General features: G+C 62.8%; 79 protein-coding genes, 1 tRNA gene and 1 pseudogene (1 of these 81 running past the window's edge). 42 read left to right on the top strand and 39 right to left on the bottom strand.

The genetic code is table 11. From position 1 onward, the window contains the following. The first annotated feature begins 266 nt into the window (after positions 1 to 266). From tusD to modC, 11 genes are all read left to right on the top strand, one after another. On the top strand, positions 267 to 659 hold the full coding sequence (gene tusD / locus AC788_RS08470; RefSeq protein ID WP_049860206.1) for a sulfurtransferase complex subunit TusD: 393 nt from the start codon (positions 267 to 269) through the stop codon (positions 657 to 659). Between the two features lies 1 nt (position 660). After that, positions 661 to 1,020 carry a sulfurtransferase complex subunit TusC gene (gene tusC / locus AC788_RS08465; RefSeq protein ID WP_049860205.1) on the top strand — a complete coding sequence of 120 codons (360 nt, stop codon included), beginning with the start codon at positions 661 to 663 and terminating at the stop codon, positions 1,018 to 1,020. Continuing rightward, on the top strand, positions 1,020 to 1,313 hold the full coding sequence (tusB, locus tag AC788_RS08460) for a sulfurtransferase complex subunit TusB (RefSeq protein WP_049860204.1): 294 nt from the start codon (positions 1,020 to 1,022) through the stop codon (positions 1,311 to 1,313). The genes tusC and tusB overlap by 1 nt, the downstream gene beginning before the upstream one ends. Further along, positions 1,310 to 1,645 carry a TusE/DsrC/DsvC family sulfur relay protein gene (locus AC788_RS08455; protein ID WP_049860203.1) on the top strand — a complete coding sequence of 112 codons (336 nt, stop codon included), beginning with the start codon at positions 1,310 to 1,312 and terminating at the stop codon, positions 1,643 to 1,645. Before tusB ends, AC788_RS08455 begins: the two co-directional genes overlap by 4 nt. After that, positions 1,642 to 2,658 (top strand): glycosyl transferase family protein, encoded by a 1,017-nt coding sequence (locus AC788_RS08450; protein WP_049860202.1) that lies wholly within the window; start codon positions 1,642 to 1,644, stop codon positions 2,656 to 2,658. The genes AC788_RS08455 and AC788_RS08450 overlap by 4 nt, the downstream gene beginning before the upstream one ends. Positions 2,659 to 2,828: 170 nt before the next feature. Then, positions 2,829 to 3,836 (top strand): glutathione S-transferase family protein, encoded by a 1,008-nt coding sequence (locus tag AC788_RS08445; RefSeq protein ID WP_049860201.1) that lies wholly within the window; start codon positions 2,829 to 2,831, stop codon positions 3,834 to 3,836. 5 nt (positions 3,837 to 3,841) lie between these two features. Continuing rightward, entirely contained in the window at positions 3,842 to 4,492 is a 651-nt protein-coding gene (alkB, locus tag AC788_RS08440) for a DNA oxidative demethylase AlkB (RefSeq protein ID WP_049860200.1), read from the top strand. A 73-nt stretch (positions 4,493 to 4,565) separates the two neighbouring features. Continuing rightward, entirely contained in the window at positions 4,566 to 5,408 is an 843-nt protein-coding gene (gene ada / locus AC788_RS08435) for a bifunctional DNA-binding transcriptional regulator/O6-methylguanine-DNA methyltransferase Ada (protein WP_082223620.1), read from the top strand. 103 nt (positions 5,409 to 5,511) lie between these two features. Further along, entirely contained in the window at positions 5,512 to 6,261 is a 750-nt protein-coding gene (gene modA, locus AC788_RS08430; RefSeq protein ID WP_049860199.1) for a molybdate ABC transporter substrate-binding protein, read from the top strand. Further along, positions 6,261 to 6,944, top strand: a complete 684-nt coding sequence (gene modB / locus AC788_RS08425; RefSeq protein WP_049860198.1) for a molybdate ABC transporter permease subunit — start codon at positions 6,261 to 6,263, stop codon at positions 6,942 to 6,944. Before modA ends, modB begins: the two co-directional genes overlap by 1 nt. A 1-nt stretch (position 6,945) precedes the next feature. Next, positions 6,946 to 8,025 carry a molybdenum ABC transporter ATP-binding protein gene (gene modC, locus AC788_RS08420; RefSeq protein WP_049860197.1) on the top strand — a complete coding sequence of 360 codons (1,080 nt, stop codon included), beginning with the start codon at positions 6,946 to 6,948 and terminating at the stop codon, positions 8,023 to 8,025. A 308-nt stretch (positions 8,026 to 8,333) separates the two neighbouring features. Here the strand turns inward: modC and AC788_RS08415 are convergent, their stop codons facing one another. The 3 genes from AC788_RS08415 to AC788_RS08405 all read right to left on the bottom strand — a co-directional run bounded on the left by AC788_RS08415 (position 8,334) and on the right by AC788_RS08405 (position 13,911). Beyond that, positions 8,334 to 9,542, bottom strand: a complete 1,209-nt coding sequence (locus AC788_RS08415; RefSeq protein WP_161804292.1) for an EAL domain-containing response regulator — start codon at positions 9,540 to 9,542, stop codon at positions 8,334 to 8,336. 104 nt (positions 9,543 to 9,646) lie between these two features. Next, positions 9,647 to 13,234, bottom strand: coding sequence for a transporter substrate-binding domain-containing protein (locus AC788_RS08410; RefSeq protein ID WP_049860195.1), 3,588 nt, complete (start codon positions 13,232 to 13,234; stop codon positions 9,647 to 9,649). A 50-nt stretch (positions 13,235 to 13,284) separates the two neighbouring features. Beyond that, complete coding sequence (locus AC788_RS08405; RefSeq protein ID WP_049860194.1) at positions 13,285 to 13,911, bottom strand: response regulator transcription factor; 627 nt, start codon at positions 13,909 to 13,911, stop codon at positions 13,285 to 13,287. A gap of 437 nt (positions 13,912 to 14,348) precedes the next feature. On the opposite strand from AC788_RS08405, the gene AC788_RS08400 reads away from it, so the two are divergent. After that, the gene (locus tag AC788_RS08400; protein ID WP_049860193.1) at positions 14,349 to 15,374 is read left to right on the top strand and encodes a DNA topoisomerase IB; all 1,026 of its coding nucleotides are present in this window, start codon (positions 14,349 to 14,351) and stop codon (positions 15,372 to 15,374) included. An 81-nt stretch (positions 15,375 to 15,455) separates the two neighbouring features. Continuing rightward, a complete protein-coding gene (locus AC788_RS08395; protein WP_049860192.1) occupies positions 15,456 to 17,960 on the top strand; it encodes an excinuclease ABC subunit UvrA in 2,505 nt (834 codons plus the stop codon). A gap of 41 nt (positions 17,961 to 18,001) precedes the next feature. On the opposite strand, the gene AC788_RS21860 is transcribed toward AC788_RS08395, so the two are convergent. Further along, on the bottom strand, positions 18,002 to 18,145 hold the full coding sequence (locus tag AC788_RS21860) for a hypothetical protein (protein WP_177327956.1): 144 nt from the start codon (positions 18,143 to 18,145) through the stop codon (positions 18,002 to 18,004). Between the two features lie 153 nt (positions 18,146 to 18,298). Between AC788_RS21860 and AC788_RS08390 the strand changes: the two genes are divergently transcribed. The 3 genes from AC788_RS08390 to csrA (AC788_RS08380) all read left to right on the top strand — a co-directional run bounded on the left by AC788_RS08390 (position 18,299) and on the right by csrA (AC788_RS08380) (position 21,363). Continuing rightward, positions 18,299 to 19,099 carry a glucose 1-dehydrogenase gene (locus AC788_RS08390; protein ID WP_049860191.1) on the top strand — a complete coding sequence of 267 codons (801 nt, stop codon included), beginning with the start codon at positions 18,299 to 18,301 and terminating at the stop codon, positions 19,097 to 19,099. Then, complete coding sequence (locus tag AC788_RS08385) at positions 19,092 to 20,909, top strand: glycoside hydrolase family 15 protein (RefSeq protein WP_049860190.1); 1,818 nt, start codon at positions 19,092 to 19,094, stop codon at positions 20,907 to 20,909. The genes AC788_RS08390 and AC788_RS08385 overlap by 8 nt, the downstream gene beginning before the upstream one ends. A gap of 256 nt (positions 20,910 to 21,165) precedes the next feature. Continuing rightward, positions 21,166 to 21,363: a carbon storage regulator CsrA gene (gene csrA, locus AC788_RS08380; protein ID WP_043189867.1), complete on the top strand. Its 198-nt coding sequence runs from the start codon at positions 21,166 to 21,168 to the stop codon at positions 21,361 to 21,363. 77 nt (positions 21,364 to 21,440) lie between these two features. Here csrA (AC788_RS08380) and AC788_RS08375 read toward each other — a convergent pair whose 3' ends face one another. After that, positions 21,441 to 21,773, bottom strand: coding sequence for a hypothetical protein (locus AC788_RS08375; RefSeq protein ID WP_049860189.1), 333 nt, complete (start codon positions 21,771 to 21,773; stop codon positions 21,441 to 21,443). A 197-nt stretch (positions 21,774 to 21,970) separates the two neighbouring features. On the opposite strand from AC788_RS08375, the gene csrA (AC788_RS08370) reads away from it, so the two are divergent. Next, positions 21,971 to 22,177 carry a carbon storage regulator CsrA gene (csrA, locus tag AC788_RS08370; protein ID WP_049860188.1) on the top strand — a complete coding sequence of 69 codons (207 nt, stop codon included), beginning with the start codon at positions 21,971 to 21,973 and terminating at the stop codon, positions 22,175 to 22,177. Here the strand turns inward: csrA (AC788_RS08370) and AC788_RS08365 are convergent. The 3 genes from AC788_RS08365 to AC788_RS08355 all read right to left on the bottom strand — a co-directional run bounded on the left by AC788_RS08365 (position 22,174) and on the right by AC788_RS08355 (position 27,392). After that, a complete protein-coding gene (locus AC788_RS08365) occupies positions 22,174 to 24,552 on the bottom strand; it encodes a hybrid sensor histidine kinase/response regulator (protein ID WP_049860187.1) in 2,379 nt (792 codons plus the stop codon). The two genes, csrA (AC788_RS08370) and AC788_RS08365, sit on opposite strands and share 4 nt — an antisense overlap. Before the next feature lie 107 nt (positions 24,553 to 24,659). Beyond that, positions 24,660 to 25,121 carry a response regulator gene (locus AC788_RS08360; protein WP_049860186.1) on the bottom strand — a complete coding sequence of 154 codons (462 nt, stop codon included), beginning with the start codon at positions 25,119 to 25,121 and terminating at the stop codon, positions 24,660 to 24,662. A gap of 3 nt (positions 25,122 to 25,124) precedes the next feature. Continuing rightward, on the bottom strand, positions 25,125 to 27,392 hold the full coding sequence (locus tag AC788_RS08355; RefSeq protein ID WP_049860185.1) for an ATP-binding protein: 2,268 nt from the start codon (positions 27,390 to 27,392) through the stop codon (positions 25,125 to 25,127). Between the two features lie 235 nt (positions 27,393 to 27,627). On the opposite strand from AC788_RS08355, the gene AC788_RS08350 reads away from it, so the two are divergent. Together AC788_RS08350 and AC788_RS08345 are read left to right on the top strand one after the other, a co-directional pair. Next, positions 27,628 to 27,713: transfer RNA gene (locus AC788_RS08350), tRNA-Leu, on the top strand. A gap of 105 nt (positions 27,714 to 27,818) precedes the next feature. Next, positions 27,819 to 28,925: a Gfo/Idh/MocA family protein gene (locus tag AC788_RS08345; protein WP_049860184.1), complete on the top strand. Its 1,107-nt coding sequence runs from the start codon at positions 27,819 to 27,821 to the stop codon at positions 28,923 to 28,925. Between the two features lie 36 nt (positions 28,926 to 28,961). Here AC788_RS08345 and AC788_RS08340 read toward each other — a convergent pair whose 3' ends face one another. The 11 genes from AC788_RS08340 to AC788_RS08290 all read right to left on the bottom strand — a co-directional run bounded on the left by AC788_RS08340 (position 28,962) and on the right by AC788_RS08290 (position 48,006). Continuing rightward, positions 28,962 to 30,359, bottom strand: coding sequence for an FAD/NAD(P)-binding protein (locus tag AC788_RS08340; RefSeq protein WP_049860227.1), 1,398 nt, complete (start codon positions 30,357 to 30,359; stop codon positions 28,962 to 28,964). Between the two features lie 29 nt (positions 30,360 to 30,388). Then, positions 30,389 to 33,223: a bifunctional diguanylate cyclase/phosphodiesterase gene (locus AC788_RS08335; protein WP_082223622.1), complete on the bottom strand. Its 2,835-nt coding sequence runs from the start codon at positions 33,221 to 33,223 to the stop codon at positions 30,389 to 30,391. A 128-nt stretch (positions 33,224 to 33,351) separates the two neighbouring features. Next, positions 33,352 to 35,442 carry a putative bifunctional diguanylate cyclase/phosphodiesterase gene (locus tag AC788_RS08330; RefSeq protein WP_049860226.1) on the bottom strand — a complete coding sequence of 697 codons (2,091 nt, stop codon included), beginning with the start codon at positions 35,440 to 35,442 and terminating at the stop codon, positions 33,352 to 33,354. 67 nt (positions 35,443 to 35,509) lie between these two features. Next, positions 35,510 to 36,949: an efflux transporter outer membrane subunit gene (locus tag AC788_RS08325; protein WP_049860182.1), complete on the bottom strand. Its 1,440-nt coding sequence runs from the start codon at positions 36,947 to 36,949 to the stop codon at positions 35,510 to 35,512. Beyond that, on the bottom strand, positions 36,946 to 40,053 hold the full coding sequence (locus AC788_RS08320; RefSeq protein WP_049860181.1) for an efflux RND transporter permease subunit: 3,108 nt from the start codon (positions 40,051 to 40,053) through the stop codon (positions 36,946 to 36,948). Before AC788_RS08320 ends, AC788_RS08325 begins: the two co-directional genes overlap by 4 nt. Then, positions 40,050 to 43,205: an MdtB/MuxB family multidrug efflux RND transporter permease subunit gene (locus tag AC788_RS08315; RefSeq protein WP_049860180.1), complete on the bottom strand. Its 3,156-nt coding sequence runs from the start codon at positions 43,203 to 43,205 to the stop codon at positions 40,050 to 40,052. Before AC788_RS08315 ends, AC788_RS08320 begins: the two co-directional genes overlap by 4 nt. Next, positions 43,202 to 44,497: an MdtA/MuxA family multidrug efflux RND transporter periplasmic adaptor subunit gene (locus AC788_RS08310; RefSeq protein WP_049860179.1), complete on the bottom strand. Its 1,296-nt coding sequence runs from the start codon at positions 44,495 to 44,497 to the stop codon at positions 43,202 to 43,204. The genes AC788_RS08315 and AC788_RS08310 overlap by 4 nt, the downstream gene beginning before the upstream one ends. 508 nt (positions 44,498 to 45,005) lie before the next feature. After that, a complete protein-coding gene (tpx, locus tag AC788_RS08305) occupies positions 45,006 to 45,506 on the bottom strand; it encodes a thiol peroxidase (protein WP_049860178.1) in 501 nt (166 codons plus the stop codon). Positions 45,507 to 45,632: 126 nt separating this feature from the next. After that, the gene (locus AC788_RS08300; RefSeq protein ID WP_049860177.1) at positions 45,633 to 45,896 is read right to left on the bottom strand and encodes a DUF1652 domain-containing protein; all 264 of its coding nucleotides are present in this window, start codon (positions 45,894 to 45,896) and stop codon (positions 45,633 to 45,635) included. 249 nt (positions 45,897 to 46,145) lie between these two features. Continuing rightward, positions 46,146 to 46,640, bottom strand: coding sequence for a hypothetical protein (locus AC788_RS08295; RefSeq protein ID WP_049860176.1), 495 nt, complete (start codon positions 46,638 to 46,640; stop codon positions 46,146 to 46,148). Between the two features lie 88 nt (positions 46,641 to 46,728). Further along, positions 46,729 to 48,006: a serine/threonine transporter gene (locus tag AC788_RS08290; protein WP_049860175.1), complete on the bottom strand. Its 1,278-nt coding sequence runs from the start codon at positions 48,004 to 48,006 to the stop codon at positions 46,729 to 46,731. A gap of 287 nt (positions 48,007 to 48,293) precedes the next feature. Between AC788_RS08290 and AC788_RS08285 the strand changes: the two genes are divergently transcribed. From AC788_RS08285 to AC788_RS08275, 3 genes are all read left to right on the top strand, one after another. Beyond that, the gene (locus AC788_RS08285) at positions 48,294 to 49,721 is read left to right on the top strand and encodes an MFS transporter (protein ID WP_049860174.1); all 1,428 of its coding nucleotides are present in this window, start codon (positions 48,294 to 48,296) and stop codon (positions 49,719 to 49,721) included. Positions 49,722 to 49,833: 112 nt separating this feature from the next. After that, on the top strand, positions 49,834 to 50,877 hold the full coding sequence (locus AC788_RS08280; RefSeq protein ID WP_236690493.1) for a Gfo/Idh/MocA family protein: 1,044 nt from the start codon (positions 49,834 to 49,836) through the stop codon (positions 50,875 to 50,877). A gap of 53 nt (positions 50,878 to 50,930) precedes the next feature. After that, the gene (locus AC788_RS08275; RefSeq protein WP_082223617.1) at positions 50,931 to 51,719 is read left to right on the top strand and encodes an IclR family transcriptional regulator; all 789 of its coding nucleotides are present in this window, start codon (positions 50,931 to 50,933) and stop codon (positions 51,717 to 51,719) included. 134 nt (positions 51,720 to 51,853) lie between these two features. On the opposite strand, the gene AC788_RS08270 is transcribed toward AC788_RS08275, so the two are convergent. Then, positions 51,854 to 52,663: a sugar phosphate isomerase/epimerase family protein gene (locus AC788_RS08270; RefSeq protein ID WP_049860171.1), complete on the bottom strand. Its 810-nt coding sequence runs from the start codon at positions 52,661 to 52,663 to the stop codon at positions 51,854 to 51,856. Positions 52,664 to 52,945: 282 nt separating this feature from the next. On the opposite strand from AC788_RS08270, the gene AC788_RS08265 reads away from it, so the two are divergent. After that, the gene (locus AC788_RS08265) at positions 52,946 to 53,737 is read left to right on the top strand and encodes an SDR family NAD(P)-dependent oxidoreductase (RefSeq protein WP_049860170.1); all 792 of its coding nucleotides are present in this window, start codon (positions 52,946 to 52,948) and stop codon (positions 53,735 to 53,737) included. Positions 53,738 to 53,759: 22 nt separating this feature from the next. Here AC788_RS08265 and AC788_RS08260 read toward each other — a convergent pair whose 3' ends face one another. The 5 genes from AC788_RS08260 to AC788_RS08240 all read right to left on the bottom strand — a co-directional run bounded on the left by AC788_RS08260 (position 53,760) and on the right by AC788_RS08240 (position 59,872). Further along, on the bottom strand, positions 53,760 to 55,724 hold the full coding sequence (locus AC788_RS08260) for a putative bifunctional diguanylate cyclase/phosphodiesterase (RefSeq protein ID WP_049860225.1): 1,965 nt from the start codon (positions 55,722 to 55,724) through the stop codon (positions 53,760 to 53,762). A gap of 82 nt (positions 55,725 to 55,806) precedes the next feature. After that, positions 55,807 to 57,108 (bottom strand): NTP/NDP exchange transporter, encoded by a 1,302-nt coding sequence (locus AC788_RS08255; RefSeq protein WP_049860169.1) that lies wholly within the window; start codon positions 57,106 to 57,108, stop codon positions 55,807 to 55,809. 12 nt (positions 57,109 to 57,120) lie between these two features. After that, positions 57,121 to 58,041 (bottom strand): aldo/keto reductase, encoded by a 921-nt coding sequence (locus tag AC788_RS08250; RefSeq protein ID WP_049860168.1) that lies wholly within the window; start codon positions 58,039 to 58,041, stop codon positions 57,121 to 57,123. Positions 58,042 to 58,371: 330 nt separating this feature from the next. Then, positions 58,372 to 59,310 carry a hypothetical protein gene (locus AC788_RS08245; RefSeq protein ID WP_049860167.1) on the bottom strand — a complete coding sequence of 313 codons (939 nt, stop codon included), beginning with the start codon at positions 59,308 to 59,310 and terminating at the stop codon, positions 58,372 to 58,374. 232 nt (positions 59,311 to 59,542) lie between these two features. Further along, the gene (locus AC788_RS08240) at positions 59,543 to 59,872 is read right to left on the bottom strand and encodes a hypothetical protein (RefSeq protein WP_049860166.1); all 330 of its coding nucleotides are present in this window, start codon (positions 59,870 to 59,872) and stop codon (positions 59,543 to 59,545) included. Positions 59,873 to 59,984: 112 nt separating this feature from the next. On the opposite strand from AC788_RS08240, the gene AC788_RS08235 reads away from it, so the two are divergent. Continuing rightward, positions 59,985 to 60,413, top strand: a complete 429-nt coding sequence (locus AC788_RS08235) for a DUF4174 domain-containing protein (protein ID WP_049860165.1) — start codon at positions 59,985 to 59,987, stop codon at positions 60,411 to 60,413. An 8-nt stretch (positions 60,414 to 60,421) separates the two neighbouring features. Here the strand turns inward: AC788_RS08235 and hemB are convergent, their stop codons facing one another. Beyond that, positions 60,422 to 61,396, bottom strand: a complete 975-nt coding sequence (gene hemB, locus AC788_RS08230) for a porphobilinogen synthase (protein WP_049860164.1) — start codon at positions 61,394 to 61,396, stop codon at positions 60,422 to 60,424. A 250-nt stretch (positions 61,397 to 61,646) separates the two neighbouring features. On the opposite strand from hemB, the gene tkt reads away from it, so the two are divergent. Together tkt and AC788_RS08220 are read left to right on the top strand one after the other, a co-directional pair. Continuing rightward, on the top strand, positions 61,647 to 63,716 hold the full coding sequence (gene tkt / locus AC788_RS08225) for a transketolase (protein WP_049860163.1): 2,070 nt from the start codon (positions 61,647 to 61,649) through the stop codon (positions 63,714 to 63,716). 589 nt (positions 63,717 to 64,305) lie between these two features. After that, positions 64,306 to 65,097: a TSUP family transporter gene (locus AC788_RS08220; RefSeq protein ID WP_049860224.1), complete on the top strand. Its 792-nt coding sequence runs from the start codon at positions 64,306 to 64,308 to the stop codon at positions 65,095 to 65,097. Here the strand turns inward: AC788_RS08220 and nudC are convergent. From nudC to gnd, 5 genes are read right to left on the bottom strand one after another with little or no spacing between them, the layout of a single operon-like run. After that, on the bottom strand, positions 65,065 to 65,895 hold the full coding sequence (gene nudC / locus AC788_RS08215) for an NAD(+) diphosphatase (protein ID WP_049860162.1): 831 nt from the start codon (positions 65,893 to 65,895) through the stop codon (positions 65,065 to 65,067). The genes AC788_RS08220 and nudC overlap by 33 nt on opposite strands. Positions 65,896 to 65,928: 33 nt before the next feature. After that, positions 65,929 to 67,743, bottom strand: a complete 1,815-nt coding sequence (locus AC788_RS08210) for a glycoside hydrolase family 15 protein (RefSeq protein ID WP_049860161.1) — start codon at positions 67,741 to 67,743, stop codon at positions 65,929 to 65,931. Positions 67,744 to 67,799: 56 nt separating this feature from the next. Further along, positions 67,800 to 68,627, bottom strand: coding sequence for a Cof-type HAD-IIB family hydrolase (locus AC788_RS08205; protein ID WP_049860160.1), 828 nt, complete (start codon positions 68,625 to 68,627; stop codon positions 67,800 to 67,802). Continuing rightward, the gene (gene zwf, locus AC788_RS08200) at positions 68,624 to 70,132 is read right to left on the bottom strand and encodes a glucose-6-phosphate dehydrogenase (protein ID WP_049860159.1); all 1,509 of its coding nucleotides are present in this window, start codon (positions 70,130 to 70,132) and stop codon (positions 68,624 to 68,626) included. Before zwf ends, AC788_RS08205 begins: the two co-directional genes overlap by 4 nt. Continuing rightward, on the bottom strand, positions 70,129 to 71,106 hold the full coding sequence (gene gnd / locus AC788_RS08195; protein WP_049860158.1) for a phosphogluconate dehydrogenase (NAD(+)-dependent, decarboxylating): 978 nt from the start codon (positions 71,104 to 71,106) through the stop codon (positions 70,129 to 70,131). Before gnd ends, zwf begins: the two co-directional genes overlap by 4 nt. 639 nt (positions 71,107 to 71,745) lie before the next feature. Here gnd and glgA point away from each other — a divergent pair. The 9 genes from glgA to AC788_RS08150 all read left to right on the top strand — a co-directional run bounded on the left by glgA (position 71,746) and on the right by AC788_RS08150 (position 85,154). After that, the gene (glgA, locus tag AC788_RS08190) at positions 71,746 to 73,308 is read left to right on the top strand and encodes a glycogen synthase GlgA (protein WP_049860157.1); all 1,563 of its coding nucleotides are present in this window, start codon (positions 71,746 to 71,748) and stop codon (positions 73,306 to 73,308) included. Between the two features lie 68 nt (positions 73,309 to 73,376). Further along, the gene (gene treZ / locus AC788_RS08185) at positions 73,377 to 75,167 is read left to right on the top strand and encodes a malto-oligosyltrehalose trehalohydrolase (protein ID WP_049860156.1); all 1,791 of its coding nucleotides are present in this window, start codon (positions 73,377 to 73,379) and stop codon (positions 75,165 to 75,167) included. Further along, complete coding sequence (gene malQ / locus AC788_RS08180) at positions 75,164 to 77,248, top strand: 4-alpha-glucanotransferase (RefSeq protein ID WP_049860155.1); 2,085 nt, start codon at positions 75,164 to 75,166, stop codon at positions 77,246 to 77,248. Before treZ ends, malQ begins: the two co-directional genes overlap by 4 nt. Further along, complete coding sequence (locus AC788_RS08175; protein ID WP_049860154.1) at positions 77,245 to 80,034, top strand: malto-oligosyltrehalose synthase; 2,790 nt, start codon at positions 77,245 to 77,247, stop codon at positions 80,032 to 80,034. Before malQ ends, AC788_RS08175 begins: the two co-directional genes overlap by 4 nt. A gap of 15 nt (positions 80,035 to 80,049) precedes the next feature. Then, on the top strand, positions 80,050 to 80,406 hold the full coding sequence (locus AC788_RS08170) for a DUF2934 domain-containing protein (RefSeq protein WP_049860153.1): 357 nt from the start codon (positions 80,050 to 80,052) through the stop codon (positions 80,404 to 80,406). A 221-nt stretch (positions 80,407 to 80,627) separates the two neighbouring features. Further along, the gene (glgX, locus tag AC788_RS08165; RefSeq protein WP_049860152.1) at positions 80,628 to 82,790 is read left to right on the top strand and encodes a glycogen debranching protein GlgX; all 2,163 of its coding nucleotides are present in this window, start codon (positions 80,628 to 80,630) and stop codon (positions 82,788 to 82,790) included. Beyond that, positions 82,787 to 83,794 carry an acyl-CoA dehydrogenase family protein gene (locus tag AC788_RS08160; protein ID WP_049860151.1) on the top strand — a complete coding sequence of 336 codons (1,008 nt, stop codon included), beginning with the start codon at positions 82,787 to 82,789 and terminating at the stop codon, positions 83,792 to 83,794. Before glgX ends, AC788_RS08160 begins: the two co-directional genes overlap by 4 nt. Then, complete coding sequence (locus AC788_RS08155; protein WP_049860150.1) at positions 83,791 to 84,549, top strand: PIG-L deacetylase family protein; 759 nt, start codon at positions 83,791 to 83,793, stop codon at positions 84,547 to 84,549. Before AC788_RS08160 ends, AC788_RS08155 begins: the two co-directional genes overlap by 4 nt. Continuing rightward, positions 84,546 to 85,154, top strand: coding sequence for a class I SAM-dependent methyltransferase (locus AC788_RS08150; RefSeq protein WP_049860149.1), 609 nt, complete (start codon positions 84,546 to 84,548; stop codon positions 85,152 to 85,154). Before AC788_RS08155 ends, AC788_RS08150 begins: the two co-directional genes overlap by 4 nt. Before the next feature lie 97 nt (positions 85,155 to 85,251). On the opposite strand, the gene glgB is transcribed toward AC788_RS08150, so the two are convergent. The 3 genes from glgB to AC788_RS08135 all read right to left on the bottom strand — a co-directional run bounded on the left by glgB (position 85,252) and on the right by AC788_RS08135 (position 92,937). Next, positions 85,252 to 87,495 (bottom strand): 1,4-alpha-glucan branching protein GlgB, encoded by a 2,244-nt coding sequence (glgB, locus tag AC788_RS08145; protein ID WP_049860148.1) that lies wholly within the window; start codon positions 87,493 to 87,495, stop codon positions 85,252 to 85,254. Beyond that, the gene (gene treS / locus AC788_RS08140; protein WP_049860147.1) at positions 87,492 to 90,815 is read right to left on the bottom strand and encodes a maltose alpha-D-glucosyltransferase; all 3,324 of its coding nucleotides are present in this window, start codon (positions 90,813 to 90,815) and stop codon (positions 87,492 to 87,494) included. Before treS ends, glgB begins: the two co-directional genes overlap by 4 nt. A gap of 94 nt (positions 90,816 to 90,909) precedes the next feature. Next, positions 90,910 to 92,937, bottom strand: coding sequence for an alpha-1,4-glucan--maltose-1-phosphate maltosyltransferase (locus AC788_RS08135; protein ID WP_049860146.1), 2,028 nt, complete (start codon positions 92,935 to 92,937; stop codon positions 90,910 to 90,912). A gap of 220 nt (positions 92,938 to 93,157) precedes the next feature. On the opposite strand from AC788_RS08135, the gene AC788_RS21855 reads away from it, so the two are divergent. The 3 genes from AC788_RS21855 to AC788_RS08125 all read left to right on the top strand — a co-directional run bounded on the left by AC788_RS21855 (position 93,158) and on the right by AC788_RS08125 (position 96,861). Then, entirely contained in the window at positions 93,158 to 93,322 is a 165-nt protein-coding gene (locus AC788_RS21855; protein WP_177327955.1) for a hypothetical protein, read from the top strand. Positions 93,323 to 93,426: 104 nt separating this feature from the next. Continuing rightward, positions 93,427 to 94,842 (top strand): GntR family transcriptional regulator MpaR, encoded by a 1,416-nt coding sequence (gene mapR / locus AC788_RS08130; RefSeq protein WP_049860145.1) that lies wholly within the window; start codon positions 93,427 to 93,429, stop codon positions 94,840 to 94,842. Between the two features lie 630 nt (positions 94,843 to 95,472). Then, complete coding sequence (locus AC788_RS08125) at positions 95,473 to 96,861, top strand: MFS transporter (protein ID WP_049860144.1); 1,389 nt, start codon at positions 95,473 to 95,475, stop codon at positions 96,859 to 96,861. 53 nt (positions 96,862 to 96,914) lie between these two features. Here the strand turns inward: AC788_RS08125 and AC788_RS08120 are convergent, their stop codons facing one another. Next, complete coding sequence (locus AC788_RS08120; protein WP_049860143.1) at positions 96,915 to 97,451, bottom strand: hypothetical protein; 537 nt, start codon at positions 97,449 to 97,451, stop codon at positions 96,915 to 96,917. Between the two features lie 284 nt (positions 97,452 to 97,735). On the opposite strand from AC788_RS08120, the gene AC788_RS08115 reads away from it, so the two are divergent. The 3 genes from AC788_RS08115 (at position 97,736) to AC788_RS21785 (ending at position 99,782) form a co-directional block, all read left to right on the top strand. Beyond that, positions 97,736 to 99,031: an Nramp family divalent metal transporter gene (locus AC788_RS08115; RefSeq protein WP_049860142.1), complete on the top strand. Its 1,296-nt coding sequence runs from the start codon at positions 97,736 to 97,738 to the stop codon at positions 99,029 to 99,031. Between the two features lie 144 nt (positions 99,032 to 99,175). Then, a complete protein-coding gene (locus AC788_RS08110) occupies positions 99,176 to 99,511 on the top strand; it encodes a hypothetical protein (protein WP_049860141.1) in 336 nt (111 codons plus the stop codon). 34 nt (positions 99,512 to 99,545) lie between these two features. Then, positions 99,546 to 99,782: a hypothetical protein gene (locus tag AC788_RS21785; protein ID WP_049860140.1), complete on the top strand. Its 237-nt coding sequence runs from the start codon at positions 99,546 to 99,548 to the stop codon at positions 99,780 to 99,782. Positions 99,783 to 99,806: 24 nt separating this feature from the next. Here AC788_RS21785 and AC788_RS08100 read toward each other — a convergent pair whose 3' ends face one another. From AC788_RS08100 to AC788_RS08085, 4 genes and pseudogenes are all read right to left on the bottom strand, one after another. Then, positions 99,807 to 100,037, bottom strand: a complete 231-nt coding sequence (locus AC788_RS08100; protein WP_049860139.1) for a hypothetical protein — start codon at positions 100,035 to 100,037, stop codon at positions 99,807 to 99,809. A gap of 164 nt (positions 100,038 to 100,201) precedes the next feature. Next, positions 100,202 to 101,619 (bottom strand): annotated as a pseudogene (locus AC788_RS08095) (short-chain fatty acid transporter). Between the two features lie 55 nt (positions 101,620 to 101,674). Next, positions 101,675 to 102,331, bottom strand: a complete 657-nt coding sequence (locus AC788_RS08090) for a CoA transferase subunit B (RefSeq protein WP_049860138.1) — start codon at positions 102,329 to 102,331, stop codon at positions 101,675 to 101,677. Positions 102,332 to 102,370: 39 nt separating this feature from the next. Then, positions 102,371 to 103,069: a CoA transferase subunit A gene (locus AC788_RS08085; RefSeq protein WP_049860137.1), complete on the bottom strand. Its 699-nt coding sequence runs from the start codon at positions 103,067 to 103,069 to the stop codon at positions 102,371 to 102,373. Between the two features lie 129 nt (positions 103,070 to 103,198). Between AC788_RS08085 and AC788_RS08080 the strand changes: the two genes are divergently transcribed. Then, positions 103,199 to 103,426: the start of a LysR family transcriptional regulator gene (locus AC788_RS08080; protein ID WP_049860136.1), read on the top strand. 666 nt of this gene lie beyond the right edge of the window; only the first 228 of its 894 coding nucleotides appear in the window; the start codon lies at positions 103,199 to 103,201; its stop codon lies off the right edge, out of view.

The raw sequence follows: 103,426 nt of genomic DNA, 5'->3' as shown, positions 1-103,426 counted from the left end.
CGCCCCGCCCCCCGCCGCCGGCCCTCCCCCCGCTGCTACAGCGACCGCGTACGCCTGTTCCGGCCTTACCGCATTCATCCAGGCACACCGCGCACACCGCCGACGCGGCTTGCGCCGCTGCTACAGCGACCGCGTACCCCGGTAGCGGCGGCGCGAGCCGCGTCCGGGGGCTGCGTGTACCTGCGGATTCTCCGCGCAGCGCTTCTCGCTAGGCTTTTTCCAAAGGCAGCCTTTATCATGGCCACAGTTCCTCATCAGAGCCGCCCATGAAGTTTGCCATCGCTCTCTATTCGCCCGCTCATTCGCCGGCCTCCCGGCGGGCGTTACTGTTCGCCCAGGCGGTCTTGGCTCAAGGCCACCAACTGCTGCGGGTGTTTTTCTATCAGGACGGCGTACATACGGCGTCCAGCAATGTCGTCACCGCGCAAGACGAATCGGACACGGCCGCGCAATGGCGCGCCTTCATCATCGAGCACCAGGTCGATGCGGTGGTCTGCATCGCCGCCGCCTTGCGCCGCGGCATCCTGAATGAAGAAGAAGCACGCCGCTACCAACGCCCGGCCGCCAACCTGACCGAACCTTGGCAGCTGTCCGGGCTGGGACAGTTGCACGAAGCCGCCCAGCAAGCAGACCGACTCGTCAGCTTCGGAGGTCACTGAAATGGCCAAATCCATGTTGATCATCAGCCGTCAGGCGCCATGGGCCGGCCCTGCCGCTCGCGAGGCTCTGGACATCGCCCTGGCCGGAGGCGCCTACGACCTGCCGGTTTCGATGCTGTTTCTCGACGACGGGGTCTACCAACTGGCGGACTCCCAAGCACCCGACGCCGTGCAGCAGAAGAACCTCGCCGCCAACCTGCAGGCGCTGCCGTTGTTCGGTGTCGACGAGCTGTTCGTCTGTGCCGCCAGCCTGGCCCGCCGCGGGCTGTCTGATGCAGCGCTGGCCATCGCCGCGCAGACGCAAACGGATAAGCAACTGCGCGAGCTGCTGCCGCGCTTCGACTTGGTGGTGACCCTGTAATGAGTACCCTTCACGTACTGTCGCATTCGCCGTTCAGCGACCAGCGCCTGCCCAGCTGCCTGCGCCTGCTGGGCCACGACGACGCCATCCTGCTCACTGGCGATGCGGTCTACGCCCTCACACCAGGCAGCGGGCCCTGGGCATCGCTATCCGGCGCCGGGGTCGTGGTGTTCGCCCTGGCCGAAGACGCACGAGCACGAGCGCTGCCAGGCAACCCCGCCGTGGAACTGCTCGACTACCCCGGGTTCGTAGAATTGACCCTGGCCTATGACAAGGTCAACAGCTGGCTATGAATACGCTTACCGTCGCCAATCAGAACATTGCGCTGGATCAGGACGGCTACCTGGCGTCGCTCGACGACTGGAACCCGGAGGTTGCGTCCGCCCTCGCCAGTGCCGAAGGCCTTGAGCTGACCCCCGATCATTGGCAGATCATCGACCTGCTGCGCAGTTTCTACGCGCAGTACCAGCTCTCGCCCGCCACCCGGCCGCTGATCAAGTACGTCGCGCAGCAACTGGGCGCTGAAAAAGGCAACAGCCTGCACCTCAATCGCCTGTTCAACGGCACTCCTGCCAAACTCGCTGCGAAGCTGGCGGGCCTGCCCAAACCGACCAATTGCATATGACCGACTACCCTGCACTGACCCTGGAAACCCCCGAAGAGCATCCGTTCGCCCAGTTCGTGCGGGCGCTGGGCAAAGGCAAGCGCGGCGCGCGCAATCTCACCGGCGAAGAGGCCCGCGAAGCCATGGGCATGCTGCTCGACGGCCGGGTGGAGGACGCGCAACTGGGCGCCTTCCTGATGCTGCTGCGGCACAAGGAAGAAAGTGCCGAGGAGCTGGCCGGGTTCACCCTTGCCCTGCGCGAGCGCTTGCAGGCGCCTGCGCTGGCCGTCGATCTGGACTGGCCAACCTACGCCGGCAAGAAGCGCCATCTGCCTTGGTACCTGCTCGCCGCCAAGTGCCTGGGCGGCAGCGGGCGGCGCATTTTCATGCACGGCGGCGGCGCCCACACGGCCGGGCGACTGTACAGCGAGCAGTTGCTCGGCACCTTGAACATTCCGTTGTGCCGGGGCTGGGATGCGGTAGGCCAGGCGCTGGACCAACAGGGTCTGGCGTTCGCGCCACTGGTGGACTGGGCCGCGCCCCTGCAGCGCATGATCGACCTGCGCAACAGCCTGGGCCTGCGTTCGCCCATTCATTCGCTGGCGCGGATTCTCAATCCGTTGAGTGCGCGGTGTGGCCTGCAGAGCATCTTCCACCCCGGCTACCAGGCGGTGCACCGCGATGCCAGCGGTTTGCTCGGTGACACCGCGATCGTGGTCAAGGGCGACGGTGGCGAGATCGAGATCAACCCGGACAGCGCCAGCCACCTCTATGGCACCCGCGACCATCTACCCTGGGATGAGGAATGGCCCGCCCTCGCCGCCCAGCGCCACGTCAAGCCGCCCAGCCTGGAAAGCCATCACCTGGTCGAATTCTGGCAGGGCGAGCGTCAGGACAGTTACGGCGAGCTGGCATTGATCTCGACCATGGCCCTGGCCCTGCGCGGATTGGGCAGTTCCCGCGAAGAGGCGTTCGAAGAAGCCCGCGCCCTGTGGGCGGCGCGGGATCTGGAAGCATGTGCAAAATCGTCGTAGCCAATCGGCGTGATGCCAGATCGACCGCGTGTGCCGCCGACGCGGCTCGCGCCGCTGCTACAAAGGTTGCCAGGCCGCGTCGGCGATGCATGCGTGACGCATGACGCGGCTTGCGCCGCGGCTACGGGGCACCGTGATACAGTTCGGGGACACGCATCGGGGAGACGAACATGGGGTTGCTGATCGAAGGGCGCTGGCATGACCAGTGGTACGAAAGCAGCACGGACGGCGCCTTCGAGCGTGAAACTTCGCAGCGCCGCCATTGGGTCACGGCCGACGGAGCGCCGGGGCCTGATGGTGAAGGCGGCTTCAAGGCCGAGGCCGGCCGCTACCATCTGTACGTCTCGCTGGCTTGCCCGTGGGCCCACCGAACCTTGATCGTGCGCAAGCTCAAGGCCCTGGAAACGCTGATCGGCGTATCGGTGGTGAGCTGGCACATGGGCGAGCATGGCTGGACTTTCGACAGCGACACCGGTTCCAGTGGTGATCACCTGGGACCGCTGCAGTATCTGCATGAACGCTACACCCGCGACGATCCGCAGTACACCGGCCGGGTGACGGTGCCGGTACTGTGGGACAAGCAACAGAATCGCATCGTCAGCAACGAGTCGGCCGAGATCATTCGCATGTTCAACAGTGCGTTCGATGCCATCACCGGCAACCGCGCGGACCTCTATCCGGCGCCCCTGCAATCGGCCATCGACCGCATCAACGAAGCGGTGTACCCCAACGTCAACAATGGGGTCTACCGTGCCGGCTTTGCCACCTCGCAGCAGGCCTATGCCAGCGCCTTCGATGACGTCTTCGCCGAGCTCGACCGTCTCGAAGCGACCCTCGACACCCAACGCTACCTGACCGGCGAGTACCTCACCGAAGCCGATTGGCGACTGTTCACCAGCCTGATCCGTTTCGACGCGGTCTACCACGGTCACTTCAAATGCAACCTGCGGCGCATCGTAGACTACCCGAACCTGTCCAACTGGTTGCGCGAGCTGTACCAATGGCCCGGTATTGCCCAGACGGTCGACTTCGAACACATCAAGGGCCATTACTACACCAGCCATCCGACCATCAATCCGACGGGCATCGTGCCCAAGGGACCGCTGCAGGAGTTCACTGCGGCCCATGATCGCGAGCGCCTGCAAGGCCGGGGCATCTGGCAGCGCGACGAAGGTTGAACGCGATGCAGCCCTCGTTGTTCGACGAGCCACAGCAACCGACTCGCCGCGAGGCCTTGGGCGAGCAGACCTTCGTCCTGCGCGGCTTTGCCCTGCCCTGGCTTGAGGAGATCCTCCCTGCCCTGCGCGAGGTACTCAGGGCGGCCCCCTTTCGGCGCATGGAAACGCCCGGCGGGCACACCATGTCGGTAGCCTTGAGCAATTGCGGTCAGTTCGGCTGGAGCACGGATACAAGAGGCTATCGCTATGTCAGCGACGATCCGCTTACCGGCCGACCATGGCCAGCGCTGCCCGACGTGTTGCACACCCTGGCGCGGGAAGCAGCAGCGGCGGTCGGTTTCGATGATTTCAGCCCCGATGCCTGCCTGCTCAACCGCTATGTGCCCGGCGCCAAGATGTCGCTGCATCAGGACCGCGACGAGCGCGACTACGGTGCGCCGATCGTTTCGGTCTCCCTGGGTCTTGCGGCGATGTTCCAACTCGGCGGCCTGCAGCGCAGCGATCGCCCGCTGCGGGTGCCCCTGCTGCATGGCGACGTGATGGTCTGGGGCGGGGTCGATCGCCTGCGCTTCCATGGCGTGTTGCCGCTCAAGGAGGGCGTGCATCCGGTGATGGGGCCGCAGCGCATCAATTTCACCCTGCGCAAGGCGGGTTGAGCGCAAGCAACGGAGTGTCAGCCCCGGTACCAGGCGCTACCATGCCTGCCTCGACGATCGATGGAATCGCGCCATGCCCAGCCCTTCTGCCCCTCACAACCAATTGGTCGCCGCCGCCTGCCGCCAGATCGAGGCCAGCGACGGTGTGCCCGAACTGGGCGAGCTTGCCGCGCAGGCTGGCTTGAGTCCCTGGCATTTTCATCGGGTGTTCAAAGCGGTGACCGGCCTCACGCCGCGCAGCTATGCCAACGCCCGGCGAGCAGAAAAGGTCCGCGAACAGCTCCTTCAGGGCAAATCCGTCACCGAAACCCTCTACGCCAGCGGCTTTAATTCATCCGGGCGTTTCTACGAAGCGGCCAATGGCATGCTCGGCATGACCCCGGCGGCCTTCCGCGAGGGTGGCAGCAACGCTTCGATCCACTTCGCCCTTGCCCAATGCAGCCTCGGCGCGGTGCTGGTGGCCTGCAGCGAACGCGGGGTGTGCGCGATCCTGCTGGGAGACGAGCCGCAAGCCCTGCTCGACGATCTGCAGCGACGCTTTCCCAAAGCCACGCTGGTTGGCGCTGACGCGGACTTCGAGGCGATCGTGGCCAGGGTGCTGGGCTTCATCGAGGCGCCGAGCACGGGGCTGGACTTGCCCCTGGACATCCGCGGCACCGCGTTCCAGCAACGGGTATGGCAGGCGCTGGCCAGGATTGAGCCAGGGACCACGGCCAGTTACGCCGAAATCGCGGCGAGCATCGGCGCGCCCAATGCGGTGCGCGCCGTGGCCGGGGCCTGTGCGGCCAACGCCCTGGCCGTAGCGGTGCCTTGCCATCGCGTGGTACGTACCGATGGCGGACTTTCGGGTTACCGTTGGGGGGTCGAGCGCAAGCGCGAACTGCTCGCCCGCGAGCGTCATCCGGACAACGTCTAAGGGTGGCAGTGTCTGCGCACTGCCTGAGGCACCGCGCATCACGCTGGCATTACGCTATATATTTTGCTATACGACGGTCTTCCTTCCCGCAGAGTCTGCCTACATGAAGTTCACCACCACGCTGCTCGCCATCGGTACCGCGTTGGCATTCAATGCCGCCCGCGCCGACGAAGTTCAAGTGGCCGTCGCCGCCAACTTCACTGCGCCGATCCAGGCCATCGCCAAGGCTTTCGAAACCGACACCGGGCACAAGCTGGTGGCGGCCTATGGGTCGACCGGTCAGTTCTATACGCAGATCAAGAATGGCGCGCCGTTCGAAGTGTTCCTCGCCGCCGACGACACCACGCCAGCGAAGCTGGAAAGCGAGCAGGAGACCGTGCCCGGTTCGCGTTTCACCTACGCCACCGGCACCCTGGCGCTGTGGTCGGCCAAGCCCGGCTACGTCGACGCCAACGGCGCGGTGCTCAAGAAAAACGAGTACCAACATCTGTCGATAGCCAATCCCAAGGCGGCACCCTATGGCCTGGCGGCAACCCAGGTGCTGGACAAGTTAGGCCTGACCCAAGCCACTCAGGCCAAGCTGGTCGAGGGACAGAACATCACCCAGGCGTTCCAGTTCGTGTCCACCGGCAATGCCGAACTCGGTTTCGTGGCACTGTCGCAGATCTACAAGGATGGCAAGGTGTCCAGCGGGTCGGCCTGGATCGTACCGGCGCAACTGCATGATCCCATCAAGCAGGACGCGGTGATCCTCAACAAAGGCCGCGACAGTGAAGCCGCCAAGGCGCTGATGCAGTACCTCAAAGGCCCGGCTGCCGCCGCGATCATCAAATCGTACGGCTACCAGATCTGATGCCGCTGGATGCCAGCGACCTGGGCGCTATCTGGCTGACGATCAAGCTGGCGGCCTTGACCACCGTGATCCTCCTGTTGGTCGGCACGCCGATCGCCTGGTGGCTGGCCCGCACGTCTTCGCGCTGGCGCGGTCCGGTCGGCGCGGTGGTCGCCCTGCCCCTGGTGTTGCCGCCGACGGTCATCGGTTTCTATCTGCTGTTGGCGCTCGGCCCCCATGGCTTCATTGGTCAGGCCACGCAGGCGCTCGGTCTGGGCACGGTGGTGTTCAGCTTCACCGGGCTGGTGATCGGTTCGGTGATCTACTCCATGCCGTTCGTGGTTCAGCCATTGCAGAACGCATTCAGTGCCATCGGCGAGCGGCCGCTGGAGGTCGCGGCGACGCTGCGCGCCAGTCCCTGGGACTGTTTTTTCAGCGTGGTGCTGCCGCAGGCCAAACCTGGCTTCACTACCGCCAGCATCCTGGGTTTCGCCCACACGGTGGGTGAATTCGGCGTGGTGCTGATGATCGGCGGCAATATACCGGACAAGACCCGGGTGGTCTCGGTGCAGATCTTCGACCATGTCGAAGCCATGGAATATGCCCAGGCCCATTGGCTGGCCGGGGCCATGCTGGTGTTTTCCTTCGTGGTGCTGCTGCTGTTGCACCGCAGTCGCCAGCCGCACTCGGCCTGGAGTCGATGAAATGATCCATGCCCGTATCGACATGACCTATGGCGCGTTCTCGCTGAACATCGACCTGCAACTGCCGGGGCGCGGGGTCAGTGCGCTGTTCGGTGATTCAGGCTCAGGCAAGACCACCTGCCTGCGCTGCCTGGCCGGCTTGTCGCAGGCTGCGAACGCTTACATAGAGGTCAACGGCGAGGTCTGGCAGGACAGCGCCCGGGGCATTTTCGTGGCGCCCCACAAGCGGGCGCTGGGCTATGTCTTTCAGGAGGCCAGCTTGTTCGAGCATCTCTCGGTGCGCGGCAATCTGGAATACGGTTGGCGCCGAATCCAGCCTGAGCAGCGCAAGGTCGCGCTCGATCAGGCGTGCAGTCTGCTGGGCATCGAACACCTGCTGGAACGTCAGCCGGCGAATTTGTCCGGTGGCGAGCGGCAACGTGTGGGGATCGCTCGGGCGCTGTTGACCAGCCCCAGGTTGTTGCTGATGGACGAACCCTTGGCCGCGCTGGACAGCCGACGCAAGGGTGAAATTCTGCCCTACCTGGAACGGCTGCACGACGAGCTGGAGATTCCGGTGGTGTACGTCAGCCACGCGCAGGACGAAGTCGCGCGTCTGGCCGACCACCTGGTGGTGCTGGAACAGGGCCGGGTGCTGGCCAGCGGGCCACTGGGCCCGACCCTGGCGCGCCTCGACCTGCCCATGGCGCAGGAAGCCGATGCCGGGGTGGTGGTCCAGGCCAGGGTGCAGGGCTACGATCCCACTTACCAACTGCTCTCACTGCAATTGCCCGGCGCTGTCGAACCCCTGCGTGTCGCTCACGAACTCAGGACCGCTGGCAAGACTGTGCGGATCAAGATCCAGGCCCGGGACGTCAGCCTCAGCCTGAGCCAGGACGACGCCAGCAGCATTCTCAATCGCTTTGCCGTTACCGTCGAGCAGGTGTCGGCGGCACATAATCCAGCGCATGTGCAACTCAGCCTGCGCGCGGGTGAGACCTTGATACTGGCGCGGATCACCCGCTTTTCGGCGGACCAGCTGGGCGTTGTGGCAGGTTTGCAGGCCTGGGCCCAGATCAAGGCCGTTGCCGTGTTGGCCTGAGGATCGCATCAAACCGCGTGATTGCCGCACGCGGCGGATCTGACACTTCGCAGCACCGCTGCTACAGGGGATCGCGGTCTCTGTAGCAGCGGCGCAAGCCGCGTCGGCGGTGGATGCGGTACGCCTGAAAGAACACCACAAACCCGGACGCGGCTCGCGCCGCTGGTACAGAGACCGCGATCCCCTGTAGCAGCGGCGCAAGCCGCGTCAACGGTGGATGCGGTACGCCTGAAAGAACGCCACAAACCCGGACGCGGCTCGCGCCGCTGCTGCAGGGCCGGCGAGGCGCGTGATGCGTCCGGGCGGGGCTACTCGCGGCGTATGGGTTGCAGCGTCCTGGGTTGCTGGAGGCGCTGCTGCAGTGTGGCGGCGGTCAGGGGTGCGGCGAAATAGTCGCCCTGGCCGCGCAGGCAGCCAAGGTCGTATAGCAGCAGATGGTGCACCGCGCTCTGCACGCCGGTCACCGTCAGTTCGATGCCCAAGGTACGCGCGGCGACCGACATGTGCTGGACCACAGCCAAGTGGCGCGACTGATGCGGCGCTTCGAGCAGAAACGGTGCAGCCAGACGCAACTGATTGATCGGCCACTGACACAGGCGCTGCAGCGACGCCCCACCGAAGCCGAAGCCCTGCATGCCCAGGTCGCAACCCATGAGCCGAACGCGCAGCAGAGTTTCCAGGTATTCGGCCTTGGGCCGCGCCAGCCCGACATGGCTGAGCTCCAGTGCCACGCGATGCTTGCCCGTCAAATGTCCGCGCAGTATGCCGAGCAACTCGTTCATCAGCGGTGGATGACCCAGCTGCTCGAGTCGCATGCCCAGACTCAACCCCACCTGCAGACCGGCATCGGCAAGCTGATGCTGAACCTCTACCGCCTGCTCGGCCATATACAACAGCAGCGCATTGCCCAGCCCTGCCCGCTCCACCGCCGGGCAGAACTGCGGCATGGCCAGCGGGCCGTGCCGCGGGTGCCGCCAGCTCAACTGCGCATCGACACTGCGAATACGCCCGTCGGCAACCGTGCAACGCGGCAGAAAGCAGATGTCGAACTGGCCGCTGGCGATCCCCGCCTGCACCTCGGCACGGCTGATGCGCACCGTCGACGGTGTTGCCAGGACCGCCTCGCGTGGCGTGTTCAACGCCGCGAAGAAACGTTGCAACCGATCAAAGTCCAACGGGCTGCCGGCATCCACCAGGTACTCAACACCCAGCATCGACACCCACTGGTACAGCCCGGTGCGCACCTCCGGATCGAGTCCGCCACCTATCAGCACCGCGCGCACGCGCTTGCGGGTGACCGCCTCCTGGATAATGCGCAAGGCACCTACCCCCAGTACATCGACGTTGCACACCAGCACGTCGATGGGCTGGTGCTCGCGCAGCAACTGCACCGCCTGCTCGCTGGTCTGCGCCTGATACACGCAACTGCAACCCAGCTGATTGAGCATCCGCACGGCAATCGCACGCTGAAACCCATGACTTTCGACCAGTAACACCGTTGGCTTGATATCTGACACGATCACTTCCCCTGTTACCTCATGCCCCTGTTTCTTCATGCCTATGTTCAACTCCGTGCCATCCGCGGGATGCAGGCAAATTCCCAATACGCACTGGAAAATTCCTACGCCTTGCCGGATCTTTCGTGCCGTTTCAGATAGTCGTCCAGGCTGACCATGGCAGCCGCGAGATCCTCGACCCCGCGACGCATACGTTCGGCCGAAGGGTGAGCCGTGCAGGCCTGTTCCAGTGCTTCGCAGGCCGCCAGCAGCCGTCGAGCGCGGACGATGCGGGCGCCACCCTTGATTCGGTGCACCAGTTCCGCCACCTCGCCGATGGCGTAGGGTTGCGCCAACGAATGCAGGCGCTTGAGGTCCTGCAGGTTACTCTCGGCCAGATCATCGAGCAGGCGCCGCAGGGAACTTGCATCGCCGCCGGTCAGTTGATCGAGGCTGCCGAGGTCCACCTCATCATCTTCTGTCTCGACCCTGCGGCGTGCGCGATGTGGATCCAGATGCAGTGCCAGACTTTCCAGACTCAATGGCTTGAACAGGCAGTCGTCCATGCCTTGCTGGAGACAGCGCAGGCGCTCGCGTATCTGCGCGTTCGCCGTGCAGCCGAGGAACAGACACGGCTCAAGTTTCTTCCGGCGCTCGTGCTCGCGCACGGCCTTGACCAGCTGATAGCCATTGATACCCGGCATGTTGCAATCGCTGATCACCACGTCGTAGGCACCTCGCAACCAAGCGCGCAGGCCGGCGGCGCCGTGTTCGGCGACCGTTACACGATGACCGAGAAAAGTCAGCTGACGCTCCAGCAGCAATCGGTTGGCCGGGTAATCATCGACCACCAGCACCTGCAGCGCCGGCAAGTTGCTGCGCGACGTCTCGCGGGCGATCTGCTGCGGGGCGATGGCGCGGGGTACCGCGTCGAACTGTACCTGGACCCGAGTGCCACAGCCGAGCACGCTGTGCAGTTCCAGTCGGCCTTTCATCAGCGCCGCCAGGCTACGGCAGATGCTCAGGCCCAGCCCGGCGCCGACACGGCTGCCGCGGCCGCCGTCAGCCTGCCGATAAGGAGCGCCCAGGCGGGCCAGATCGGCCTGAGCGATGCCTTGACCGCTGTCTTCCACGCTCAATTCGACCCGCGCGCCGTGGGTCTGCGGCCAGACGCCGAGGCTCACCGTGACCTGTCCCTCGCGGGTGAACTTGATCGCATTGCTGAGCAGGTTGGCGATGATCTGCTTGAAGCGCACCGGATCGACGCTGAGCCAGGTATCAGGTGCGCCCAGCATGTCGAGCTTGAGCCGCAAGTGTTTCTCACGGGCCTGGGCCTGGAACAGGCCGACGGTGTCTCCTGCCAGTTGTCCCAACTGGCAGGGCGCGGCCAGCAGTTCCAGCCGCCCGGCTTCGATGCGGGTGACGTCGAGAATGTCGCCGATCAGCGCGAGCAGACCGTTGGCCGATTGCGAGGCGACTTCCAGGGCCGGCTTGTCGAGCATGCCCTGCTCGGCCTTCTTCAGGGCCAGTTCGAGCATGCCCAGCACGGCGTTCATCGGCGTCCGGATCTCGTGGCTCATGGTTGCCAGAAAAGTGGTCTTGGCCTGGTTGGCTGCTTCGGCCTGGGCCTGGGCTTCGCGATAGGCTTCGCACAGGCGCTGACGTTCGGTGATATCGACCCACCCGGCGATCAGGCCCTGTATGCGGCCGTCGACACCGCGGTAAGGCAACATCCAGTGGTGGATGATCAGCACCTCACCTGATTGCAGCGTCAGCGTGCGGTCCTCGACCACCGGTTCGCCGCGCTCCATGACCTGCATGTATATGTCCTGCGCAACCTGTGCATGGGCCTCCTGAAGCAACCCATAGCCGGCCAGCGGCTTGTTCAGTATGGCCTCGCGGGTGACGCCCAGAGCCTGCAGGTAGCCGGTGTTGCAGTTGATCAGACGCGCCTGGCGATCGCGGATGTAGATCGGATGGGGCGTGCCGTCGATCATCACCCGCATGACCTCCAGTTGGGTGGTCAACGCACGCTCGGCATCCACGCGCTGGCGGATCAGGCGCTTGAGGTAGCTGACCCAGCCCAACGCCAGCAACAGCAGGAGCAAAGCTGCGGCAAATCCCTGCATGATCGCCCAGCGGTAGCGCTGCCAAAGGCCGTCGGTGACGATCATTTCAGTGCGCCAGTGGCGTGTCAGCTCGCTCATGTGCGGCGGAGGAATGTCCTGCAGGGCACTGTCGAGGATCGATTGCAGCACCTGAGCCTGCGGTGATACGGCGAAGGCGAAATGGACCGGGGCCAGCGGCAGCGCCACGCTGATGCGCAGCCGCTCGCGGTATTGTCGCGCGATCATGTAGCGCGCGGCGATCAAGGGCAGCACTGCGGCGTCGGCCTGACCGCGGTCGAGCATGGCCAGTGCCTCGGCCGTACTCACCGCGTCCAGTCGGGTGATCGAGGGGTAGTGTTCCTGAAGCCATTCATGCACACGACTGCCCTCCACCAGCACTATTCGCTTGCCGCTGGCCTGCTCCAGAGAGGTCAGACCTCGCTGGCCTTCACGGGTGACCAGCACCGGTGAGCTGCTCAGGAACCCTCGGCTGAACGCCAGGCGGGTCTGCCGCTCGGGGCTTGGGATCATCGCGGCGATCAGGTCGGCCTCACTGCGCTCGATCATTTCGCTCATGCGCGTCAGGGAAGTGCCCTCGATCACTTCGATGGCCAGCCCGGTGCGCCGGGCAATCTGTTGCAGCACGTCGGCAGCCACGCCGGCGAAGCGGCCTTGATCGTCGCGGTAGCTGACGGGCACGAAACGCGGGTCCATCAGCACACGCAGTTCTCGACGTCCGGCCAGCCACTGGCGCTGCACTGCACTCAAGGGCAATGCCGCAGGCTCCGCCACGTCCGGACGCTCGACGCTCCAGCGTCGCAGAATGCTGGCCCGTGCCTCATCCGGTATCACCGCCAAGGCTTTGTCCAATACCCGCAGCAGACGCGCATCGTGCGGGCCGACGGCAAAGCCGAAGGCGTGCCCCTCGATGCCCACCGCCGATTGCAGGCGCAAGGCGGGCAACTGGCTGCCATCGGCCTGATGGAATACCGCGAGGGCCCCGCCGACGAACAGGTCTGCCTGCTGGTACGCCACTGCCGCCATGGCGTTCAGGGGGGTTGGGTGAAATTGCAGTTGGGCCGTCGGGAAGCGTTCGCGCACCTCACTGGGCGAAACATGGTCTCGTACCAGGGCGACGCGCACCGGCAAGGCAGGATCGGCGTTCAGCGCGGACTCCCGGCGCGTGGCCAGCACCGGCCGGTCCTCGATGTAGGGGCTCGAGAGCAGCAGGCCGTGACGCAGTGCTTCACGACGACTGGCGGTGCCCAGCACCTGGACCTCGCCCGCCTTGAGCGCGGCCATCGCCAGTTCACGGGACGGATAGGCCTGCACTTCCACCTGCAACTCGAGCAGCCGTGCCAGCAGGGCCAGATAGTCGGCGCTCACCCCTTCATAGCTGGCGCCGTTGGCGGACAGGTCGAACGGCGCGTAATCGGGGCGGCTGACGCCCACCCGCAAGGTACGTCGCGCCCGCAGCCACTGCCGATCGCGGTCGGCCAACTGGACCTGCAGGCGGTCGAACCAGGCAATCTCGGGCTGTGACCGGCCGTGCAACGGCAGCATCTCGGCATGGACCAGTGCCGTACCGGCCAGCCACACAAGCATGCAGCGAACGCCACGACCGGTCCTCGCCATCAGGCTCATCAACTCACCCGTCAAACCAGAAAGTTACGTTTGGCGAGCTCGGCCAGCTCGACCAGTGAGCCCATCTGCAGCTTGTCCATCAGGCGAAACTTGTACGTGCTCACGGTCTTGTTGCTGAGCAGCATCAGCTCGCCGATGGCCTTGTTGCTCAGGCCACGGGCCAGGTGCTGGAGGATGGTCAGCTCGCGGTTGGTCAGGCGCGCGATGCTGTCTGCCTCACTGACCAGCGCATCGCTGTTGCGCACCGAGCTGAAGGCAACCACCGGGAAGTAGGTGAATCCGGTACCGATGGCCGTTACCGCCTTGCGCAGTTCGTTGAGGTCATCGCACTTGGATACGTAGCCCATGGCGCCCAGCTTCATGCAGCGCAGGGAAAAATGCTCGGCAGGTTGGGAGGTGAGAATGACGATTCGGCTGCTGGCTCCCAGCTCCTTGATCCGGGCGATGACGTCCATGCCGTCCAGTCCTGGCAAGGAGATGTCGAGGACAATCAGATCGGGATGGTGTGTCTTGGCCATCAAGACTCCATCGACACCGTCCTTTGCCTCTGCAACCACGCTGAACCTTTCCTGCTTGAGCAACAGTTTGACGCTTGACCGGATGAACGGGTGATCGTCGATTATCAGTGCTGTACGCATGTCTTTCTCCTGATTGCGAGGGCGCCGGACGGCGCTTGCGTGCCCGGCGCGTGCTTCCTTTGCAGCGTTCTGCAGCGCCTCTTCTGGTTCTGGATCAGGGGACAGTGGTCAAGCGCAGGACGAGGCCACCTGCTGTAGGAGTGTTCCGTAAATCGCGCACGACGTCGGTCGGCTTATTCCGATTTGGCTATGGGAAGGTTCCGAAACCCTTGAGTGAAATTTTCCCTAGCCCCGTAGGATGGCCACGCTCCCAGTGCCCCCCTTGTGCAGCGGCGCCAGTATTACCGGGACGTGCTGACACGAAAGCCGGACAATTCCCAAGCTTTCAGGGAAATCTCCTACGCTTGCTTCCAGCGAACATTCTTCGCACATCGCCGACGGGACTTCCGCGCGTGGCCGCGGTCCATTGCAGACACAGGCCATGGTTTTGCGCACAAATGTCCGACCTTCTCGAAATCGAACTTCCTGCCGATCTGCATTACGTTGACGACACCCTGCCGGGCCTGCGCCGCAAGACGGTGCGTGGCCATTTCGCCTATTTCACGCCTGATGGCGAACGCATTCGCGACGAGGCCGAAATCAAGCGCATCAACGCGCTGGTCATCCCGCCGGCCTACACCGATGTGTGGATATGTGCCGACCCCCAAGGTCACCTGCAGGCGACCGGACGCGATGCTCGCGGGCGCAAGCAATACCGTTACCATCCGCGCTGGCGCGAAGTGCGCGATGAAGACAAGTATTCGCGCATGATCGAGTTCGGCAAGATGCTGCCCAAGGTGCGCCGGCAACTGGAGGCACACCTGGCCGCACCGGGGCTGGATCGTAACAAGGTCATGGCGGCGGTGGTGTCGTTGCTCGACAACACGCTGATTCGCGTCGGCAACACCCAGTACGCCCGAGACAACAAGTCCTACGGACTGACGACGATGCGCAACAAGCATGTCGAGGTCAAAGGCCATACCATTGCCTTTCAATTCAGGGGCAAAAGTGGCGTCGAACATTCGGTAACGGTAAAGGACCGGCGCCTGGCCAGCATCGTCAAGCGCTGCATGGAGCTGCCGGGGCAGAATCTGTTCCAGTACCTTGACGAGGATGGCCAACGGCACAGCGTCAGCTCCCACGACGTGAACGCTTACCTGCACCAGCTCACTGGCGCTCATTTCACCGCCAAGGACTACCGCACGTGGGCAGGCAGTGCCTTGGCCCTGGCCATGTTGCGTGAGCTGCACTGGCAGCCCGAACCCGATGCGAAGAAGCACATCGTCGACATGGTCAAGGCGGTGGCCAAGCAACTGGGTAATACCCCGACGGTGTGTCGCAAATGCTACATCCACCCCAAGGTGCTGGAGCATTTCGTCATGGGCGAGCTGGCGAAGTTGCCCAAACCTCGCCAACGCAAGGGGCTGCGTCTGGAAGAGGTCGCCCTGGCGACGTTTCTCGAACGACTGGTAGCGGCTGCGTAAAGTCGCTCATAGAAGGCTTCCGGAATTGTGGGTGCAGACTGCGGTCGGTTATTGCACTGCTCATTCATTCCAAGGCTTTTCATGAAACCTACCGCTCCCAGCGGCTTCGTCCAGGTTCGCGGCGCCCGCGAACACAACCTCAAGAACGTCGATGTCGATATCCCGCGCGATGCCCTGGTGGTCTTTACCGGGGTATCGGGTTCGGGCAAGTCATCGCTGGCATTCGGCACCCTCTACGCCGAGGCGCAACGGCGCTACTTCGAATCGGTCGCTCCCTACGCTCGACGCCTGATCGATCAGGTCGGCGTGCCCGACGTCGACAGCATCGAAGGCCTGCCGCCTGCCGTCGCTTTACAGCAGCAGCGCGGCACGCCCAGCACCCGCTCCTCGGTGGGCAGCGTCACCACCCTGGGCAGTCTGGTCCGCATGCTCTATTCCCGAGCCGGTGCCTATCCGCCGGGCCAGGGTTTGCTCTACGCCGAGGATTTTTCGCCCAATACTCCGCAAGGTGCGTGCCCGCACTGCCATGGACTGGGCCGGGTGTACGAAGTGACCGAAAAAACCATGGTACCCGACGACAGCCTGACCATTCGCCAGCGCGCGGTGGCTTCCTGGCCGCCGGCATGGCAAGGCCAGAACCAGCGCGACATCCTCGTGACCCTGGGGTATGACGTGGACGTACCGTGGCGCGACCTGCCGAAGAAACAGCGCGACTGGATCCTGTTCACCGAAGAAACCCCGACCGTGCCGGTGTATGGCGGGCTGACGCCGGAACAGACCCGCGAAGCGCTCAAGCGCAAGATGGAACCCAGCTATCAGGGCACCTTCACCGGGGCGCGGCGCTATGTACTGCACACCTTCACTCACTCGCAGAGCGCGCTGATGAAGAAGCGCGTCAGCCAGTTCATGATCGGCGCGGCGTGCGAAGTCTGCGCCGGCAAACGGCTCAAACCTGAAGCACTGAGCGTGACCTTTGCCGGCCTGGACATCGGTGAGTTCTCGCAACTGCCGCTCAGCCAACTGGCGCAGAAACTCAAGCCGGTGGCCGAGGGTCAGCAAGTGGGCAAGCGACTCAGCGAGGAAAAGCGTCTGGCTGCTCAGCAGCTCGCGCAAAACCTGCTCGGTCGCCTGCACACCTTGATCGATCTGGGCCTGGGCTATCTGTCGCTGGAACGCAGCACGCCGACGCTGTCGTCCGGCGAGCTGCAGCGCCTGCGCCTGGCTACCCAGCTCGGCTCGCAACTGTTCGGCGTGGTCTATGTGCTGGACGAGCCCACTGCCGGCCTGCATCCGGCCGACGGCGAGTCATTGCATGCCGCTCTGCAGGGACTGAAGGCGGCAGGCAATTCTCTGTTCGTCGTCGAGCACGATCTGGATACCATGGCGCGCGCCGACTGGGTGGTCGATGTCGGGCCGTTGGCCGGCGAACAGGGCGGCCAAGTGCTCTACAGCGGCCCGCCCCAAGGCCTGGCTCAGATAGACGGCTCGCAGACCCGTGCGTACCTTCACGGCGGCGCCGCGCCATTACCGCGCCCACGTCGAGACACCACCCGCTGGCTGAAGCTGGCGGATGTCAGTCGCAATAACCTGCGCAAGGTGGCTGCCGAGTTTCCCCTGCAATGCTTCACCGCCGTCACCGGTATCTCCGGCTCGGGCAAGTCGAGCCTGGTCAGCCAAGTGTTGCTGGAGCTGGTCGGTGAACACCTGGGCCAGACTCAGGAAGAAGTCGAAGACGTATTGGAAGACGCCGCGCCGCAGACCGAATCCGGCCACATCGTCGAGGGTATGGATCACATCAAGCGACTGGTGCAGGTCGACCAGAAACCTATCGGCCGCACACCGCGCTCGAACCTGGCCACCTACACCGGGCTGTTCGATCACGTGCGCAAACTGTTCGCTGCCACCAAGGATGCCCGTCGTCACGGCTTCGACGCCGGTCAGTTCTCGTTCAACGTGGCCAAGGGGCGCTGCCCGGAATGCGAAGGTGAAGGTTTCGTCAGCGTCGAGTTGCTGTTCATGCCCAGCGTCTTCAGCCCCTGCCCGACCTGTCACGGCGCCCGCTACAGCCCCAAGACCCTGACGGTGAAATGGGAAGGACGTACGATCGCCGACGTGCTGCAATTGACCGTTCTGCAGGCCTGTGAGGTGTTCGCCGAGCAGGCAGCGGTGCTGCGCCCCTTGAGCGTATTGCGCGACATCGGCTTGGGCTATCTACGCCTGGGTCAGCCTGCGACTGAGCTGTCGGGAGGTGAAGCACAACGTATCAAGTTGGCCACCGAATTGCAGCGCACTCAGCGCGGCGCTACGTTGTATGTACTCGATGAACCCACCACGGGTCTGCACCCCAGCGATGTCGACCGGCTGATGCAGCAACTCAATCATCTGGTCGATGCTGGCAACACCGTGATCGTGGTGGAGCACGACATGCGCGTGGTGGCTCAGGCCGATTGGGTAATCGATATCGGACCCAAAGCCGGTGACCAAGGCGGCAAGGTGGTTGCAGCCGGGAGGCCGGAAGCAGTGGCCAAGGTCAGCGCCAGTCAGACTGCACCTTACTTGCAAAGCGCTCTGGCGGAACCCGTGTAGCAGGCCGGCAGCCCTGAAGGATCGGGGCTGCCGAGCGCTACTCAACCGACAGGTTTGCTCTGGCCTTCATCGGATGGAGTGCGTTCCTTCTCACCTTGCTGATTCTCGCGCTTGTGCTCTTCACCAACCTTGCCGGCATTTTCCGGCTTGTGGTCGAGGTCTTCGCGATCGGATTCTTTGTTCATGGTGCTTCTCCTGGTAGTGCGCGGACGGCACATTGGGCCGTCACTCTATTTGGGCACCCTCGTGTGGCATTCGTGCCCAAACGTTTCCAGGCTGAACTCCCGCACCGCGTTGCCAGTCAGCATTGAAACGCCATTATCGGAGGAACATCCCGGATGCAGATTTCATTGGATAAACAGGTTGCCCTCGTCACCGGCGCCAGCTCCGGTCTGGGTGCCGCAGCTGCCAAGGCGTTGGCCGAAGCCGGTGCCAGCGTGGTGGTCAACTACAACTCCCACGCAGAGCCTGCCGAAAAACTCGTCGCGCAGATCCGCGAAGCGGGTGGCAAGGCCATCGCGGTGGGCGCGGACGTGTCCAAGGAAGAGGACGTCGAGCGTCTGTTCGCCACGACCATCGACACCTATGGCGCCCTGGACATCCTGATCGCCAATTCAGGGCTGCAACGCGATGCCGCCACGGTCGACATGACCCTGGCGGACTGGAACAAGGTGATCGAAGTTAACCTCACCGGCCAGTTCCTGTGCGCTCGTGCTGCCTTGCGCCAGTTCCAGAGCCAAGGCCCGCGCTCGTGGCTATCCCGCGCAGCTGGCAAGATCATCCACATGAGTTCAGTGCACCAGCTCATTCCGTGGGCAGGCCACGTCAACTATGCCGCGTCCAAAGGCGGTATCGACCTGCTGATGCGCAGCATTGCCCAGGAAGTGGGCGAACAGCGCATTCGCGTCAATGCCATCGCACCCGGTGCCATCCGCACGGCGATCAACGAAGAGAACACCCAGGGCGATGCGGAAAGGAAACTGCTGGAGTTGATCCCCTACGGTCGCGTCGGCGAAGTGGACGACGTTGCCAACGCAGTGGTCTGGCTGGCGTCCGATCTGAGTGACTACATACATGGCACCACGTTGTTCATCGACGGTGGCATGAGCCTGTATCCGGGGTTCCGAAACAATGGCTAAAGACGTCTGCAGCACTACGCAAAGCCCCATCGAGGCCCACGGCATCATCGGCGACATGCGCAGCGCCGCACTGGTCGCCGACAATGGCAGCATCGACTTCTGCTGCTGGCCCGAATTCGACAGCCCCTCGATATTCACCGCCCTGCTCGATTGCGATCGTGCCGGGGTGTTCGAACTGGCCCCAGACCTGCCCGGTGCACGCCGGCAACAGATCTACCTGCCCGACAGCAATGTTCTACAGACGCGCTGGATCGACCACGACGCGGTGATCGAGATCACCGACCTGATGCCGGTCGCCGCCGTTGCCGACGCCCTGCCCCGGCTGATCCGCCGGATCGAGGCGCGCAATGGCACGGCCACCATTCGCTTGCGTTGTCGGGTTCGGCACGACTACAGCCGCGCCGATACCCAGGCCTACACCAGCGGCGAGGACGTTTGCTTCCGCGCCGAAGGTCAGCCCACTTTGCGTCTGTCGGCGACCCAGGCCCTGAGCATCGACGAGCACAGCGCCATTGCCGTGTTCGAACTCAAGGAAGGCGAATGCGCCGAATTCATCCTGGGTGGCGAAGAAGACCCCATGGTGAGCGCCGGCACGGGGCAGACCTGTCTGGAAGAAACCCTGGCGTTCTGGCGCAACTGGATCGGCCATTCGAACTACAAGGGCCGTTGGCGGGAAATGGTCGACCGCTCTGCCTTGGCGCTCAAGCTGCTGACGTCACGCCGGCACGGCGGAATCATTGCGGCGGCCACGTTTGGTCTGCCGGAGGCGCCGGGTGGCGTACGCAACTGGGATTACCGCTATACCTGGATCCGGGACGCGTCGTTCACCGTATACGCGTTCATGCGCTTGGGGTTCACCACGGAGGCCAACGACTACATGCGCTGGGTGCGCGATAGGGTCGGCGAATGCACTGACGAACCCGCCCGGCTGGGTGTGGTGTACGGCCTGGATGGCCGCGAGGAGCTGCCCGAATCGGAACTCGATCACCTGAGCGGGCACGGTGGTGCCCGTCCCGTGCTGGTGGGCAACGGTGCCCATGATCAGGTCCAGCTCGATATCTACGGTGAATTGCTGGATGCGGTGTACCTGGCCAACAAATACGGCGAAGCCATTTCCCATGAGGGGTGGAAACACGTCACCCACATCGTCGACAAAGTCTGCAGCAGCTGGCAGCAGAAGGATGTCGGTATCTGGGAGATGCGCAACCCACCCGAGCATTACCTGCATTCCCGGCTAATGTGCTGGGTGGCCATCGATCGGGCGTTACGCTTGGCCGAAAAACGCTCCCTGCCAGCACCGTTCGAGCGTTGGGACAAGGAACGGCAGGCGATTCACGACGATATCTGGACCCATTTCTGGAACGCCGACGCCGGACACTTCGTACAGAAGCTGGGCGGTGTCGAACTCGACGGCTCGATGCTATTGATGCCGTTGGTGCGCTTCGTGGGTGCCAGCGACCCGCAATGGCTCAGCACGCTGGCGGCGATCGAGCGCACGCTGGTGCGTGACGGCATGGTCTATCGCTACCGTCAGGACGACGGCCTGCCGGGCGATGAAGGTGCGTTCACTGCCTGTTCATTCTGGTACGTGGAATGTCTGGCCAGGGCCGGACAGGTGGAAAAAGCGCATCTGGAGTTTCAGCAATTGCTGCGCTATGCCAACCCGCTGGGCTTATTCGCCGAAGAGTTCGATCGGCATGGTCATCATCTGGGCAATACGCCTCAGGGATTGAGCCATCTGGCATTGATCAGCGCAGCCAGTTTTCTCGACAGAAAGTTGAGTGGCCAGCGTACTCAATGGCAACCTTGAAGGTTTCAAACGATGATGGTGGCAAGAGTGCCACTATCACACCCATAAACCAAACGTAATGCCAATCTGCTAGGCGCCTGCCAAGAAGCACGCCATACTGGCACCTGTTACCACTCGTTGCGCCGTGGCTGCCGAATGTTCATAAACCCGGCGCTTTGAGGGAATTAAATTTGTCGTGCCGCGCTCCTATTCAGGTAGCAATGGACACACTTCATACACCGGATAAATTCTAAGCAAAGGAATCAAGGAGCCGTTCATGCTAATACTCACCCGCAAGGTAGGCGAAAGCATCGTCATTCATGACGACATCAAGATTACTATCCTGGGCGTGAAAGGGATGCAGGTGCGAATCGGCATCGATGCACCGAAGGATGTACAGGTACACCGAGAAGAGATTTTCAAGCGTATCCAGGCAGGTAGTCCTGCTCCGGAAAAGGGAGATGGCAAAGCCTGATCGGCTACTGCCGCAGTCCCTGATGCGCCGCCATGCACCTGGCTCGAGCCAGGATGCAGCGCGGCGCGAAGTGAGTGTCAGATAGGTGTTGCCTGGTGATGATTATCGTCCGGAGCCCCTGCCCCACCGCCAGCGTGGCGTTTCGCTTTGTCGGTAGCAAAATCCAGCGCGTCTTTCGCGCACGTCAATCCATCGCGTATTTCGGTTTGCTCCTTGATCACCCGGCCGTCTGGGCCATAGGTTCCAAAGAACACGGACACCTTGTCCTCGGCGATCTTGCGTGCGCGTACCACGATATGGCAGCCGTTCTTGAGCGTTTCTTCATGGCGAACTTGTTCGTCCAGATAGTTCTGCGACGATTTGTCCCATTCCTCGAACTGCGGAGTGGTTTGCAACTCTACGTCTGTCATATGCCTACCTCATGTGAGTAATAAAGGCGGTGCCTTATGTAAGTAAGTGACCGGTTGGACGCCACGAGGTTCAGAAAACCCTGACCAAAGACACCCTGGCAACTGAGACAGATTATAAAAAGGAATTATTCCTACGGCTCACGCGTCCCTAGTCAGACAGCCCTTGAACACCCGTCTTCAAGCGCAGGGAGCCCATCATGCTGATCTTGACGCGCAACACCGACGAAAGCATCGTGATCGACGACGATATCTTTATCACCATCATCGACATCAAGGGCGGACAGGTCCGTCTGGGCATCGATGCACCTCGCCATGTTACCGTGCATCGCCAGGAAATCCATGAGCGGATCCAGGCCGGCGTGCCCATGATCCCGAAAACCGAGCCCAAGACCGCAGGCCGCTAGACCCCGAACGCAGCACGCAGCTTGCTGGCCAGATCCTGCTCGCGGAATGGTTTCTGCACCAATGGATAGTGCTCGGAATCCAGCCCCTCCAATTCGGCATAGCCGGTAATGAAAACGATCGGCAACCGCGGATGGCGTCGACGGATCATGTGTGCCAGTTCGCCGCCGTTGGTTCCAGGCATCGCGAAGTCGGTCAGCACCAGATCAACAGTGGGGTCGAGCTTGTTCAAAGCCTGCTCGGCACTGTCAGCTTCGACCACGCTGTAACCTAGCCCTTGCAGCATGGTGGCGGTCACTTCGCGCACGTCATGGTCGTCGTCTACCAGAAGGATGGTCTGGCGTTCTTCGCCCTGCTGAGCAGCGGCAACGTCGACCGCCTCGTCGTCGCGGGTCAGTGGCTGATCCGGAACCCCTGGCAGGTACACCTTGACCGTGGTGCCATAGCCCGGCGACGTCATGATCTCCACGCCCCCGCCCGACTGCTTGGCGAACCCGAACACCTGGGCCAGACCCAGGCCGGAGCCCTTGCCCACTTCCTTGGTGGTGAAGAACGGTTCGAACGCCTTGGCCAGTACCTGCTGGCTCATGCCGGTGCCCGAGTCCTGGATCGACAGCACCACATAGTTGCCAGGTTCCGGATCTTCCGGACGCTGGGCAGCCATGCTTACGGTTTCATTGGCCGTGGACAGGCGCAGGGTACCGCCGCCGGGCATCGCATCGCGCGAGTTGATTGCCAGGTTGAGAATGATCATCTCGGTCTGGGTCGGATCCACCAGAGCGTTCCACAGGTCGGGCGCGGTGTCGGTTTCGATCCAGATGCTGCCGCCCAACGTGCGTTGCAAGAGCTCGATCATGCCCTCCACGGTGCCATTGAGGTTGACCGCTACAGGCTCCAGGCGCTGCCGGCGCGAGAACGCCAGCAACTGCCCGGTGAGCTTGGCACCACGCTCGCCGGCTTCCTTGATGTTCTGCAGGCGACCCTGGATGCGTTCGGTCTTGCCTTTTTCGAAATCCCGGGCGATGAACGTCGTGCTGGCCAGGATCACCGTCAGCAGATTGTTGAAGTCGTGCGCCACGCCTGCCGTCAACTGGCCAACCGCTTCCAGGCGCTGCAACTGATGCAGGGTGGCTTCGATGCGCTGGCGCTCGTCGATCTGTTCGCGCAACTGATGGTTGGCCCCGGCCAGCTCATCCAGCACTTCACGTTCGCCGGTAATGTCGCGTACGGCCGCGTACATGAGGCCTTCATCGGGAACGATGGTCCAGGACAACCAGCGGTAATCACCGTCGGCGTGGCGCATGCGATTGACGAAGCGCGTCGAGACGTTGCCGTTGGCGATGTTTTCGGTTTCGCGGCGCGTGGCGGCCAGATCGTCGGGATGGATGATTTCCCACAGCTGCATGTTGCCCAGCTGTTCCCGGGTCCAGCCCAGCGTGGTTTCCCACGCGGGGTTGAGCGAGACCGGCGACATGTCGAAACGCATCACCCCCAGCAGCTCGCGGGACAGCTCCCAGGTACGGTCGCGCTCGCGGGTACGCTTGACCACGCGTTCGCCGAGCATCTCGTTGAGCTGTTGCAGGGCCTGGGTCGCCTGCTTCTGCTCGGTGATGTCCTGGATGACGCCGGTGAAGCGCACGCACACGCCGTCTTCGAAGAAGGCCTGGCCATGGCTGGCGATCCAGCGCAGGGTGCCGCTGTCCAGCAGTACGCGGTATTCGATGTGAAACCGATGCTGGTCATCCACGGTCAGCGCTGCCGCCATGCGCTCCTGTACCACTGGCAGATCATCGGGGTGGCAGTGGTCGAGGAACAGCTGGATGTTCACTTCGGTATCGGGACGCAGTTCGTACAGCTCCCGGCAGCGCTCGTCCCACAGTAGCGTGTCGGTGAGCGGCGCATAATCCCAAATGCCCATGCGCGCGGCGTTGGTGGCAATGTGCGCGCGGACTTCGGCGTGCTGCAGCGAGCGCTCCGCACTACGTCGACGACGACGCTCGTGGACTTCGTCCATCGCCCGCTGGATAGCCCGAGGCAACAGACTCAGGTTCTGCTTGAGCACGTAGTCGATGGCGCCTTGGCGCATCATCTCGACTGCGTGCTCTTCGCCATAGACACCGGACAAGAAGATGAAGGGTGTCATCGGCGCCAGCCGTTGCGCTGCCTGCAATACCTGTGGCCCCGAAGAGCCCGGCAACATGTAATCGCACAGGATCAGGTCGAACGTGTCATTGGCCAGCGCCTGCTCTACGGCCTGATGATTGAACACCAAGGTAGGCTCGACGCACAGACCGGCGCGCTCCAGGTTCAGCAGCGCCAGCTCGGCGTCGTGAGTGCTGTCTTCCACAAACAGCAATTGCAAGGGCTTGGGCGACATAGAATTCCGAAAACGTGACTGGAGTATGGCGCTCTGTGCGCCATCCGTGCGCCATTGGGCACGCTGCGTGCGGTTGCGATCCGGACCGCTGGCAGCGTGATCCGGGATCAGGAGCCGGGACGGCGAATGATTCGCGACGAACCCGGTGGGGGCTCGTTCAGGACCGCCCAGAAGATGCCCAGATCGGATATGGCCGAGACGAACTCCTTGAATTCGACCGGCTTCACCACGTAGGCGTTCACTCCCAGTGAATAAGCGCGCTCCAAATCCGGCTCTTCCTTTGACGAGGTCAACATGACCGTAGGAATACTGCGCAACTCGTTGGTCTCGCGGATGACCTTGAGCACCTCCAGACCATCGATCTTCGGCAGCTTCAAATCCAACAGCAAAACCGCCGGATTGCCCTCGTCACGGGTCGAATGGGTGCCGCGACGCAGCAGATAATCCAGCGCTTCGGCGCCGTCGCGCATGACGATCACTTCATTGGCCAGCTGGCTGCGCTCCAGCGCCACCAGGGTCAGCTCCAGGTCTTTGGGATTGTCCTCGACCAGAAGAATGGGTTTGAGCATCGCTTACCTCGGTTGATTCGTGCTGGCGGAATGTGCGCGTCTGGGCAACGCCATGTAGAAAGTTGCACCCTGATCCAGGGCACCTTCGGCCCAGACTCGGCCGTCGTGTCGTTCGATGATGCGGCGCACGCTCGCCAGGCCGATGCCGGTGCCTTCGAACTCTTCCATGCGGTGCAGGCGCTGGAACACGCCGAACAGCTTGCCGCTGTAGGCCATGTCGAAACCGACGCCGTTGTCGCGTACGAAAATGACCGTTTCGGCGTCCTGCTGGTAGGCACCCACTTCGATCACGGCGTGTTCGCGGGTGCGGCTGTACTTGATGGCGTTGGACAGCAGATTGCGCAGCGCCAGGTGCACGAAAGCGGCATCGGCCACCAGACGCGGCAAGGGTCCGACGTGCCATTGCAGATCGCGACCTTCGTAGTCGGGTCGCATCTCCAGGCGGATCGATTCGACCAGCGCATTCAGGTCGACGTCGGTGAAGCGCAAGGCCGAACGCCCCATCTGGGAAAAGCTCAGCAAGTTGTCCACCAAGGTCCCAGCGAACCGTGCCGATTCGCCGATGTGTTCCAGGAAGCGCAAGCCCCGTTCGGACAGCTTGGGCCCTTCGAAGTCGGTGAGCAGTTCGGCATAGCCGGCGATGTGCCGCAGCGGTGCACGCAGGTCGTGGGAAACGCTGTAGGAGAATGCTTCGAGTTCCTTGTTGGACTTCTTCAGTTCCCCCGCCAGTTGCGCCAGTTCCTCGGCCTTGCGCAGCACAATGCCCAGCACGGCAGTGCGCAGCTCATGTACGCCTTCGATTTCAAGCGCATCCCAAGGGCTGGAGAAGCCACTGACTTCCTGGCGCCAGCTCTCGAAACTGGCACGCGGGTTGAGTACCCCGGAACTGTCCAGACTCTTTTCCGCACGGCCCGCCCAAGTGACGGTACGGGCCTGCTCGGGTTTGAACCAGATCAGGTAGTGCGAATGGATTTCGGAAATGGCTACGGCCAGGACACCGCCGCAGTACCGAGCCAGCTCCGGCAGATCGGGGACGTCGCGGCCAACGTTGTCGCTGTGGAAGATTTCCTGTCCGCCGCGCTCGGCCAACCACAGCGCCAAAGCATCGACCATCGCCTGGGGCGGCGTATCGCCCAGCAACTCGCAGCGCGCCTCGGCGATGATCGCCGCGCCACTGGCGCGGGTAAAGCCCAGAAAGGTTTCCGGCAAAGCCATCAGGCCGGCACGCACGCTATCGCTGTCGGCCATGGCCGAGAGCAGTTGGACGATGTGTCGGCGCAGTTCGAGCATGCGCTCGTTCTGCGCGTGGGCGGTCTTGGTCTCGATCTGCAGCGACAGTACGCTGCCCAACAGCTCACAGGCCGTACGGGTCTGGAAGCCCACCGCATGGGGCTGGTCGTGGTGGCAGGAGATCAGACCCCAGAGTTGACCGTCGACCACGATCGAGATCGACATCGAAGCCATGGTCTGCATGTTGCGCATGTATTGCAGGTGTACCGGCGACACACTGCGCAAGGCCGCGAGGCTCAGGTCCAGCGGCGCGCCGGTGACGGGGTTGTGGGCCGGCACCAGTGGCGAAGCCTGGTAGTTCGCATCTTCGATCACCCGGATGCGGTTGCTGCAATACAACTCCCGAGCCTGGGCGGGAATGTCGGAGGCCGGGAAGCACAGACCCAGGTAGCTGGGATAGTGGTCATCGCGCACTTCGGCCAGCACCGTGCCGTTGCCGGCCGCATCGAAGCTGTAGGCCTTGACGCGGCCGAAGCCGGTCACGCGCTTGACCTCGACCACCGAGCGCTGACACAGCTCGATGATGTCTGCCGCATTGTGCAACTGGCTGATGAAGGTCCGCACCAGCGGATACAGGGCACCGTAGGCATGGGCCTCATCGGCGGCGGGCTCGAACTCGGCGATGATGACGCCGTCGGCACGGTGCACCATCATCGCCATGGCGCGCGGGTGGCCGCCTTGCACGAAACGCACATCGGCGAAATGGAACGGCTGCCGCTCCTCTCCGGGCCAGGCGGCCAGGCGCGCCGAAAGGTTACTGCCCTGCTCGAAGAGGTCTGCAACGGCGCATTCGAGCACGTGCGCAGGCTCGAGCTGGAGCCAATGGCGGACGTTGTCACTGACCTGCAGCACGCGCTCGGCGGCGGCATCGAGCGCCATCATGAAGCCCTGCGGCTGAATGCTGCCGGGTGTGCGTATGGGTTCGCGCGCGCACTGCTCGAGGGCAGCGGCGAGCAACACCGAAGTCTGGCTGGATGTCACAGTGTATCTCCTGGCGGCCCATCAGCGCGCTGCAAGCCATTGCATGGTCGCCAACCGTGGCATATGAAAACTTTTTTCAATCAGCGACCACTTTAGCAAACAAAGGCGAGGACCGGGAGGTTCGCACGCAATAATGGCGAAATGATTATTAGCATGTGGGAGCTCACCGCAGACAATCGTTGCGCGGCATTAGGGCATGACATTTCCCAGCCTTATCAGTATGATGCGCGAGCATGCGAGGTTGGCGAAATTGGTAGACGCATCAGACTTAAAATCTGACGACCTTTGGTTGTGCGGGTTCGATTCCCGCACCTCGCACCACCTCGATTCATCCCCTCCTCCCAATCTTCGGGAACTCCTGCCCTTCGTGCTTGCCGACTTCCTAGACACTACGCATTTCGCGGGTGATACAAGGAGGCCCAACCCATGCCTGATGCTCAGGGTAAGATTCGTTATGCGGTGGTTGCCGGCGGCTGGATTTCGCAAGGTGCATTCATGCCCGGTGTGGACCAGACCCGCAACTCCGTGATGACCGCGCTGGTAACCGGCGACCCCATCAAGGCCGATCAACTGGCCGCGCTGTATGACCTCAAGAGCTACAGCTACGAGCAGTTTCCCGAACTGCTGGCGTCCGGCGAAATCGACGCGATCTACCTGGCCACGCCTAATTTTCGCCATCGCGAGTTCGCCGTCCCGGCCCTGGAAGCCGGTATCCATGTCCTGCTGGAGAAGCCCATGGCGGCCAGCGAGGAAGATTGCCTGGCGATCAATGCCGCCGCCGAACGAGGCAACGCCAAGCTGATGATCGCCTACCGCCTGCACTGCGAGCCCGGCACCGTGGAGATGGTGCAGCGGGTGCGCAACGGTGATATTGGCGAGCCCCGGTTGTTCACCGCCACCTTCACCCAGCACACCAAGGCGGAAAATCATCGAATGAAAAGCGGCTTCTGGGCCGGCCCGGCGGCCGACATGGGGCCCTACCCGCTCAATGCCGTGCGCAACCTGTTCGGCGGCGAGCCGCTGGAAGTGCACGCCGTGGGCGCGCAAACGCCTGGGCGCCCTATCAATACGCCCGACACCGTCAACGTGACCTTGCGCTTCGCCGAACAGCGGCAAGCGACCTTCACCGTGAGCTTCAGTCTGCCCGCGAGCGAGCGTTTTCAGCTGATCGGTACGCAGGGTGAATTCGAGGCCTCGCCGTGCTTCGGTTTCGGCGAGGGCGTGGCCATTGCCTATCGCTCGATCATCGACGGCGAAAAGCAGGAGCATACCTTCCCGGTCGTCGACCAGTTCGGTGGCGAAACCGAGTATTTCTCCCAGTGCATCCTGGAGGATCGCCAGCCTGAAGCGGACGGCGACGAAGGCTGGCGCGATGTACGGGTGTTGGCAGCCATCGAGCGCTCGCTGCAGACCGGCGAGGTGCAGAAGCTGGAACCGCTGCCATCACGCAAGGGGATACAAGCCGATCAGGCCCGACAGTTGCCGCTGGCCAAGGTCCCGCCCTACGTCAACACGACCGAACCCAACGACTGATCGACCCGTGAAGCAGCGGCGTTCACCGCCCCTGCTTCAGTCGGGCTCCAGCAAGGTGGTGGCCAGCCGTTTGGCTTGAGCCGCCACATCCGTCACCGCAGTGCTCTCCCACCACATCCCACGCAGCGGCGGCCCCATGGCGAACAGACGCCGGCTGGCAATCCCGTCGCTGTTCAGCAAGGCCCCTTCATCGTCAGCCAGCAGGCCCAATGCGAGCGGCCCGGGCTTGACCAGACCACGCGCCAATAGCTGGCGCGGCAACGGCTTGTCGACGCGACGCCAGTCATACTCGATACCGCTGGAATTGATCAGTACGTCACCGTGCAGTTGCACAGGCGCCGACTCACCCCTGCGGCGGATGGTCAAGGTCGTGCCTTCGGCGCTCAGGTAGCAGGCCGCCTGCAGGGTAAGCCGCCTTTCGGCGATGGCCTTCTGCAGCAGCGCATCGCTGGGTGGTGGCGAGCGATGGTGGTGGCTTTCCCACCAGGGCCGTACATGGCGCACGAACTGCAGTTTCTGCCTCTCGCTGGCCTGGCTCCAGAGCCGTGCGATGTGCACCCTCACGGTGTCCAGCGGCGCTTGCCAGTCGACTCCCTGCTGCAACGCCTGGCGGCATTGATTGCGCACCTCGGCCATGAGCTGGCGCGGGCTGCTCAGGTCGCTGGCTGCCGCCAGAAAGTCTGGCCAAGCCGGCGGCTGACGACGCACATGAGGCCACAACCCGTGCCGCGAGATCACCGTGATCGGTCCGCGGTGACCCGCGCGGTCGAGGGACACCACCGCATCGACCATCGTCAGCCCCGAGCCAATGATCAGCACCCGCGCCTGCGGATCCAGCGTTCGCATGGTTTGCACGTCCCACGGATCGACCGCGGCGACGTTCAGTCCGCCGGGCGCCTTCACAGCAGTGCGTGCAGCGGGAAACATACCGGTGGCGAGCACGGCGCGGGGTGCAAACCACACATGACCTTCATCCAGAGTCACCTCAACCTGCTCACCGTGCGTCTGCACGTCGATCGCCTCCGCCCGCACATGCTCCGCCGTTGAGCCGTAGCGGAGGCCCAGGGCGCGGGCCTCAGCCAGGCGTTGCTGGGCGTAGAGCCCGAAGATGCCGCGCGGTGGAAACAGTTCCGCGACAGGCAGATTCTGCTCGGCCGATTCGGGCCAACCACCATTGTCGATGAACTGGGTAAGCCATTGGGTCAGGTCGTCGGCATTGTCCGGGTCGACACTCATGCGCGCTGCGTTGCCGTTCAGGGTGTGGCCCAGTTCGGTAGCACTGTAGGCCTCCCCACGGCCCAACTCGGGACGCGGCTCGATGATCACAATACGCTGTCCGCGCGGCTGCCTGAGCAACTGCACGGCCAGCAGGGTCCCGCTCAGGCCACCTCCGATGATCACCACATCGGCGTACCTGGCTGCAACGTTGGTCATGGTTGGTTTCTCAAATACGATTTCGCCGATCATAGGTCATGTAATGCGCCAGGCCGTGGCACTGCCGTCACGACAGCCTTCCACCCTGTCAGATCAAGGTCCTGTATGGCAGCGGGTTTGGCGAAGTAATAACCTTGCGCCTGAGATGCACCCATCTCGCGCAGCAGCTGCAGAGTGGCCAGGTCCTCTACCCCTTCGGCCACCACGGTCAAGCCCAGCGACTCGGCCATGCGCACGATGGCGCGGACGATGGCCCGGCTGCGCGAACTGCCGGTCAACTCGAGAATGAACGACTTGTCGATCTTCAGGCCATTGAACTGGTATTGGTGGACGTAACTGAGCGAAGAGAAACCGGCGCCGAAGTCGTCCAGCACCACGCTCATGCCGTGCTCGGCCAACTGCTGCATGGTGCGCTGGGCCATGGCCGGCTCGGCCACCAGCGCACCCTCGGTCAACTCCAGACAGATCCGTGAGGCGTCCACCTGGTGGCGCGCCAGTACGGCGAGCACTTCATCGGCAAAACCGCTGCGGGTGATGCTGTAGCTGGAACAGTTCACATGCACCGGAGGCCAGTGTGCGTGGGCGGGTTCGGCAAGAATCTGCGCCACGCGGGTAAGCATGTAGAGGTCGAGACGACCGATCAGCCGCAGACCTTCGAGCGCCGGCAGAAAGTGTCCTGGCACGATGATGCGTCCATCCGGCTGATGCCAGCGAATCAATGCTTCCAGCGCCTGCACCTCACCGGTCTGGACATCGACGATCGGCTGGAAATACGGCAGCAACTCGTCACTGCGCTTGAGCGCATTACGCAGCGCGCCTTCCTGTTCGACCTGGTCGGACACTTCACGGCGCAGTGCCTGGTTGAACACCGCGTAGCTGTCACGACCGGCACTCTTGACCCGGTACATGGCCTTGTCGGCATCGCGCAGCAGGTCGGCGGGTTCGCTGTGGAATTGACGGTCGGCGCCGACGATGCCGATGCTGCACGAGGAAAACACTTCATGGCCATTGATGAAGAACGGGCGGTCGAAGGCCACCAGAATGCGTTCGGCGATCTCCACGGCCTCCTCCAGGCTCGAGTCCGGTGCCAGCACGGCGAACTCATCGCCGCCCAGGCGGGCCAGCAGGTCATCCTCGCGCAGGCAACTGCGCAGGCGGGCCCCTGCCTCCAGGAGCAACTGGTCGCCGAAATGATGGCCAAAGCTGTCATTGACCATTTTGAAACGGTCAAGATCGATGAACATCACCACCAGCTCTCGGTCATTGGCGCAGTACTCGTGCCAAGCCTGTGCCAGACGTTGTTGCAGATGGATGCGGTTGGGCAGCGCAGTCAGGGCGTCGTGGGCGTTTTCGTACTGCAACTTGGCGTTGGCGTGGTCGAGCTCGCGGGTTCGACTCTGGACGCGGGCTTCCAGGCGCAGGTTGGCCTCATAGATGGCTTCGGCCGCGCTGCGCCGGGACAACGCGGTATCGATGTGGCGCGAGACGAACGTCAGCAGGTCCTGGTCGCGCAGGGTGTAGTGCACGTCGCTGGCGTAACTCTGCACCACCAGCACGCCGCGCACACGGTCGTCGTCGAACAGCGGAACGCCCAGCCAGGATTGCGAGCGGATCGGCTCGCGGGTGTCGTCGACTTCGCCCTGGATCATCAAGCGTGTGGCGGCATCGAAGTCGATCAGGCAGGCGCAGCGTTGACGAATCACATACTCGGTCAATCCGCGCCTGCCACGGCGCGGCTGCGGTCGCCCGGTGAGTTGTTCGTCGACGTAATAGGGAAAGCTCACTTCACCACTCTCGCCGTCGAAGATGGCGATGTAGAAATTGCGCGCATACAGCAGGTCGCCGACGATTACATGGAGGCTGTGATAGAGGCTATCGAGTTCGCCGGGCTTGCTCGACAACTCGGCGATCTGGAACAGCGCCACCTGCAAATGCTCCGCACGTTTGCGCTCGGAGACTTCCAGGCGCAGCGCCGCGTTGAGCTGGGACAGCTCCTGGGTACGGCGCGACACCGTTTCTTCCAGGTCGGCACGATGCAGGATACGGTCAAGCGCCATGGCCACATGCCGGGCCACGACCAGAAACAAGGCGCGGTCTTCGGCACTGTATGCACGTTCGACGTCGTAGACCTGCATGGCGATCATGCCGAACACTTCGTCACGGGCATTCTTGAGCGGCGAGCCCATCCAGAACTCGGGAATATGCCCGACACAGTGGAACCGTCCCTGACGCCCGGCCAGGGCAATGCCCTTGGCGTCGATCAACAGTGGCTGGCCGCTGGTCAACACCTGGCCGGTCAACGACAGGTGGTCGGGAATGAGGTACTCGTAGTTCTCTGCTTCGAGCGCCTCGACGTCGATCACGTCGACGTAATAAGGGTAGGTGATCTTGCCGCTTTGCTCATCGTAGAGCGCCAGGTAGAAGTTTTCCGCATCGATCAAGGTGGCCAGCAGCTTGTGCACGCCCACCAGGAAGATCCCACGGTCGCGGGTGGAGCTGGCCAGGTAGGTGATTTCGTACAACACGCGCTGGGTGATCTGCGCACGGGCCAGGGCGTCGGTCTGGACCTGCCGGCCGATGGCGGCAGCCAGGTCGGCCAAGGGGCCATCATGGGAAATGTGCAACGGCGCCATCAACCAGCCGAGTACTGCCTCGCCCTGCCCGGTCGGCCATAGCTGCAGCCCGCAGCTGTCGCAGAAGCGCTGCAGCTCGTGGTTGGCCAGGACCAGTGGCCAGTGGCGCTGCGGATCGCCCTGACCTTCCAGGTGCAGTTGTTCGCCGGCCCGGTACCAGGCCCACGCCGTGCTGTGTGGCCAATCACGGGCCTGCTGCAGAATCGCTTCCAGCGAAGCGGCATCGAGCATGGACGTAGAGCCCTTGCCGAACTCGGCAAAGGTCAGGGGATCGGAACTCATAGACGCTCCATGCCAGAAAACCAACGGTCTACATCTTCGAGCCTATGGCTATCTAATGGCAAGCCCCGCGAGCGGCCCTAGGCCCGAGTGACGCTTTCGATGTGCCCGGCGGCCTGGATGTCATGCATGAATCGCTCCGCCGGCAGCGGGTGTCCGAGCAGATAGCCTTGCAGGGAATCACACCCCAGCTGGGTCAGGAACAATTGCTGGTTACTGGTCTCCACGCCCTCGGCGACGATACGCAGGCCCAACGCCTGACCCAGCGCCACGATTGCCGAGACGATCGCAGCGTCGTCACCGTCCTGCTCCAGGTCGCGAACGAAGCCGCGATCGATCTTCAGCTCGTTGGCAGGCAGGCGCTTGAGGTACATGAGGCTGGAATAGCCTGTACCGAAATCGTCGATGGACAGATCGACGCCCATGTCCGACAGCTGCTGCAGCACCGTCATGCTGGCATCGGCGTCGCTCATGGCGGTGCTCTCGGTGATTTCCAGGGTCAGGTTGGCAGCCGCCAGCCCGTGCCGCGCCAGGGTGACGGCAACGCTGCGCACCAGTCCAGCGTGGCCGAACTGCAAGGCCGACAGGTTGACCGCGACGCGCCAGTCATGGAAGCCCATCTCGACCCACTCGCGCATCTGCCGACAGGCCTCGTCAAGCACCCAGTGGCCGATGTCGATGATCAACCCGGTGGTCTCCGCCAGGTCGATGAACGCCGCAGGCGCCAGCAGGCCCATGCGTGGGTGCTCCCAGCGCAACAGCGCCTCGGCGCCGACCGGTTTACCGCTGCGGGCATCGAACTTGGGCTGGTAAAACAGACGCAACTGGCGCTCGGCCACCGCCAGACGCAATTCCTGCAGAAGCTGCAAGCGCTTGCGGGCATTGGTGTTCATCGAGCTTTCGAAGAAGCTGTAGCCGTTCTTGCCAATGCTCTTGGCATGGTACATGGCCGCATCGGCATTCATCAGCAGCTCGTTCTGATCGATGCCGTTGCCAGGGTACAGGGCGATACCGATGCTGGCGGAAATATGCAGGCTGTGTCCGGCGACTTCGAACGTCTGGCCGATCAGGTGAACCTGGCGCGCGGCGATACCCTTGGCGTAGGCCGCTGCTTCGAGGCTTACCAGCAGGACGAACTCGTCGCCACCGATGCGCGCCAGGGTGTCCTGGCCGTGCAGGCTGGTACGCAGGCGCGAGGCGACGGCGCGCAGCAGCTGGTCGCCCATGTGATGGCCAAAGGCGTCGTTGACCGGCTTGAAACCATCCAGATCGATGAACATCACCGCCAGACAACCGCCGACCGCATCGATCTGGCTGATCGCCTGGCCGATGCGGTCGGCCAGGAGAATACGGTTGGGCAAGCCGGTCAGGTTGTCGTGCAGGGCCAGTTGAGTCAGTTCCTGGTTGGCCAGGGTCAATGAATTGGCTAGCGCCGCGGTACGCGACTCCAGGCGCGCATCGAGCACCGACGTCAGCAAGGTCATGCCCAGCACCGCCAGGGTCGTGACCAGCACCAGGTAATCGAGGCCATCCCCGGTAAGGCCGTCGAGGGCGCCACCACACACGCTGCCCTCGGGAAATTTGGCCGCGGCCATGCCGGTGTAGTGCATGCCGACGATGGCCAGGCCCATCAGCACCGACGCGCCGGCTCGGGCCAGTCGCACGTTCGGCCGGTTGCGCCGCAGGCGGAAGGCGATCCACAGCGCTGCGCCGGAAGCGCCCGCGGCGATGGCCAGAGAGGCGACGAACAGCACGGGGTCGTAGACGATGCCAGGCTGCATCTCCAACGCCGCCATGCCGGTGTAGTGCATGCTGCCGATGCCTGCGCCCATGATCAGCGCGCCCCCGGCCAATTGCGGCCAAGGCAGCAGCGGCTGGCTGACCAGCCACAGGGCAAACCCTGAGCTCAGGACGGCGATGAGCAGCGAAGCGGCGGTCAGGCCCAGGTCATAGCCCAGTTGGATAGGCAGTTCGAAGGCGAGCATGCCGATGAAGTGCATCGACCACACGCCGATACCCAGGGCCAGCGCACCGCCGCTCATCCACAGATAGATCGCCCGGCCCTGCGCCGTAGCGATGCGCCCGACCAGATCGAGTGCGGTATAGGACGCCAGGATGGCGACACACAGCGATACGGCCACGAGGGCGGAGGAATAGGTACCAATCAGCATCGATATCTTGACCAAGGCGTGCGGGGTTTCAGAGGTGGTACGAAACACGGTTGCCGACGCGGCTGGCCTATTGTGCCGGTTCCTGCCAGCCGCCGCCCAGCGCCGCGATCAACTGCACGCTGGCGACCAGCCGACTCTGCATCAGGGTCAACACGCTGCGCTCGTTGCTCAACGCCGTTGCCTGAACGTTGACCACGTCAAGATAGCCAATAAGCCCGGCCTTGTATTGGTTGGACGTGAGGCGCAACGACTCGCGGGCCGCCTGCAACGCCTCGTTGCGCACCGACGCCTCCTCGTCGAACACCTTCAACTGGCTCATGTAGTCTTCGACTTCCCGGAACCCGTCGAGCACGGTCTGACGATACTGCGCGACGGTCTGGTCGTAGGCCGCTTCGCTGCGGTCCACTTCCGCCGCACGCTGGCCGCCGTCGAACAGGGTCATCGCCAGTTGCGGGCCGACCGACCAGAAACGGTTGGGCAGCGAGATCCAGTTACTGAAGCTGCTGCTGCTGTAACCGCCGGAGAGGCTCAAGGTCAGGTCGGGAAAGTAGGCGGTCTTGGCCACGCCGATTTCGGCATTGGCCGCCATCACCGAGCGCTCGGCGGCGGCAATGTCGGGACGTCGCTCGAGCAGCTGCGAGGGGACGGCCAGAGGGATCGCCGGCAACGCCGGGATCTCGGTGCTTGCGGCCAGGCTGAATTCGGCCGGTGCCATGCCGATGAGCACGGCAATGGCGTTTTCCAGCTGGGCTCGCTGCCAGGCCAGATCGATCAGGTCGGCCTGGGTGCTCTTGAGCTGGGTCTGTGCCAGGAACACCGCATCCTTGCCGGAAATCCCTGCCCGGTACTGGTTCTGAGTCAGGTCGAGCGAGCGCTGATAGGCTTGTACCGTGGCTTCGAGCAGGCGTTTCTGCTCGTCGATGACGCGCAATTGCAGGTAGTTCTGCACCAGCTCCGACTGCAGGCTCAGGCGCATCGCGGCCAGATCCGCAAGGCTGGCCTGGGCACTGGCCCGATCAGCCTCCAGCCCGCGGCGCAGTTTGCCCCAGATGTCGGCTTCCCAGCTCACACCCAACTGCGTGTTGTAGGTATCGCGAATACCACTGCTCGACTGGCTCAGGCTCGAACCGCTGCTGCCGGTCCCCTGACTGGAGCGGGTCTTGCCCGCGCTCAGATCGACGGTAGGAAACAGCGCGCCGCGGGTGCTGCGGACTAGCGCCTGGGCCTGCCGGTATTGCGCCTCGTACTGGGCGACCGTCTGGTTGGAGCGGTTGAGCCTGAGCACCAGGGCATCGAGCTGGCGGTCACCATAGAGCTCCCACCAGGCGCCGCGCGCCATGGCATCGCTGGGGTTGGCCTGACGCCAGCCATCGGCCTGCTTGAATTGCACCGGCGTGGCGATCGTCGGGCGTTGGTAGTCCGGGCCCAGGGTGCAGGCGCCCAGCATCAGGCTGCACAGTGCCACACTGGCCAGGCGCGAGACGCGCGGAAAAACGGAATCGGTCATAGCGGAGTGTCCAGAGCGGCATCGGTACGCACGCCGCGCCGCTTGTTGAAGCGGTGGCGCAGGCGGTCCAGATAGAGGTAGACCACAGGAGTGGTATAGAGCGTGAGGATCTGGCTGAACACCAGGCCACCGATGATGGTCAGGCCCAGCGGACGGCGCATCTCGGCGCCTGCGGCGGTGCTGAACATCAACGGCAGCGCGCCGAGGATGGCCGCCATGGTGGTCATCAGGATGGGCCGCAGGCGCAGCAGGCAGGCCTGGCGAATGGATTCGGCCGGGCCCAGCCCTTCATTGCGTTCGAGCTGCAGCGCCAGGTCGATCATCATGATCGCGTTCTTTTTCACCACGCCAATCAGCAGAAACAGGCCCAGCAGCGAGATCAGGCTGAACTGACCACCGGTCAGGTAGATGCTCAGCAAGGCCCCTACCCCGGCCGATGGCAGGGTCGAGAGAATGGTCAGCGGGTGAATGTAGCTTTCATAGAGAATGCCCAGCACCAGATACACCGCCACCAGCGCGCCGAGAATCATGAAAGGCTGGCTTTTCTGCGCGGCCGCGAAGGCATCGCCGGTGCCGGCGACCTTGACGATGATGTCCTCGGGCAGACCGACCCGCACCAGGGCGCGCTCGATCAGTGGCGTGGCAACGTCCAGGGTCACCCCGCTGACCAGGTCGAAGGAAATGCTCTCCGAAGCGAACTGTCCCTCGTGGCTGACGCTGTCGTCGGCCAGGCTGTTCTCGTAGTGGGCGATGCTCGACAGCGGTACGCGCTTGTTGTCGGTGGTGATCACCTGGACCTGCTCCAGGGTGATCGGATCCTGCGCATACCTGGGGTTGATCTCCATCACCACCTTGTACTGGTTGAGGCTGTCGTAGATGGTGGAAATCTGCCGTTGGCTGTAGGCGTTGTTGAGCACCGAGGTCACGGTGCTCATGTCGATGCCCAGGCGCTTGGCCTTGTCGCGGTCGACGATCAGCGTCACCTGGGCGGCACCGCGGCCTTCGCGGGCATCGATGGCGGTCAACTCCGGCAGCGCGCGGAAGGCCGCGACGATTTTCGGATACCAGGTGCGCAGCGCGGACAGATCGCCGCTCTGGATGATGTACGAATACTGCGAGGTGCTCTGCTCCCGGGCACCGCCGAACTGCAGGTCCTGGTCGGCCATCAGCATCAGGCGGCCGCCGGGCACCTTGGGCATCTCCTTGCGCAACCGCTCGATCACCTGCTGCGCGTTGATCTTGCGCTCCTCGATGGGCTTGAGGCGAACCAGAATGGTCGCGTTGTTGCTGCCGTTGTTGCCACCGATGAACCCTGCCACGCTGTCGACCGCCGGGTCGGCGAGCAACGCGCGACGATAGGTTTCCATCTTCGGCTGCATGACCGAGAACGACAGACCGTCGTCGCCGCGCACGAAGCCGATCAACTGACCGGTGTCCTGCTGCGGCATGAAGGTCTTGGGCACCACCACGTACAGGGCCACGTTGCCGATGATGGTCAGCAGCAGGCTGAGCAGGGTCAGCCTGCGGTGACGCAGAACCCAGCCCAGGCTGCGGTCGTAGGCAGCGACCATGCGCTGGTTGACGCGGTGACTGAAACGCTGCAGGCGGTTGTCCTTCTCGGGCTCATGCGGCGTCAGCCAGCGCGCGCAGAGCATCGGCGTCAGGGTCAGCGAGACAAACAGCGAAACGACGATGGCCACCGCGAGGGTGATCGAGAATTCGCGGAACAGGCTCTCGATGATGCCGCCGATGAACAGGATCGACAGGAACACCGCCACCAGCGAGACGTTCATCGACAGCAGGGTGAAACCGACTTCCTGGGTGCCCAGGTAGGCCGCGCGCAATGGCGGCACACCGTTATCGATGTGCCGGGAAATGTTCTCCAGCACCACGATGGCGTCGTCCACCACCAGCCCGGTTGCCAGGATCAGCGCCATCAACGACAGGTTGTTGAGGGAGAACCCCCACAGGTACATGATCGCGAACGTCCCCACCAGCGACACCGGCACGGCCAAGGTGGGAATCAGCGAGGCGCGAAAATTGCCGAGAAACAGGAACACCACCAGCACCACCAGGACCACGGCGATGAGCAATGTCATCTCGGCCTCGTGCAGGGTGGCGGTGATCACCGGCGAGCGATCCATGGCGATGTTCAGCTCGACACTGGCCGGCAACAACGCCTCCAGGGCCGGCAGCTGTTCCTTGATCTGGCTGACGGTCTGGATGATGTTGGCCCCGGCCTGGCGGTTGATCACCAGCAGCACAGCCGAATTGTCATTGTAGAACCCGCTGTTGTAGCGGTCCTCGACACCGTCGGTGACCTTGGCCACGTCGCTCAGGCGCAGCACCGACCCGTCCTGATAGCGGATGATCAGCGGCTTGTAGTCGTCGGCCTTGTCCAACTGGTCGTTGGCCTGCACCTGCCACTGGCGCTCGCCGTCCTCGACGAAGCCGATGGGGCGCCGCACGTTGGTCCCGTCGATGGTAGTGCGCACGTCATCGAGCGAGACGTTGTACTGGTTGAGCAACTGCGGCTCGAGCTCGATGCGCACCGCCGGCAGCGAGCTGCCGCCGATCTGCACCTCCCCCACTCCAGGCACCTGGGACAGGCTCTGGGACAGGATGGTCGACGCCAGGTCGTACAGCTGACCCTTAGCCAGCACGTCGGAGGTCAGCGACAGGACCATGACCGGTGCCTGGGAAGGGTTGATCTTCTTGTAGGTCGGCATGCTGCGCATGCCACTGGGCAGCAGATTGCGCGACGCGTTGATCGCCGCCTGCACTTCCCGCGCCGCGCCATTGATGTCGCGGTCCAGGTCGAACTGCAGAATGACCCGGGTCGAGCCCTGGCTGGAACGGCTGCTCATGGTGGTCACGCCCGGAATGGCGCCGAACGATCGCTCCAGCGGCGTGGCCACGGTCGAGGCCATGACCTCGGGGCTGGCGCCGGACAGGTTGGCCGACACCACGATCACCGGGAAATCCATGCTGGGCAGCGGCGAGACCGGCAACAGGCTGAAACTGACCCCGCCCAGCAGCATGATCGCCACGCTCATCAGGAAGGTCGCCACCGGGCGACGGATGAAAGGTCCGGAGAGGTTCATGATTCAGCCTGTTCCACGGCGGCTGGTCGTCGCCCCCAGCGTCGACCCAGGCGGTCGAAGTACAGGTAGATCACCGGCGTGGTGAACAGCGTCAACACCTGGCTCACCAACAGCCCGCCGACCATCACCAGGCCCAGCGGCTGGCGCAACTCGGCGCCCGAACCGCTGGCGAGCATCAGCGGGATCGCGCCGAACAGCGCGGCCATGGTGGTCATGAGGATCGGCCGGAAACGCAGGAGCGCCGCCTGGTAGATCGCGGTCTCGGGATCCAGCCCCTGATTGCGTTCGGCCTCCAGGGCGAAGTCGATCATCATGATCGCGTTCTTCTTGACGATACCGATCAACAGGATGATGCCGATGATGGCGATCATGCCCAGGTCGTTACCGCTGATCAGCAGCGCCAGCAAGGCGCCCACCGCCGCCGAGGGCAAGGTCGAGAGAATGGTGATCGGATGGATGTAGCTCTCGTAGAGCACGCCCAGCACGATGTACATGGTGACGATGGCCGCCAACACCAGCAGCAGGGTGCTCTGCAGCGACGCCTGGAAGGCTTCGGCCGCGCCCTGGAACTGAGTCTGCACGCCCAGCGGCATGCCGATGTCGCGCTGCACCTGCTCGATGACGTCGACCGCCTTGCCCAGCGCTACGCCATCGGCGAGGTTGAACGACATCATCACTGCCGGGAATTGACCGATGTGGGCGATGGCCAGCTGGGCCTGGCGCTGTTCGATGTGGGCCAGGCTCGACAGGCGCACCTGGGTGCCACTGGTGGCAGTGGTGTCGCTGTCGGCCGTCTGGTTGGTCGTGCCCGTGCCGTTGACGCTGGCCTTGACGTAGATCCGCTCCAGCGCCTGCGGCCCGAGGGTGCTGGCGTCGGTAGCCTGCAGCACCACTCGGTACTGGCTGGACTGGGTGTAGATGGTCGAAATCTGTCGCTGACCGAAGGCATCGTACAGCGCGTCGGTGATATCGGCGACATCCACCCCGACCCGCTTGGCCGCATCGCGGTCGATCACCAGGTACACCTGCAGGCCATTGTCCTGCAGGTCGCTGGCCACATCGGTGAGTTCGGGGCGCTGCTTCAGCGCGTCCACCAGACGGGCGCTCCAGGTGGCGAGCAGGTCGGCGTCCGGGGAGGACAGGCTGAACTGGTACTGAGTGCGGCTGACCCGATCCTCGATGGTCAGGTCCTGCACCGGCTGCATGAACAGGCGCACGCCGAGCAGCTTGTCGACCTCCGGCTGCAGGCGCGCGATCACCTGGCTGGCCGTGAGGTCGCGTTCGCTGTGGGGCTTGAGGTTGATCAGCAAGCGTCCACTGTTGAGCGTGGCATTGTCACCGTCCACGCCGATGTACGAAGACAGGCTGGAGACGGCCGGGTCCTGCAGGATGATCCTGGCCAGGTCCTGCTGTCGCTCGCCCATGGCCTTGAAGGAAATCGACTGCGGCGCCTCCGAGATGCCCTGGATGACGCCGGTGTCCTGCACGGGGAAGAAGCCCTTGGGCACCACCAGGTACAGGAGCACAGTCAGGCCCAGGGTGGCGACGGCAACCAGCAGCGTCAGCGGCTGGTGCCGCAGCACCCAACGCAGGCCGCCACCGTAACGAGCGATCAGCCAGTCGATCCAGGCGCCACTGGCCTTGTAGAAGCGGCTCTGCTCTTCTTCCTTGGGCTCGCGCTTGAGCAGGCGTGCGCACATCATCGGGGTCAGCGTCAGCGAGACTACAAGGGAAATGAGGATGGCCACGGCCAGGGTGATGGCGAATTCACGGAACAGGCGGCCAACCACGTCAGCCATGAACAGCAGCGGGATCAGCACCGCAATCAGCGAAAATGTCAGCGACAGCAGGGTGAAGCTGATCTGCCGCGCACCCTTGAGCGCAGCCTGCATCGGTGTCTCGCCTTCCTCGATGTGGCGCGAGATGTTTTCCAGCATCACGATGGCATCGTCGACCACGAAGCCCGTGGCCACGGTCAGGGCCATGAGGGTGAGGTTGTTGATCGAAAACCCGGCCAGGTACATCACGCCGAAGGTGCCTACCAGCGACAACGGCACAGCAATGGAAGGAATCAGGGTCGCGCTGAAGCGGCGCAGGAACAGGAACGTGACCATGACCACGAGGGCAATGGCGATCAGCAGCTCGTGCTGAACGTCGGTTACCGACGCGCGGATGGTCTGGGTGCGGTCGGTGAGCACCGTGACGTCCAGCCCGGCCGGCATGGTGTCGGTGATCGTGGGCAGCAGCGCCTTGATCCGATCGACCACGTCGATGACGTTGGCGCCCGGTTGACGCTGGATGTTGAGCAACACCGCCTGATTCTGGTTGGCCCAGGCAGCCAGCCGTTCGTTCTCGGCGCCGTCGACGATCTGCGCAACGTCACGCAGCCGCAGCGGGCCGCCGTTGTTGTACGCCAGGATCAGGTTGGCGTATTCCTCGGGCGAACGCAGTTGGTCGTTGGCGTCGAGCATCGACACCCGTGTGGGGCCATCGAAATTGCCCTTGGGCTGGTTGACGTTGGACGCGCCGATCAGGGTGCGCACGTCGGACAGGTTCAAGCCATTGGCCGCCAGCGCTTCGGGGTTGACCTTGATCCGGACCGCCTGACGCTGACCACCGGCGATGCTGACCATGCCCACGCCGCTGATCTGCGCGATCTTCTGCGCCATGCGGGTGTCGACCAGGTCGTTGAGCTTGGGCAGCGGCATGGTCTTGGAACTGATGGCGATGGTCAGCACCGGGGTGTCGGCCGGGTTGACCTTGTTGTACACCGGCGGGGCCGGCAAGTCCGAGGGCAGGAGGTTGCTGGCGGCGTTGATCGCCGCCTGCACCTGCTGCTCGGCGACGTCCATGTTGATCTCGAGGCTGAAGCGCAAGGTCAGCACCGACGCGCCGCCCGAGCTGGTCGAGGCCATCTGGGTCAGGCCGGGCATCTGCCCGAACTGGCGTTCAAGCGGCGCGGTGACCGCGCTGGTCATCACCTGCGGGCTGGCGCCGGGGTACAGCGTCATGACGCGAATCGGCGGGTAGTCGACCTGCGGCAGCGCCGACACCGGCAGCAATCGATAGGCGAGCACGCCCGCCAATACGATGGCGAGCATGGTCAAGGTCGTTGCGACAGGGCGCAGGATGAACAGCCGCGAGATATTCATGCCCCGGTCTTGCCCTTCTCGCCCGGCACACCGGCGCCATCCTGCCCCTGCAGATGCTGCCCCGGCGTGGTAGGAACCTTGGCGCTGTCATCGACCACTTCGACCCGGCTGCCATCGCGCAACCGATCGGTGCCTTCGAGCACGACCCGATCATCTTGGGCCAGACCTTGTTCGACCACAGTATTGGTGCCGTCGGTGGGGCCTACCTTGAGCTGACGGATCTTGACCTTGTCGTTGCCATCCATGGCGTAGACGAAGGTGCCGTCGACGCCGTACTGCACGGCCGCCGAGGGCACCAGCACCACCCCTTTGAGGGTATCCGAGAGCAGACGCACGTTGACGAACTGGTTGGGGAACAGGGCCTCGTCCTGGTTATCGAAGCGAGCCTTGAACTTCAGGGTACCGGTGGTGGTGTCGATCTGGTTGTCCAGGCTGCCCAGCACGCCGGTGGCCTGCTTGCGCGTATCGCCCCGGTCCCAGGCTTCCACGGTCAGCTTGGCGCCGCTGCGGTAACGCGCCAGCACTGGTGTGAGTTCGCTTTCAGGCAGGGTGAAAGCCACGGTGATCGGTTGTACCTGGGTGATCACCACCAGCGCGCTGGTGTCGTTGGCAGCTACCAGGTTGCCGATGTCGAGTTGGCGCAGTCCCAGCCGACCGGCGATGGGTGCGCGAATGCGGGTGAAGTCCAGGTTGAGTTTGGCGTCGTTGACCGCCGCCTGGTTGGTCTGGATGGTGCCCTGGTACTGCCCCACCAGCGCCTGCTGGGTATCCAGGGTCTGGCGAGCGATACTGTCTTCGGCGAACAAGCCTTTGTAACGCTGCAGGTCGATCTGCGCGTTTTTGAGTTGTGCCTGGTTCTGCGCCAGCGTTCCCTGGGCTTGCTGCAAGGCGATTTCATAGCTGCGCGGGTCGATTTCCGCCAGCAGGTCGCCGGCCTTGACCCGCTGCCCCTCCTGGAAGTTGACCTTGACCAGCTCCCCGGCCACACGGCTGCGCACATTGACAGTATTGATCGCGGTCACCGTGCCCAGCGCCTTGTAGTACACCGGGAAGTCACCGGTGACCACATCGGCTACCCGCACCGGGGTGGGCTCGGCCGAACCGCCGAAACCGGGGCGCGCGGAACCTGCGTTGCGCCCCGCACTGGCGGGCGCGGCGGCGCCCTTCTCCGGGCTTTTCTTGGCCGGCCCGAACCACCCGCACAACGCGGCGACAACCAGCAACATCAACAGGCCGAACAGCCAGCGACGCGATTTACGGGGACCTGGGGACTGCATTGAATGATCGACCATTGTGCGGGAGGACTTCTACTTTGAGGAGGCTGAACGATAAGGAGTCGGCGGGCATAAGCAAAGCGCCTTTACGGGCAATTTACCTTGGCCGGAAATGCAGCGAGGGTTACAGGCGATCAACCTGTAGCAGCGGCGCGAGCCGCGTCACAGGCTACGCGGAGCATCTGACCCCACGCGGTGCCACCGGACGCGGCTTGCGCCGCTGCTACAACGACATCGCACCCTGTAGCAGCGGCGCGAGCCGCGTCACGGCCCACGCGGCGCCACAGGACGCGGCTTGCGCCGCTGCTACAGCAACATCGCACCCCTGTAGCAGCGGCGCGAGCCGCGACACGGGCTACGCGGAGCATCTGACCTTACGCGGTGCCATCGGACGCGGCTTGCGCCGCTGCTACAGCAACATCGCACCCCTGTAGCAGCGGCGCGAGCCGCGACACGAGCTACGCGGAGCATCTGACCTTACGCGGTGCCATCGGACGCGGCTTGCGCCGCTGCTACAGGGAATACGTTACTTCAAGACAGCGAGGGCCGCCGCGTAGTCAGGTTCCTGGCCGATTTCCGGAACCAGTTCGCTGTGCAGCACCTTGTCGTTCTCGTCGAGGACAACGACGGCGCGGGCGGTGAGGCCCTTGAGCGCGCCTTCGGCGATGTCGACGCCGTAGGCGCGGTGGAAGTCATGGGCGCGGAAGGTCGACAGGTTCTGCACGTTCTCAAGGCCTTCGGCACCGCAGAAACGGGCCTGGGCGAACGGCAGGTCAGCCGAGATGCACAGGATTGCAGTATTGGCCACGTCGTTGGCCTGGGCGTTGAACTTGCGCACGGAAGTGGCGCAGGTCGGCGTATCGATGCTTGGGAAAATGTTCAGTACCTTGCGCTTGCCGGCCAGGCTTTGCAGCGAAACGTCGGCCAGACCGCCACCCACCAGAGTGAACGCCGGACCTTGGGCGCCGACCTGTGGAAGGTCACCGTCGACTTTGATCGCGTTGCCTTTGTGCGTCACTTGAGCCATGAACCTTATCCTTTTTCGAGAATGAGAAAGGGCAAAGTTAAGCATGAAAACGAGTGCCTGGCCTACGCGAAAAGTGAAAATAAACGTTCCGTACTGAGATGCACTCTGGCTGGCCGTAGAAATGCATCAACCGGCTCTGGCGTGGGACTCTGCCGTTGTTGGCCGGGGCCGCGCTCGCAGTTCGAAAACCAGCCTTGCGCGCTCGCGGGCATTGGTGACGCGGTCAAGAGGAATGTCCGCCCTAACCATCTCGACTTCATCGGTCTGGGGATTCATCAACTTCACGCACACTGACTGATCGCCAGTAACTGTACACACGCATTTCTGCGGCAGGAACGCCAGTTCGACGAGCCTGCGCAGTTCCAGCGCGCTGAGTCCGGGGGGCAGCATGGTCAATCTCCTTTGGAGCCGGTGATTGGCGTCCCACCCGTGACGCATTCGGTCCCGGGACTGCAGAACGTTTCGTGTTTATCAAGGTATATACCTGCTTTCACGCAGGCGCAACGGGAGTTTTCGGCCTACCCCATGATTCCGATAAGCTGCTGAAACATAAGGATATAAAATAGTTGTACAGATCATTCGAAGAAGCGTTTCAGCACTTCAAGACCTGTACACCCTTCGACGACAGCGCAGCCCTGATCAGTCGCGAGACTTGGGAATCAGCCCCTGCAACTGCTGAGCGAAGAAATGCGCATCCAGCTGACTGGATTCCGCTTCCTTGGTACCGCGATCCTTGCGCCAGAACCAGGCGCCATCGGCCGAGTCCTTGACGATGGAGATGCTGCCGTGCCGATCCGAGGTCAGGCCTGCCACGGCAATGACCATCGCCCCGCCCTGCCCCATGACCTGCGGCACCAGCTCGACCCGACGCTGCGCCAGAATGATCGCCAGGGACTCGCTGATGAAGGGCGAATGATCGCTGGGGTAGGTGCTGCTGGTGGCCACCCAGGGCGTGCGCTCGATCACTAGCAGCTGCCGCTCGGTGAGTGGCGCCAGCCAGGTTTCGATCTGAGCGAACAGGGCCTGGATACTGTCCCGCCAGTGCTGGCATTGATCCTTGAACGCCTGTTGCTGGCGTTGCTGGGTTGCGGCATGTTGCTGGAGCATGTCAGCCAGTTGCTGTACTTCGTCCATCGCTACCACCTCGGTGCGCGCCCGCCCTGGGCTGGCCGCAAATCGGCCGCCGCAGGTCGGGCATCGGTGGTCAGTGTAACAGGCTTGGTCAGACGCTCAGCGAATAGACCAGGGCCGAAATGGCCACCAGGCCGACCAACGTCACGAACACGTTGGACATGTGCCCAGCGTACTTGCGCATGGCCGGCACGCGACGGATCGCGTACATCGGCATGAGAAACAGCAAGGCGGCAATGACCGGGCCGCCGAAGCTCTCGATCATGCGCACGATGTTCGGGTTGAGCGTGGCGACCAGCCAGCACACCAGCAACATGAACAGCGCGGTGAAACGATCCAGGGCCTTGGCATTGGGTCGACGACCGGATTTCAGCACCAGGCCCTTGATGCCCTCGCTGGCGCCGATGTAGTGGCCCAGGAACGACTTGGCGATCGCCACGATCGCGATCAATGGCGCGGCGAAGGCGATCACCGGGTTCCTGAAGTGATTGGCCAGGTAGGACAGGATCGACAGGTTCTGCGCCTTGGCCTCGGCCAACTGCGCAGGCGACAGGGTCAGCACGCAGCTGAACACAAAGAACAGCACCAGCACCACCATCAAGCCATGGGCGCGGGCCAGGATCTGGCTGCTGCGTTGGTCGGCGTACTCCCCGTAGCGGCGTTTCTGGTCCACCGCGAAGGCCGAGATGATCGGCGAGTGGTTGAACGAGAACACCATGACTGGAATCGCCAGCCACAGGGTATGAATGAACGCCCCCGGCGCGGGCATCTTGCCTGCGGTGGCAAGGATGCCGCCGTTCCAATGGGGGATCAGGTACAAGGCCAGCAGCAACAGTGCAACGATGAACGGATAGACCATCAGGCTCATCGCCTTGACGATGAATTGCTCGCCACAACGCACCACGATCAACAGGCCCAGGATCAATACCAGCGCCAACACCGCCCGCGGCGGGGTCTGCATGCCCAGCTGGTGCTCCATGAAGCTGCCGACGGTATTGGTCAGGCCGACGCTGTAGATCAGCAGGATCGGAAAGATGGCGAAGAAATAGAGCAGCGTGATCAACGCCCCGGCCTTGATGCCGAAATGCTCTTCCACGACATCGGTGATGTCGGTCCCCGCACGTCCGGACAGCACGAAGCGAGTCAGGCCCTGGTGCGCATAGTAGGTCATCGGAAAGGCGAGCACTGCGAGAATCATCAGTGGCCAGAAGCCGCCGAGGCCGGCGTTGATCGGCAGAAACAGCGTGCCGGCGCCGATCGCGGTGCCGAACAGGCCCAGCATCCATGTGGTGTCGTGGCGGTTCCAGGGCGTCAGCGCGGCGGGCGCCTGCGCGTATCGGGGGTCAAGGCTGTTGGCTTGCTCGTTCATCCGTTCGAATCTCCGCTTGCCGGTGTTCAATCGATGGCCGGAAGCGGAAAAACGTGCAGCTGGCAGCGCTCCGACCTTGAAAAGGGGCGTGATTGTCCAAGATTGTGCAAGGAAAGCAAAGGGTTACTCGAGCAACGGTGCGCCAAAGCCATTGCGACCCCTCGCCCAGGCGACGGATTGCAACCCAAGCGCGCGCAATGGCGTGCAGACCGCTTGACGAAACAACCTTTCAAGAACAACATTACAAGTGGAACGCCGTTACAATAATAAAATCCTGGAGCAATCCCATGAGCGATACCTTGCAACCCGACCCGAATTCCAAGCGCCAGTCGAGGAAAGCCGCCGCCAGCGGGTGGATAGGATCGGCGCTGGAGTACTACGACTTTTTCATCTACGCCACTGCTGCGGCGCTGCTTTTCCCGCAACTGTTCTTTCCGACAGACAACCCCACTGTCGGCATCATCGTCTCGCTGGCCAGCTTCGGTGTCGGCTACGTCGCCCGACCGATCGGTGCCGTGGTGCTGGGACATCTGGGCGACCGACATGGACGCAAGACCGTGCTGGTCTACTGCATGTTCCTGATGGGTTTCTCCACGCTGAGCATCGGGCTGCTTCCCACCTACCAGCAGATCGGTGTATGGGCGCCGGCGATATTGATCTTCCTGCGCCTGGTGCAAGGCTTCGCCGTCGCAGGCGAAGTGTCCTGCGCCAGTTCCATGACCCTGGAGCATGCACCCGACGGGCGTCGCGGATACTTCGCCAGCTTCACGCTGCAAGGCGTACAGGCCGGGCAACTCCTGGCCGCTGCAGTGTTCCTCCCGCTCGCCCAATTCATGCCTGCCGATCAGTTCGCTGCCTGGGGCTGGCGGATTCCGTTCCTGCTGAGCGCCGTGGTACTGGTGGCCGGTTGGATCATCCGCCGTGAAGTTCATGAAGCCCCGGTGTTCACCGAAGCGAAGACTCACGCCAAACCCGAGAAATTGCCTGTGGTCGAAGTGATCACGCAAAGCTGGCGAGATGTGCTGCGGGTGATCTGCATGGCGCTCTCCGCGGTGCTTGCCATCGTCGCCTCGGTCTTCGGCGCAACCTATGCAGTCCAGCCTGCCTACGGTATTGGCTTCCCATCCGGCGTATTCATGTGGATCCCGGTTCTGGGGAATTTGTGTGCAGTCGTTCTCATCCCCTTCGTTGGAAAGCTGTCTGACAGGATCGGCCGTCGACCTCCGGTCATCGTGGGTGTCCTGTGCGGCGGGCTGCTGTCATTCGCCTATCTCTACGCGATCAGCATTCACAACCTGTGGCTGTCGCTGATTCTGTCGCTGCTCATGTGGGGCGTGGCTTACCAAGGGTTCAACGGTGTGTTTCCAAGCTTGTTCCCCGAACTGTTCCGTACCCGGGTTCGTGTCACGGGTATGGCAATCGGTCAGAACATCGGCGTGGCCTGCACGGCGTTCCTCCCTGCCCTGTTCGTCACCATTGCGCCTCCCGGAACCGAAAACATCCCCCTGAAAATCGGCGCATTGACGTTCGGCATCTGCGCCATCTCTGCAATCGCCGCGTTCACTACCCGTGAAACCTACCGCGTACGCCTCAAGGACCTGGGCGACCCCAATGCCGTCCCGATGTCGAAGGAGGAATATGAACGGGTGCAGGAACTGTCCAGCCGCAAGCCGGCAATGAACGTACCGCAATCGGTGTCGGTAACACGTTCCTGACGAGCAGCAGGCGGACTGTAGACGTACTGTTAAGTGCTCTGCGCAGCGCCACACGCACCTGGACGATGCAGACAGAAGGTGACGACACCCTCTGCTTGCGCCGGACGGCCCTGTGGCAACCGCCGGGCCTGACACGCCACCACCATCAATAAGGAATGAATGTGTGAACGTTGTTCTTCTGGAAGTAAGCCATTGGCACACGCCGCTGTATCTGGATGCTTTGGAGCGGCTGGCCGATGTCACCGTCACGGCGGTATCCGACGCTACCGGGACACGTGGTCCCGCCCTGGCCCAGCGCTTCGGTGCAAGGCTCTATGGTGATTGGCAGACGCTGTTGCAGGACCAGCCAGTTGACTTCGCCTTCGGTCCACACGATGAACTCCATGGCATGGGCAAAACGCTGATCGAACGGCACATCCCGTTCGCCATGGAAAAGCCTTGCGGGCTCACTCGGCAAGAAGTGCTGGAGTTGCAACGACTGGCCGACGCGGCTGATCTGTTCGTGGCCGTACCCCTGATCTGGCGGCACAGCGAACTATTGAGCCAGCTCAAAAGTGCGGCGCTGCACACCGGCGCCAAATGGAGGACCCAGTCATTTCGATTCAATGCCGGCCCACCCGATCGCTACCTGACCAACAGCTGTGCCTGGATGCTCGACCCACGACGCTCGGGAGGCGGCTGCACGATCAATCTGGCCGTTCACTTCGTTGATCTGATCGAGCAGATTTGCGCCGAACGCATACGCAGCGTTTCTGCGGTGATGTATCGTGACCCGCAACTGGCGGCCGTGGAAATTGGCTCCATGATGACCTTGGTAACCGAGAGCGGTTGCATCTGCACCATCGAAACGGGATACAACTATCCGGCCAACACCCCGGAACAGCGTGAGTATTCATTTTCATTGTCGAGCGATCGGTTCTACGCCCGTTCGACCGCAGAAGGCATGCGTATGGTCGATGCGACCGGCCAAGCCAGCGATCTGCAGATGAGCCTGAACTCGGACGTGTATTACGACAACTTCGTGACCGATGTTCTTGCTGCTGATCGTGACACTGCCTATAAAGGTGCAAGACTTGCGACAATGCATACGGTCCTGAGTATCATCGAGGCTGCTTATGAATCGGATCGCCTGGGTGGCCTTCCCGTTCGGCTCTAGCATCGTGAAGCAAAGTTGCCTGGCGTCGGCCGGCAGCGTAGAGGATTGGAAACTTGTCGCATATTGGACGTTACTTCAACACCCTGGAACTGCTGCTTGCTCATCCGGGTGGTCTTTCTCTGTCGGAGATCAGCGAGCAGACCCAAGTTGCGATGGCAACGGCGCACCGCATATTGAGCGCGCTTCGAGAAAGGGGATATGTTTGCCAGGACGAACAAGATCACTACCGCTTGACGCTGAAGATTCCCAGCATGGGCATGAGTTTCATCAATGAAACGGGATTTGCCAGAATCATGCAGCCATTGCTGGACGACCTGGCCGTTGAAACCGGCGAGCACGTTCGGCTGGCGGAGGTAGCGGAAGATCATCTGACCTGGGTACTTCAGGCCACCAAGAATACTCGGGGCCTGCAATACCGGCGGGCCTTGGATGAAAAGATCATCCCGCACACGACCGCGGCAGGAAAAGTGTGGCTGTCGACCATGCGCGACGAGCGCGCCATGCGGATCCTGTCAGCCTGGGACATAGAAAACACCCGAGACTACGCAGGCCCCAACGCGCGTGTTTCGATTCGCGACATTTTCGATGACATAGCATTGATTCGCAGCGAGGGACATGCGGTCGTGCGCGAGGAAGGCGAAGTCGGCGTGTGCGTAGTGGCAGTGGCGGTCTTCGACGCCTCGCGCCCAGCCAACACCGCGCCTGTGGGGACTCTGAGCATTGCCGGCCCCATAGCACGCATGCGCGAAGAAACGCTTGATGCACACCTGGCAAGCCTCAAGCGTTCAGCCATCAAGCTGGGCGAACACTGGGCGCTCTGGAATTCGGTGAGCGAAGAATGATTCGTTGCCCCCATCGCGCGCATGCATGCGCTGCGATATGCCAAGTAACGTCCCAAGTGCCTGGTCCCTTCTGATCCCTACGCCTGCAACGGATCGCATTGCAGGCCCTGAGGGCCTGCAAACCCGTAGGCTGCCTATGGAATTTTCCATCCCTTGGCGCGCAGGTCCGCCACACCCTTGTTCAGTTCATGCAACGCGTTTTCCTCGCGGATAATTTCAAGCACGCAGTTTTCGATACCGCAGGTGGCTTGAACGGCCTCACCCAGCCCTACGAAGTCGACTACACCGGTCCCAACCGGATCATGCCCCCAGACATCCATACCGGTGTCGGACACATGCACAAACTCGATAGCAGCGTGGTACGCCAACAAGCTCGCGACCGGATCTTCAGCGATGTACGCGGCGTTGGCGATGTCGTAGACAACCCTGACCGTGTCATCGTTGAGGGTTTCGACCACTTCTGCCAGTTGCGGCATCGTGGGGGTGAAGCAGTACGGCGTGTTCTCGAGAAGCAGCCGGACACCGGCCTGCTTCGCCATCGGTGTCAGCACCGCAAGGCTTTCGTACATCCAGTCGTAGGTCTTTTCCAGTGGCGGAGAAATCATCGGTCGACGAGTACCAGGTGATATCACTACTTCTTGCGTGCCCCAGGCGGCTGCCAGATCGATCACTGCCTTGATGTGGTCGATACTTTTCCGACGCATGTTCGCGGCGGGGCTGGCCAGATTGATGTCATAGCCGCCAGCGTTGAGGGACCTGACCTTGGCACCGTAACCCAGCAGCCGCACGTAGGCTTCGGACTGCTGGGCAGTCGAGAGTTCCACGGGCCAGCAATGGGGCGAACTGACAGGCACTTCGAACACGCGATGCCCGTGCTCGGAAAGTTCGGCAATGGCATCGATGGCCGTGGACGCCCATAGGTAGGAAAACGTGCTGATGATCATGCTGAAATTCCCTTCTTGTTATTGTTTCGACAAATGGAGAACGCCGCGGACTGTGGGTCCGGTTATTCGCCAAGGCCATACAACGCCTCGGTCTTACTTGGCCGTTAGATCGCCGCAGTAGCCGCCCGGGCAGGATAAAAAAACACCAAAAAAACATAATGGAATCGAGTTACGTTGTCAATTCGATTGCAAAGCACAAGCTGTTTTCGTATGTTGGCATTGTTTCGAATGTCCCGGTTCAAACAACGACATCCAATAAATCCAACAAGAAGGACTGCATCAATGAGAGCTCTGGTCAGTGGTGGTAGCAGTGGTATCGGCGCGTCGGCCTGCATAAGAATCGCGGAGGCAGCTCTGGCTCGGGGAGTCCAGCCTAGAATTGCGGTCTGTGGACATGCCCCGAATGACACACAGAAAGAAGTCGTCAGGTCCATCGAGGCTATGGGAGGAGTCGCCATTTCATTGTGCGGCGATCTCGGCAAGGATGAAGTACCGAGTCAACTGGTGGCGACAGCGGTCGCGGAGTTCGGCGGGCTTGACGCCCTGGTGGCCAATGCCGGCATCGCCAGTCCTGGCAAGATTTGCGACCTGACGCTTGCAGATTGGGACGATATGTTTTCGGTCAATCTACGCGGCGCCTGGCTCCTCGCCAAAGCCAGTTACCCGCATTTGCGCGAGAGCGGTGGTGCGGCCTGTTTTACCTCTTCAATGTCTGGTCAGATTCCACATGCCGGCTCGGGCGCCTACAGCCCTACCAAAGCGGCATTGACGATGCTTGCCCAGACACTGGCACTGGAGTGGGCACCCGAAGGTATCCGCGTCAACGTGGTCTCCCCGGGCATGACACACACGCCGATGTCCGAAAAGATCTACGCTGACCCACAACTCAAGAAAGCCCGAGAGGCAATCATTCCGTTGGCCAGGATTGGGCAACCGGTCGATATCGCAAATGTGATCGAGTTCCTGATCAGTCCGTTGTCGGGATACGTGACGGGACAGGATATCTGCGTCGACGGTGGCTTCTCAAAATCCATTCTCAACCACATACCCGGCCGGCCCGGCTCGAAATCCTGATCACTGGAAAGGCCAAGCGTCGTCAGCGCTGAACCGGAGCATGGTCCAGGGCAATCCAGTCCGCGGTATCCAGCGCGGACATGGGCCTGGCGAAGTAGTAGCCCTGCACATAGCGGCAGCCCAATGCGACCAGCGCCTGGACCTCCTCTCGGGTCTCCACGCCCTCGAAGATGCAATCCAGGTCCATGTCCTGGGTCAACGCGAGCAGGGATTTGACGATTTTGTAACTGGCCGGTTTCTCGTGCAGGCGGGCGACGAAACTGCGATCGACCTTGAGTTTGGTCAATGCCAGCGCATGCAGGTGACTGAGGCTGGAATAGCCGGTGCCGAAATCGTCCAGGGAAATGCCGCACCCCAACGAGCGCAGGGTGGCGATCGCTTCCTGGACCAGATCCAGATCCTTGAGGGTCGCCGTCTCTGTGATCTCCAGGTCGACCCGACTCGGATCGAACAGCCCACTGGTGAGCAGCTGGACGATGGCCTGGACCGCGTCGGGCGAACCGCAGTCATGGGCCGACAGGTTGAAGGAAAGACGAATCGGCGCCGGCCAGGCGGCGGCACCCCGCAAGGCCTTGGCCAGCAGCGGCAGGGTCAGGCGATTGATCATGCCGCTGCGCTCGGCGACCGGAATGAACTGGCCGGGCGGCACCGGCCCCAGCTCTACGCTCTGCCAGCGCGCCAAGGCCTCGAAGGCGACGGTGGCACTGGTCTGCAGGTCGACGATGGGCTGGAAGGCGACATGGAATTCACGCTCCAGATCCGCACGTCGCAACGCCTGTTCGGTGATGATCGCGCTTTGCAGCTGCTTGCGGTGCGCAGCCGAGAACAGCGACATATGGCCGACGAAATGGTGCTTGCTCTGGTACAGCGCGTAATCGGCGTACTCGAACAATTCATGGGCATTGCCGGCCAGATCGGGAAAGGTCGCCAGGCCCATGGATGCGCCCACCTGGATCGGCACATCGACCAGAAGGTACGGTTTGCTCAGCTCTACACAGATGCGTTCGGCGAACAGGGATATCTCCAGGTTGTCGCCACAGTCGGGCAGGATCAGCGCGAATTCGTCGCCTCCCAAGCGCGCGACCTGGACATTATCGGGCAGCAGCGCAGCCAGGCGTGTACCGACCTCGGCCAGCAGGCGGTCGCCGACACTGTGACCGTACAGGTCGTTGACCGGCTTGAAGCCATCGAGGTCGAGGATGCCCACGCCCAGGCGTTGCCCCTCCTCGCCCGCCTTGGCCAGGCAGGTGTCCAGGCAGTTGAAGAACCAGCGCCGATTGGGCAATCCGGTCAGGCTGTCCTTGTTGGCCAGTAAAAAGTTCTCGTCGCTCAGGGCTTCGCTGCGCGCCTGGGCGTTCACCAGTCCGGTGAAGTTGCGATAGTTGTTCTGCAGCACCACCAGCATGATGCCGGTGACCAGCAACACGTTGACGCTGGTGGCGATGAAGGTGGGGTTGTCGGTGGAGGCAAAGAATGCGACGAAGGCGACGTTGACCACCACCGCCGTCATCAGGGCCGCGGAGCGCAGGTGCATCAGGCAGAAAATGCAGCCGATCACCGTAATGGCCATGTAGAAGGCCACGTGCGCCTTGGCATAACTGTCGCCATAGGGAAAAAGCGCCAGGGCCCAGACCGTGAAACCGATGGCGACCACGCAGCAGATACGGTTGGTGCGCGCCAGTGCCTGGGCGACCTCGACGTCGTCGGGTTGCTGCTGCCAGCCTCGACGCCAGGCCACCACCCGCACCAGGCTGATGAGGGTCAACACCAGAGGGATGTGCACGGTCATCCACACCGGCGAACTGGCCATGTGGGTAAAGGCCAGTGCCCAGCTGTTGATCAGCAGGATGAAGTACATCAGAGGAATCTGCCTGGCCAGGGCCTTGTACTGGGCCGCGAGCAGACGCGAGTTGCCTTGAGGTACGCTGCACAGCCGTTTGATCAGAACGAACAGGCCGGTGCAGGAAAAGCGTCTGGTCGTAGACATCATGTCCGAATGTATGGCTGTAATCAGAGGGTGTCGGCCGAACTCAGCTTTACTGTAGCCAACCGGACGCGATCGAGGCGGTTTATTTGTGTGGTCCGACAGGCTGGGCGCTGGCGGCGTCGGCTTTACCGCCGAGGTACCAGCCCACCACGCCCCACAGCGCGGCGCAGGCGGCGCCCACCAGCGCGATCAGCACCACGCCCTGACCGAGCAGGTCGAGCAGGCTCTTGACCCAGCCGCTGAAGGCGTCACCACCGCGGTAAACCAAGGTGTCGATGAAGTTCTTCGCCTTGTACTTGGTTTCTGCGTCCAGCGGCGCAAACAGCATCTCGCGCCCAGGTCGCACGAACGCGTATTCACCGATGCGCCGGGCGATCATCAGCCCCGCCAGCATGGCGAAGCTCGGCGCCAGCGCCAGGCCGATGAACCCCAGGCACACCAGCGCCGGCACCAAGGCCAGCAAGGTCCTAACCCCCAGTCGCTGCGCCAGCCGGCCGGTGATGAACAGCTGCGCGGTGAGTGCGCCGGCCTGAACGACGAAATCGATGATGCCGAATACCCGGACCTGTTCCTCGCGACTGGGGAACAACTCGGCCACCAGGCGCGCCTGTTCGAAATAGAGGAAGGTGCTGACCGTGGCCAACAACACCACGAAGGCGCAGACGCCCAGCAGATAGCGCGATTGCAGCACACGGGTCAGTCCGCTGAACGGATTGCCAGCCACCGGCCGGTGCGGGTTTTCGGCCCGAGCGGCGCCGGGCCGCCCTGCCCCGTGCACGGCGCGCCAGCTCATCAACAGGTGCTTGAGGGCGATGGCGATTGCAAGCAACAGCGCGGCCAGTACCGATAGCCCGCTGGGCCCCATGACACCCACCAGCAAGGCGCTCAGGGCCGGGCCTACGAGACCGCCGACGCTCGCGCCCGCGGCAATGAACGCGAACAGGCGCTTGGCCTGTGCGCCATCGAAGACGTCGGCCATCAGGCTCCAGGCCACCGAGATGACGAACAGGTTGTAGACCGAGATCCACACATAGAACACCCGCGCCAGCCAGATGCCCTGTTCGGCAGCGCCGAACGCAACGGCGAAGAGCATCAGATTGCCGCAGAAAAAGCCGTAGACCCAATCGATATAGTGAAGCCTGGCCACCCTGGAGTTGAGCCAGCCAAACAGCGGCACGGCCACCAACATGGCGATGAAGGTGGCTGTGAACAGCCATTGCAGGTTTTCCACACCGCCCTGAATGCCCATCGACTCGCGGATCGGTCGCAGCATGAAATAGCCGCAGAACAGGCAGAAGAACAACGCGAACCCGGCCAACGCGGCCTGCCCCTCCCCAGGACGGGCATTGATCACCTGCGTGAAGCGCGCAGCGACGGGGGTCATGGAAGACGCAACTCAGGCAAACTCGGCGGCAATGCGCTTGAGTTGCTCGGCATTGGGCAAATGACCCTGGCCGGCGAGCAGGTTGTCGAGCACATAACGGGGTTGCGACGTGGCGGGAATGACGGCGGTCACCGCAGGATTGGCCAGGACGAACTTGAGCATCAACTGCGCCCAGGAACTGGCATCCAGCTCGGCGCTGGCCCATTCAGGTACCGCACGACCCTTGACCTTGGCGAACAGGCGGCCGGCTTCGAACGTCCGATTGATCAGGGTGGCGATACCCTTGTCGGCGCAATACGGCAGCAGCTTGCGCTCGGCGTTGCGCGCGCCGATCGAGTAGTTGATCTGCACGAAGTCGACGGGCTCTTGTTTGAGCACGGCCAGCAGCTCATCGTGGGCCGACTCCACGTAGTGCGTCACGCCAATGTAGCGGATGCGGCCCTGGGCCTTGAGTTCGCGCAGCAGCGCCAACTGCGTGCGGGTGTCCTGCAGGTTGTGGACCTGAATTAGATCGATCGTGTCGGTACGCAGCGCCTTGAAGCTGGCCTCGATCTGACGCATGCCGGCCTCACGACCAGTGGACGAGACCTTGGTCGCCAGAAACACCTTGTCGCGTGCGGCGGCTTGAGCCACCAGCTCGCCGCTGACCCGTTCCGCCCGGCCGTAGCTGGGCGCCGTATCGATGACCTTGGCGCCACCCGCTACGAACGCCGCCAGCACCTCGCGCAGAGGGGCCATGTCCGCCGACTCCGGGTCCGCGTTGAATGTCTGGGACGTACCCAGTCCGATCACGGGAAGCCACTCACCGGTCGCCGGTATCTTGCGTTGCAGCAGCGGCTGCGCCGCGAACGCCAGGCGCGACATCAGCGGGCCACAACTGGCCAGGGCGCCGAGCGCGGCGGTGTATTGAACGAACTGACGGCGGGTCGTCATGGCGCTGCTCCTTGAGATCTTTCACGCGGAATGTGGGGAGACTTCCTACAGAGGGGTGGAGCTCAGTATGGCGAAGTACGGATCACAAGGGGCGCAGATGTCTGCTGATGAAACATGAAGATAAAAATTAGCCACTCACCGCATTTCGCCTGGCATAAACAAAAAGCCCCCGGGCAATGAAATTGCGCCAGGGGCGTTGTGTGTCGAGTCGACCCGTTCAAGCGGCCGATACGGCGGGACTCAATGCATGAACAGCGCGATCAGGATGATGATCGGGATAGGCACACCGAGAAAGAACAAAAGAATCGAGCGCATGGTAGTACTCCTTGATCAGCGAATCGAAGTGGGTGTGTGGGTGCGGGTACGGTCGCGTTCATGCCAGACCACGGCATCGCGGCTGCGGCCACCGAAGGTTGCTGCGAAGCTGGCGAAGAACGCGCCGCAGAGCAAGGCAACGAAGGTCCACAGTGCAGTGGCAGCAGCGACTTTCTTAGCGGTGTCAGCGGCCTGGCGGGCAGCCAGCTCAGCGTCCTGCACCGATTTCAGCGCCTGACCATAGACCTGATCGACACGCTGCTCGGCCTGGGCTTGAGTCAGGTTGGTGCGCTGGCTGACCAGCTGTGCCAGGTAGGCACGGTCTTCGACGGCGAGCTGTCCATCGTTGCTCACGGTACGGGCAAAGATGCGGGTCACCACGGCGTGTGCCGCGTCATCGCTGACCGCGACGGGACGGTTGTCGCGAAACAGCATGTCGACGAAGTAACCATAAGGGTCACTCGCGCTATCGTTGTTGGAGCTCGCGGCTGCGACGGATGCCCCACCGGCGACGCTGGCAGTGGCCTGCACACCGCTGCCGATCGCACTGCCCACCGAACCCAACACCAGCATGGCGGTGACCAACGAAGCAACGGCCCAGGCCAGGAAGCCATGGGCGGTGTCGCGGAAGTACACTTCATCGCCATGCATATTTGCCCACTTGACCCGCAACCGGCCGGCCAGATAGCCGCCCATGCCCGATGCAGCGATTTGCGTGAAGGTCAGCCAAAGGACACTCGAGACACCGAGGGTCGTGGCGCTCACCCCTTTGTCAGCCCAGGGCGATACGGCCGAGAAACCCAGGCCGAAGCCTAGTACGACGAGAATCATGGAAAGTGCGGAGGCAGCAGCGGCGCCGGCGAAGATCGCGGCCCAGGAGACTCCCGAGTGATTGGAGCTGTCCGCGGAGGCGGATAGCGCGGCAGGAGGAAGGTGTTCGGCAGGGCTCATCATTGTTGTCGTGCTCCTAGCAGGTTGAACCTGTGTGATCGCTCACGTACGGTTTGCCAGGGATACCAGTGCACACACCATGCCAGCCGATTATTAATAGATACCTTTATAAATCAACTAGTTATGAGACAAAGCTAGAAGCAGGTTCAGGCAGAATGCCCGAACCGAAGCTGATCGACCGGGCTTTTTGCATTATTTTGAAACGTAAAAGAGATTGACTATTAGACTGCAAAGCTCACGGCGCAGTGGTGTTCTTCTGCTCCGCCGGATAGAACTCCCCTTCCATGTTCTGCTTTTCCAAGGACGCACGGAGCAAGGCTTCGGCTGCACCCACCTCGGCATCATCGTCAACGTTGGCGACTACCAGCCATAGACGCTGCAGATTCTGTTCGTGAGTCCCTTCACTGAGCATGTCGTGGCTGACGGTAGGTTGCCCGCGCCAGAAGCATTTGCTATCGACCTCGCTTTCCACGTCATAGGTGCACTTCGGCCCTGCCAGCCAGATTTCGCTGACGGTGCGCAGATTGGCTCGTTCGATGTCTTGTTGCTGAATTCGGAGTGTCATTGTGAAGACCTATTGCGAAGGAGCGGTAGGGCTTTGAACCCCGGGCGCATCGCCAAGTTCTACCGGGAGTGACACTATTATGTACAGGCTTGAACCCATCGGGAGATCGAACATGAAAGCGACGATTGCAGCGCTTGCACTGGGCCTTGGACTGGCTTCGGCCGAAGCCAGCGACGCCAATCCGCTGGTAGCCGAACGTTGGCAGAGCCGCCCTTTGATCGTGATCGTCCCCAACGCCCAGGACGCGACACTGGTGGAGCTGCGGGAAGCCTTGGGCAAGCCAGCCGCCCGTGAAGGGTTCGTCGAACGGGAGATGGTGCTCTACGAGATCGTCGCGGGTGCCGCCAGCCGCAATGGCCAGCCGCTGAGCGGTTCAGCCAGTGCAGCACTGTTGCAGGCTGTCGGGCATCGGGGTGATGCCGGGGCGCGGGTGATACTGGTGGGCAAGGACGGTGGGATCAAGGTCGACCGGCCAGGGCCGGTCGATCCCGAGTCGCTGTTCACTACCATCGATCGCATGCCGATACGCCAGGGGCGGTGAACCGAGCCTTAGATGCCTTCGCGGGCAATGTCCATGGCAAAGTAGGTGAAGATCAGATCCGCGCCCGCGCGCTTGATGGCGCCCAGGCTCTCGCGCACGATACGCTGCTCGTCCACTGCCCCGGCCTGGCCGGCGAACTTGATCATGGCGTATTCGCCGCTGACCTGATACGCCGCGAGAGGCAGGCGCGAGGCTTCGCGGATGTCGCGAATGATGTCCAGGTAGGCCCCGGCCGGTTTGACCATCAGCGCATCGGCGCCTTCCTGCTCGTCGAGCAACGACTCACGCACCGCTTCGCGGCGGTTCATCGGGTTCATCTGGTAAGTCTTGCGGTCACCCTTTAGCGCCGTACCACCGGCTTCGCGGAAGGGCCCGTAGAACGACGACGCGAACTTGGTCGAGTAGGCCATGATCGACGTATCGACGAAGCCGGCTTCGTCCAGCGCACCGCGAATTGCCTGCACCTGACCGTCCATGGCCGCTGATGGCGAGATGAAGTCGGCACCTGCCCGTGCGGCGACCACGGCCTGCTTGCCGAGATTGATCAAGGTGGCATCGTTGTCGACATGATCACCGTGCAGGACACCGCAGTGCCCGTGGGAGGTGTACTCGCAGAAACAGGTGTCGGCCATCACCACCATTTCCGGGACGGTGTCCTTGCAGATGCGCGCGATACGCGACACCAGGCCGTTTTCGTTCCAGGTGTCACTGCCGTCGGCGTCCAGATGGTGGGACACGCCAAAGGTCATCACCGACTTGATACCGGCACGCGCGTAGCGCTCGATCTCGCCGGCAAGCTTCGATTCGGGGATGCGCATGACTCCCGGCATGCTGCTGATAGGGACGAAGTCATCGATTTCTTCTTCGACGAAAATCGGCAGCACTAGGTCGCCTAGGTTGAATTCGGCTTCCTGGAACAGATCGCGGAAAGAAGCGTTGCGGCGCAGGCGGCGGGGCCTGGCGGAAGGAAACTGGCTGGGCATCATGGATTCCACTGGTAAGGGCATACGGCATCGAACGGTCAAGCTTAGGCCGGGACGCAGGCTTGGGGCAAACCGGATTTCGATAAAGCTGCGTTGCATGCCCGGTAACAATTTGCGTGGAACGGCTGGCGTGACAGCGCCGAGAACGCGCCGGTTGCTTGCAACGCAACTTACCCGGCCGCCGGAGGGTCAACCCTGACGACATCTTCACCGCGATTTCCTCGCGAACTCAATGTGGGATCGAATCGACATGCCTAATCAAGTTCCAACTTCAGCCCCCTCCGCCGCCAACGATCAACTGTGCATCAACACCCTGCGCACCCTGGCGATGGACGCGGTACAGAAAGCCAATTCCGGTCACCCCGGCACCCCGATGGCCTTGGCCCCGGTCGGCTACACCCTGTGGAGCCGCTTCCTGCGCTACCACCCCGAGCATCCCGACTGGCCCAACCGCGACCGCTTCGTGCTCTCCGCCGGCCATGCCTCCATGCTGCTCTATGGCCTGCTGCATCTGGCCGATGTCGAGGAAATCGACGCAGACGGCACCAAGACCGGCCAACCGGCCATCAGCCTCGACGATATCAAGCAATTTCGCCAGATGGACTCGAAAACCCCGGGGCACCCGGAATACCGTTACACCACGGGCGTCGAGACCACAACCGGTCCGCTCGGGCAAGGGTGCGCCAACAGCGTGGGCATGGCCATGGCTCAGCGCTGGCTCGGCTCGCGCTTCAACCGGGACGATCTGAAGCTGTTCGACTACAACGTCTACGTGATCTGCGGCGATGGCGACATGATGGAAGGCGTCAGCAGCGAAGCCGCGTCGATGGCCGGCCACCTGAAGCTATCGAACCTGTGCTGGATCTACGACAACAACACGATCAGCATCGAAGGACACACCGAGCTGGCCTTCAGCGAAGACGTGATGACTCGCTTCAAGGGCTACGGCTGGAACACGCTGCACGTGACCGATGCCAACAATACAGAGGCGCTGGCCAAGGCATTCGAGCAGTTCAGTCAGACGCACGATGCGCCGACCTTGATCATGGTCGACAGCGTCATTGGCTACGGCGCACCGAACAAACAGAACACGGCGGCCGCCCACGGTGAAGCCTTGGGCGACGATGAGATCAAGCTCGCCAAGAAAGCCTACGGTTGGGATGAGAACAGCAGTTTCTCGGTGCCGGAGCAGGCCGCTCACCATCTGCGCGACACGCTGCTGAACAATCATGGCGAACGCTATGAGCAATGGGAGCAGCAATTGCAGACCCTGAGCGAGCGGGAACCGGAGCTGGGCGAGCAACTGCGACGCATGCGGGCCGGCGAAATGCCAGAAGGCTGGGAAGCGGAACTGGAAGCCTTCGATACCGATGCCAAAGGCCTGGCGACGCGCGCTGCCGGGGGTAAGGTGCTGAATGCGTTTGCCAAGAAGATCCCCTGGTTGCTGGGGGGATCGGCCGACCTGTCGCCCTCGACCAAGACCAACCTGACCTTTGACGGAGCCGGCAGTTTCTCGGCCACGGAGCCCGGTGGTCGCAATCTGCACTTCGGCATCCGTGAGCACGCCATGGGCGCCATCGCTAACGGCTTGGCGCTGTGCTACATCCGACCCTACACCTCGACCTTCCTGGTATTCAGCGATTACATGAAACCGCCGATTCGCCTGGCGGCGATCATGGAGTTGCCGGTGGTGTTCGTGTTTACCCACGACTCGATCGGCGTGGGCGAGGATGGTCCGACCCACCAGCCTATCGAGCATCTGACCCAACTGCGGGCCACGCCGGGGCTGCTGACGTTGCGTCCGGGTGATGCCAACGAGACGACCCAGGCGTGGAAGATTGCCTTGGCACAGACCGATCGGCCTTCGTGCATCGTGCTGTCGCGCCAGCCCATGGCGACGTTGGATCGCGAGCGCTTCGCCAGTGCCGAAGGCGTGGCTCGTGGCGGCTATGTCCTGGCAGATAGCGACAACCCGCAGGTGATCCTGATTGCCACTGGCAGCGAGGTGGGCTTGGCGGTTGAAGCTTATGAACAGTTGCAGGCACAGGGCATTGCAGCGCGGGTCGTGAGCCTGCCGTGCTGGGAGTTGTTCGAGGAGCAGGACGCGGGTTATCGCGAGCAGGTGCTGCCAGCGGCAGTCACCGCCCGCGGGGCCATCGAACAGGCTGGGCCGCTGGGCTGGGATCGGTATGTCGGCGCGACGGGCGCGAAAGTGGTCATGAACAGCTTCGGCGCCTCCGCACCGATCGACAAGTTGCAGGCCAAGTTCGGGTTTACCGTGGACAACGTAGTGAAGTTAGCCAAGGAGCAGATCGGCTGATTGCGCGAATGTTGTAGGGGTACGCGGTGCGGCTGGACGCGGCTTGCGCCGCTGCTACAGGGTGCGCGGTGTGGCCGGATGAACGCGGTGTGGCCGGACGCGGCTTGCGCCGCTGCTACAAGGTTCGCGGTGTGGCCGGATGAACGCGGTGTGGCCGGACGCGGCTTGCGCCGCTGCTACAGGATGCGCGGTGTGTCCGGATGAACGCAGTGCTGCCGGACGCGGCTTGCGCCGCTGCTACAGGATGCGCGGTGTGTCCGGATGAACGCAGTGCTGCCGGACGCGGCTTGCGCCGCTGCTACAGGGGTACGCTGTGCTTGTAGCAGCGGCGCGAGCCGCGTCGGGGGTGGATGCGGTGTGTCTGGATGAACGCGGTGTGGCCGGACGCGGCTTGCGCCGCTGCTACAGGGGTACGCAATGCTTGTAGCAGCGGCGCGAGCCGCGTCGGCGGTGTACGGGGTGTGTCTGGATGAACACGGTGCCGTCAGACGCGTTACATACGAATACGGTTTGCGGTGGCGCATGCGATGGCTAAAATGGCGGCTTTCGCATGCGCCTTTCGCATGCACCCTGCCGTGAAGCCGATGACATGCCCTTCGACCTTCTTTCCAGCCTCAGCGTTACGCCGAGCGTTCTGCTCATTCTCGTGTTGGTGGCGTTCATCGCCGGTTTCATCGACGCCATCGCCGGCGGCGGTGGCCTGCTCACCACCCCTGCCCTGCTCACTGCGGGCCTGCCGCCTCATCTGGTGCTGGGCACCAACAAACTGAGCTCGACCTTCGGCTCGGCTACGGCCGGCTATACGTTCTATCGCCGCAAGCTGTTTCATCCCGGTCAGTGGAAGAACGCCCTGCTGGGCACCTTGCTGGGTGCCTTCCTGGGCGCGGGAGCCGCGCATTACATGCCCGCCGAATGGCTGAACAAGATGCTGCCGGTGATCGTCTTCGCCTGCGGCCTGTACCTGCTGTTCGGTGGCACACCCAAAGCCCCACTGGACAGCGACGCGCCGATCAAGCGCAAATGGCAAATGCCCCAAGGCCTGACCCTGGGCTTCTATGATGGTGTAGCAGGCCCGGGCACTGGAGCTTTCTGGACCGTCAGCACGCTGCTGCTCTACCCGCTCGATCTGGTTCGCGCCAGCGGCGTGGCGCGCAGCATGAACTTCGTCAGCAACATCGCGGCACTCACGGTGTTCATCGCCAGTGGCCAGGTCGACTGGCTGATCGGTTTGAGCATGGGCCTGGCGGTGATGGTCGGCGCCTTCTTCGGCGCACGCACCGCGATTGGCGGCGGGGCCAAATTTATTCGCCCGGTGTTCATCACCATCGTTCTGGGGCTGACCGTACGCCTAGCTTGGCAGCACTGGTTCGGGCAGGCCTGAGCGGCGCGCCACATAGAGGTCGATGAGGTGCCGGGCAATCGATCGCCCAGCCGGCAGGGCCGGCAACGCGTCGATGTGAAACCACTGCGCGTCCTCGATCTCGTCCAACTGCGGAACGATGTCGCCGGCTGCATATTCGGCGTGAAAGCCTAGCATCATGGAATGGGGAAAAGGCCAGCACTGGCTACCGATGTATTCAATGTTGCGAACGGTGACCTGCACTTCCTCCATCACCTCGCGGCGCAGGCAGTCCTCGGCCGATTCGCCCGGCTCGGCAAAGCCTGCCAAGGTGCTGTAGACACCTGGAACGAATCGCGGCGATCGCGCCAGCAGTATCTCATCGCCACGGGTGACCAGCACGATCATGCTCGGCGAGATTCGCGGGTAACTGCGCAGCTCGCAGCGTGCACAATGCATCGCTCGCTCACCCTGGACCTGCTGCATGGGCCCGCCGCAACTGCCACAGAACCGATGCTCACGTGCCCAGGTGCCAATCTGCGCGGCGTAGCCGAGCATGCGATAAACCTGAAAATCCCCTTCGAGCATGAACTGACGCAAGCCTTGCCAATGGCAGTCATCCGGCGTGTCCGGGCTGCGCAGTTCGAGCAGGTAGACCGGCTGGCCATCGAAATAGCCGATCCCGTGTTCGGCCAGGATTTCCAGGGGTTGCTGCTTCAGCCATTGGCGCTCGAACAGCACGCCTTGGGCAGCGCAGAGAAACCCCTGGCTGCTACGGGCGACCGCCAGGCCGCCGGGTAGCGCGGTATCGAGTACCGCCGTGGTCCAGCGTTCACTCATCGAATCCAATCCTCGTTTGCCACCGTCGCCCGATCATTCCACACACACGCCGGCTGTCGCGGCTGCGCGAGCCTGAGCCGGGTTCTGCGCGCGGTACAGGTTGAGCGCGGTGTTGATGATGCCCAGCTGGCTGAACGCTTGGGGAAAATTGCCCAGCATGCGCGCCGCCTTGGGGTCGTACTGCTCGGCCATCAGGCCGACGTCGTTGCACAGACCGGCCAGACGCTCGAACAGACGCTGGGCGTCAGCCATACGGCCTTGCAGCACATAGACATCGGCGAGCCAGAAAGAGCACACCAGAAAAGTGCCCTCGCCCGGGTCCAGGCCATCGACGCCATGGGCCGTGTCGTAACGCAGCAGCAGACCGTCGCGCATCAACGTGCTCTCGATGCGGGCCACGGTCGCCACCACACGTGGGTCGTCTGGCGGCAGGAACCCGGTCAAGGCGATCTGCAGCAGGCTGGCGTCGGTATGGGTCGAGCCATAGGCCTGGACGAAATGGCCGTGTTCGGTATCGATGCCCCGACTGCACACCTGAGCATGGATCCGGTCGGCGACGGCGCGATAGTGCTGGGCTTGCGCGCGGCCCTCTTCGGTCGGCTCGGCAAGGGTCGCTGCGCGGTCGAACGCCACCCAGGCCATGACCTTGGAATGGGTGAAATGCTGGGGTTCGCCGCGGATCTCCCAGATGCCTTCATCGGGCTGCTCCCAGATGCTTTCCAGGTACGGCAGGATCACGCGAAAGATCGCGGCACCGCGGGGATGACGGGGCAGACCGGCGCGAATGGCCTGGCTCATGGCGTCGGCGACTTCGCCGTACACATCCAGCTGGCGCTGGGTCGCCGCGCCGTTGCCGATGCGAACCGGCGCCGAACCCTCGTAGCCGGTCAGCCACGGCAAGGTCTGCTCGGGCAATCGGCGCTCACCGGCCAGGCCGTACATGATCTGCATCTGCTCGGGGTTACCGGCGACCGAGCGCATCAGCCACTTGCGCCACGCGGCCGCCTCTTCGTAGTAGCCCAGGTTCATGAACGCCAGCAGGGTCATGGTCGCATCGCGCAGCCAGCAGTAGCGGTAGTCCCAGTTGCGCTCCCCGCCCAGTTGTTCGGGCAGCGACGTGGTCACGGCAGCAACGATGCCGCCGGTGGGGGCATAGGTCATGGCCTTGAGGGTCAGCAGCGAGCGTTTCACCAAGGGCGTCCAGCCGCCGACGTCCGGGCAACGCTGGGCGAACTCGCGCCAATAGCGTTCCGTTTCAACCAGAGACAGTTCAGCCTCCACCGCCGGTTGCACGGGCAGATGCGAGGGCTGAAAACTCAAGCGGTAGCACAACTGCTCGCCGGCTTCGACCGTGAAGCGGCTACCGGTGCGGTGGTCCACGGCGTGCAGATCGGAAGCGCTGCGCAACACCAGCATGTCGGGGCCGGCCACTGCCGTGAGCGTTCGCGGCTGAGCCTGTTCGACCCACGGCACACTGCTGCCATAGTCGAAACGCATGACCAGCTCCATGTCGAACTCGACCTGTCCGCTCAGGCCGACCACCGTGCGCACCACGCAGTCCTGCTCGCCGACCGGCATCCAGTCGACGAGCATGGCGCTGCCCTGCTCGGTATGAAACACCGTCTCCAGAATCATCGTGCTGTCGCGGTAGCATCGCTCGGTACCGGTCAACGGCTGACTGGGAAAGATACGCCAGCGGCCGTTGTCGCTGCTGCCCAACAGGGCGGAGAAACAGGCGGGGGAATCGAATCGGGGAAAGCACAGCCAGTCCAGCGACCCGCAGCGGTCGACCAAGGCAGCGGTACGGCAATTGCCCAACAGGGCGTAGTCTTCGATCAGCGCCGGCATGGAACCCTCATGACCACTGGCGCGGACCGGGAACGGTGCCGCGCCTGGAATCTACATCAACGTTGCGCGCGCGGCAGGATCAGTTCGTGAATGGCCTGCGCCACGCCATCCTCGGCATTGCTGGCGGTGACCGCATCGGCTTGCTCGCGCACGACCTGCTCGCCCTGGCCCATGGCCACGGAAAATCCGGCACGCTTGAACATGGCCACGTCGTTGCCGCCGTCGCCCAGCACTGCCGTGTTGGCCAGTTCGATGCCCAGACGCTCGGCCAATGTGGCCAAGGCTTCGCCTTTGTTGGCCAGCACCGCCGTAATGTCCAGGTAGTACCGCTGCGAGCGCGCCGCGATGGCCTTGCCGTGCAACGGCGCCTGCAACTGCTGTTCAAGGTCGATCAACAGCTGGAAGTTGCCGGAAGTGGCGACCATCTTGTGCACGCGGTCCAGATACGGCGTGAAGTCTTCGACGATCAGCGGCTTGTAGCCCAGCGCGTGCAGTTCCTTGGGGAAATACTCGGCCTTGCGATCCCGCGCCAGCCACTGGTCGTCGGCGAACACCCAAACGTCCAGAGCGTGTTCGGCGAACAGCGCCAGGCAGATGTCCACGGCTTCGCGGTCGACCCAGTGGGACTGCAGTTCGCTGCCATCGGCATTGATCAGCACGCCGCCATTGAACGCAGCGGTCGGCAGGTCGATGCCCAAGGCCTCGATCTGTTGGCGCATGGCCCGCGGCGGACGGCTGCTGGCCAGGGTGAACTTCACCCCGGCCGCGCGCAGCTGCGCCACGGCCTCGATCACCGCAGAGCTCAAGCTGTGATCGGGCATCAGCAGGGTACCGTCCATGTCGCTGAGGACCAGCTGGATGAGGTGATTCGACGAGGCACTCATCCCAGACGATGCCAGTGATGGCCGTCGCGGGCCAGCAGCTCGTCGGCCGCCTCCGGACCGTCCTCGCCCGCTGCGTAGGTGGCAATGCTGCCACCCTCGCGCCAGGCATCGAGGAACGGCTGCACCGCGCGCCAGCCGTTCTCGATGTTGTCGGCACGCTGGAACAGGGTCTGGTCGCCGATCAGGCAGTCGTAGATCAAGGTCTCATAGCCGGTGGACGGCTGCATCTGGAAGAAGTCCTTGTAGGCGAAGCCCAGCTTGACGTTCTCCAGCTCCATGGCCGGTCCCGGACGCTTGGCCTGCAGGTCAAACCACATGCCCTCGTCGGGCTGGATCTGGATCTTCAGGTAGTTGGACTTGAGCCGGTCCACTTCGGTGTCACGGAACTGCGCGTAGGGCGCTGGTTTGAAACAGATGGCGATCTCGGTATCGCGCACGCTCATGCGCTTGCCGGTGCGCAGGTAGAACGGCACACCCACCCAGCGCCAGTTGTCGACCATGACCTTGAGCGCCACGTAGGTTTCAGTGGTGCTCTGGGGATCGACCTTGGGCTCTTCGCGATAACCGGGTTTGTCGCCCTGTCCCGCCGTGTACTGGCCGCGCACCGAGTTCTTCAGGGCATCGGCCTTGGACCAGGGCCGGATGGCACCGATAACCTTGGCCTTCTCGCCGCGAACCGCATCGGCGCCAAAGGCCGCTGGCGGCTCCATGGCGATCATGGCCAGCAGCTGGAACAGGTGGTTGGGCACCATGTCACGCAGGGCGCCGGTTTGGTCGTAGAAGTTGCCACGGGTCTCGACCCCGACCGTTTCGGCCGCAGTGATCTGCACGTGGTCGATGTAATGGTTGTTCCAGAACGCTTCGAAGATACCGTTGGAAAAGCGACTGACCAGAATGTTCTGGACGGTTTCCTTGCCCAGGTAATGATCGATGCGGTAGATCTGCTTCTCGCTCATGACGCTCAACAGACACGCATTGAGCGCTTCGGCGGAAGCCAGGTCGTGACCGAAGGGTTTCTCTATCACGACGCGGCGAAAGGCGTCGGGCTGCTCCTTGAGCAACCCGCTGCTGCCCAGTCGCTGCGCCACTTCACTGAAGAAGCGCGGCGAGGTGGCCAGGTAGAACATGGCATTGCCGGTGCCATTGACTTCGATGCGCTCGGCAATGGCCTGGTAGGTGGCCTCGTCGAGGAAGTCACCGGAAATATAGCTGATGCGCTTGCGCAACTTGGCCCAGAGCGCCGGATCGAGCACTTTGTCCGGCTCGTCGACGCCCTTGGCCCGCGCCTGTTCGATGATGAACGCTTCGAGCTTCGCAGCGAAATCCGCGTCGCTCACCTCGTTATGGTCGACCCCGACGATGTGCAGGCCGTTGTCCAGCAGTCCGTCCCGGCTCAGGTTGTACAAGGCCGGCATCAGCAAGCGTTTGACAAGGTCGCCATGGGCGCCGAACAGAAACAGGGTTGACGGTGGAGCGGCATCTACTTTCGAGGTCGCTCTACTCATTTGGGAACCTCGACATGGCCGCCGAAGCCGAAACGCATCGCCGAGAGGATCTTGTCACCGTAGGTGGCGTCCTGACGCGAGCGGAAACGGGCGAACAAGGCGCTGGAGAGCACCGGTACCGGTACCGCCTGCTCGACCGCAGCGTCGATGGTCCAGCGACCTTCGCCACTGTCGGATACCACGCCGGAGTACTGGGTCAACTGCTGGTCGCTGGCCAGAGCATCGGCAGTCAGGTCCAGCAGCCAGGACGAAACCACGCTGCCTCGGCGCCAGACTTCGGCAATGTCGGCCAGGTTCAGGTCGAAGCGCTGGTCTTCGGGCAGCTCGCTGCTGGATTTGGTCTTGAGGATGTCGAAGCCTTCGGCGAAGGCCTGCATCATGCCGTACTCGATGCCGTTGTGGATCATCTTGACGAAGTGACCCGAACCGGCGGGGCCTGCATGGATGTAACCACGCTCGGCACGGTCATCCGGGCTGTTGCGGTCGCGGGTGCGGGGAATGTCGCCCATGCCGGGTGCCAGGCAGTCGAACAGCGGGTCGAGGCGTTCGAAGATTTCCGGCTCGCCACCGATCATCATGCAGTAGCCGCGGTCCAGGCCCCAGACGCCGCCGGAGGTGCCGACGTCGACGTAGTGCAACTGGCGCGCCTTGAGGTCGCGTGCACGGCGGATGTCGTCCTTGTAGAAGGTGTTGCCGCCGTCGATGATCACATCGTCCGGCTCCAGCAGGTCAGCGAGCTGGGCGATGGTGGCTTCGGTAGGAGCACCTGCGGGCAGCATGACCCAGACCGCGCGCGGGGTGTCCATCTTGCTCACCAGATCGGCGAGATCGGCGGCACCGGTAGCGCCCTCACCGGCCAGGCCATGCACCGAATCCTGATTGCGATCGAAGACCACCGTTTGATGACCAGCGCGCATCAGCCTTCTGGCGATGTTTCCGCCCATGCGGCCCAGCCCAATGATTCCCAGTTGCATGCGAGAGCTCCACTCTATGTTGCTTGAAAAAGATATTTCTTGAACGGTGATGTCCTGGAAGCGGGTCAGGGTATTACCCGAACGAGCCTCCAAGTTAGTCCCGGACGATACCGGGAAGTTTCCGAGTATACCTTTGGTCGGTTACGGGGCTGGCCAAAAAACTTGAATTTTTGTCGATTTCATCAAGACGCGCTTCTGGAGCGGTACACAAATCGCAATGGTTTTGTTCCAAGACCCGTGACGGTTCGCCAACAGGCTCGAGCAAGGGCCGCGAAGCCGCCAAAACGCCCACCGGACAAGGCCTGTAGTACGAGTGTGCCAATAATAATCGCCCGTCAGTCGCTCGCCCGGCCCAAAAAAATGGCGGATCTCCTACACTCAGGTCACAGGCGATCTATCGCTTGGAAATCCGATGCAAAAAACTCGAAACTTTTTGCAAATCAGACAGGTCAGGATAGGAAGCAGGTTATTTGATGTTTCTTGTCCGCCAAACCTGCTATCCCGTGAATCATTGCAGCCTGCGGCAGGAACGCCGTTGTCTGCAGCGCCTGTGCGTGTGTCAGCGGGAAGCGCTAATCGATCAGCGCTTTTTCAGAGTCAGGATCTGCCATACAAGTACGTAATGCACGGGAGAGAACAATGATCAGTGCCGCTGTCGAAAACCACGGAGAGCGTTTCAACAGGCAAGCGGCGGAACCCGCCCACTTGCAGGTTCCCACGCCTACCAGCAAAGCACTGCAGACGCCGTCCAGCGTCCACAAGCAAAAAGTTCTTTTCGTGACATCGGAGATCGCCGACCTTGTCAAGACCGGCGGCCTGGGTGACGTGTCGGCTGCACTGCCACGTGCCATGAGCCAGGTTCACGACGTTCGTGTGCTGATTCCCGGCTACCCGCAAGTGCTCAACAGTGACAATCCGATTCATGTGGTTGGCGAATTGAGCGGCCATGCCGCCCTGCCCCCCTGCAAGATCGGTCGTATGGATATGCCCGACGGGCTCGTTATCTACGTGCTGCTGTGCCCTGAGCTGTACGAGCGGGACGGCACCCCTTATGGCGCCAACAACGGTCGCGACTGGCCGGACAACCATATTCGCTTCGCCCGCCTGGGCCTGGCTGCTGCCGATATCGCAGCCGGTCAGGGCATGGTCCACTGGAAGCCCGATCTGGTTCATGCCCATGACTGGCCCGCAGGTCTGGCGCCTGCCTACATGCATTGGCGCGGGCTGAGCACACCGACGTTGTTCACCATCCACAACCTGGCCTATCAGGGCGTGTTCAGCCGTGCCTGCTGCCCTGAATTGGGCGTGCCCAGCCATGCGATGCAGCAGGACGGCATGGAATTCTTCGGCAAGCTGTCGTTCCTCAAGGCCGGCATGGCCTATTCGAACCACATCACCACGGTGAGCGCGACCTACGCCGAAGAGATCACCACCCCTGAATTCGGCTGTGGCCTTGAAGGTTTCCTCAGCAGCAAAGCTCAGCAGGGCAAGCTCAGCGGTATTCCCAACGGCATCGACGCCAGCTGGGAATCGGCGACCGACCCGCACCTGGTGTGCCCGTTCAGCTTGAACGACTGGGAAGGCAAGGCGGTCAATGCCGCCCACGTGCGCGAGCTGTTCGAGATCGACGATTCGGACGGCCCATTGTTCGCCGTGGTGTCCCGCCTGGTTTATCAGAAGGGCCTGGACCTGACTGAAGGCGTTACCCAGTTCATCGTCGAGAACGGCGGCCAGGTGGTCATCATCGGCCGCGGCGAGCCTGAAGAAGAGCAAGCCATGCGCGAACTGGCCCTGCGTTTCCCGGGTCGCGTCGGCGTGCGCATCGGCTTCAACGAAACCGATGCTCGCCGCATGTTCGCCGGCAGCGATTTCCTGCTCATGCCTTCGCGCTATGAACCCTGTGGTCTGAGCCAGATGTATGCCCAGCGCTTCGGTTCCTTGCCGGTGGCGCGCAACACGGGCGGTCTGGCCGACACCATCGAAGACGGCGTGACGGGCTTCCTGTTCGGCGAATCGACCATCGAAAGCTACCAGGCCGCATTGGCCCGCGCCTTCTATGTGTTCGACAAGCCTGAACTGCTGAATGCCATGCGCTGCCGCGCCATGACCCAGCCGTTCAACTGGAGCGAAGCGGTCGAACCCTACGCCGATCTGTACAAGACCCTGGTGCAAGGCAGCAAGCGTTCCGCGGCTCATCGGTAACGGCAGTCACTCAATCACGGCAATTTATCAATAACGGCAACTGATCAATGACGGAAGAGGTTTCATCGATGCCTTCACGGAAAACTGAAACCTGGTCCCACGGTGCGGTAATGCAGGACTCCGGACTCACTCACTTTGCACTGTGGGCTCCGGATGCTTTCTCGGTTGGATTGCAGATCGCTGATGATGAAGCCTTGCCCATGGTCGCGCGCAGCGACGGGTGGTTCACCCTGGAGCACAAGTGCCCGGCGGGTACGACCTACCGCTTCGATATCGATGGCGAGGTCGCCGTGCCGGATCCGGCGTCCCGCGCCCAGCAGGACGATGTGCACTCCCCCAGCGTCGTGGTCGACCCGTTGGCCTATGAGTGGCAGAACACCAACTGGCTGGGTCGTCCCTGGTCTCAGGCAGTCATTTACGAGCTGCACGTCGGTGCCTTGGGTGGCTACGCCGGTGTCGAGGCTCACCTGGCTCGCCTCGCCGCGCTGGGTGTCACTGCCATCGAACTGATGCCGATTGCCGAATTTCCCGGCACGCGCAACTGGGGCTACGACGGCGTGCTGCCCTATGCACCCGAAGCCTCCTACGGTACTCCTGAACAGCTCAAGCACTTGATTGACTGCGCCCACGGCCATGGTCTGATGGTGATCCTCGATGTGGTCTACAACCACTTCGGGCCGGACGGCAATTACCTGGGCCGCTATGCCAAGGGTTTCTTCCGTCACGACAAGAAAACCCCATGGGGCGACGCCATCGACTTCCGTCGCGATGAGGTGCGCAGCTTCTTCATCGACAACGCCGCGATGTGGCTGCTCGAATACCGCTTCGACGGTCTGCGTTTCGACGCTGTGCACGCAATTCAGGATCCTACGTTCCTGCAGGAAATGGCCGGCACCCTGCGTGAGCAGGTCGGGCCGGACCGGCATGTCTGGTTGATGCTGGAAAACGAGCACAACCAGGCCCACCTGCTCGAACAGGGTTATGACGCCCAGTGGAACGACGACGGCCATAACGTGCTGCACGCGATGTTGACCGGCGAAAGCGAGGCGTACTACGCCGACTTCAGCGAAGACTCCACCGAGAAGCTGGCTCGCTGCCTGAGCCAGGGCTTCATCTACCAGGGTGAAACCAATCAGAAAGGTGAAGCGCGTGGCGAGCCGAGCGGTCATTTGCCACCGAGCGCCTTCGTGCTGTTCCTGCAGAACCATGACCAGATCGGCAACCGTGCCATGGGCGAGCGGCTGAGCCTGCTGTGCAGCGAGCCTGCGCTTCGGGCAGCGACTGCACTGCTGCTGCTCTCGCCGATGATCCCCATGCTGTTCATGGGCGATGAATGGGCCGCAGACGAACCCTTCCTGTTTTTCACCGATCACCACGGCGAACTGGCGGAAGCCGTGCGCGAAGGTCGTCGTGCCGAATTCGCCGCATTCGATTCGTTTGCCAACGAAGAAACCCGCGCCAAGATCCCCGACCCGAACGCTGCAAGCACCTTCGAAGCTTCGCGCCCGGACTTTGCCGAGTTCCAGTTCCGCCAGGACGGTCCTTGGGTGCAGCTGTACCGTCAGCTGTTGGCCCTGCGCCGTGACGAGATCGTACCGCGGCTTGACGGTGCCCAGTCGCTGGGAGCCCAGGTGCTGGCCGACAAGGCCGTGAGCGCCAAATGGCGCATGGGTGACGGCAGCGTGCTGCGCATTGACCTCAATCTGAGCGAGAGTGCAGTGCCCGTTCAACTGCCCACCGAACACCGGCTGTTCGACAGTCGCCTGCAGTCGGACGATACGGGGAACACTCAAGGCTTGCCTGCCCACACGGCGCTGGTCAGCCTGGTTCCGGCGGGCGCTGCGGAGACCGCGGCATGAGCGAGCAACAGCAACTGCATGACCTCGCCGAACAGGCGGGTATCGCCGTCGACTGGACCGATGCCAACGGCAAGCCGCAAATCGTTCCTGACAGTGTCCTGCGCAAGGTGCTGCGAGGCCTCGGCCATCCGGCCGACAGCGACGATGAGCTGAAAGAAAGTCTGGCGGCGTCGAGCAAGGCGGCGCAGTCGCATCGCCTGCCACCGTTGCTGACCGTCGAGCATGGTCAGCCGCTGGATCTGGCGAAGTTCTTCGCGCCCGGTACGGCGTGTGAGGTGCATCTGGAAGACGGCAGCACGCTGTCGATCAGCCTGGACAAGCATGCCGCCCTGCCCGGCTTGCTGCCCGTTGGCTATCAGGATGTACAGATCGAGCAGCAGCGCTTCACCTTGGCTGTGGCACCGGCACGCTGCTACAGCGTCGCTGACGCCTACGGGCAGGACACCGCCCACGCTTGGGGGCTGGGCGTGCAACTCTACGCCGTGCGCCGCACTGGCGATGGCGGCTTCGGCGACACTCAGGCGCTGGAAGCCCTGGTGCGCAGCGCCGGCGAGCGCGGTGCCGACACCTTGGCCATCAGCCCCATGCATGCCATGAGCAGCAGCGACAACACGCGCTACAGCCCCTACTCCCCGTCCAGCCGACTGTTCCTCAACAGCCTGTATGCGGCCCCTGCCGCGGTGCTGGGCGAGGACGCGGTGCGCGCGGCCATCGAGGCTGCCGGACTGGGCGAAACCCTGCAGTCGCTCGAAGCACTGCCGCTGGTCGACTGGCCGGCCGCCGCCGGCGCCAAGCAGCGCTTGTTCAGGGCCCTGTACAAGGGCTTTGGCGACACCGAACACGCATTGAATGCGGATTTCAGCGCCTTTCGCCACGCCGGTGGCGAAGCATTGGAGAACCACTGCCGCTATGAAGCGCTGCAGGCAGATTTCAAGGCCCGTGGCGAAAGCCTGGATTGGCGCCAATGGCCACAAGAGTGGCACGACCCGCGCGGCACCGCGGTGGCCGAGTTCGCTGCCGCTCATGCCGACGAGATAGCCTTTCACGCCTTCTGCCAGTGGCTGATCGAGCGCTGCCTGGCCAAGGTGCAGAAAGCCGCCCGCGACAGCGGCATGAAGATCGGCCTCATTGCGGACCTCGCCGTCGGTGCCGATGGTGCCGGGAGCCAGGCCTGGAGTCGCCAGGACGAATTGCTCGCCGACCTCACCGTCGGCGCGCCACCGGACATTCTCAATCGCTCCGGACAGAGCTGGGGCATTTCCGCCTTTTCTCCCGAAGGCCTCAAGCGCAATGGCTTCCGGGCCTTCATCGAAATGCTGCGGGCTAATTTTGCCCACGCGGGCGGCCTGCGCATCGACCACATCATGGGCCTGCAACGCCTGTGGCTGATCCCGGCCGACGCCAAGCCCGGCGAAGGTGCGTACCTGCAGTTTCCTATCGACGACATGTTGCGCCTGCTCGCCCTCGAATCTCATCGTCACCAGGCGGTAGTGCTCGGCGAAGACCTCGGCACCGTGCCGGATGGGCTGCGCGAGAAACTGGCGGCCAGGCAGATGCTCGGCATGCGCGTGCTGCTCTTCGAGCAAAACGATGGGGAGTTCACCGAACATCAAGCGTGGCCGGACAACGCCCTGGCGACGTCGACCACCCATGACTTGCCCACTCTCAACGGCTGGTGGCACGGCCGCGACATCGATTGGAACCGCGATCTGGAACTGATCGACGAGCCGACCGAGAAGCAATGGCGCGTGACCCGCGAGCACGAACGTCGTGCCCTGCGTCAGGTGCTCGCCCCTGAGCTGCAACACAGTGAAAGTGAAGGCATGGAGGACATCGACGCCATCATCGACGCAAGCACGCGCTTTCTTGGCCTGACCCCTGCCCCGCTGGTGCTGCTGCCGATCGACGACGCCTTGGGTATCGAAGAACAAGCCAACCTGCCGGGCACCATAGACAGTCACCCCAATTGGCGCCGCCGCTACAGCGCCCATGCCCAGAATCTTCTCGACGATGAAGACGCTGCCAGACGCCTAGAGCTGCTGGCTTGCGCCCGCCAACAAGCCAGTGAGCGTTACCGATGAAAAAAATGACGGCCAGCGTTCGGCTGCAATTGCACAAAGACTTCACCCTGGATGATGCCGCTCGCCTCGTGCCTTATTTTTCCCGGCTCGGCATCAGCCATGTGTACGCGTCACCCATTCTCAAGGCACGCCCCGGCTCCATGCACGGCTATGACGTGGTCGACCCGACCCAAGTCAACCCTGAGCTGGGCGGCCAGCCTGCGCTTGAGCGGCTGATAGCATCGCTGCGCGAGCACGATATGGGCTTCATCCTCGACATCGTGTCCAACCACATGGCGGTCGGTGGCTCACACAACCCGTGGTGGCTGGATTTGCTCGAGTGGGGCCGTCGCAGCCCGTATTCGGAATTCTTCGACATCCAGTGGCACTCGCCCGATCCGCTGCTTGAAGGCCAGTTGCTGTTGCCGTTTCTGGGCAGTGATTACGGTGTGGCCCTGCAGAACGGCGAGCTGGTGCTCAAGTTCGATGCCGAACAGGGCAGTTTCTTCGTCGAGCACTACGAACATCGCTTTCCCATCTGCCCCATCGACTATCCACACATCCTGGCCGCATCCGGCAATGCGCCGGTCAGTGAGTTGGGTGCGCGTTTCGCCAATCTGCATGGCAGCGACGACGCCTACGCTCAGGCCCGTGCATTGCAGGCCGAGCTGGCCAAACAGGCCGCGGGCGCAGGCTTGAACGAAGCCATCGAAGCTTCGCTTTCCCGTTTCGACTCGACCAGCGAAGAAGGCTTCAAGCGACTGCACGAACTGCTGGAACGCCAATCCTATCGCCTTGCGAGCTGGCGCACGGCAGGCGACGACATCAACTGGCGGCGCTTCTTCGACGTCAACGAGCTCGGCGGGCTGCGTGTCGAGCGCCCCGCCGTGTTCGAAGCCACTCATGCGAAGATCTTCGAGTTGATCGCAGCGGGCCTGGTGGATGGTCTGCGTATCGACCACATCGACGGCCTGGCCGATCCGCGCGGTTACTCGCGCAAACTGCGGCGTCGGGTCGAAGGCCTGTTGCAGCAACGTCCTGAATCGGCGCGCATCGATCATGTGCCGATCTATGTCGAGAAGATCCTCGGCGCGGGCGAAACGCTGCACCGTGACTGGCAGGTCGACGGCACCACCGGTTATGAATTCATGAACCAGGTGTCCCTGCTCCAGCACGATCCAGCCGGCGAGCAGCCGCTGGGCGAGCTCTGGAACCGCATCAGCGGACGCCCCAGCGAGTTCATCGAAGAGGCGCACGTAGCGCGCAACCTGGTGCTCAATGGCTCGCTGGCCGGTGACTTCGAGTCCGTCGCACAGGCCCTGCTGCAGGTGGCCCGAGGCGATCTGATGAGCCGCGACCTGACCCTGGGCGCCATTCGCCGGGCGCTGCAGGAACTGATTGTGCATTTCCCGGTGTACCGCACCTACATCAACCCGTGCGGGCGTCCTGCCGAAGATGAGGCCTTCTTCCAGAAAGCCATGGAAGGTGCTCGCAGTACCTTGGGTGAAGCCGATTGGCCGGTGCTCGACTACCTGGAGCGCTGGTTGGGCGGCCAATCGTGGCGCGACCTGCCGCTGGGCCGCCCGCGCAAGCTGATCCGTCATGCCTGCGTGCGCTTCCAGCAGCTGACTTCGCCGTCGGCGGCGAAGGCCGTTGAAGACACCGCGTTCTATCGCTCTGCCGTATTGCTTTCGCGCAACGACGTAGGGTTCGAGACCGAACTGTTCGCCGGTACTCCCGAAGCGTTCGACGAAGCCTGTCAGCAGCGTCTGCAGCACTTCCCCGACAACCTCTTGGCCACTGCGACTCACGACCACAAGCGCGGCGAAGATACTCGCACCCGCCTGGCCGTGCTCAGCGAGCGTGCTCCCTGGTACGTCGAGCAAGTCGAACAATGGCTTGAACTGGCTGCGCCCCTGCGCAGTGCCTTCGGCGATGGCCATGCACCGACCGGTGGCGACGAACTGATGCTGTATCAGGCATTGCTGGGTAGCTGGCCGCTGGACCTGCGCAGCGACGACGTAGATGGCCTGACCGCCTACGCCGAACGCTTGTATCAGTGGCAGCAGAAAGCGTTGCGCGAGGCCAAGCTGATCAGCAGCTGGAGCGCACCGAACGAAGCCTATGAAAAGGCTTGCCGCGAGTTCCTCGAACAGTTGCTGCTCAGCGACAAGGGTCGCCCACTGCGCGACGCCATCGCTGCAGCCAGCCGCACCATCGCGCCCAGTGGCGCGCTGGACAGTCTGGTGCAGACGCTGCTGCGCATGACCGTGCCGGGTATTCCCGATCTGTATCAGGGCGCCGAGTACTGGGATTTCAGCCTGGTCGATCCGGACAACCGTCGCCCGGTCGACTACGCCGCGCGGGAACGTTCGCTCGATGCCCGTCCTGCCGTCAGCGAGCTGCTGGAAAGCTGGCACGATGGTCGCATCAAACAGGCCATGATTCAGCGTACCCTCGAGGTCCGCGCCGCGCATCCAGCGTTGTTCCGCGAGGGCAGCTACCAGACGCTGGACGTGTTGGGCGCTCATGCTGATCGTATCCACGCTTTCGCGCGGGTAGTGGACGGCACTGCGGCAGTGGTGATCGTGCCTCGCCTGGCCAGTGGCCTTCTTGCTGATAGCAAGACGCCTCTGATCGATGCCAGCGCTTGGGGCGACACCCGTGTCGTTTTGCCATCGGCAAAATCCGGGGCTACATTGAAGGGACTTTTTTCCGAGCAGGCAGTCACAGCAGAGAAGGAATTGTTGGTAGGCACTGCGCTGAAAGAGTTTCCTGTCAATCTCTTCCTACAAAGTGAGCTGTAATTAAGGAGCGTTGAAATGAGTGCCGACGATAAACGAGTCCGCGAATTCGCCTATCAGATCTGGGAATCCGAAGGCCAGCCCGAAGGTCAGGAAGAGCGTCATTGGGAAATGGCGCGAAAACTGGCCGAAGCCGAAGCGCTGGCACCGTCCAAGCCGAGCAAGGGCAAGGCACCGGCCAAGCCCAAGGCAGCGGCTCAGCCAAAGCCCAAGCCAAAGCCGAAAGCTGCCGGTGAAGCCCCTGCCGCCAAGCCCAAGCCACCGGCCAAGGCCGCCGAGCAGGCGACCGCCGACTCGACTGCAAAAGCCGAGGACGACACCAAGCCAGCCGCCCCGAAGAAGCCGCGGGCGCCAAAGAAGCCTGCTGCAAAGTGATACCCGCCCGCGTACCACCTTCCCCGGGCACGCGGGCCCATTTTTCTCCGATCCAGCCTCAGGGCTGGATGGTCGCGGTTTCACGACCTCAAACGCCCGTCACTCGCACGGCGCGTCTTCCAACCCGTTGCACACCCTCGTACACCCGACTCTGAAGACACCGAAGATGCCGTGACATCTGCCTGCGCCGTACGCGTGCAAACCAAGAGCAAGGATCGACCATGAGTCCGCAAAAAAAAGCTGCCCCAGCGCCAGACCCCGCCGAACCCTCGCGTATCCGTGAAGGCCTGCCCTTCCCGCTCGGCGCGACCTGGGATGGCCTGGGCGTCAACTTCGCGCTGTTTTCGGCCAATGCCACCAAGGTCGAGCTGTGCATCTTCGACGCCAGCGGCGAAGAAGAGATCGAGCGCATCGAGTTGCCCGAGTACACCGACGAGATCTACCACGGCTACCTGCCCGACGCCCACCCGGGGCTGATCTACGGCTACCGTGTGCATGGTCCCTACGATCCGGAAAACGGCCACCGCTTCAACCCCAATAAATTGCTGATCGACCCGTATGCCAAGCAACTGGTCGGTGAGTTGAAGTGGTCCGAAGCCCTCTTCGGCTACACCATCGGGCATCCCGATGGTGACCTCAGTTTCGACGAGCGCGACAGTGCGCCCTTCGTGCCCAAAAGCAAGGTCATCGACCCGGCCTACACCTGGGGCCGCGACCACCGCGTCAGCGTCCCGTGGGACAAGACAATCTTCTACGAGGCCCATGTGCGAGGCCTGACCATGCAGCACCCGGCGGTGCCGGAAGCGTTGCGCGGCACCTTCGCCGGCCTGGCCGTGCCGGAAGTGGTCGACCACCTGAAAAAGCTGGGCGTCACCTCGATCGAGCTGCTGCCCATCCACGGCTTCGTCAACGACCAGCATCTGCTGCAGAAAGGCCTCAACAACTATTGGGGCTACAACAGCATTGCCTTTTTCGCCCCGCATTCGCGCTACATCGCCAGCGGCAAGATCGCCGAGTTCAAGGAGATGATCGCGCACCTGCACGACGCCGGCCTGGAAGTGATTCTCGACGTGGTCTACAACCACACCGCCGAAGGCAACGAGCAAGGCCCGACTCTGTCGATGCGCGGTATCGACAACGCCTCCTACTACCGCCTGATGCCGGAGAACAAGCGCTATTACATCAATGACTCGGGCACCGGCAACACCCTGGACCTGAGCCACCCCTGCGTGCTGCAGATGGTCACCGACTCGCTGCGCTACTGGGCGTCGGAGATGCACGTCGACGGCTTCCGCTTCGACCTGGCGACTATTCTAGGTCGCTACCACGACGGCTTCTCCGAACGTCACAGCTTCCTCGTAGCCTGCCGTCAGGACCCGGTGCTGCGCACGGTCAAGCTCATCGCCGAACCGTGGGACTGCGGCCCCGGCGGCTACCAGGTGGGCGGTTTCGCACCCGGCTGGGCCGAATGGAACGATCGCTTCCGCGACACCGTGCGGGCCTTCTGGAAAGGCGACGACGGCCAGCTCGCCGACTTCGCCGCACGAATGACCGGCTCGGGTGACATGTTCAACCAGCGTGGCCGCCGCCCGTATTCTTCGGTGAATTTTATCACCGCCCACGACGGCTTCACCCTGCGCGATCTGGTGTCGTACAACGACAAGCACAACGAAGAGAACGAGGAAGACAACCAGGACGGCACCAGCAACAACGTCTCCTGGAACCACGGCGTCGAAGGCCCCAGCGATGACCCGGAAATCGTCGAGCTGCGCCTGCGCCAGATGCGCAACTTCTTCACCACCCTGCTGTTCTCCCAAGGCACGCCGATGATCGTCGCTGGCGACGAGTTCTCGCGCACCCAGGGCGGCAACAACAATGCCTATTGCCAGGACAGCGAGATCGGCTGGATCAACTGGGAGCTGGACGAGGAAGGCAAAGGCCTGCTGCGCTTCGTCAAGCGCCTGGTGAAACTGCGCAACAGCTATCCGATCCTGCGTCGCAACCGTTTCCTGGTGGGTGAATACAACGAAGCGATCGGCGTCAAGGACGTCACCTGGCTGGATCCATTGGGCAACGAAATGACCGCCGAGCAATGGGAAGATCCCAACGGCCGCTGCCTGGGCATGATGCTCGATGGCCGCGCGCAGCCCAGCGGCATTCGCAAGCCGGGGGCCGATGCCACCTTGCTGCTGATCGTCAACGCCCACCACGACGTGGTCAACTTCATCCTGCCTCAAGTGCCGGAAGGCGAGTACTGGAACTGTCGCATCGACACCAACCGCCCGGAGCTGGGCGAGCATGAGCGTCTGGAGTTCGGCAGCGAATTCCTGGTAACCGGTCGCTCGATGCTGATGTTCGAACTGCACCGGGACCTCGAAGAATGAAGCCGACCCTGATCGAAGCGCTGACCCGCCCACCACAGGGCTACGCCGACACCGCAGCGCTGGGCAAGGAAATGCGGCGCCTGTGCAGCCTGGGCCTGGACAGTCTGCCGCTGCCGGCCGGTGGCGACACGTTGCAACGTTGGCAATGCCTGGCCGCCGTGGCCGGGCATGACCTGGGCTTGTGCAAGCTGTATGAGGGGCATACCGACGCCCTGGCAATCATGCAGGAGCTACGCGCACAGTCTGTGCCGGAAGGCTCGATCTGGGGCACCTGGGCATCGGAGCCGCCCCAGGCCCGGGTGATGGTCCGGCGCGAGGGCGATCGTGCGGTGCTCAGTGGCCGCAAGGCCTGGTGCTCTGGCGCCGGCGTCGTCACTCATGGCCTGCTGACCGCCTGGGATGACGACGGCCAGCAGCAGTTGGTCGCCGTGCCGATGGATCAGCCCAACCTGTGCGTCACCGATGACGGCTGGCACGCGGTGGGCATGGCCAATACCGGCAGCGTCGAAATCCTGCTGGAAAATGCCGAAGGCTGGTATGTCGGACCGGCTGGGGGCTATCTGAGCCGACCGGGGTTCTGGCTGGGCGGGATCGGTATCGCCGCGTGCTGGTTCGGCGCTGCCCGCGAACTGGCACGCCACCTGGCCCAGCATTGTCACGCCCGTCCCGAGCCCCACGCCTTGGCTCACCTGGGCGCGGTGGATCGTGCGCTGGGCGCTTGCATCGCCGTGTTGCGCCAAGCGGCCAATGCAGCCGATCAACAGCCCGACGGCCCTTTCGAGCATTCGGCGCGGCTGTGCCGTGCGGTGGCCGAAGAGACCGCAGAAACCGTCATCAGTCACGTTGGCCGGGCCATGGGTGCCGGCCCGTATTGCAAGGATCCTCATTTCGCCCGGTTGATCGCCGATCTGCCGGTGTACCTGCGACAGAGCCATGCCGAACGCGACCTGGCCGCGCTTGGGCAATTGCTTGGCGCCCCCACGACGCGGACCTGGAGTTTATGAAAGAGAACCCTATCGTAGGCCAGGGTACGCCCCTGCAGGCCTGGCGCAGCTCCAGGCATATGGCCGAATTGCCGCTGATCGATGCCCAGACCCTGGTCCCTGCCGGTTCACGAGCGGTGATCATCGCCCCGCACCCCGACGACGAAGTACTCGGCTGCGGCGGGCTGCTGCAATTGCTGGCGCAGCTGGAACGGCCGATCCTGATCATCTCCGTCACCGACGGCAGCGCCAGTCACCCCGGATCGCAGACCTGGACGGCCGAACGCCTGAGCGCCGTACGCCCGCAGGAGAGCAACGAGGCGCTGCGCAGACTGGGCTTGCCCCTGCACAGCCTGCAGTGGATCCGCGGCGGTTTTGCCGACAGCGGTGTGGCCCGTGACGAAAAACGGCTCACGGACTTCATCCAACGCTATCTCAAGCCCAACGATGTCGTGTTCAGCACCTGGTGCAACGATGGCCACACCGACCACGAGGCCAGTGGCCGCGCGGGCGCGACGGCCGCTGCAGCGGTGGGAGCGGTTCACCATGAACTGCCGATCTGGACCTGGCATTGGGCGAACCCCGAAGACGACCGGATTCCTTGGGAACGCGCGCGCAAGCTGCCGCTGGACAAAAACATGGTGGCGCGCAAGAGCCACGCCGCCCACGCCTTTGCCAGCCAGCTGGAAGGCGACCCGCAGATCGGTCTGGCACCGGTTCTTCCACCCTATGTATTGGAGCGGCTGCTGCAGCCGTTCGAGGTCGTCTTTCTATGAGCGCAGACAGCGTCGACAACCAGTATTTCGACAAGCTCTACGATGGCAATGACGACCCCTGGGCGATGCGTCATCGCTGGTACGAACGACGCAAGCGTGCCCTGCTGCTGGCCTGCCTGCCGCAGGAGCACTATGGCGCCATCTTCGAGCCAGGCTGCGCCAACGGAGAAACCAGCCTGGCCCTGTCGACCCGCTGCGACTACCTGCTCAGCTGCGACATGAACGCCCGTGCGGTCGGCCTGACCCAGGCGCGCTTGCACGAGCTGGATCATGCCCAGGCCAGGCAAGCAGCCCTGCCCGCCGACTGGCCAAGCGAACGCTTCGACCTGATCGTGCTCAACGAACTGGGTTACTACCTGAATCGCACCGACTTCAGCCAAGTCATCGAACAGGTTCGGCACTCTCTCAAGCCCGGCGGCCAATTGGTGGCCTGCCACTGGCTGGCAACCATCGAAGGCGCGCCGCAGACAGCCGAGCAGGTACACGCTCAGCTACAGGCCGAACTCGGTATGCACCGGCTGTTAGAGCACAAGGAAGGCGACTTTCTGCTGGAACTGTGGGGTCTGGAACCGACCACCGTGGCACAGCACGAGGGGTTGCGCTGATTAGCGAAGACTTGGTAACGCCGGTTTGACAGCGCGGCAGGCCGTGTGAACGGCTGATAAAAAAGGGGCTTCTTGAAGAAGCCCCTTTTTGTAGGCATCAACCCTGGATATCAGCTCGGGTAGGACGCAGGATCAGCACGCCCAGCGGTGGCAGATTGAGGGTGATCGAGTGCGGCTGGCCATGGCTGCCCTCCTCGCTGGCAAACACCTTGCCGCCATTGCCGTAGTTGGAACCGGCGTATTGCTCGGCATCGCTGTTGAGCAGTTCTTCCCACTCACCGCCAAACGGGATGCCCACGGTGTAGCTCTCGCGTGGCACCGGGGTGAAGTTGGCGACCACCAGTACCGGCTCGCCGCTAGCGCTCCAGCGCAGCCAGGCAAAGACGCTGTTGGTGGCGTCATCACCGATGATCCACTGAAAGCCTTCAGGCTGGCAGTCCTGCTGGTGCAGAGCGGGGACGTCGCGGTACAACCGATTCAAGTCGGCGACCAACTGCTGCACACCCGAGTGCTCCGAGTACTGCGTGAGGTACCAGTCCAACTGATGGTCGTGGTTCCACTCGCGCCACTGGCCGAATTCGCAGCCCATGAACAGCAGCTTCTTGCCGGGGTGGGTCCACATGAACGTCAGGTAGGCCCGCAGGTTGGCGAATTGCTGCCAGCGGTCGCCCGGCATCTTGTCGATCAGCGAATGCTTGCCGTGCACCACTTCGTCATGGGAGATCGGCAGCACGAAGTGTTCGGAATAGGCGTACACCAGGCCAAAGCTCAATTGGCTGTGGTGATGCGGCCTATGGATCGGGTCGTTCTGGATGTAGTTGAGCGTGTCGTGCATCCAGCCCATGTTCCACTTGTAGTCGAAACCCAGGCCACCTTCTTGAGTCGGCTGGGTAACACCCGGCCATGCCGTGGATTCTTCTGCAATCACCATAGCGCCCGGTGCTTCCTGTTTCACCACGTCGTTGAGGTGACGCAGGAACGCGATGGTTTCCAGGTTTTCTCGACCGCCGTATTGGTTGGGAATCCACTCACCGGCCTTGCGTGAATAGTCGCGATACAGCATCGACGCCACGGCATCCACACGCAGCCCGTCGATATGGAAGTGCTTGAGCCAATGCACAGCGGACGCGATCATGAAACCGTGGACTTCAGTGCGGCCCAGGTTATAGATCAGCGTATTCCAATCCTGGTGGAAGCCTTCCAGCGGGTTGTCGTACTCGTACAGCGCCGTGCCATCGAAGCGTGCCAGACCGTGTTCGTCGGTCGGGAAATGCGCAGGTACCCAGTCGAGGATCACGCCGATTTCGGCTTTGTGGCAGGCATTGACGAATGCCGCGAAGTCTTGCGGTGTGCCATAGCGAGCCGACGGCGCGAACTGCGACAGCGGCTGGTAGCCCCACGAACCCCCGAACGGATGCTCCATGATCGGCAGCAGTTCGATGTGGGTGAACCCCATCTTCTGCACGTAGGGAATCAGGCGCTCGGCCAATTCGTGCCAGTTGTACGGACGAACCACTTCACCCGCTTCATCGAGTTCGCACATCCACGAACCGGCATGCAGCTCGTAGATGGACTGCGGCGCACCGATGGCGTGACGTTCGGCACGAACGTCGAGCCAGGCGTCATCGTCCCAGGCAAACTGCATCGGCTTGGCCACTCGCGATGCGGTCGACGGCGGCAGCTCGGTGCACAGCGCAATGGGGTCGGCCTTCAACGGCAGGATGCCGTGCTGCCCGAGAATTTCGTACTTGTACGGTTCGCCCGGTTGCAGCGCCGGGATGAACAGTTCCCAGACCCCGGATGGAAAGCGCTGACGCATCGGATGGCGACGGCCATCCCAGACGTTGAAGTCACCGACCACCGAAACGCGCTTGGCGTTGGGTGCCCAGACGGCAAAGCGGGTGCCCTGGACACCGTCGATCTCGATGAACTGCGCCCCGAATACGCTGCCCAGATTGCGGTGCTTGCCTTCGGCAAACAGATAGATGTCCATGTCGCCCAGCAAGTTGCCGTAGCTGTACGGATCTTCACTGACCTGCACACCACCGGCCCACTGCACGCGCAGCAGATACGGCTGGCTTTGCTCGATGTGGCCGGTGAACAGGCCAGGGACATCGCCTTGGTCGAGCGTGGTCAACGGATGACCACCGTCCTTGGCCAGTACCTGTACGCTCAACGCGGTCGGCAGATAGGCACGAATATAGCTACCCGTACCACCGTCGCTGTGGGCACCCAGAACCGAGAACGGATCGGAATGATCGGCACGGATCAGCGCCTCGATATCGGCTTTTGCCGGCAACGCGCCAACATCACGCTTGCCCTGTTCGCTGTGCGCACTCATTGCTTATTCTCCCTCGTACTCAAGAGCCCGAACAGTCCGTGCAGGGGCACGGCCAACCAGCTCGGGCGATTCTCCGCTTCATAAGCGATCTCGTAGGCAGCCTTTTCAAGGCTGAACAAATCCAGTGCAGCGCGGGCACCCTCAGGGTTCTGCCACTGATGGGGCACGGCCTGGGTTGCCAGGTCATAGGCGCCGATGAAGGCTTGACGGGCTTCTGCCAGGTAACGCTTGGCCACGCGCTGACGTGCCAGCGCCGCCTCGTCGGAGGCGTCCGTGCTCTGCACATTGCGCACGGCCATGGCCGCCGCGTAGTCGAAGGAGCGCAACACACCGCCGACGTCTTTGTAAGGGCTGTATTTGGCTCGACGCTCTTCGAGGGGCCGAGCCGGCTCGCCTTCGAAGTCGATCAGGTAGGCATCGCCCTGCACCACCAGCATCTGACCCAGGTGCAGGTCGCCATGCACACGCATGATCAAGCCACCGATGGCCTGCTGGCTGAGTTGCTGCACATGGGCCAGCAGCGTCTCGCGCTCGCTCAACAGTTCGGCCACCAGAGCCTGATCCTGCTCGGCAAAATCGGCGAGACGCTGTTCGAGCAGATTCAGCGCCCGTTCGACCTGACTGGAAATACTCGCGGTCCAGCTCTGGGCGTCTTTCTCGGCGCTCACGCGGGCCAGGAAATCAGCCTGCGCACCGGGTGCGGCCAGGGCCACGTGCATCTCGCCCAGGCGTTGGCCCAACATGGCGGCAAAGTCGGCCAGTTCGCCCAAGGCGTCGTAGCGCTGGCCCTGCTCGGCATGGGCGAAGGCCATTTCATCGCGAATGGCGCGTTCGAGGTTGTTCTGTGTCCACTCCCAGGCGTCGCCCTGATTGTTCAGATAGCCCTGGGCAATCATCAACAGGTGCGGGGTGCCGCTGGCATCCACACGGCTGACCGAGCCCATCAGAGGCGAAATATTGGCGTAGCCGGCAGCGGTCAGGTAGGCGCCCATCTCAAGCTCGGGGTGAATGCCGCCACTCACGCGACGAATCATCTTCAATACCAGGCTGCCGCCGACCACCACCGAACTGTTGGACTGCTCGGCCGACAGGTAGCGGATGACCGAGCTCTGGTCCAGCTTCAACGCTGCTAGGTGATCGGTGGCCTGGAAGCGGATCTCGCCTTCGGCGCTGGACAACATCTTCTGCGCCTGCAGCCCTTCGATCACCGAATGGATGAAGCTTTCCAGCACGAACGCATCGGTGATCAAGCCGACTTCACGGCCGCGTCGAACCCGCGACAGCGCCAGTTGCAACGGCAGCGGCGAACCGCTGTGGTCTTCGGGGATGAAGCCGAACGGGAACTGGTAGCGGCTGGTCTGCCCACCGGCTGTGACTTCCAGCTCGCTGAACAGCACGGGATTCTGCGCGGTGCCGAAGCGCACGCCGTAGGCGATGCGCAGGTTGTCGATGGCAACGTCCTTGCCACCGAACCAGCGGCGCTTGGGCAGGTACTGCATCAATGACGTGTGTTCCAGAGTGCTGCGCGACGGCTCGTCGAGCAACTCCTCCATCCGTTGTTTCAACACCAGGGTCTGGAAGTCAGGCATGCTTTGGGCCGGTTCGACGTGCCAACTCGGCATCTGGGTTTCGCTGGCCAGCAGGAACCAATAGAAGCCGTAGGGTGGCAAGGTCAGCAGAAAATTCAGCTGACCGATGGGAGGGAAGGCGCTGCCACCGAGCATTTCCACCGGCACCATGCCGGCGTACTGGGACAGATCCAATTCAGCCGCTTGGGCGGCACGCGAGACGTTGGCGACACACAACACGATCTCGGTCTTGCCATCGCTACCGGTGTATTCGCGCACGTAGGCCAGAATGCGTCGGTTGGTCGGCGTGAGCATGGTCAGACTGCCCCGACCGAATGCCTTCTGCTGGCGGCGCACGGCGAGCATGCGCCGGGTCCAATTGAGCAGCGAGTGCGGATCGTTGGCCTGGGTCTCGACGTTGACCGACTGGTAGCCATACAGCGGATCCATGATCGGCGGCAATACCAGGCTGGCCGGGTCGGCGCGGGAGAAGCCGCCGTTGCGGTCGATCGACCACTGCATCGGCGTGCGCACGCCGTCACGATCGCCCAGGTAGATGTTGTCGCCCATGCCGATTTCGTCACCGTAATACAGGGTCGGTGTACCGGGCATGGACAACAGCAGGCTGTTGAGCAGCTCGACGCGGCGGCGGTCCCGTTCCAGCAGCGGCGCCAGGCGACGACGAATGCCGAGATTGATCCGCGCCCTGCTGTCGGCGGCGTAGTAGTTCCACAGGTAGTCGCGTTCACGATCGGTGACCATTTCCAGGGTCAGTTCATCGTGGTTGCGCAGAAAGATTGCCCATTGGCAATTGGCCGGGATCGCCGGGGTCTGACGCAGGATGTCGGTGACCGGGAACCGGTCTTCCTGGGCCAGCGCCATGTACATGCGCGGCATCAGCGGGAAGTGGAAGGCCATGTGGCATTCGTCGCCGTCGTCGCCCTTCGCCTCGCCGAAATACAGCTGGGTATCTTCCGGCCACTGATTGGCTTCGGCCAACAGCATGCGATCGGGGTAGTTGGCATCGATCTCGGCACGAATCTGCTTGAGCACCTGATGGGTCTCGGCCAGGTTCTCGTTGTTGGTGCCGTCACGCTCGATCAGGTACGGAATGGCATCCAGGCGCAGGCCGTCGATGCCCATGTCCAACCAGTAGCGCATCACATCGATGACCGCTTTCATCACCTGCGGATTGTCGAAATTCAGGTCGGGCTGATGGGAATAGAACCGGTGCCAGAAATACTGACCGGCCACCGGATCCCAGGTCCAGTTGGACTTTTCGGTGTCCAGAAAGATGATCCGCGTGCCGTCGTATTTCTCGTCACTGTCGGACCACACGTAGAAATCGCGGGCCTTGGAGCCCTTCTTGGCCTTGCGCGCGCGCTGGAACCAGGGGTGCTGATCGGAGGTGTGGTTGATCACCAGTTCGGTGATCACTCGCAAGCCACGCTTGTGCGCCTCGTTGATGAAGCGACGCGCGTCGGCCAGGGTGCCGTAGTCCGGGTGCACGGCCTTGTACTCGGCAATGTCATAGCCATCGTCGCGACGCGGCGAGGGGTAGAACGGCAACAGCCAGATGGTGTTGACGCCCAGATCGGCAATGTAATCGAGTTTGGCGATCAACCCCGGAAAGTCACCGATGCCATCGTTGTCGGAGTCGAAGAACGACTTGACGTGGACCTGATAGATAACCGCGTCCTTGTACCAGAGCGGGTCATCGATGAACGCTTGCGACCGAGGCTTTTTCGCCATTGTTGTTTCCCTGTCTTGTGCGGCTAGGCAACATTGAGTGCAACGTGTGGCCAGGAGTGCAACGTACAGCGAGGGTGCAGCGCGAGACGAGTATTCACACCTCGACGCGCGTGAGCCTCCAGATACCGAACGGCTGGTAGCCGGGGTCGATCCGCATGAACTGGGTTTTGCCATGCCACGTCCAGCGGTGCCCGGTCATCAGGTCTTCGCCATTGGTGGATGCATTGTCGTCCAACCCCAGCTCCCACAACGGCAGCTCGAAATGGGCTTCCTGAACGTTGTGCGGATCCAGGCTGACCGCGACCAGTACATAGTTGCTGCGGTCGGCCGTGCGCTTGCCGAAATACAGGATGTTGTCGTTGTAGCATTGAAAGAACTCGACGCCCAGATGTGTTTGCAGCGCTGGGTTCTGACGACGGATACGGTTGAGCTGGGCAATCTCGGCAATGATGTTGCCCGGCGCGGTGTAATCCCGTGGTCGGATCTCGTATTTCTCCGAGTCCAGGTACTCTTCCTTGCCGGGGATCGGCGCCGATTCACACAGTTCGAAACCCGAGTACATGCCCCACAGGCCCGAGCCCATGGTCGCCAGCGCGGCGCGGATGAGGAACCCGGCGCGGCCGCTGTCATGCAGGAAAAACGGGTTGATGTCCGGCGTATTGACGAAGAAATTCGGCCGGTAGCAGTGGGCCCAGGGTGCCTGGTTCAACTGGTTGAAATAGGTGGTCAGCTCAGGCTTGGTGTTGCGCCAGGTGAAGTAGGTGTAACTCTGGGAATACCCGACCTTACCCAGGCGCGCCATCATCGCAGGCTTGGTGAACGCCTCGGCCAGGAACATCACGCTTGGGTCCTTGCTGCGGATATCGGCAATCAACCATTGCCAGAACGGCAGCGGCTTGGTGTGCGGATTGTCGACGCGAAAGATCTTCACGCCCTCCTCGACCCAACCCCAGACCACATCGCGCAGCTCGGTCCATAGACCTGGTACGGCATCAGCCGCGTAGAAGTCGACGTTGACGATGTCCTGATATTTCTTCGGCGGGTTTTCCGCGTAGCGGATGGTGCCATCCGGGCGCCAGCTGAACCAGCCCGGATGCTCCTTGAGCCAGAGGTGATCCTGCGAGCACTGGATGGCGAAATCCAGGGCGATTTCCAGCCCGTGCTCGGCAGCAGCGGCCACCAGTGCGCGGAAGTCTTCGCGGGTACCCAACTGCGGGTGAATGGCCTCGTGTCCGCCTTCGGCGCTGCCGATGGCGTACGGGCTGCCGGGATCGTCCGGGCCTGCAGTCAGGGAGTTGTTCGGGCCTTTGCGGTGCGCACGGCCGATCGGATGGATCGGCGGGAAATACAGCACGTCGAAGTTCATGTCGCGAATCATCGGCAGACGGCTGTGCACGTCGTTGAAAGTGCCGTGGCGCGCCTTGTCGTCGGTGATCGAACGCGGGAACAGCTCGTACCAACTGGCGAACTGCGCCAGTTCCCGTTCCACGTCCAGGGGGAATTCGATGCTGGTGCACAGGAAGGCACGATGATCGGCCAGGGACATCAGCGCCTGGGTATCACGCTGCAACAGCAGCGCAACCTTGGCGTCCAGATCCAGCCCCTGCAATTCATCGTGAAGCTGACGCAGCTGGCGAGACAGGGTGTCCTGGCTGCGCGCGGCGGCCTGTTCGAGGTGCAGGCGACCTTCTTCCAGTTCGAGCTCGATGGTGACGCCGGCAGCGAATTTCTTTTCCAGCTCGTAACGGTAGCTGGCGAACTGGTCGATCCAGGCATCGATACAGTAGGCATAGGTGCCGACGCTGTCGATGACCAGTTCCGCTTCCCAACTGTCGTTGCCCAGCTCGCGCATGGTCGTGCTGTGCCAGGTGTCGGAGCCGGCCTCGTGCCAACGCAGTACCACGGCCAGCTTGTCGTGGCCATCGGCATAGACCTTGGTGCTGACCGTGACGGTCTGGCCAACGATGGCCTTGACGGCGAACTGCCCACCGTCGATGGCAGGCTGGGTGTCTTCGATCACGATCCGCGGCAGCAGCAGCGCCTGGGACAGGCTCAGCACGTGGTCTGGCGCCTGTGCATCGGTCGCGTTCTGGTCCGTCGGGATAGTTTGATCAGCCGTCATCGAGCCTTGCTCCTGTGCGTCGCCTGGACGCTGTTGTGCTTGTGCAAGCGGTGAAGTGAATCGGGTTTTTCAATCGCTTAGGTTCGGAGCCGGGCCGGGTGGGAAAGTTCATATGCTTTTGCAGCTTCAGCGTCCTCGCCAGGGAGCCAAATGATGCGCCGTGGTGTCCACCGCAGGCACTACTCTTCCTCCTTGTCCTTCACTTTGCAGAGGTAGCGCCATGAGCCTTCCACTTCCACCCGGAACCCCTGATCCCAACATCGACCAGCCCAACCTGCCACCGTCGTCGCCAAGCGACGAACCCGAGGGCGTGCCCGTGCTACCCACGGTACCACCCACACCGGTTGGCGACCCACCGGCCGACCCTGTGCCTCTGCAAGGCTGAAACATCGCGGACAGCAGGCAGACGGTGCCGGTCACGTCTGTCGGCTGTGCGCGGGGCCGTCCAGGTGGCATAGTGCAGCCCTGCCCAAGACCACCAGGCCGGTAATGAAACGCTACGAGAAATTTGCCGCCCACATTGCCGAGCTGATTCGCACCGGCGTGCTCAAGCCCGATGAGCGCGTACCTTCAGTGCGTCATGCCAGCCAGACCCAGGGCGTAAGTCCTTCGACGGTGTTCCAGGCGTACTACCTGCTCGAACGCCGAGGCCTGATTCGCGCCCGGCCCCGCTCGGGTTACTTCGTCAATGCGCTGGCCGAGCGTGCTCTGCAAGAACCCCAGGTGGAAACGCAGACACTGGCGGAGTCGACCGATGTCGACGTCAGCGAACTGGTGTTCTCCATTCTCGATTCGATCAAGGACCCGAACACGGTCGCCCTGGGTTCGGCATTCCCCAGCCCCGAGCTGTTTCCCCTGCCGCGTCTGGCCCGCTCCCTGGCCAGCACCAGCCGCGCCATGCATCCGCGCGAAACGGTGACGGATCTGTCGCCCGGCAGTCCGGAGCTGCGCCGGCAGATCGCCTTGCGCTACAACATCGCCGGGATGACCCTGCCGGTCGAAGAGTTGCTGATCACCAACGGCGCGCTGGAAGCATTGAACCTGTGCCTGCAGGCGGTGACCGAGCCGGGTGACATGGTGGCCATCGAAGCACCAGCCTTCTATGCCTGCCTGCAAGTGCTGGAGCGCCTCAAACTCAAGGCCGTGGAGATCCCCACTCATCCGCGCGAGGGGCTCGATGTGGATGCCCTGGCCAATGCCCTGCAACGCCTGCCGATCAAGGCCTGCTGGTGCATGCCAACGTTCCAGAACCCGGTCGGCGCGAGCATGCCCGAGGCACGCAAGCGTCAATTGGTGGAGTTGTTGCATCAGCACCAGGTGCCCTTGATCGAGGACGATGTGTACGCCGAGCTGTACTTCGGCCAGCACGCGCCACGCCCTGCCAAGGCCTATGACCGCGACGGCTGGGTGCTGCATTGCGGTTCGTTCGCCAAGAGCCTGGCACCGGGCTACCGCATCGGCTGGGTGGCCGCCGGACGCTTTGCGCAGAAGGTCGAGCGGTTGAAGATCATGACTTCGATCTGCGCGTCGGTACCGGGTCAGGCGGCGATCGCCGATTATCTGCAGCACGGTGGTTACGATCGCCATCTGCATCGGTTGCGCGATGCGCTGCAAAGTCAGCAGCACGCGATGATGGCGGCGATCGCGCGGTACTTTCCCGAAGAGACGCGAGTAAGTCGCCCCGACGGCGGTTATTTTCTCTGGCTCGAGCTGCCGCCGCGGGTGGACTCTCTGCAGTTGTTCCGTCTCGCGCTGGCGCAAGGCATCAGCATCGCACCGGGGCCGATCTTTTCGGCCAGTGGCCGTTTCGGCAACTGCATCCGGCTGAATTACGGCACGCCGATGGACAAGGTGCAATTGGCGGCCATGCAGACCCTGGGCAACCTGGTCCACGAGTTGGCCTGACCCACGGCGGCGTCCGCCGACGCGGCTTGCACCGCTGCTACAGGGGGCGCGCACAACGTGGTTACACATTTCGCGGGGATTCGGGATGGGCAACTTGATGCTCGATTTGGCCTTATTCTGCGCGTCGCCTGCCTACGCGGCTCGCGCCGCTGCTACAGGGGAGGGTGCACGGCGTGGTTAAGCATTTCATGGGGATTCGCGATCCCCTGTAGCAGCGGCGCGAGCCGCGTCCGGTTTCAACGTAGGGCATCTGGCACACTACGGGCGCCGTCGACGCGGCTGGCGCCGCTCGTGGACCGCCAACAAATGTGTGCGATCAGCGGCTACAATACCAAGCAAGCTAGGCAATGAGAGCGACCGCCGAGGCGCCGCTCAGCCATGGGCGAACCGCTCTAGACCGGCACTTTCGATTGAAACACGAAGTCACTTGGGGCAGTCTTGCACGCAGAACGAACGGATCCTCCCTGCAACCCGCGTGTGCCGCCGTATTGACACTCATTCGACGCCACTGCTAAACATTAACTACCCAGTTAGTTTTGCCTCTTCCCCGCGCTCGCAAGCTTGCCTGCCAGGGGTAGAAACGAAGCCAACGGTTCCAATGCTTCATAATAAAAACAACGGAGACACAGCATGGCGCATGCTCAGTCAGAATCGCACGGCTCGCAGCAAACCAAGAAGGCCACCGCCAGCGGATGGGTCGGTTCCGCCCTGGAATACTACGACTTCTTCATTTATGCCCAAGCCGCGGCGCTGATCTTCCCGCAGATCTTTTTCCCCAACACCGACCCCAAGGTCGCCATCGTTGCCTCGCTGGCCACCTACGGCGTGGGCTATGTTGCCCGCCCCATCGGTGCGTTCTTCCTGGGCCACTGGGGCGATACGCGCGGCCGCAAGAACGTCTTGCTGCTGTGCATGTTCCTCATGGGTTTCGCCACCATGGCCGTGGGCCTGCTCCCCACCTACAGTCAGGTCGGCCTCTGGGCACCGGCCATGCTGGTGGTACTGCGCCTGATCCAGGGCTTCGCAGTAGCGGGGGAAATCTCCGGGGCCAGTTCGATGATTCTCGAACATGCGCCCTTCGGCAGACGAGGCTACTACGCCAGTTTCACCTTGCAGGGCGTGCAGGCCGGACAGATCTTCGCTGCGGCGATCTTCCTGCCCCTGGCCTACTTCATGCCGGATGAAGCGTTCAACTCGTGGGGCTGGCGGATTCCGTTCCTGCTCAGTGCCGTGGTGCTGATCGCCGGCTACATCATCCGTCGCGAAGTCAATGAAACCCCGGCTTTCGAAACCGTGGAAGCGCGCGCTGCCATCCCCAAATCCCCAGTCGTCGAGGCGTTCAAGCACAGCTGGCGCAACATGGGCCTGGTGATGTGCATGGCGCTGATGAACGTCATTCCGGTAGTGGCCACCATCTTCGGCGCGGCCTACGCCGTGCAGCCGGCCTACGGCATCGGTTTCGCCAAGAGTGTGTACCTGTGGATTCCGGTGGTCGGCAATATCGTCGCGGTGTGCGTGATTCCCTTCGTGGGCAATCTCTCCGACCGCATCGGTCGTCGTCCAATGATCATCGGTGGCGCGCTGAGCTCGGGCATTCTGTCGTTCTTCTACCTGTACGCGATCAGCATCCACAACGTGCCCTTGGCGTTCGGCATGTCGATTCTGATGTGGGGCGTGTTCTATCAGGGCTACAACGCGGTGTTCCCAAGCTTCTACCCCGAGCTGTTCCAGACCCGCTATCGTGTGTCGGCCATGGCCATCTCGCAGAACGTCGGCACCCTGATCACCGCCCTGTTGCCAGCACTGTTCGCAGCGATGGCGCCGCCCGGCTCCACCAACATTCCCATGGTGGTCGGCTCGCTGGCCCTGGGTGTGTGCTGCATCGCAGCGCTGGCAGCCTTCACTGCCAAGGAGACCTACCGCATTCCCATGGCTGATCTGGGCAAACCCGATGCTGCGGCGGTGGATTCCCAGGAATACGAGCGCAGTCGTCAGCAGGCGATAAGCTCGGTGCGTTGATCCGCTGACCCTCATCACCAGAAGGCCCCTGCAACCGCAGGGGCCTTCTGCATTCAGCCGCCCGGATTGGTGTATTGCGCATACACCGCGAAAACCCCGAGTATCGCCCACAGCACGCTGAACAGAAACGGCGACCTCATCGAGAACATCAACGCCCCGCGCCAGCGTTTCTCGTTCGACTCGCGCTCGCTGAACAGCGGTGATTCGTCATAGGCCGCGCCCATGGCCGGCTCGCTGTCGAGCAACTGGCTCTGCTTGAAGTGCCAGTGATCGATGATGTCATAGGCCGAGCGAATGCCCGGCCATGCGTGCAGCGAACTGACCAGACCGAACAGCGCCAACAACGGCGGCACGACCAGGGTAAAAAGCTTGCCCCACTCCGGGTTCAGGTTGGCCATGGACGAAGCGTAGGCGATGACCAGGAACGACTGCGCGGAGAGGTAGGCGTCGGTGCGGTTGGAAAGGATGGAGGTTTCGTACTGGATTTCCTTGCGGTAGAAGTCCAGACGGTCCTTGGGGGTACCGAACATCAACACATCGGCCTTGGCATCGGCCGGGGGCGTGACGTCATCGACGATGATCTTCGACATGGGTGCATTCCTCTTGCGCTAAGGCTCATAAGAAGGCCATTCGCCCAGTTGGTTCAGCCGCTTCCGATAGGACCGCGGTCCTTCAGGTACACCGCATGCGCCGCCGACGCGGCTTGCGCCGCTGCTACAGGAGTTCGCGAGGCCACCGGTACACGCAGAAAGACCTGCGAACGCAGGGAAACATCCACTTACACCTTTTGCAACTCGTCAGGTCATATGACATCCTAACTCATGCTTGAATAACCCACTGTTCCATCCACAAAAACAACAAAGGGAATTCACCCATGACGAGTACCCACTCGCTCGAAAAGAAGGCGGCCGCCCCCACGACTCGCCTGGGCAGGCTCGCCAAGATCGTCGGACCGGGCATCATTGCCGTCCTGTCATGGCTCGGCGCAGGCGACCTGATCACCTCCTCCGTGGCCGGCGCCAACTATGGCTACGCGATGATGTGGGTGCTGGCGGTGTCGCTGCTGCTCAGATTCCTCATCGTCAACATCATTGCCCGCTTCCAGCTGTGCAACAACCAGGGCATGACCATCCTGCAGGGCTACGCGCAACTGCACCCCTTCTTCGCTTGGTTCATGCTGGGGTACGCCCTGATCATGGGTCACCTGACCAATGCGTACATGATCAAGGGCGCTGGTGAAGCACTGGCCACCCTGCTGCACATCAATCAGCCGTTGCTCGCCTCCTTCGCCGTGGTACTGGGCGTGTGGCTGCTGGTAGGCCGCAACATCTACTCGCTGATCGAAGGCGTCATGAAAGGCTTGCTGGCCCTGATGACCCTGGCGTTCATGGCGCTGGCGATCATGTCCAAACCCGATGTGGGCGGCATCCTGGCCGGGACCATCGGTTTCAGCATTCCGCCGGATGAAGGCGTGCATGGTGCCCTACTGGTAGCCGTTTCGGTGATCGGTGCGGTAGCCGGCTCGATCGCCAACTTCGTGCACCCCTACGTGATGCGCCAGAAAGGCTGGGTCGGCCCGGAACACAAGCGCATCCAGCGCAACGACCTGCTGTTCGCGGTGTTCGTCGGGATCATCATCAACCTGGCCATCTGGGTGGTCGGCGCGGAAATCCTGCGTCCCAACGGGATCGAAGTGAAAACCCTGGACGACCTGGGCGCGGCGCTGCAGATGTTCTTCGGCACCGGTGGCTGGCTGATCTTCTTCGTCGGCGTGTTCGCCACCCTGTTCGCCAGCATCGCCGGCAAGACGACGGCCTTCCCCATGCTGATCACCGATGCCTTCCAGCACATCCGTCCGGAGCGTCGCGAGAAGTACGGCAAGGAATTCCATCATGACCCGATGCACAAGTGGTTCCTGCTGTTCATCCTCGTCACGCCGCTGGTGTGGTCGCTGCCGGGCATGCCTGACTTCGTGACCCTGACCATCGGCGTGAATGCGCTGAACATCATCGGCCTGCCGGTGATCTCCCTCGGCCTGCTGATCATGTCCAACCAGAAGAAGTTGCTCGGCAACTACCGCAACAACTGGTTCGAGAACATCGCCCTGGGCTTCGCCACCATCCTCGCCGTATGGGTCGCCTTCCAGCTGGGCTCGCAGCTGCTCGCCTGACCCTGCCACTGCGGACTGTGTCCGCAGTGCGCCTTTCGCGGCCGACGCTTGTTTATCGGGCATGCCGTTCGTCGGCACGCGGGCACCACTGACGTGTGCCCGCAGCCCAATGCATGACGCATTCACACGAACAAGGAGAGCTCCATGAAAAGCCTGAAACGCATCAACGCAGCCCTGTTGGCAGGTCTGCTGGCCGCCGCTGCCGTACCGGCCATGGCCGACAACAGCACCGGTCCGACCAACCCCGCCGCCAAAGGCACCGTGCCCTCGGCCGTAGGCGTACCGTCCGGCACTGGCACCAACATGCCCAATGGCAACACCGACGGTTCCAGCGCGCCGCGTGACGGCACCAGCACTCAGATCAAGCCACAGAACACCGGCAACCCGGAAGGCAGCTCCATGGGCGGCGCGGTGACCAAGCCAGAGTCCGGCAGTCATGACATGGGTGACGGGACTGGCTCTGAAGGCGGCAAGCTCTGATTGACCCTGCACGCTTGAGCCTAGGGAGAATGATATGAGCGAACACAAGACACCTGCGCCGAACGATGTCGACCGCGACACCAGCAGTGCGGCCAACGCCACGCCCAATGACCCGGCGCTTGACCCCGCCGTCCGTCCTGATTCCAACGATCCAACCACAGCCGAAGGCAATCGCTTCAGCCCGGACTTCAAGTCCGAGCCGGAAGTCGATCCTTCGACCAGTGCGGACGATGAGGAAACGGACGCCGATATCGACACCACCGGCGGCTGATCGCCGCTTCCCTTCGAAGGCCGCTCAGCGGCTGATGCGGCTGCGCTCGTTGCGTACGTCGAAAATCAGCTGCCGTGCGGCCTCCGAGCTGATCAGGCCCTGCTCCCTGAACCTCTCGACCTTGCCTATGATCTGCACTGCAGCCTGATCCAGGTCTCTGGAGGCGGCGGTGTGCAGATTGCGAATCTCCCGAAAGATGATCTGATCCACGGGTTCATTCTGCTCGGTATCCCCGCCCGCGCCGTTATCAAGCATTTCCACATCTCCCTGCATCGGTTCACGATGGGGGGGCGTCCAGCCTGTCCCCCATTCAACCTAGATGTGTACCCCGAGCAGCCTTGGGTGTGCAAGGGCCGCCATGGAATCAATTGCCCGGCGGAAGGATATTCCCGATCAACGTAGGGCCGATTAGAGGTGCGTCAAGGTGCCATGGGTGGGATGTAGGTCAACGTTGTCCCCAGCGCCCAGAGCAGGAACAGCACCAGCGGCGCGTGTACCAGCAGTTGCACGAACGAGAAGCCGATCAGGTCGCGTGCCTTCAGACCCAACACACCCAGCAGCGGCAGCATGTAGAACGGGTTGATCAGGTTCGGCAAGGCTTCGGCGGCGTTGTAGATCTGCACCGCCCAGCCCAGGTGGTACTGCAACTCGTTGGCCACCTGCATGACGTAGGGCGCCTCGATGATCCATTTGCCCCCACCCGACGGGATGAAGAATCCCAACACCGCCGAATACACGCCCATGAGCATCGCATAGGTATCGTGGGAGGCGATCTGCACGAAGAAGGTCGAGATGTGGTGAGCCAGGGTCTGCGCATCGCCGCCCTTGACCGTGGTCATGATCGCGGCGATGGAGCCGTACAGGGGAAATTGAATTAGCACGCCGGTGGTCGTCGGCACGGCACGCGCCACGGCATCGAGAAAGCTGCGCGGGCGCCAGTGCAGCAGCAGGCCGAGCATGATGAACAGGAAGTTATAGGTATTGAGCCCCGAGATGGCCGTAATCGCCGGCTTGGTGGAAAACTCGTGGAGCAGCCATCCTGCGGCGAGCAACACCAGGAAGATAGTGATCAGCGGACTGTATTCCAGCCATTCACCCGGTCGGCTGCGCTTGCTCAGCGGCGGCAGGCTGAAAGCCGGGTCGACGCCGCAGGCCTGGGCATCGCGGGCCGAGGTCGGGCCGGGCGCGGGGGCATAGGCGACCACCAGCGAGACCACTACCAGCGCCAGCAACAGCACGCCTGACTGCCAGAGGAAAATGGTCTGGGTGAACGGGATGACACCGGTGATGGACAAGATGGACGGCGGCAGGCTAGCCGGATTTGCCTGCAACTGCGCCGCCGACGATGACAGGCCCAGGGCCCAGACCGCGCCCAGACCCAGGTACGCCGCAGCGCCGGCGGCGCGATAGTCCATGCGCAGATCGGTGCGGCGCGCCAGCGCGCGCACCAACAGGCCGCCGAACACCAGGGACAGCCCCCAGTTGAGCAGCGACGCCACCATCGAGATCAGTGCCACCCAGGCCACTGCCGAGCGTCCATTGCGCGGGATGCGCGCCAGCCGGTCGATTAGTTTCACGGCGGGCGGCGCGCCGGCGACGACGGCGCCCCCGATGACCACGAAGGCCACCGGCTGGGTGAACGGGACCTGGCGCCAGACCCGTCCCCGGCCGCGGAGGCCGTGGCCGGCGGCGCGCCGCCGATGGCCATCGCGCCCAATGCGCCCAGCAGCACCGCCACGGCGGCGAATACGTAGGAGTCGGGGAACCAGCGCTCGGCCCAGCTCGAACAGCGCAGGGCGAAGCGAGCGTAGCGGCTCTCTTCCAGGTGTGCGGACATGGTGGTGTTTCCTTGTTTTTATAGTTGGAGAGCTGCAGGTGTTGGCAGGATGTTTTCAGAAACTCATTTCGATCACATCATCGGCAATGATCAACTTGCCGGCCGTTTTCGCCTTGATTTCATCGATGCTGACACCCGGCGCACGCTCCTTGAGGATGAACGCACCGTCTTCGATCTCGAGATAAGCCAGATCGGTCAGCACCTTGCGAATGCAGCCGGCGCCGGTCAGCGGCAGGGTGCACACAGGCAGCAGTTTCGACTCGCCGTCCTTGGACGCGTGGGTCATGGTGACGATGATGTTCTCCGCACCGGCCACCAAGTCCATGGCCCCACCCATGCCCTTGACCAGCTTGCCGGGGATCATCCAGGAGGCAATGTTGCCCTGCACGTCCACCTCGAAGGCGCCGAGCACGGTGAGGTCGACATGACCGCCGCGAATCATCGCGAACGACTGCGCCGAGTCGAAGATGGAGGCGCCCAGGCGCGCGGTCACGGTCTGTTTGCCGGCATTGATCATGTCGGCGTCGACGGTAGCCTCGGTAGGGAATTCGCCCATGCCGAGCAGGCCGTTTTCCGATTGCAGCATCACGTCGATGCCAGGTGGCACGTAGTTGGCCACCAGGGTCGGGATGCCGATGCCCAGGTTCACGTAGTAACCGTCCTGCAGTTCGCGCGCGACGCGCTGGGCCATCTGTTCGCGGGTAAGTGCCATGGAAAAAACCTCGTGGGAAACAGCGCAGAAAGGAAACAATCAGGCCTTGAGCGTGCGCTTCTCGATGCGCTTCTCGAAGGTGCCCTGGATCACCCGGTCGACATAGATGCCTGGCGTGTGGATATGCTCGGGCAACAGCACGCCCGGCTCGACGATCTCTTCGACCTCGACCACGGTGATGCGCCCGGCACTGGCGGCCAGCGGATTGAAGTTCTGTGCGGTATGACGATAGACCACGTTGCCGAAGTGGTCGGCCTTCCAGCCTTTGACGATGGCGAAGTCGCCGGTGATGGCTTGTTCCAGAATGTACTGGCGGCCATTGAATTCGCGCACTTCCTTGCCTTCGGCAATCGGTGTGCCGTAGCCGGTGGCAGTGAAAAACGCGGGGATGCCAGCGCCGCCGGCGCGCATCTTCTCGGCCAGGGTGCCTTGAGGGGTCAGTTCGACTTCCAGTTCGCCATCGAGCAACTGCCGCTCGAACAGCGCGTTTTCGCCCACGTAGGAGGCGATCATCTTGCGAATCTGCCGGTCTTCGAGCAGTACACCCAAGCCGAAACCGTCGACGCCGCAATTGTTGGACACCACCGTGAGATCGCGCACGCCCAGCCGCTTGATCTCGGCGATCAGGTTCTCCGGAATGCCGCACAGGCCGAAGCCGCCGGCCAATACCGTCATGCCATCGCGCAGGCCATCGAGCGCCTGTGCGTAGGTTGCCACTCGCTTATCGAGTCCAGCCATGATCGTTCGCCTTTTATTGTTTGTCATGGCGCCGTCCGTGCCGCGACGGCGTGGGTGCAGGTATCTTCTCCCCGCACGGCTAATTTGTTAATTTTGTTTTTCTTCGGTATTGATTGGTTTTCCAAATAGATGAACGTCAAACAGCTCCGCGCCTTTCTCGCCGTGGCCCAGGCCCTGAGCTTTGCCCAGGCGGGCGAAAAGTTGCACCTGTCCCAGCCTGCGCTGAGCCTGACCATCAAGGGTCTGGAAGAAGACCTGGGCGGCGGGCTGCTGATCCGTACCACGCGCAGCGTCAGCCTCACGCCCGAAGGCGAAGCCCTGCTGCCGCTGGCCCGGCGCCTGCTGGCGGATTGGGAC

The sequence above is a fragment of the Pseudomonas sp. RIT-PI-a genome (assembly GCF_001187875.1).
Taxonomy (GTDB): Bacteria; Pseudomonadota; Gammaproteobacteria; order Pseudomonadales; family Pseudomonadaceae; genus Aquipseudomonas; species Aquipseudomonas coleopterorum.
Note: the sequence above shows the minus strand (reverse complement) of the source record. Positions and strands in the feature narration are given on the sequence as shown.

Excerpts from the sequence above, each read along its gene's own strand:
- tusD (WP_049860206.1), top strand. The coding sequence starts at position 267 with ATGAAGTTTGCCATCGCTCTCTATTCGCCCGCTCATTCGCCGGCCTCC.
- tusC (WP_049860205.1), top strand. The coding sequence starts at position 661 with ATGGCCAAATCCATGTTGATCATCAGCCGTCAGGCGCCATGGGCCGGC.
- tusB (WP_049860204.1), top strand. The coding sequence starts at position 1,020 with ATGAGTACCCTTCACGTACTGTCGCATTCGCCGTTCAGCGACCAGCGC.
- AC788_RS08455 (WP_049860203.1), top strand. The coding sequence starts at position 1,310 with ATGAATACGCTTACCGTCGCCAATCAGAACATTGCGCTGGATCAGGAC.
- AC788_RS08450 (WP_049860202.1), top strand. The coding sequence starts at position 1,642 with ATGACCGACTACCCTGCACTGACCCTGGAAACCCCCGAAGAGCATCCG.
- AC788_RS08445 (WP_049860201.1), top strand. The coding sequence starts at position 2,829 with ATGGGGTTGCTGATCGAAGGGCGCTGGCATGACCAGTGGTACGAAAGC.
- alkB (WP_049860200.1), top strand. The coding sequence starts at position 3,842 with ATGCAGCCCTCGTTGTTCGACGAGCCACAGCAACCGACTCGCCGCGAG.
- ada (WP_082223620.1), top strand. The coding sequence starts at position 4,566 with ATGCCCAGCCCTTCTGCCCCTCACAACCAATTGGTCGCCGCCGCCTGC.
- modA (WP_049860199.1), top strand. The coding sequence starts at position 5,512 with ATGAAGTTCACCACCACGCTGCTCGCCATCGGTACCGCGTTGGCATTC.
- modB (WP_049860198.1), top strand. The coding sequence starts at position 6,261 with ATGCCGCTGGATGCCAGCGACCTGGGCGCTATCTGGCTGACGATCAAG.
- modC (WP_049860197.1), top strand. The coding sequence starts at position 6,946 with ATGATCCATGCCCGTATCGACATGACCTATGGCGCGTTCTCGCTGAAC.
- AC788_RS08410 (WP_049860195.1), bottom strand. The coding sequence starts at position 13,234 with ATGCTTGTGTGGCTGGCCGGTACGGCACTGGTCCATGCCGAGATGCTG.
- AC788_RS08405 (WP_049860194.1), bottom strand. The coding sequence starts at position 13,911 with ATGCGTACAGCACTGATAATCGACGATCACCCGTTCATCCGGTCAAGC.
- AC788_RS08400 (WP_049860193.1), top strand. The coding sequence starts at position 14,349 with ATGTCCGACCTTCTCGAAATCGAACTTCCTGCCGATCTGCATTACGTT.
- AC788_RS08395 (WP_049860192.1), top strand. The coding sequence starts at position 15,456 with ATGAAACCTACCGCTCCCAGCGGCTTCGTCCAGGTTCGCGGCGCCCGC.
- AC788_RS21860 (WP_177327956.1), bottom strand. The coding sequence starts at position 18,145 with ATGAACAAAGAATCCGATCGCGAAGACCTCGACCACAAGCCGGAAAAT.
- AC788_RS08390 (WP_049860191.1), top strand. The coding sequence starts at position 18,299 with ATGCAGATTTCATTGGATAAACAGGTTGCCCTCGTCACCGGCGCCAGC.
- AC788_RS08385 (WP_049860190.1), top strand. The coding sequence starts at position 19,092 with ATGGCTAAAGACGTCTGCAGCACTACGCAAAGCCCCATCGAGGCCCAC.
- csrA (WP_043189867.1), top strand. The coding sequence starts at position 21,166 with ATGCTAATACTCACCCGCAAGGTAGGCGAAAGCATCGTCATTCATGAC.
- AC788_RS08375 (WP_049860189.1), bottom strand. The coding sequence starts at position 21,773 with ATGACAGACGTAGAGTTGCAAACCACTCCGCAGTTCGAGGAATGGGAC.
- csrA (WP_049860188.1), top strand. The coding sequence starts at position 21,971 with ATGCTGATCTTGACGCGCAACACCGACGAAAGCATCGTGATCGACGAC.
- AC788_RS08365 (WP_049860187.1), bottom strand. The coding sequence starts at position 24,552 with ATGTCGCCCAAGCCCTTGCAATTGCTGTTTGTGGAAGACAGCACTCAC.
- AC788_RS08360 (WP_049860186.1), bottom strand. The coding sequence starts at position 25,121 with ATGCTCAAACCCATTCTTCTGGTCGAGGACAATCCCAAAGACCTGGAG.
- AC788_RS08345 (WP_049860184.1), top strand. The coding sequence starts at position 27,819 with ATGCCTGATGCTCAGGGTAAGATTCGTTATGCGGTGGTTGCCGGCGGC.
- AC788_RS08340 (WP_049860227.1), bottom strand. The coding sequence starts at position 30,359 with ATGACCAACGTTGCAGCCAGGTACGCCGATGTGGTGATCATCGGAGGT.
- AC788_RS08335 (WP_082223622.1), bottom strand. The coding sequence starts at position 33,223 with ATGCTCGATGCCGCTTCGCTGGAAGCGATTCTGCAGCAGGCCCGTGAT.
- AC788_RS08330 (WP_049860226.1), bottom strand. The coding sequence starts at position 35,442 with ATGCTGATTGGTACCTATTCCTCCGCCCTCGTGGCCGTATCGCTGTGT.
- AC788_RS08325 (WP_049860182.1), bottom strand. The coding sequence starts at position 36,949 with ATGACCGATTCCGTTTTTCCGCGCGTCTCGCGCCTGGCCAGTGTGGCA.
- AC788_RS08320 (WP_049860181.1), bottom strand. The coding sequence starts at position 40,053 with ATGAACCTCTCCGGACCTTTCATCCGTCGCCCGGTGGCGACCTTCCTG.
- AC788_RS08315 (WP_049860180.1), bottom strand. The coding sequence starts at position 43,205 with ATGAATATCTCGCGGCTGTTCATCCTGCGCCCTGTCGCAACGACCTTG.
- AC788_RS08310 (WP_049860179.1), bottom strand. The coding sequence starts at position 44,497 with ATGGTCGATCATTCAATGCAGTCCCCAGGTCCCCGTAAATCGCGTCGC.
- tpx (WP_049860178.1), bottom strand. The coding sequence starts at position 45,506 with ATGGCTCAAGTGACGCACAAAGGCAACGCGATCAAAGTCGACGGTGAC.
- AC788_RS08300 (WP_049860177.1), bottom strand. The coding sequence starts at position 45,896 with ATGCTGCCCCCCGGACTCAGCGCGCTGGAACTGCGCAGGCTCGTCGAA.
- AC788_RS08295 (WP_049860176.1), bottom strand. The coding sequence starts at position 46,640 with ATGGACGAAGTACAGCAACTGGCTGACATGCTCCAGCAACATGCCGCA.
- AC788_RS08290 (WP_049860175.1), bottom strand. The coding sequence starts at position 48,006 with ATGAACGAGCAAGCCAACAGCCTTGACCCCCGATACGCGCAGGCGCCC.
- AC788_RS08285 (WP_049860174.1), top strand. The coding sequence starts at position 48,294 with ATGAGCGATACCTTGCAACCCGACCCGAATTCCAAGCGCCAGTCGAGG.
- AC788_RS08270 (WP_049860171.1), bottom strand. The coding sequence starts at position 52,663 with ATGATCATCAGCACGTTTTCCTACCTATGGGCGTCCACGGCCATCGAT.
- AC788_RS08265 (WP_049860170.1), top strand. The coding sequence starts at position 52,946 with ATGAGAGCTCTGGTCAGTGGTGGTAGCAGTGGTATCGGCGCGTCGGCC.
- AC788_RS08260 (WP_049860225.1), bottom strand. The coding sequence starts at position 55,724 with ATGTCTACGACCAGACGCTTTTCCTGCACCGGCCTGTTCGTTCTGATC.
- AC788_RS08255 (WP_049860169.1), bottom strand. The coding sequence starts at position 57,108 with ATGACCCCCGTCGCTGCGCGCTTCACGCAGGTGATCAATGCCCGTCCT.
- AC788_RS08250 (WP_049860168.1), bottom strand. The coding sequence starts at position 58,041 with ATGACGACCCGCCGTCAGTTCGTTCAATACACCGCCGCGCTCGGCGCC.
- AC788_RS08245 (WP_049860167.1), bottom strand. The coding sequence starts at position 59,310 with ATGATGAGCCCTGCCGAACACCTTCCTCCTGCCGCGCTATCCGCCTCC.
- AC788_RS08240 (WP_049860166.1), bottom strand. The coding sequence starts at position 59,872 with ATGACACTCCGAATTCAGCAACAAGACATCGAACGAGCCAATCTGCGC.
- AC788_RS08235 (WP_049860165.1), top strand. The coding sequence starts at position 59,985 with ATGAAAGCGACGATTGCAGCGCTTGCACTGGGCCTTGGACTGGCTTCG.
- hemB (WP_049860164.1), bottom strand. The coding sequence starts at position 61,396 with ATGCCCAGCCAGTTTCCTTCCGCCAGGCCCCGCCGCCTGCGCCGCAAC.
- tkt (WP_049860163.1), top strand. The coding sequence starts at position 61,647 with ATGCCTAATCAAGTTCCAACTTCAGCCCCCTCCGCCGCCAACGATCAA.
- AC788_RS08220 (WP_049860224.1), top strand. The coding sequence starts at position 64,306 with ATGCCCTTCGACCTTCTTTCCAGCCTCAGCGTTACGCCGAGCGTTCTG.
- nudC (WP_049860162.1), bottom strand. The coding sequence starts at position 65,895 with ATGAGTGAACGCTGGACCACGGCGGTACTCGATACCGCGCTACCCGGC.
- AC788_RS08210 (WP_049860161.1), bottom strand. The coding sequence starts at position 67,743 with ATGCCGGCGCTGATCGAAGACTACGCCCTGTTGGGCAATTGCCGTACC.
- AC788_RS08205 (WP_049860160.1), bottom strand. The coding sequence starts at position 68,627 with ATGAGTGCCTCGTCGAATCACCTCATCCAGCTGGTCCTCAGCGACATG.
- zwf (WP_049860159.1), bottom strand. The coding sequence starts at position 70,132 with ATGAGTAGAGCGACCTCGAAAGTAGATGCCGCTCCACCGTCAACCCTG.
- gnd (WP_049860158.1), bottom strand. The coding sequence starts at position 71,106 with ATGCAACTGGGAATCATTGGGCTGGGCCGCATGGGCGGAAACATCGCC.
- glgA (WP_049860157.1), top strand. The coding sequence starts at position 71,746 with ATGATCAGTGCCGCTGTCGAAAACCACGGAGAGCGTTTCAACAGGCAA.
- treZ (WP_049860156.1), top strand. The coding sequence starts at position 73,377 with ATGCCTTCACGGAAAACTGAAACCTGGTCCCACGGTGCGGTAATGCAG.
- malQ (WP_049860155.1), top strand. The coding sequence starts at position 75,164 with ATGAGCGAGCAACAGCAACTGCATGACCTCGCCGAACAGGCGGGTATC.
- AC788_RS08175 (WP_049860154.1), top strand. The coding sequence starts at position 77,245 with ATGAAAAAAATGACGGCCAGCGTTCGGCTGCAATTGCACAAAGACTTC.
- AC788_RS08170 (WP_049860153.1), top strand. The coding sequence starts at position 80,050 with ATGAGTGCCGACGATAAACGAGTCCGCGAATTCGCCTATCAGATCTGG.
- glgX (WP_049860152.1), top strand. The coding sequence starts at position 80,628 with ATGAGTCCGCAAAAAAAAGCTGCCCCAGCGCCAGACCCCGCCGAACCC.
- AC788_RS08160 (WP_049860151.1), top strand. The coding sequence starts at position 82,787 with ATGAAGCCGACCCTGATCGAAGCGCTGACCCGCCCACCACAGGGCTAC.
- AC788_RS08155 (WP_049860150.1), top strand. The coding sequence starts at position 83,791 with ATGAAAGAGAACCCTATCGTAGGCCAGGGTACGCCCCTGCAGGCCTGG.
- AC788_RS08150 (WP_049860149.1), top strand. The coding sequence starts at position 84,546 with ATGAGCGCAGACAGCGTCGACAACCAGTATTTCGACAAGCTCTACGAT.
- glgB (WP_049860148.1), bottom strand. The coding sequence starts at position 87,495 with ATGAGTGCGCACAGCGAACAGGGCAAGCGTGATGTTGGCGCGTTGCCG.
- treS (WP_049860147.1), bottom strand. The coding sequence starts at position 90,815 with ATGGCGAAAAAGCCTCGGTCGCAAGCGTTCATCGATGACCCGCTCTGG.
- AC788_RS08135 (WP_049860146.1), bottom strand. The coding sequence starts at position 92,937 with ATGACGGCTGATCAAACTATCCCGACGGACCAGAACGCGACCGATGCA.
- AC788_RS21855 (WP_177327955.1), top strand. The coding sequence starts at position 93,158 with ATGAGCCTTCCACTTCCACCCGGAACCCCTGATCCCAACATCGACCAG.
- mapR (WP_049860145.1), top strand. The coding sequence starts at position 93,427 with ATGAAACGCTACGAGAAATTTGCCGCCCACATTGCCGAGCTGATTCGC.
- AC788_RS08125 (WP_049860144.1), top strand. The coding sequence starts at position 95,473 with ATGGCGCATGCTCAGTCAGAATCGCACGGCTCGCAGCAAACCAAGAAG.
- AC788_RS08120 (WP_049860143.1), bottom strand. The coding sequence starts at position 97,451 with ATGTCGAAGATCATCGTCGATGACGTCACGCCCCCGGCCGATGCCAAG.
- AC788_RS08115 (WP_049860142.1), top strand. The coding sequence starts at position 97,736 with ATGACGAGTACCCACTCGCTCGAAAAGAAGGCGGCCGCCCCCACGACT.
- AC788_RS08110 (WP_049860141.1), top strand. The coding sequence starts at position 99,176 with ATGAAAAGCCTGAAACGCATCAACGCAGCCCTGTTGGCAGGTCTGCTG.
- AC788_RS21785 (WP_049860140.1), top strand. The coding sequence starts at position 99,546 with ATGAGCGAACACAAGACACCTGCGCCGAACGATGTCGACCGCGACACC.
- AC788_RS08100 (WP_049860139.1), bottom strand. The coding sequence starts at position 100,037 with ATGCTTGATAACGGCGCGGGCGGGGATACCGAGCAGAATGAACCCGTG.
- AC788_RS08090 (WP_049860138.1), bottom strand. The coding sequence starts at position 102,331 with ATGGCACTTACCCGCGAACAGATGGCCCAGCGCGTCGCGCGCGAACTG.
- AC788_RS08085 (WP_049860137.1), bottom strand. The coding sequence starts at position 103,069 with ATGGCTGGACTCGATAAGCGAGTGGCAACCTACGCACAGGCGCTCGAT.